The following is a 109,407-nucleotide window of genomic DNA, read 5'->3' on the forward strand; positions in this document are numbered from 1 at the left end:
AACTTTTGAACTTTTCGGTAATGGGATTATTTTGAGGTGCTTTCGCATCCCCTACGACATAAATTGTATTTGATGCGTACACAGCTATCTTCCTTTCTTATACGAGGATAACGGTTTTCTTAGCAGGCGTATGAGCTATTAACTCAACGTTGATTAAAAAATATATCCGCTTACCTTGTATTATATACAATTGACAGAATTTTAACAATATTTATTCCGACATATATTCCATAATTATGAAAATCTCTTAAAACAATTGGAAATGGCTCACACTCCTCATTTTTACAATATGTCATCATTCCTTGTACCATGACATTCATACTACAAACTCCTTCATTCATACATAAAAAACAGTTAGCTATCGCTAACTGTTCCACCACTTCACTTCGGCAATACGAATATTGTTTCGTTTGACTTAGAAAATTGATACTCTTTTCTCGCAAACTTTAATATCTCTTCTTCATTATCGGTTAAATTCTCAATGTTAGTCTTTAAAAAACCTTGATCTTTCTCTAAAGAAACTAATTGTTTCTTTTGATTCGTAATTGTATCTTTTTTTTCATTTATTATTTCTTGCTGTTTCGTTAAAATATATTGAACGTACAAAGTAGTTGCAGCGATAAAAATGAACATGAAAATAAAACGCCTTAACTTCTTCTTATTTATTGCTCGGTTGGCATTAGGCTGTGATAGTTGCTCTGGTATATTAGGAATATTTACTCTTTTGAGTTTCCTCATTTTCAAATCCCCCTAACCCATATTTTTCACTGCCATCGGCACGATCTTATTAACTTAAATTCTATTCTTATAAAATAAGCTCCTTCACAAAAAAATCTCATAAATTAACCAATTAGAGATAGCGTTCGACGACATTTCCCTATTCAAAATGAAAATTTTTATTTATGCTGCAATAAAATAGTAGTTTATGTTATTCTTTTTCCTCTATTGTAGAAAACATTTTCACACACATCCATCCTCCCCTTGCATACCGATGTTATAACATGCTTACAAGGAGGAAAAATGATGCACTACCGTACATTAGGTAAAACCGGAATTACTGTTTCAGAAATTGGATTTGGAGCGTGGGCGATTGGTGGTGATGAATGGGGACCCGTTAACGATTCACAATCTATAACCGCTATGAAAAAAGCAATCGAATGCGGTGTGAATTTTATTGATACTGCTGATGTATATGGACTAGGTCATAGTGAAAAATTAGTAGCACAGGCAATAAAAGACTACCGTAATAATATCGTTTTATCAACGAAAGGCGGACTCATTGGGCATCACTATGATCCAAATGGAGAGCCTGTTTATAATACAGCTGAAAAAATAATCGCGGTATTTGACACTAGTTTACTGCGCCTCCAAACAGACTATATAGATATTTATTTCTGTCACATTTGGTGGGATAAACAAGAAGAAACAGAGGCATTTTTACGCGCATTTGAAATATTAAAACGAGACGGAAAAGTAAGAGCTGTAGGTGTTTCAACTCATGACCTACAATATATAAAACACTTCAATAAACACGATGCAATTGATGTTGTGCAACTTGATTACAACATATTAAACCGAAAACCAGAAAACGACATACTGCCATACCTAAAAGAGAATAATTTAGGAGCTGTTATACGCGGTCCTTTAAAAATGGGGATATTAACTGGAAAATTCACAAACGCAACAACTTTTCCTGATGGAGATTTACGCAAAGAATGGCCAAAAGAAACTTGGTTTCAAGAAGATTTACAAAAAGTAGAGAAACTACGATTACTCTCAAATGAAAATCAAACCTTAGGGCAACTTGCACTTCGTTATGTCCTCACTCATCCAGCGGTATCGGTCGCAATTCCTGGTACGAAAACAGAAAAGCAAGCGAAAGAAAACGCAGGTGCGTCAACTCGTCCCCTTTTTACAGATGAAGAGTTAACATATATTCGTTCACTATAGAACAAGACCAGCTGCTGGAAATACCCAGCAGCTGGTCTTGTTTTACTTTTAATATTTTAAATCAATATCGTATTCCATTCTTTTCGCAGTTTCTTCAGCAATCCGAGCACCCAACAAATTTTTCACAATGTGAAATGACATGTTAATTCCGGCCGAAATTCCACCAGACGTAATAATGTGCCCCTCATCGACAAACTTTACATTCTCTAATACTTCCACATTCGGAAAATCATTTCTAAAATTTTCAATACTTGCCCAATGTGTTGTCGCTTTGAAGCCGTCGAGTAATCCAGCTTTCGCAAGTAAAAGCGCACCGGTACAAACAGAAGTCATTAACTTTACTTCTTTCATTTGCTGACGGATCCAATTTATTATTATTTCATTTTTCATTTCGTTTTCTCTAGCACCTAACCCACCAGGAATAATTAAAATATCAACTGGAGGTAAGTCTTCGATACTATAATCTGGTTGTACCTTTAATCCATTTCTCGCTGTAATCATTTCTCCATCTTGACTAACAGTATGAACTGTAAATGGTTGACCTTCACTTGTTGCTGTAACGGAAAAAACTTCAAATGGGCCCGCAAAATCTAACACTTCCACTTCATTAAAAAGAAAAACCCCTACATTCCAGTGGCTAATCATAAGCTCACTTCCTCTTGCAAATGATGTAATAGAGATTCATGCCCTTTTTCTAAAGCAATATCATATGCGGTTTTCCCATCATTTTTCTTAATCATTTTATTAGCACCCTTTTCAAGAAGTAATATAATGATTTCTTCATTTCCTAATAACGCTGCTTCATGAAGTCCTGTCCAACCACCACTTTGTGCAGCATTCACATCTGATCCCTTTTCAATTAAGAAAGCTACAAGCTCGCTCTGCTTATTCGCAATTGCTGCTTGAAGAGGTGTATTTTCATTTTCGTTTTTTGCTCTAATATGTATATCCGCTCCCTGTTCTAAAAGGAAACTTGCAATTTCTTTCTGTCCAAAATAAGCAGCTAAATGAAGCGGTGTCCATCCATCTTCACTATATGAATTTACAATACTTTGATCCGAGTTTATTATCTCCACTACTTTTTCTTTTTCCCCGCTTATAACAGCTTGTGATATTAATATGATTTGTTCCATAATGAGCCTCCACTTATAAAGATATTAAGTATTCTTTATATAATTTCTATTAATAATCACATGTTCCTTTTAAAATATATAAGTTTACATAATAATATTATTTTTGTAATTTGTTATACCAATAAAAAAACAATCCCTCAAACGACTGGATTGTTTTTGAATTTCATTTTTATAATCACTTGAAAATTTCATCATTTTTGCTTATAACAAATTAGCATTAATAAAAATGAAATAAAATTATACATTTAGCAGTCATGAACTCTTTGCATATCGAAACCAATTTTTACTTAAATCAAAAGTTTTTTATCATTTGAAAACAAAAATACAATTTATCCTTACGTTTGAAAAACACATATGTAGCCAACTTCTATAACAGTACTCTTATTATACTAATCTATAACCATTTTGCCTTCTTCCCTTACCGGTATCTTTTAATACATAAGACTTCATAACGAGCGCTGTTAGCGAATCCGTTAATGTTTTATATGATAAATTCGAAAGAGCTAATAGATCGTTCGTATATAACATTCTATGCTTCTCTAATAATAATAGTACTAATCGTTCTGACGGTTTTAATGTTTCATCACTTTCTAGTATAAAATCTATATTTTTCATATTCCCTACATCTTACTCCTTATATAAAAAAATGATTTTAGTAATTATTTAATATAAAAATACTGCACAACAAATTCGAAGATATATTAAAATAACACATCATTCAAACACTATTATACTATAACATAAAAAAGACATTTCCCCAAATTGGAAATGCCTTTTTATATCTATTTCTCTTTTTTATATAATTGATAAGATTGTTCTAGCCCTTTATTATATTTCGTATTATTATCTGTCCATTCTCCTCCTAAATTTCCTGGCCATCCTGATGTATTAGCAACATATTTAAGTAAATCCCAATCCTTCAATCCTTTTTTCACACCGCGTTCATATGAATTAACCATGTTAGAGATTGCTATTGTTGCATTTATTTGCGACTCCATTAAGCTCTCTTCTGATAATTGTGCTGGTGCTAAACCACCACGATGTAATTGGAATAATCCGAAAGATGTTCCATTGTCCCCTATTGCTTTTCGATTAAACTTTGTTTCATGATCAGCAATAGATAATGGTATCCAATCTGGAATACCATGCCTCTTTGCAACTTCACTAATTACTTGTTTATTGTTTTTAATTTCTTTTTGCTTTTCATAGTTCGTATATACTACATAACATAAAGTAACGAACGTAAATAATATGAAAGTATATTGTAACGCTTTTTTCATCATTCCATCTCCTGATTTGTGTATGTTTCACTTTCTACATCCACTATAAAACTTTTATGTGACATTCATTTGACGAAATGGTATTAATTATACATAAGCAGTTACATTTTTAACTATCAATCTAAAAACTACAATTCTTCTAAAAGACTCCTTCAACACATAAAAATAATCAGCCTTTCATGTATAGTACATGAAAGGCTGATTATTTTTCACTACACTTTTTTATGTATACAGTATATCCCCGCTATAATAAAACAAATTGAAATTATCGATAAAGTTGTACCATGAATTTCATAAAATGCAGTAAAGAATTTCCCGCTTGTTCTATTCCAAATTTCTAATGAACCCGCGTAAATTGCGGAAGTTATATATGTAAGGCCGAATAGGAGAAATCCCGAAAGAACATATGTTGCTCCAATATTTTTCATTAATAGCTCACCTCTATTAATTTTATTTGCGAATAAAACGAAAAAGACCTTTATACGTTAAAGATCTTTTTCATCTTATCTTTGTTACAAAAAACGCCAGAATCTAAAACAAAAACTTACTTCAGGATACGTATTTCTATATATAAATTAAAGGTTATAAGGCTGCCAGCGTCTTCTCCATTAACATTTTTTTATATTAAATGTTTCTTGCAATATGCGGTTTGCTGTAATGACTCGTCCCACCGCCACCTACTACTACTTTACCGCCTTTTTCAAAGATTAATAATTTACTTGAACCATCTGAAAGAAGCACTATTACTTCAGCATGATCACTTGTAGCCTTGTAGATTACATAACCACTTTTTGAAATACAAGTTTCCCAATTCTCATCAAATTCTGATCTTACAACCCGATTAGAATACACTTGATTTTCAATTCTTCCTTGTTTTTTGTTTTTCAAATTTATTCTCCCTACTCTCCTAAAGTGTCATTTACATTAAAATAGCAGTCCCATTTATAATAGTGACCGGCTTTAATATAAATAGTATATGTGGTTATTAGGAGAATGCTTGGACAATGAAAACGTAACAGCATTTAAGTATTTTACAATCGAAATTTCTCCTTAATCATTAAAGCTACTTCTTTCGCACTAAAATGAGTATTATTAATTTTTATATACTCTTCTTTTTTAATTTCACCATGAAGTGAGTTTAATCTATGTTTTTTCATCGTTTCTTTTAAAGCTTTTTCAGACCATTCAGTGTCTCTTTTTTTCGGTTTATGCTCTAGTCTATGTGGACTTTTATTACGCTCTAATCTTTCACCCAGTTCTGCTTCAGGTTCTACAAAATATACCGTTCCACCGTTTCATATGTTTATGTATCCTCCAAAATATTTTGTTTACTCTATGTTGTTTCTCGATTAACTTTATAATTCCTCCCCTAATATAGTTTTTCAAACGTTTAGGTTATTTTCGATGATAAAGGTGATAAGACTCCACATTATCGAATAATGATACACCACAATTAACATGTTTTTGTATATCTATCGAGAGATCACAATGAATTCTTTAATTCTGTTTATTTTAATTCTTGTTTCTCTTAATGTATTAATTTTCTTTTTGGCAAAGAAACGTTGGAGAGTATGGAGAATAGCCGGAATACTATTTATTTTTTGCTCTCCCTTCGTTTTCTTCATTACAATAAATATTATTGTCCAAAAAATTGGAGATGGATTTGCCGGTGGTGCCGCTGGCTTTACCTTTGCAGGACTATTAGTAGCCAATGCAATTGTTTATTTTATCGTAAGTATTTTTGTCTCTAAAAGTACTGAAAACTAACAGGAACATTTATTTATAAAGCACTAGTGAACAAAGTCACTCAATATAAAAGAGCTTACCTTAGTAAGCTCTCCTTTCTCATTCATCTCATAAACCTTTACTTTACAATAGGCAATGTCACTTCACTCAATTTCACAGTTAGTTTTGTTCCTGCTTTCGGCCTAATTGTATAATCGTAGTCACTTGCGATTAAAACGACTCCTATTTGATGTCCTTCTTTAAATACGTAATCATCTGGCTGCATGTCCCATGTAAATGTGTAATCTTTACCAGGTTGAATCACCGTTGAATTATTTATACTATTCAAATTTCGTGGATCCATCCAACCTCTAGTTACGATTTCAGGCTTTACTCCGCCATAATCAACAAGTAATGCTGTTAAATTTGATACAGACCGATCAATATTCCCTTTAAATGAAATCTTCGGCGTACCGCTTATTCGCATATCTTTTTGTAGTACAGGCATTGTATATACTAATCGATTTGCTACTTCTAGCTCTGGGTTTTCTACTAATTGATTCGACTTTATTTTAGCATCATCTACAAATGAGAAAACATTGTTTACTGATCCCATACTTAATGGCAGATTGACTGCTTTATTACTTAAATACATACGGATTTTTGATGGTACAGCCGCCGGATCTGGCCAATTTTTTATTTTTTGCCACGTTTTATTTTCACGTTGTACATCTACCATCGGTTCATCCATAATTCCATTTTCAATTCCATATAACCAATAATCGAACCATTTATTTTGCGTTTGCTGCCAGTTATTACTTGTTGTCCCGCCGTGTCCCCCTTGATGTAACCACATTTTACGAGGAACATTATTTTCACCAAGAGCTTCCCACCACTGTGCGAATTGCTTCGTTTTTACATTCCAATCATTTAAACCGTGAACAACAAACACACTGGCTTTCACATTTTTAGCGTCTTTTACATAGTTACGTTTATCCCAAAAATCGTTATAATCACCTGTTTTTCGATCTTGTCCAGCAGTAAGTTCGTTAATCATTTGCCCGCAAACTTCAGGGTTCTTTCTTGTCAGTACTGCTTCCGCCATATTATCTGTATCTTCTCCTTGATAACCACCTGGCGCAATTACCGCCCCATTTGCACGATAATAATCGTACCAACTACTAATCGCCGCGATTGGGATAATTGTTTTTAAACCTTCAACTCCAGTCGTTGCGACAGCATTTGGCAATGTCCCATTATAAGAAGCTCCTGTCATACCTACATTACCCGTAGACCAATTTGCATTTACTTCCTTACCATCCTCTGTATATGCCTTTGCACGTCCATTTACCCAATCAATAACAGACTTTGTTCCAAGTATTTCTTGTTCATCTCCAGTTGTCGGACATCCATCTGATTTTCCAGTACCGATACTTTCCCCTAAAATGACTGCATATCCTCTCGGAACGTAATAATTGCCGTACGAACCAAGATTAACCGCTGCATACGGTTTTCCTTCATACGCATACAATTCTTCATCGACATTATAAACAGGAACATCTTTTAATCCAGCACGATATGGACTCATTTCATATATAACAGGAACTTTCACATTCGGATCAGTCTTTGGACGCATAACCTTAATAGATACACGATCCTTTTTACCATCTCGATCACTATCAACTTCTGTCTCTACAAATAAATTCTCAATAATTGATTCATCAAGAGAATAGATTGGTTTCGTCATCCCATTTTCTAATTCAATTTTCGTGTTTGGAATTAAAGCTTCTGAAACTTGACCATTTAACTTAACATCACTCCCTTTTACAGAGGCCCCTTCCTTACTTTCTGCATGTGCAGTCATATTAGAAACTCCTGAAGTAATTGTTAAAGATAATATAGTCGACAGCGTAATTGCTAATTTCTTTTTCTCCATGCACTTCCCTCCCATATATTCCTTCTCTTACTATATATTAAAATTACAGAAAATTCAGTTTATATTTTATATAAACAGTTGAGAAATTTGTAGAACATTCGAATCTTTTTAGATAATAGAAAAGGAACTAACAACAATTAGTTCCTATCTATATACATATAAAATTGTATTTCCCCATCTTCTACCGAAACTCCATATTCAAAACCATGTCTTTCTAATATACTTTTTACAATCGCTAGCCCTAATCCTGTCCCTGACTTTTCTTTACTACGAGAAGATTCTAATACGTAAAAAGGCTCCCAAATTTTATCTATATCTTTAATTCCCTCAGTATCAATTCCATTTTGAACTTGAAAACACACAACGTCATTTTTCTCTTCTAATATGATTTTAATATTTTGATTCGTTGAATATTTTATAGCATTAGAAATTAAATTTTGAAAGACCATTCTCATTTTATTTATATCAGCATAAACAATCGAATTATCAGTGTTAAAGTCCACCTGCATATGGATTCCTTTCGATTCGAGTTCAATCTTATGCTTATCTACTATGCTTTGAACTAATGATTCGATAGGGAATTCTTCTTTTTGCAAAACATCTCTTTCTAGTTTAGAAAATCGTAATAGTTCTTCAATTAAGTTTGATATTTGATCTGTTTGTTTAATGATTGTATCCACATACGTACCATCATCTAAACCGTCTTTTATTCCCATAGAATATGCTTTTACTAATGCGATTGGTGTTTTTAATTCATGAGTTACGTCACCCATAAATCGTTTTAAGTGTTCATTTCGATCTGTTAAATCTTGATGTGCTTCATGCAATTTATCACTCATGACGTTAATACTATTTGCTAAATCACCTATTTCATCATTCGTTTTCACTTTCGTTCTTTTGAAATCTAGATTTGAAATATCTTCAGCGACATCACTTAATTCTTTCAATGGAGTTGTAATTGTTTTTGAAAGTATCCAAACAAGTACAACGACAAGAAATATTGAAAAACCTATAATGTATAAATAAAATGAGTTAAGTGTTTTTATCACTTCATTGGAATGTGCGATAGAAACTCCTACTAAAATCAACATATCATCTTTCGCAATGTATTTCGCAAAAAAACTAGATTTTATCTTCTCTTGATCATAAATCTTATTTGATTGCCCAACGTTCTTCACTTTCGTAATTTCTTCTTTTGTAATCCAAAGTTTATTTAGTACAACTCTCTTTCTTGTAAGTTGCAGACGTAATTCATCATTAATATCATCTTCCGAATTATTTATTGATGTGTACGCAATCGTAACATTATCTTCGCTTTCAATACTATGAATAGCGTCATCAAGTTGTTCCCTCGGTATCGACTGTATTTGTGCTGCAATTCCATCTAAACTTTCACGTGTTTTGTATATATTATATTTTGGCAAAAAATAGTTAATCAATAATAAAGAGATTGAAAAAATAAGGATGACTGTTAAAGAAATACTGAAAAATAACTTTTTTCCAAGCTTATTCACACTCTTCCTCCAAACTATATCCTAAACCGCGATGCGTCTTTATTATATTTTCTCCAATTTTTTTACGCAATCTTCTTACATGCGTATCAACTGTTCGCTCTTCTCCAAAATAATCAAATCCCCAGACGATATCTAACAACTTTTTCCGCGTTAAAATCGTGCCTTTATGATTTAAAAAGCATTTTATTAATTGTAATTCTGTCTTTGTAATGTCTAATTCTTTCTCATTTTTATATACTTTATTTTTGGTGAAATCAATTTTTAAATCTTGAACTTGAATCACATCATCATGTTGTACAAGCTTTTTCGCTCGCGTTATTAGCACTCCTGGATGAAATGGTTTTTTTACATATTCATCCGCTCCACTTTGAAGAGCTGCTAATTCATCTTCACTTTCACTTTTCGCAGTAAGCATTAATACTTTTACACTTGAATTCTTTTTTATTTCCTGACAGACAGTAATACCGCTACTTTTCGGCATCATCCAGTCTAAAATAGCTAAGTCAATTTTATCATCATAAAATATTTGAAGTGCTTCCTCTCCATCCTTCGCTAATAAAACTTCGAAGCCTTCTTTTTCAAAATACGCTTTTAAAATCTTCAGCATATCTTGTTCATCATCTGCGATCAATACTTTCATTCTCTTTCCTCCGTTACCTTGAAATCAATAGTTACTATATGATCTCCTATCATACAATTTCTTTGTTACATCAATGTGACAGAAAAATATTTACAACAATTGAGGGTATAGTAAGTGTGAGGTGTTGTTTTATGTTCAAAAAAATAGGAGTCATTACTCTTCTCTTCTTTTTATTATCAACAAATGCGTTCGCAAATACAAATAAACAAATTGAAGTATTTGATTGCAAAAAAGAAATGGTAGTTCAAAAACAATCTTTAGATGCGGCTATCCAAAAAGAAGCAATTCAATTTGCAAAATCAATTACTGGTCCATTTAAAAACTTAAATGTCGTTCCGAAAGATGGTCATATGATAAAAATCCCGTTATCGAAACCTGTTCCTATTACAAATCAATGGTTACATACAACAATCGATGAAGTACTCATCCTTCTTCCACTTAACGAAAAACCTTACATTATGCTTTACGATGATGAGAATAATCCACATTTTTATTATGTAAAAGGTGATCCGAAGATTTTATTGAAACAAATGAATGTTAGAATGTAATTGCATAAGAAAGGTTCCGTACATGAGTATGGAACCTTTCTACAATCTTATATAGTGACTTGAACCTTTATAATCTTCTCCTTTTACAAATCCATTTACGCAATAAAACTCATCACCTTGCTTTGTATCCGTATGTAGAACAACAACGCGAAAATACTTTTCCGCATGTCTTAATAGTTGCTTTAATAACAACTTCCCTAATCCGATGCGCCGATAAGCCTTTGAAATATAAAACCTTCTTAACCGGCCAATCTTAATATCTTTCGTATTCGGATCTTGATTTAATCCCCCGATTCCAATTAACGTATTTCCTTGTAAAATTCCATATAAACATTCGCCTGATTTACTAAATGTATTTCTTTCACTTTCATATTCATTTATTAATTTTATTAGGAAATTAAAGCCCTCTTCTTTACTTTCTTGGACTAGATGATTAATCTCATACTTTAGTAAATCTTCAATTCGTTTAATTTGTATATTTTCCAGTTTAATCAACTACTTTCTCTATCAAAATATATCTTTAAAAAAAATAAAAATGCCCAAGAACATATCCTCCTGAGCATCTATTTGACTGTGAACTTATTCAATTTGTTATGTAAGTATTCTTCAATTCTGGTAATATCCCCTTCAACTCCATTAAATCATCTATTACTAAATCCGCATGAGCAAGCTCATCTTCTTGTGCAAAATCAAAATTACATCCAATCGCAATTAAACCATTATCTTTTGCAGCGTTAATATCAGATAAACGATCTCCAACTACCGCTGCCTCTTTTATATCATATTTCATCAAAATGCTTTTTACTAAGTCACCTTTATTTAGCGATTGTATTTGTTCAATACTGAACGTTTCCGTAACCCATTGGTCTAAATGATAATAAGATACGATTGCTTGTAAATATTCCGTTAAACCGTTACTAGCAATGTAAATGGAACAGTTATTTTCTTTTATAAAACTAAAAACTTCCTTTACATACGGATATAAAGCCCCTTTTCCGCTCTTTATGTTTTCAATTAATCTCTCTAAAAAATATGCATCTGTTTGTTTTCTTACTTCATTTGAATGATCAGGTAACAGCGCTTCCCAAACTTTAGGTAAAGGAACACCCATAATTTCACGGTATTTATCAATAGGTGTTTCCGCATCCCATAATTGTAGCAAACGTAAATGATTAAATGTATCATCTAGTGATAATTCTAAAATTTTATCTGTTTGAAATAAAGTTCCATCCATATCAAAAATTAGTGCTTGTAACATTTCAATCTCTCCCATTCTTTACTTTTGAACTACAAAATAGTTTTACTCGATTTATTTTTAAGCATCCCTACAATAATTTCTGAACAATAATTCGCGGCCGTTTTCGCGAAATCATCATATGAAACTTGTGCCTCATCATCTGCACTATCAGAAATACTTCTCATAACGAGAAACGGTATGTTATTTATATGAGCGACATGCCCAATTGCTGCCCCTTCCATTTCAGTACAATGTGGTGCATACTCATTGATAAGTTTAATCTTTAATATTGAATCCTCAACGAAGCATTCTCCGCTGACAATTCTTCCTTCATGTGCAGAAATGTTTAAACTACTACTATTACAAGCTTCTCGTGCTAACTCTCTTAATTCTTTACTTGCAGTAAACGATTCTTGAAACGGAAATAAATTCTTCATTTGATTTTTACTAATATCATGATGCGTAACATTTGTAGAAATAACTAAATCGCCAACTTTCACATCAGGATGCAATCCACCCGCAACACCTGTATTAATGATAGAATCCACATCAAATTTATTAATTAATATTTGTGTACATGCCGCTGCATTTACCTTTCCTACACCACATCTAGTAATAATAACTTCTGTATCCATGAACTTTCCTTTATAAAAAGGCATTCCGGCAATAGTATGTTCCTCTTTTATATGTAGTTTCTCTAAAAGTAAGTCTATTTCAATTTGCATTGCTCCGATAATACCGATTCTGTTCATGTATGTAGTCCCCTTTATTAATTTGTAACCCCTTTAATCCTCTCCGCCATAACCGATAGTAAAAACTTCGGAAGTACAAGTTGCCTCTTTATTCTTGTTGGTTGTGAAATTAATCTATACAACCATTCTGTTCCAGTATCTCTCATTATTTTAGGTGCTCTTTTTACAGTGCCAGATAAAATATCAATCATGCCCCCGATACCAATAGATAGTGGAACGTTTAATGTTTGTAAGTTGTCATAGATAAATTTTTCTTGTTTAGGTGAACCTAAACCAACTAATAGTAAATGTGGCTTGAATTGTTGAATTTGAGTCTTTACTTCTTCTATTTCTTCACCGTTTACAAATCCATCTCGTCCTTTAAAAGAAGCATGAGGAAACTGCTCTTTTAATTTTTCTAATGCTTTTTCATTACTTTCCGGCGCAGCTCCAAAAAGAAAGACACGATATCCTTTTTCATTACAATGTTCTATTAAGCCATGTGTTAAATCCGCTCCAGTAACACGCTCTTTTAGTGTTCCTTTTAATATTTTCGAGCCAATTATTACGCCAATCCCATCAGCAGTAATTAAATCTGCGGATAATAACATCTTTTTAAACAGCTTTGATTTAGCTGCGTTTTCCTTTGCTGACATAACAATTTCAGGATTTGCAGTTACTACAAATCTTGGTTTCTCTTGTTTTTCATATAACCAGTCTTTTAATAAACTTATAACCCTTGAATACCCCAAAGTAGAAAACGGTATTCCTTTTATATATTGTTGATCCACTTCTCTCTCCCCTTATATGAGCTGCAAATATTCATCAATATCTTTATCAATTTGTATAAAAGCTTTATTCCAAAATTCATAATTTGTTAGATCAATATCAAAATGTTTTTTCATCAGTTCTTCAACCGGGGACTTTCCTGTTTCTCGTAAAAATTCTTTATAACTCAAATGAAATTCATCTTTATTTTCTTTCATTATTTCTAATAAGCTAAAACTTACTAAATAACCAAATGTGTATGGATAATTGTAAAAAGGAACATCTGCTATATAAAACTGAACGTATTTCATCCAAACGAATGGCTGATACTCTGATAATGCATTTCCATACGCCTTTTCTTGCGCCGCTATAGACAATTTTTCTATTTCATGAGCACTTACAGGACCTTTCTTACATTCTTCATAAAAACTCTTCTCAAACTGAAACGATGCACGAATTGCCATTACATAATTAAAGCTATTTCTAATTTTCCAGCTAAGCAATGCTTTTTTCATTTCAGTATTTTCCGCTGTTTTTATTAAGTGATTTACAAGTACCACCTCAAAGAAAATAGACGCTGATTCAGCTGTACTCATTGGTAAGTAATCATCTAAAAATGAAGTGGATTGTTCAAAACTCATAACATAAAAGTGCCAAGCATGTCCTAATTCATGAGCAAGTACTCTTACACTATCAATACTTCCATCATAACGCATTGAAATACGTGATTCTTTTTCGCTGAAAAAAGGAGCGCAAAATCCACCTGGTGGTTTATTATCTCTCGGTTCAGCATCAACCCAGCCATTCGCTATCGCATTCCGTGCGAACTTTTCCAATTCTTCATCTACATTTTTTAGTGCATCATATATGTTTTGTACAGCCTCCGAAAAAGGAATAACAGTCTCATTACTTTCCTTTAATGTCATGAGTTCATGCCATGTAATTGAATCCTTACCTTTTTTATATACATTTAAAGCACTTACTAGCTTCGTAAGGTTTTGTTCCGTTGTGTTCCACATTTGAGTTAATACAGTTTCAGAAATGCCATTCATTTGAAGGGATTGAGTTAAAACTTCTCTCCTTTCTAATTCATTACTCTTCGTGTTACGTAATCTTCCTATTTGATTCAATACAGTAGCAAAAATCTCTTTTTCCTTATTCAAAGCATTTGTAAGAGAATCAAATACTTTTAATCTTTCATAATGGTCATCACTATTCATCGCAACGTAATTCGCTTGTCCAAAAGATAAAGTCTCTTTATCGTGTATTACTTCTATCTTATTTCGTAATTGTATGTACATATCTTCCCAAGCTTTTAATTCATTTTCTATTAGTTTAATACTTGAGTTATCATCATTAATACCTTGCTTCTTACTAGATTCTATTAATAGTTGCACTTCTTTCTTTAATTGGTTTATTGTTACACTTAGTAAATTATTTTCGGGTGGCGTATCATCTTCAGTAGCACGGCAATATAAATAATACTCCGCTTTTTCAATAGCCTGTATAAGTTGTGAAAGGGTTGCTGGATCTTTTGTTGCTTTATATTCTATTTTTAACTGTTCTATAGAAAACATAAGATCTTGTTCATTAGAATATAGCCTGAATAAATCCCATTTAGTTGGAGCTTGTATAAGCATATTCATTTTAATAGCCTCCTATTTTTACAAATAGTTACAACAAGTTAATTCCTCCATAATTATATATGAATCTTCAATATTTAGATATCTCTAAATATTGAAACTTAACAGTTTAAGGAGAAAATATACAAGGAAAATAGGATACGCGAATGTCACCGAGTAACAGGTGAAAGTAGCTATTACTTAAAGGTAGCGGTTCATTCTATGAAAGAATTAGAGGAATTAATTGATATCGTCATTCCATTTGGTACAGTAAAAACTTCGATGATTTTATCGTCACCAATACCCTATCGACTGGTAATTGTAGAATAAAAATAAAAGAGGGTATCCCTAAGAGCATAAAACACCCTACTCTTTTGGATACCCTCTTTAAATTTACAATTTATAAAAGGATTCAACTGGATTTCTCTTTTAATCCATTTTATTTTCAGCTGAAATTTTAAAGTACTTCGCAGATAATTTATAAGAGCGATTCTCATTATAAAAGTTACCTAATTCAAAGGATAATTCAGCAACTAAGCGATGTTGCTTTTTTTCCACTCCCACTTCAATTGCTTTTTGCATATTTTTCTCATATTCATAATAATCTCCACGTATTTTGAATATTTTAGCTTTCAAACCATATAGTTGGACATGTGCAATTGGTACATCATAAACAGATAAAAAATGAAATGCTTCATTCATAACTTTATTAACATTTTTCCAATCTTTAAGTTCTATGTACACCTCTATCATGTTTCGTAATGCATATACCTTTTGATGTTCCTCCGATAAAAGGTAACTCAATTCCAAAGTTTCTTCATAGTATTTAATGGCATTCGTATAGTCTTTCAAACCTTGATAAATTTTTCCATAATCATAAGAAATTATAGGTAAATACATTGAATCACCATTAGTAGCCACACTATTTTCTACTTGCTGTAAGGTTTCAAGTGCTTTTTCATATAACTCATCTATAATATACAGTACTGCAAGCATTAAAAGTGTATTTATTACGTTTTTCTCCATACCATTTTTTCTGTATATGTTGTAAGCTTTCAGGGCATACAAACGACTAATACTTTTATCTTTATACAGCACCTTATATACAAGACATAAATTATAGTATATATGAGCATGTTGTTCAGTTTCTTCTACACCAAGTAAACTCTCAGCCTGTACATAAATATCATGTGCAGCAATGTAGTCTTGTTTATAATAAAAATAATAACCTCGAGCTTTTAAATAATATATATAATCTTCAGTATCTTGCATTTCCACCTGACTTGGAATCATTTGCGAAGCTTGATCTACAAACGGCTTCACATATAACAAGTTTTTTTGTCGGGCATGATAGTATATAAGTACACCATATACCTTTAGTAATAAAGGGATTGAATCCACTTCACGAACGTATAATTCTAACAAAGATAAATCAGCCTCATTTATACTTTTATCTTTTTTATATTTATTACATATTTCAAGAATAGTAAGCTTTATCTCCTCGTAATTGCCATCTATAAGATAATCGCCATCAATACCTAGCTTTTTAGAAACTTTTTTTATAAAAGAAGGTGACGGTTTGATTTTCCCACTTTCTATTCTACTTAAATATGTTATTGAACATATTCCTGATACGAGTTCCCCCTGTGTTAATCCTTTATGCATACGAACTTGGCGAATACGTTCTCCTATTTCCATCTCTCTACTCTCCCTGTTTAACCATTCCATGCTTTTCACTATTTAACTCATTATGTATTATCTTTCATACTAAATAAAATGGACATTTTCACATATGTAAAAAAATGTATCAACTATTTAAATTGTACATTCATACTTTAATTATTTCCATACTTCTTGTTAAATTAAATGGTAAAAAATCGGTTTTTCCGGCTATTTTTTTCATACAATTTTACTACTTGTTATTAACAAAAATGGGGCTATATACTTAAATTACGATAAACTTAATAAAAAGGATTTAATCAAATGTAGACTATCATTCTTAATTTGAATAGCTTGGTTGCTTAAACTTGCCGATTACATAGAGGGCATCTATTGTTAATTCAAAAGACATTAATTAATCTTAATAGATTGATTATAACCGTCATATCCTATAAGTTAGTTTATCGAATTATTTATTAAATATGAAAGGGCGATAAATATGATTGTAAAACCTAAAAATGATTCAACACAAAAAATAGTAAGATTTGCTGGAGGATCCGCTACTCTTTTAATACTAGCATCCTTCCTTTATCAGTGGAACAATGGTCTAGTAATTGATGAAACTGAAACATTTGGTTTCATACTAGCCTTCACCGTTTTCCTATCTACCTTCTTACCTACTAAAAAGAAAGCTACTAACTAATAAAAAATTACATATTTTTTATTCACAAAAAACAATTATATTAGAATTAAAAAAGGATTGATCAAAAGATCAATCCTTTACTCTACTTCATTTAAGAAAAATAACGTTATAACACCAGGTCCTGTATGCGCACCGATTGCTGCTCCAATTGTATTTACGATAAATACTTCACAGCCAAATCTTTCAGTAATTAATGCTTTTAATGCTTCAGCTGTTTCTAAGTCATCACCATGTGTCATACCGATTGTTTGACCTTTAAGGTCTTTTCCACGCTCTTCCATAATATCAACAATTCTGCTTAATACTTTCTTTTTCCCTCTTACCTTTTCAAGTGGTACAAGTTTTCCTTCTTCCACATTTAAAATCGGCTTAATGTTTAATAAACCGCCGATGAAACCGGCCACTTTACTTAAACGTCCACCTCTAACAAGGTACTGTAAGTCAGCTACAGTGAAGATGTGCTCCATATGCTCCATTAGAAACGCGACACGGTTTAAGATTTCTTCTTTTGACGCGCCTTCTTTTGCCATTTTTGCGGCTTCTAATACAACAAGCCCTTGGCCAAGCGAAGCACATTTCGTATCGATAATTTCTAAATCCAAATCAGCATATGTTTCTTTCACTTCTTCTTTAATGACAACTGATGATTGATATGTACCAGACAGTTCAGATGAAAAAGCTAAATATATACAAGGATTTCCTTCTTTTGCATAGGAAACAAACTTTTCTTGGAATGTTTCAAGTGAAGGCAATGAAGTTCTGTAAGCAGCGCCTTCTCTCATTTTTTGCAATAATGTAACTGACTTTAATGTAACCCCATCTAAATACTCTGTTTCTGCTTCATCATATACACGGAGTGGAATTAAATCTATATCATATGCTTGCAGCAATTCTTCCGGTAAATCTGCCGCACTATCCGTAATGATTTTAACGCCCATTTTTAAACCTCTATTCTGTTATAAATATATAAAAAAATAAAATAAAAATATTACTTTTAAATTATATACGTAAAACAAGAATGAAGAAAGGAAAAGTACTCTATATTGTATGCACTCTTCTTCAAAACTTTAACTATTTATAAAAATGATTTCGCTTTCACTTATTCCCACTAATTATTATGCCATATATGAATTACAATTTGCCTCGTAATATATATAATGAGAATATTAGTTTTTGTCTAAAGGAGGAACAATTATGGGGATTCAATTAGCTACATCTAATGATTTAGAATGGATTAATATCCAATACGAATCAATAGGATTTGTACCGAGTGATTTAAAGCGGGATAAAGTTGCGATCATTACATACAACGATGAGTATGCAGGTGTTGGTCGATTAGTCCGAATAGATGAAGATACTATTGAAATGGGAGGGATTTTTATTCTCCCTGAATTTAGAGGTCTACAATTAGCTGGGGAACTTGTTTCATTTTTAGTACAAACTGCAAAAAAATTACAAATACAAAATGTGTATTGTCTTCCTTTTAAGGAACTAGAAAGCTTTTATAAAAAATACGGCTTTACTGAAGTTGATAATACTCAAGAAGTTGTCCATCCAATTATTCTAAAAAAATATAATTGGTGTTTAGAAACTTATGATAAACATGTATTACTATTTAAGTTGTGAGTTTTGTAAAAAAGGAGTTAATGTACTTTGTATTACACCTCACATTATAACAAGTAATTATCTACGCTATTTAATTAGCTTCTTTATTCAAACAACATATACGCCAAATCTGTTAAAAATAAAAACCGACTTAAAAAGCCGGTTTTTTAGTCAATAGATTGTGAAATCTCCTCATCATTTAACTAGTTATATTATTCTCCAATTTTTCAATAGGAGTTATCAACCATTCTATGGCAAACATTTTCATCTTCATTCGTTCCCTTTAAATTTTTTAAGTTGTACAATTCGTACAACTTCGCCTTCATTCACCTAGTATTCACAAAATAAGTATCATACGCCTTATCAAAAACATATCCTAGCTTTTCTGCTAGTTTGGCAGACGTATTATTCGCTGCGTCCCAGTTTGGATATTTTCCATTTTCTAAACAATCCAGTATTAATGCCGCACTAACTACAGTCGCCAATCCCTTTCTTCTATGATTCGGGTCAGTAGCAACTTCGATTTCGATACCATCATCATAAATACTATATGATGATGCACCGCATACGACTTCTCCATTATACAAAATACTATAACCTACACCTCGATTTACATAATCATCTATTGAACTAAATTGACTTGTAAAATCTTCAGAAACTTTGTGTAATGTTGGGTTATTTGCAATATACTTATCTATTTTTCTTAATTCATATCCATTTGGAAGTACCGTTATAAATGATTTTAATTTCGTACGATTTAACAATTCTGGATTTCGTTTGAATTTATACCGTAAAATCTTATCTATTTTTCTTTCATGAAATGCTTCTAAACGCTTTTTCCACTCATCACTATTTACAATTACTAAAATTCTTTCAGGAATGTTACGTAATAACTCTTCCGTTTCTACCGCGGTTGGATCTCCGCCATAAAATGTGAAAATCCCCACTGTAATTTGCGCTACTGTCGGATTTTCGAGATCGTTCACCCAAGCGGTGCCCATATGTCCTTGTAAATAAGAAAGTAGAACAACATTATTAAAACCCTCGAACATAGAAACTAATTTTTTTCTTGTATGTATATTTGATTCATATATCATTTACTTTCCTTCTTTCTTTGAAAATCAATTTTCCGCTTGAATACACGTTAATCATCCAAATTTGAAAAGAATGATTCCTTTTTAACAGAAGCTGTCTACTTCATTAAAAAATCAAGTAATTCTAAATCATACGCAAATACAAACTCATTATAACATCTACTTACATTGAAATGATGCTATACCTAGTTAATAACTGCTTTTAATTCATCCTACATTCAATACTTCCGCTTCATTTTTAAAGTGAATACATGATTATTCGCAAATAATGAACAAAATATGTGAAGAATATATAATTTTCTATATAAGTACACATAACAATTTCATCTTTTTATAAAAAAGCGTTATAATAAAGTGAAACTTCTATTAGAGAGGGACTTTATCTCGCTCTAATGATTAGTTGAATCAATTGTAGCCTCTACGATTACGTTATAAAGGAGATTAAAACAATGGCTAAAATTAAAGTATACCAAGCAAAAGAAGAAAATATGGAAGCAGTAAAAAACATTATTGATGTTGAGGAACAAAACCCAACGGCTGAAAACTTACAAAATCTATATGAATGTGTATTAGCTACTGAAGATATGGCATTGCCTGAATCATACATTGAAGAAGATATCTTAATTGATTCTATGGAAGTTATGGTTAACGCTTCTCAAAGCAAGCTAAGAGACTTAGGTACATATGATGTAATCGAAGTTCAAAATAAAGGTAAGAAAACACAAATTTTATTATTAGCAGACGAAGAATACGAAATTATTGAAGGCTAATTGAGATTCGTACATACAAAAAGGCTCCTTTCCAAATTGAAAGGAGCTTTTTTCTTTATGCTTTTGATGTCTCACTGTTTATCTTGTTTTGCTCTTTCTTATATACCATGCGCTCATTTCCCATAAAGAAAATGAATACGAACGCTAAACCTGCTGGGACTAACGCCCACATAAATGTATGAACGATTGAACTAGAAAGAGCTTCAATAATTTTATCTAATATTTGCGGTGGAATTTGAGATCTTGCAGATTCTGATAGAATAGCTCTTGAATCTCCCAAAGCATTTGTATTCATTCCCCCGCTCATACCTTTAAATGCCTCTTCTAATTGATCCTGGAAACCAGTTCTTTGAATCATTCCAAAGATTGTAATACCAAGTGTCATACCTAATGAACGAATGAAGTTACTCGTTGAAGTCGCAGACCCGCGCTGCTCCATACCGAAGTTGTGGATAGCAGCCATACTTAGTACAGAGAATGAGAAACCGACTCCGAAACCGATAATAATCATATACACAGTTAATAGTACACGACTTGTTTCTGGTGTTAACGTGCTTAATAAGAATAATCCGATTAGCATAATTACAGCAGAAATAATCATGATATTACGGTAGCTAAGTTTCGATGTTAAAAATCCACCTAGCTGCGCTGTTACGACTGAACCTAACATCATTGGTAATAACAATAATCCTGAGTTTGTTGCGGTGCCACCGTATACACCTTGAATAAATAACGGAATGTACACAGTTGCTGACATAAATGCCGCTCCATAAAATAATGCAATAATTGTACTCATTCCAAACAGACGTTGTTTAAACATTTCAAATGAAATGATTGGTTCTTCTACTGTTCGTTCAATAAAAATAAATCCAATTATTAAAATAGCAAACCCAGCAAATAAACTTAAAATAAAGCTAGAATCCCAATCATACTTTTGCCCGCCTAATTCTAGCGCAAACATTAAACAAACTACTGCACCAACTAAAGTAATTGCGCCGAACCAATCAATCTTTTGATTTCTATGAACTCGTGACTCTTTATAAAATAATGTAATAAAAATAAGTGCTAAAATTCCAAGTGGTAAGTTAATATAGAACACCCAGTGCCAACTAATGTAATCCGTAATATATGCACCAAGTAGTGGCCCAAAGATACTTGATAAACCAAATACTGCTCCGAATAATCCACCCATTTTCCCGCGCTTTTCAGGTGGAAAAATATCAAAAACGATAGTAAATGCGATCGGCACTAGTGCCCCGCCGCCAATACCTTGAATGGCACGATAAATACCTAACTGTGTAATATTTTCAGCAGTTCCACAAAGTGCCGAGCCAATCATAAAGACGATTAAACCGAAAATAAAGAATCTCTTTCTGCCATACATATCTGAAAGCTTACCGAAAATCGGCATACCTGCCATTTCTGCAACCATATAGGCAGAAACAACCCATACAAAGTTTTTAAGACCTCCTAAGTCACCAACAATCGTTCCCATTGCTGTTACGACAATGGTATTATCCATTGATGCCATTAAGATGCCCAGCAATAAACCGGCAACAACGAAGCCGAGTTTATTATTCTTCTCAACCATATCTCTTGCTCTCCCTCATACTACTTATATTTGTTTATGTTCTTTTACGACTGATTTCCCTTTCTGGTTAAAACTAGTATGATATTCTACAACACTAATTTCACAGCCAGGACCAATTATAACATGATTTCCTCTAACTACGTCTGCTATTGTATGTTCTAAATAAATATCATCTCCTTCAATAATTGATGTTTGAAGGTTTCCGGCATGACTTGTAAAAGGAATAAATCTCGCTTTTTTACGTACTGTAATCTTTTTCCCACCGATTTCTCTCACTTTACTTCCTTCATAACGTAGGGAGATTTCAATATTTTCAGCATTAAGCAAACCATCACTTTCAAGACCACCAGTTAGTAATAATTTTTCTACCTCTATATCTCCCTTCACATTTAAAGCGCCTTTCACATCTACGAAATCACCTGAAAACTTCCCTTTAACTTCAATCATACCTCTAACTTTTGTTTTTTGAATATGACCATCACCATGTATTTGTGTATTACCATATATTTTTATATATTCCGCTTCTACATTGCCTTGCACTTCACTATCTCCATACACGACATAATGTTTAGCTTTCATATTTCCACGTACATCACTCGTCCCGTATGTCTTAAACTCATTACAACTCATATTGTTAGAGATTGTTCCTTCGCCACGTATCTTTACTTTGTTATATTCTCCCCCCGCTGAATTGCCAGAACCATTTACTGTAAGGCTATGTTGATGTTCCATACTGATTTCTCCCTTCCTTTAAACCTGCTTAATTTCTTTTACATTTGCGCTTTGATCAACATTAAGAACCCCGGTATATTCAATCAGTTCAATCTCACAGTTCGGTCCTACTGTAATATTGTTTCCTCTTACCGTTTTTATGTGAGCATAATCAATATCGATATTGTCACCTTCTAGCAGTTCAGCTTCTAACTGTAAGCCAAATACTGTTTTAAATAGTCGACTAAAAGCACTCAATCTATGTTTTACTTTAATGGTTTGACCACCAATTTCTTTCGCTCTACATGTGCCGTGAATATTTATATTAATTTCATCTGCGCTTAATAATCCACCAACTGTAAATTGTCCCTCTGAAGAAAAAGTATCTACTTCACAATTACCATCAATCGTCGCTTGGCCATTTATTTTAAATTCTTCACCGGTTACATTTCCACCTATTGTTCCTTTTCCTGCAATTTTCAAAGTGTTCGCCTTTACATCTTGTGTAATTGTCGCTTTCCCATCGATTCGCATCATATCTGCACTAACTGTACCCTCAACTTTACCTGATCCACTAATTCTTGCATTACTACTTTTCAAATCACCAGTAACAGTACCGTAACCATTACATTCGAATTGGTCACATTCAACGTTTCCATTAACAGTTCCTTTTCCATTTAGTTGTACTTTATGAAACTCGCCGCCATTCGATGAACCGTAACCGTTTATAATTAAATTTTCTGTACGCATTATTTCTCCTCCACTACAACAGTTTTGTTTTTAATGCTTCTGTATAATTCATAATTGCAACACGTAAAACAATCTTTGTTCCTTTTTCAAAAATTAAGTCTTCCACGTTTGATACTAAGAAGCATGTAGAAATCCCTAACTTCCGAATGATAACTAAATCACAATTTTTATGCTTAATCGTTTCATAATTTTCACGTAAAACTTGTAAGACCATTTTCCCTTCTTCTAAGCTAATCTCTCCTGATTGAAGAAGTTCTTCTAACATATATACATAAAGAATATCTACAAATTGAAAATCTGCTGCTTTGTTCGTTTGCTCAATGAAAAATTGTAAAACTGGCTCTGAAGCAATCCCCTTACGTACGACATCATCCTTCGTTAAAAGAACCTCTGTTACGCTCGGTGAGAACATATTTGCCAATTCATCAAGTGATAAATCCTCTTTCATCGTTTGGATTTTATCAATACGTTCTAATATCTTTTCTTTTGGAAAAAATGTTTCCTGACCTGTGAACGTTGATTTCCTTACAAACCAATCTTCCGGTATTAAATTTTTTCTCTTCCACCTATATAACTGTCCGTATGAAATACCAGTTAGTTCTAATAAATCTTTTTTTGAAATTAAATCTGTACTCAACTGTATGTCACTCCTTCCTGATAACAATGTAACATAACACTGTTACGTTGTAAATAGACTTTTATCACAAGTAGCGTAACAATGTGTAAAACAAACCTGTCTTACATACAAAAAAGGCTCTTACACATCTCATAAAAAATGCGTAAGAACCTTTATACATCAAGGTTTAAACCATATTTCATAAAAATCAATCCAACCTTGTGAATTAATTATTATATTTTGTATTTTTTCATGTGAACTTACTTGCTGTTTGTTACGATATAAAGGAATGATATGAATTTGACGTAACAATGTGTCCTCAATATCACGTAACAGTGTCACCCGTTTATCTAATTGATTCTCTATAAAATAAGGCTGCAATACTTCGTTAAAGTTTATATTGCTATGCTGATGAATAAAGCTATTTTTTGTAAGAAACATATATAGTAAACTCTCTTCAATACGCTCGCTAATTGTCGCGCTATCATGCATAATATCAGCCTTTTGTATCGTACTTATTTGCAACAACTCTTCTGTTTCAATAAACTCAATATCAATTTTAATTCCGTATTTCGTACATTCTTTTTGTATCCAATTTGAGTCTTCAACATGATCTTGTCCTGTAAATGTATATAGACGTAGCGTTTCATTACGGTATGAACTATCTTTAATAAGTGTATGTATATCCTCATTTGTATGTATTGTACCGCTCTTTGTTAGTACTAATTCTTCTGCTATTTCGCCGCGCGCTCCTTGTAATTCTTCAATAATCTCCTTGCCATGGATAATATTATATAAAGCTTTCCGGAACTGCGTATCTTGTATAGGTCCCTCTTTTGCAGTATTTAACGTAACATATGTTACATTCGACTCAAGTCTAGATAGTTCTTTATAATGCTTTTCTATATTTTTATAACGTGCTTTCGCTAATATATCGTACGTATTCACTCTGCTCTCTACATTCCATAATTCAATTCGATCTAGAAATGGTCGCTCGCGAAAATAAAAATCATTTGCTTCTAATACGAATACATCCTCATTATTTTCACATAACCGAAACGGTCCAGTACCGAGTAACTTCCCATCTTCATCTTCACTTACAATAGAACATTGTTCTGCACTTAAAGCATGTAAAAACAACTTGTTATCAGTAGATAAACGAACCTGCACAATGGAGTCATCTAGAATATGTAAACTTTCAACGTGCTGTAACATCCAAGCATGCGGGTTATTTTTCGCTTTCATAAATCGCTTAAATGTATGTTCAACATCATGAGCGGTTAGTTCTTTTCTATTATGAAATTGAACGCCTTTTCGTAAGTAAAAGGTCCAAATATGTTTCTGATCATCATATTCCCAATAAAACGCAAGTCTTGGTTCTACACTGTTTGTATTTCCGTCTACATACACTAACGTGTCGTATATATGTTTTACCATATGACATTCCGAACGCATCGTGGCGTATACAGGATCTAATGCTATGTCTAGATTCATTTGAACTTGCAAACGTAGTACATCTCTTCTCCCCTGTGATGTCCTTTCAACTTGATAACCAAATATCGAATCAATCCAAGTTTGAAATTGCGTTAGAAGTGATGGGAAATACGAGCTATATCGCTCAATAAATGCGATCCCACTTTTTACGTCTCCTTGTTTCGTTATTTCTTTTCCTCTTTCCAAAATTAAAGAAAGTGGATGCTTTTGAAAGGATAACTTCGAACGATTCCCTCTTCCGCGGCCCGGAAACCATAATATCCAATTTAATTCTTCTAATTTTTTTATAATTAGTTTACTATTTCTCTCTGTACAAAATAATGTTTCAGATATATTTTGTATTGTCATTTCTAATTTCTCGCCCTCTGATCTCCCTTTTCCATACTGGAGCCATAGGTTCATATATTGCTCCAAAATAGTCATAAAACGCCCCCTAAAAGATGAAAAATCTTCCTCTTTCATTCTACCCTTTTTCATTTCTATCTTCCATCTTATCATTTCAATATAGAAAGGAGGAAATAGAAATGCATCAACTTATAAAACGTTATAATAAGCCCATTCTCATTCGATTGCTAGGTGAATTATTAATTCGGACGACTGAATCAATGTTAGCTATCATTTTTATTGTCCATGTTAATAAAGCTTTAAATGGTAATGTCATAGTTACGATGCTTCTTTTCGGATTACAGCCACTCGCTGACATTGTGTTTACATTAATCGCTGGAGGTGTAACAGATAAATTCGGACGAAAGAAAATCATGTTACTCGGATTACTTTTACAAGCTTTCGCCATAAGCGGATTCGTTTTTGCTGAATCAGTCGCCTTTTTCGCCTTATTGTACGTCTTAAATGGTATTGGCCGCTCTTTGTATATTCCAGCACAGCGTGCTCAAATCGCTGACTTAACAAAGGAAAAACAACAGGCAGAAATATTTGCTGTTTTGCAAACGATGGGAGCAATCGGCTCTGTAATTGGCCCATTAATCGGCGCTTTTTTCTATAATAGTCATCCTGAGTACTTATTTATTGCACAAGGAGTGACTCTTACTCTGTATGCCGTGCTCGTATGGACACAGCTTCCTGAAACAGCTCCCCTCATAAAAAGCGTTAATAAAACTAAAGACGTATATTCACCAAAACATTTTATTTCGAAACATTACGCTGTGTTTGGACTTATGGTTTCTACGCTACCTATTAGTTTTTTCTACGCTCAAACAGAATCAAATTATCGTATATTCGCCGAAAGTGTATTTCCAAATTTTCTATTCGTACTCGTATTTATCTCAACCTGTAAAGCTGTCATGGAAGTGCTTCTCCAAATTTTCCTTGTGAAATGGTCTGAAAGATTTTCTATGCCTAAAATCATTGTTATTTCTTATACTTGCTTTACTATCGCTGCGATTGGCTACGGTTATTCCACAACAATATGGTCATTATTCTTTACATTACTCTTTTTAGTAATTGGGGAAAGTATTGCTTTGAATCATTTACTACGATTCGTTGCACAAATGGCTCCAAGTCATAAACGTGGATTGTACTTTTCTATATACGGTATACATTGGGACATTTCAAGAACTTGTGGGCCTTTTATAGGGGCACTGTTATTAAGCAACTTAAGTGGTAGTACGCTATTTTATATTTGCGCCTTCTTATTAATAATCGGCGGTATTATTCAAGCATTTTTTGTTCAATCGTTAGAAAGGAACAAAGTAAAAGAGCTGTCCCTATAGGAACGGCTCTTTCATTTAACCTGCCATTTTATTAATACTATCTTCCGGTGAAAATACAGAAATATGATCTACTTTACCAGTCGATTTCGGAATAACAAATTTCAACTCGAACTGATTATTTACTTTATAGACGTATATTTTGTCATTACCGTTTACTTTAACAGATGCTGGTTTTCCTAAAGCCTTTTCAATTTCTTGTAACGTAATCGATTTTAGTTCTGAATGATAAGAGCGAACGTCAAAGACTTGTGATCCTTTATTAAATCCAAACACAACATTTTTATTTGTAAAAGTCGCATACATCCCGTTCCCTGCCGATTCAGTCTTATCTGCTTTCCCCCATGCCTTCTCTATTTCTTCTATATCACCTGTATGCGCTGCATATGGAACATTAGGCACTTTACCTTCTTTCGCTTGTTCAAATAAATCATTAATATGATTTATTAATTTTTGATTAAGTGCTGTATTTTTCGAATTAGAATCTGTTGACGGTTTTGCTGAATCTTGGCCTTTTGGTTTTTCCACAGGTTCTTTCTCTTTTTTCGAAGCGGTGTCCTCATTCTTTTTACTCGTTTCCGGCGTATCGTTCTTTTCTTCCGTACTATTTTCCGATGTTGGATTTGTTTGTTTCTTTTCCTCTGTACTCTTACAAGCCGTTAATGCCATTACACACGTTAAAATCAGGAAAAATATAAGTACTTTCATATATACTTTCATCATTTTCAGCCTCCCACTTCAACATATTCACTTTTGTAACCATTCCATTACACTCTCATTCAAATTATTTTTGCTCCAAAAAGTAAGTGCTTCGCTTTCCCCGAGAGTATGCACAATATACTCCATATACGATGTTCCTAAAAAATAACCGAGGCGATTGTATCCGAAATGGTTCCCTCCTGATAGACGGAACCATTCTTTATCTTTTTCATCTGTCCATCCTTTAACATAATCTTGTAAAAAACGTTTCTTAATGTGCTCTTCATTTTCTTTATAACATTGTAACGATGGATCACCATCACTACTATATGAATAGTAAACGGACTCACGTAAACCTTTAACTATTTGTTGTGATAAATAGGTCGCGACCCCTTCACGATATAAACTTACCGCCGGATCAGTCCATTCAGCCTTTGTCCAATCCATCCCATTCTCTTGTAACACCACATTATGATATATATGTCCGATCTCATGAGCAACGATAACACGGAGATGCTCCCTTTCAGAAGATAATTTCTCTGCCGCAAAAAATATATCTCCAATAATTTCCCTTTCCACAAATGCATTGGAACCAAATCCACCAACAAATAAATGAAATGTTACATTTACTTCAAAGCCAAATTGAGCACGATAGCGCTCAATTACTTCTTGAATAATAGATGGTAAAGTTTCCGAAATGATAAGAATGTCTTCTAATTTTACTGGATACTTGTCAATCGCATTAGAAAGACGTTCTTCCGTTTTCGGACAGTGAAACTTAAAATACTCTTCGAATGCTTCTGGGTGTTTATCATAATAATTGTTTAAGTCGTCCAATCCTATATGATTGTTGTCAAAAAGCTGAAAAAAACTTGGAATTGTATTATTAATCATCTTATTCATCTCCTTGTATGCATACACCTTCTCTCCTTACTTGTTACAATCCTCCTTCTATAGCTTTAATGAGTAGCCAAAAGGGCTTCTTTAAATGCAAAAAAACACCAGGAAATGAATAATCATTCCCTGGTGTTTTTTTATTATAGATGCCTGAAGTTTAATCAGACCATTTATCTCCATCAGAAATCCATTTATTATTATGTAAATCAAAGCATTCATCATAATCATGAAAAGTAAAATAAGACGGTAATTTAACAGTAGAACCACCTGCTTTATTCCAACACATAGCAAACCATTCCACTATAGCTTTCGTTTCAATTTCAGATAACTTCTCATCGTTTTGCTCATAAAACTCCCAAAATTCGTCTGATTCGTCATCATGAAATTTATAATATTCCACATCATCTATCAAATCGTGACTACCAGAAAAGATATCGCTATCTTCACCTTCATAAAAAACTTCATTTGCTCCTCTATCCATCGAAAACATTACAATGGACATTTCAAATGACTGAACAAAAGCTGTGAAATCTAATATATCTATCCCTTCATAATAGTTAAACTGAAGTGTCTCTTTTATATTTCGAATTAAATCATCCGATTTTTCTTCAAGGCCTCTTTTTAATGAAATTGAGTAATTTTCTATTGTAAACAAATTATCCCCCCTAAGTAGTATGTCTATTTAAATTATAAAAATGAAAAGATGCATCTTAATTTCTTTGCATATACAGCGACAATGATTTTTACAATTTCAAAATTGTGAGCAAATGTATTAGATGTAATAATGGTTTTCTGCTTTATTAAAAGGGTTTACACATACAAGCATAGCAATAGCCTCTATGAATTAAATTATAACAGAAGTGTTGTGGCTGAAACATAGAAGGAATACACAATTATATATAGATAAGTAATTAAAAAAACTGCCCTATTAAAGGGCAGCTCCAATTATGTATTTTTACACTTCGATAGATTTACCGTCTTCAACAATATGGTAAAGTAAGTGCGCTAAATGATGAATTGGACCATACTCTTCCTCTTCTTCATTTGTTTCACCTTGGAATTCAAGATCATTTAAGTATAATGCTAAAAATTGATAGAACAATTTCAAATCAAATCCGTAGCAAGCACTTGGTTCTTCATGATCTCCTTCATATTGTAACATTAAGTATTGGTCGTTTCCTTCTGCATCTTCTGCATCAAAGAAGACGAAGAAACCAACGTTTGTATCTAAATCAAATAGATGACGAGTACCTTTTTCTGTTGCTTTATCGAAGTCCTCTTCACTTAATTTATGTACTGTTGTTGCCTTTGCATTATCCTCTTGATGAAAATTTACTGTAAATGTTTTCAATGCTGACACCTCCTGATTGTATAACAGTAGCATAACATATAAAAAGGACTGCTTACAAATGTAAACAGCCCCCTGAATTCATTTCCGCATTGCACGGAATATAAAGCTTACGATAAAAATTAAAATAATCGCACCTATTAAGGCCGGAACAATCGCATACCCGCCTATAACAGGTCCAAATTTACCAAGTAATAACGTACCTAACCAAGAACCGACAATACCCGCAATAATATTACCAATTACACCACCAGGTACATCCTTTCCTGTAATTAAACTTGCAAACCATCCTAAAATACCACCGACAATTAAAGACCAAATCATATAATAACCTCCTTTATTTTTGACCAATAAAATTATAATCAGAAACAATTGCTTACCATTAGTTATGTTACATTTTTCGTAAGTTATTCGTGAGTTAAAAATCATACATGTATGCTCAACTTACTAAGGACAATCTGACTTCAATATTGTTCTAATAAATTCGTCTTGAAATGCTTGATAATTAAAATCAACCGCAACACTTTGACCTCTTGTTACATCATTTATCGTACTAATCCAAACTGATGATTTTTATACTCAAAAATATCATCATTTATAAATGAAATGAACGGAAGTAAATCGTGAATCGGACTCCCTCTAATGCCTGGATATTCTTTTTTGTAAAAATTCTCGTAATAAAAATCAATCACTGGTTTAATAAGTTTCGCCTGCCCTGTACCTTCTTTATTAATAATATCAATCATTTCAGGGGTAATAAGAGCTCGTTGCGTTACATTTAAAGGGTATATAGTAGCATTCTTTGTATTTTTCATAACGATATTCGCCGCAATAGGATCTCCATAAAATTTAGCTTCCGATACTGCTGTAACATTACCCGGAAATAGAAAAGCACCGCCCATTATAGAATAAGAACATACTCGATTCATTAAATTGGGGTACAATAAAAATAATGTTGCAAGTGTTGTTAATCGTCCCGTCGCCACAATAATAATATCTTCTGGACAAGGCTCAATTAATTTAATCAATTCACAAAAAATTTCTCTGCCACAAATTCTCATTTTCAGTGGAATAATTGGACTTAAACCGTGATCACCATGAATTTCAGGGAAAAATAAAGGTTCTTCTGCTGTCACATCGGTCTACTAGCACCTTCAATTATCTTCACTTCTGTAGCATAAACATTTTCCATAACAATTTCCCGTGACACATTACCATACTCTGCAACGATACCTATAATGTCTAATTTGCATGTTTTATTCGCATAAATTAACGCTACCGCATCATCAATACCAAAATCTCCGAAAAAAATTATTTTTTTTATTAAATTTCCTCCCCCCTCTCCAGCATAATCTACTATCATTATTATGCGAAAAAGACAAGGGGGTGAAACGGAGATAATTAAAAAAGCCGCCTATTTATTGGCGACTTCAATCTTCTTATAAGATAAATATGCTAGTACACTTTTGCTTGAATCATATTTTGGATTATTTCCTTTTCTCGGTTCTCTCATATGTGTTTTTTCAAATCCAGGAATGTCAGGCATTTTCTCCAAAAATTCAAGCATCTCTTCCTCAGTTCCCTCAATACGTACACGAATCATTGTTACTATTCCTCAATTCTCATTTTCTCTGTACTAAGTATATCGTACTTCGGAAGGACTGCAAGAAATTTATCTTTTTAATGTTGAACTTTTTTTACATACGAACAGTGCCATTTCAGTATAAAACGATTCTATTTTATTATTTTCAAACTGGATTTTAAAGAATTCCTGCATTTCATTTGATGTTTTCATCATACACTCTGTTAGCTTTACGCGCTTTTGCACTGGCACATCCATCATATCGCACCACCAGTCAAAATCGAACTTTTTGTCAAAAGTAAGACATGACTGCATTTGCAAACCATGTTTTTCTAATAAAGTAATCCATTCCGTCTTTTTCAAAGCTCGTTCATGGCTCGGATCTCGCTTCTTTTCGATAAAGTTATAAAATGTATCAAATTCATTATTTTCTGGTGAAACATTATCAATTAATATAAATAATCCATTATCTTCCAATGTTCGGTTTACTTCAAAAATAAATTGCAAAGGGTCAACAAAGTGATGTGCTGCAATTCGACATGTAATTGTATCAAAGGATTCATCTGCAAATGGTAAACTCTCCGCATTTCCTGCTACAAAAGACACATTTTCATGCCCGTTCCCCTCTATAAAACCTTTTGCTTTTTCTAACATTTTTTCTGTTAAATCAAGAGCGACTACCTCTTTAAACATAGGGGCTAGCAAATTTGCAACATGTCCCCCACCAGTAGCAATATCAAGAAGACGCGTATTATGACGAGTTTTAACTTGCTGAACTACATATTGTAAATCCGGTCCATTTGCATGAATTTTACTTTTCACATACTTTTCTGCATTACTACCAAATTGTTGTTTCACAAGCTCTTCTTTACTCATTTTTATCATCTTCTTTCTATTGTTATTTACATATACGATTCATTTAATTAATAAGTTCTCTTTACATATTTTCAAATCCTCTTTTAAACATATTTGTTACATACTCATAACGTAATTCTTGTATACAAATCGTAGTATTAGAGTGATTGATGACTTAGATTTTTAAGAGAAAATATAAAAGGCTGTGAGAAATTATCCCACAACCTCATAAAACGCCTTTACAAAAGGACCCATTCACATTCTTCTAAATGATGAATATTCTCTTGCAAATCCACAAAAATTTCAACTTCATTATTAGTTGCCAATCTTGCATACATTCCAAATTGATTCATACCAACCCATATCCATTCTGCTGAACCTTCAAACACTGCTTTCTTTATATGTCCTAACTTAACAAGTTCCAATCTAAGAAATTTATCCTTATTAACTGTTTGTTTATCTAATAAACCATACTCTTTTCCATTTTCTAATAACGAGATAAACTTCCCAGCGATTGGATGTTCTCGAACAATAAAATGATACTCCTTTTCATCTTTAGTCGCTACAATCAAACAGGAAACAGATACATAAAATCCAGAATTCGGCATACACATATTGATCAGCTCCTTTATTGGTTTCATAAACATCATAACAGTTTAATATTTAAATTAAGTTAATGTAATGTAAAAATATAAAAGCTGATTTCCCATTAGAAATCAGCTTTTACACACTAGTAGTATTTAAATTTTTGACAAATCTTTTTATAGTGTTTCTTTTTCTTCTTCATTTCCCGACATTAAGTTCCCTATAGCATCTGTGGTAACTTCAACTACAAATTCACAAATCCCTGCTACAACTTCTCCAATTACTTCATCCATCTTACTACCCCCCCTTGTTTTTTGTAACCTATTTGTAGTATAGAAGATATTGGTTTATTTTAACTATCGGAAAAGGTGAAATGAATATTACAAGTTTGTAAGCTATTTCAATGTATTTTTAAATTTATACTTCTACCCTTTGAAACTTTAAGTATTATTAACAACCAGATAGGTCATCATAATATAAAGCAATTAAAAATCCTAACTTAGAGGAGGCGTGTAAAATATACTACGTAAAATTAATTAAAGGTCAATCTTTCTATGCTTTTGATCATCGTTTCTTAGTCTCTCAAGAAGAAAAGGTCTCGGAGAAAATTTTTAATTACTTACGCCGTAATGAATTCTTCGAAGTACGTAAAGAAGAATATTCTGCCTAAAGTATGAAAAGCATCAAGACATAACTCACATAATTGTGATTCATTTTTGATGCTTTTATATTATCTACCTACATTCAACATTATTTCTCAATTCTCTTAAAATCTTATTGTATATATCCAAGCTAATTCATTGTTACCTTCATATTTTAGTATATGAGGAGGTGACGAAAATGACTCATATTATTGATTACCAAGCAATTCAGCCTATAAATAAAACTGGTGAAACAACTTTTACAATTCCCCATTCTCCAAAAAAAGCAATTCTAGCAAAAATCAAATTAAAAATTTCAAAAAGAGATTCTCGTAATAATCGAGTAGAATTAATTGCTACAGTTGGAGTTGAAGGTATAACGGGTATATCACAAATATTATTTAGAATTTTCCGTGACGACACTGAAATTTTCAACACACAAGTTGGGATTGAATCTACAGATTCTGAGCAATTCTACGCTCAAACATTTCAAGCTATAGATCAAGATGTTAGCCGCGGGACTCACAAATATTCATTAACTGTAGAAAATCTAACAAGTGCTGCAAGAGCAGACGTTGTTGGCCCTTTATCTTTTAGCGGTTTAGCTATTGGACAAGATCATAAGTGTCGCTAAGTGAATGTATTGTTTAATTTTGCATTAAAAAAAAGCGAGACGTAGTATATACGTTCTTGCTTTTTTTATTTTTTCTATGTTTATCTTTACTATCAATTGGTATTTAATCATAAGTTTTTTTACATTGTGAATTGCTTATTTCAGTACTTAATAAAGCAAATTTTTTACAAATCAAAAAGATTGAAATCCACTAATGAAACACGTAATATAGACTCTGACTCTAAAAAACACGTTAAAAAATAACGAATACATAAGGAGGTTTTATATACGATTTTTTAATTATAAAAGACTGCGAGGTTTTTAATTATGTGGCGTAATAAAAATGTTTGGATCGTATTAATTGGGGAGTTCATTGCTGGTCTCGGTTTATGGCTTGGTATTCTTGGTAACCTTGAATTTATGCAAAAATATGTCCCTTCTGATTTCATGAAATCAATTATATTATTTATCGGACTGTTAGCTGGCGTTCTAGTTGGTCCAATGGCTGGCCGAGTAATTGATCAGTATGAAAAAAAGAAAGTTCTTCTTTACGCTGGATTTGGTCGTGTTATTAGTGTTATTTTCATGTTTTTCGCTATTCAATATGAAAGTATCGCCTTTATGATTGCTTTTATGATTGCACTTCAAATTTCAGCAGCATTTTATTTCCCTGCATTACAATCTGTAATCCCACTCATCGTTAGTGAGCATGAGCTATTACAAATGAACGGTGTACATATGAATATCGGTACAATCGCTCGTATTGCAGGTACTTCACTAGGTGGAATTCTTTTAGTTGTAATGAGTTTACAGTATATGTATGCCTTCTCAATGGCAGCATACGCTTTATTATTCCTCTCAACTTTCTTCCTACAATTTGAAGATAAAAAAACAGCTACATTAAGCAAACAATCTGCTAAAGATAATAGTTTTATGGAAGTATTTCGTATTTTAAAAGGAATCCCTATTGCTTTTAAAGCACTTATATTAAGTATTATCCCTCTTTTATTTATAGCTGGATTCAATTTAATGGTTATTAACATTAGCGAAATGCAACATGATCCAACAATTAAAGGATTCATATATACAATTGAAGGTGTAGCGTTTATGTTAGGTGCATTCATAATTAAACGTTTATCTGATCATTTCAAGCCTGAAAAATTACTATATTTCTTCGCATTTTGTACCGCTTTTGCACATCTGTCCTTGTTCTTTAGCGATATAAAATGGATGGCTCTTGCCTCATTTGGTTTGTTTGGATTTAGTGTTGGCTGCTTCTTCCCTATTATGTCGACAATTTTCCAAACGAAAGTGGAAAAAAGCTATCATGGGCGTCTCTTCTCATTCCGTAATATGTTTGAAAGAGTTATGTTCCAAATTGTCTTACTCGGCACAGGCTTCTTCTTAGATACGATTGGATTACAGTATATGGTTCTAATTTTTGGAGCCATTTCATTGTTAATTATTTTTATTTCCCTATCTAAGCAGAAACAATTTGAAAAACAATCATCACAATCTGCGAAATTATAACATAAACATCTTGGGCATGGATCTAGTATTATACTGATCCATGCCTCTTTGTTTTATATGAACAAAACCTAATTACTATGTTCACTGTAAATATTTAAAGGATTATTCCTTCCTACTTTCGAAAACAGTATTGAAAAGATTATCTAAAAAAGGAGTTTTGGAAATGACTGCCTTCGTACAGTTATTAATGATCTTTCTTTTTGTTATAATTATGTTTAGCGTAATTAACTTTTTAGCCATTTCCCTATCTCAACATAGCGTTAAAAGAAGAATTGTTGCCGGTTTCGTATTTTTACTGTTAACTCCCATTGTCTTTCTTACTACTACAGCATTGGCTTCTATATTCGATAAAGTTGGATTTGGCGCAGCTAACCTATCCTTTAGTATTGCAGGTATTTACATTCTAAATGGAATAGCAATTCTTCTTTCCTCTACATTCATTATTAAAAAAGCATAGTGTTGATTTAAAATAAGTTAGACATATAATTTACTTAAATAGTTATTTGGCATGGATCTGGCATTTTACTGGGTCCATGTCTTTTTTTATGCCTTCCCTTTCATACTCTTCTCTCTAATTTACTAACATGGCCTTTTCAAACACAACCAATATTTTCATGTAAAATTTATTAATTCTTTATAAAAATTTAAACTTTATTCATTACAATGTTCCTATCGGATTCGCACGTTTATAAATACTAATAAGAAAGGAGCACAAAATGAAAAAGTATCTACTTATTTTCCCTATACTAGTCGTTTTACTAAGTGGATGTAGTAATAATGATATATTTGGTTCTTGGGAAGTCGTTGATAATAAGAATGGTGAATGCCCTACGTATTATAAATTTGAAACAGTTGTAAAAGAAGAAAAGAAAGAAAAAATTGTTCAAAACTTAGTAGAAATGCATACAACGAATAAAAAAGAGGATTTATATAAAGGATCGTTTGTAAAAAACTCTAACGTGTATCACATTGATTATGGTAACTCGTTTACATCGGATCAATCTATAAAAGTTGTCGATAGTAAATTAAATGTATACTTTATGAATGCTGAGAAAATGTGTACATATAAAAAATTAAATGATTAACTATTAAAATTCAGCAACTTCCAAATACTACAAAAGCGCAGAATGTATTTTCTGCGTTATTTCACTTTAGACGACTTCCTCTAGAAATATATTTCTCTTTTAAATTCTTTAATTTGAATGTAAAATTATACAATAAATTAAATCACTGTGAGGTGCTTGTTTTGAGAAGCTTAAGTTCTTTAATTATATCAACAATTTGTTCAGTAACCCTTATCATATGGAACGCTCTTTCATTTTATGAAAAATACACGACAGGTAACTCATACTATTGGATTAGCGGTATATTAGGCATCGTATTCGTGTTCTTTTTTATTCAAAACTTGCGAGATTTTATTAACAAGAATTACAAAACTTCCTAAATAATACGGAATAAAAAATGTGATAGATTATCGAGTTAGCCTGTCTATCATTTAGCCATCCCTTTCAAAAAAATTGAAAGAATAAATGACTTGTGAAGTATGACATGTATTCCAAACATCCCTCCTCTTAATTTGTCAATCGTTTTAATTTTCTTAAAAAAATGATAAAATATAAACATGTGTTTTCAGAATAGTTAAAAACGTAGAAAGAAAGCACAGTTTTTAGGAGGGGTTTTGATGACTTACACATTAGCAACTAGAATGAAAGCATTCCAATCTTCTATATTTAGTGAATTAGGAGCTTATAAAAAAGAGAAAATTGCAGCAGGTCATAAAATGATCGATTTAAGTATCGGGAATCCTGACATGCCTCCTGCTGATTTCGTAAGAGAAGCAATGGTACATACAGCAAGTGCAAAAGAAAGTTACGGATATACGTTATCAGGTATTCAAGAATTCCACGAAGCTGTAACTGAATATTATAATAATACTCATAATGTTATATTAAATTCTGATCGAGAAGTTTTATTACTAATGGGCTCGCAAGATGGACTTGTACATTTACCTATGGTTTACGCAAACCCTGGAGATATAATTTTAGTTCCAGACCCTGGTTATACTGCCTATGAAACTGGAATTCAAATGGCCGGTGCAACATCTTACTACATGCCGTTAAAAAAAGAAAATGACTTCTTACCTAACTTACAAGATATTCCTGAAGAGATTGCTGAAAAAGCGAAGATGATGATATTAAACTTCCCAGGGAACCCTGTTCCAGCAATGGCTCATGAAGATTTCTTTAAAGAAGTTATCGCGTTTGCAAAAAAACATCAAATTATAGTCGTACATGATTTTGCTTATGCTGAATTTTATTTCGATGGTAAAAAGCCAATAAGCTTCTTATCTGTCTCTGGTGCAAAAGAAGTTGGCGTTGAAATTAATTCTTTATCTAAAAGTTATAGTTTAGCTGGTAGCCGTATTGGCTATATGATTGGCAATGAAGAAATTGTCGGTGCACTTACACAATTTAAATCTAATACAGATTACGGTGTGTTTTTACCAATTCAAAAAGCTGCCTCCGCTGCATTACGACACGGCACTGAGTTTTGTGAGAAAAACCGTGACATTTACCAAGAACGTAGAGATACTTTAGTTGATGGATTCCGAACGTTTGGTTGGGATGTCGACAAACCAGCTGGCAGTATGTTCGTCTGGGCTGAAATTCCGAAAGGATGGACTTCTCTAGAGTTCGCTTACGCATTAATGGATCGTGCAAATGTCGTTGTCACACCAGGTCATGCATTTGGTCCTCACGGTGAAGGATTTGTGCGTATTGCACTTGTTCAAGATAAAGCCGTCTTACAGCAAGTCGTTGAAAATATTAAAAATAGCGGTATTTTCTCTCTTGAAAAAGTAGATGAATTAGTTAAAAATTAATTACAACTCCCCCTGCTTAACTTTTGCAGGGGTATTATTATTAACTGGAGGTACGGTATGAAAATTAAAGATACTCTTCCCCATCGCTATCCATTTTTAATGATCGATAAAATTACAAGCGTTAAGGAATCTCAATCAGCTACAGGATACAAGCTAATTACACATAACGAGTGGTTTATTAATGAAAATCAAAACTACATGCCTCATATGTTAATTGTAGAAGCACTTGCCCAACTTAGTGCATTTGTAAGCACAAGTGAATCTGATGAATTAGGTTTTCTCTCCTCATTAGATGGAGTTGAGTTCCATGAAAAAGCATATCCTGGTGATAAACTTGACTTACATTATGAGCTAACACGTAACCGACGAGGTTTTATTCTCGGTAAAGGAATTGCATCTGTAAATGGTCAATCAATCGTTACAATTGAAAAGCTATTAATATACCAAGCTGATTAAACAGACTACATAGTTAGGAGTAGGAAAATGGAGAGTACTGTCGGTATCGATGCTGGAGGAACATTAACAAAGATTGCTTACTTTAACGAAATGAACAAATTAGCTTTTGAAAAATTTTATTCTCATGAACAAGATAAAATTATAGATTGGCTCAATAATAATAAATTAATTACGAAATTATGTATTACAGGTGGGAAAGGTGAACAACTACAAAAACTGCTTTCAAATTCATACGAGATAGTAACATTAAATGAATTCGTTGCAACGCTTACAGGTGTGCGCTATATCCTAAACGAAGAAAATCATTCTATTAACAATTTTGTTTTAACAAATATCGGGACAGGTACTTCCATTCACTACGTTGATGACAAAGAATATGTTCGCGCCGGTGGAACTGGAGTTGGCGGCGGTACAATTATGGGCCTGTCAAAGCTATTAACAAATTCAGATCATTTTGAAGACGTAATTCCTCTTACGAAAATAGGTTCAAGAAAAAGTCTAGATATTACAGTTGGAGATATTTATGGTGGTATTCTCTCTCCTATCGATAATAGCTTAACTGCTAGCAATTTCGGAAAAGCAGCCATTACAGACTCAAATTATAGTAGCTCAGATATACTAGCTACCGTTCAAGGACTTGTCGGTGAAGTTGTCACAGCATTAAGCCTTCAATTCGCCGAAGCGAAAAACATTGACCATATCGTTTACATTGGATCTACCTTATGTAATAACGTACACCTTCAAAACATTATAAGTAGCTATACAGAATATCAAAACAAAATACCAGTCTTTTTACAAGATGATGGTTATAGTGGTGCAATTGGTGCTTTACGCTATGTTACAAATTAAAAAAGCTGGCTTTTGCCAGCTTTCAATTTTTATAGAGACACTTCAAACTCAATAAACGATTCCCCATTCTCTCCAATTCGTTCCACACTAATTCTATCGATTATACAGTTCAACTTCTCATGAAAACTAGGAATCTCCTTCGCTATTTCAGCAGCTAACTCCGCGCTACTTTTTCTTCCGACTGTTACATGTGGTATATATGGAATATCCGTTCTTAAAAATTGTAGTAAAGGGCCTGTATACAAACTAATATGCAGTTCTTCTATTTGCTCTTTCCCTCTTTCCACTTCCAAAAACAAATACTCTCTCTCGCTGCTTATTCGGCTAGCAAACTCAATTTCAATTGGCCGAATTTCTTTGGATAAATTTAAAATATGCGATTTCAGTTCATCATTTGAAATCGCACTTTCAAAGGGAAATATAATTGTTATATGTGGCGGGATTAATCCGAATAAAGGATCATGCTTTTTTCTAATGTTCTCCATTTTATCTGTGAGCGTGTTATTTAGAAAAAGTAAAATTGTACGCATTTTTATCTCCTTCATTTTCCATCAATTTTTTTTATATTTATCATATTGCATGGCACCTTGCACTTCAACAAATTATTTCACTTGCATATAAGAATAAAAAACTTCTCAAATGAGAAGCTTTTATTTTTATATAGCATGATTACTATTCCCACGCCAAACTTTTCTAAATTTTATATAACAGGCAATTCTCCACGGAATGATATACGATACTGCAACGACGTAAAATAATAAACCAATCGTTTGTTGATCTAGATCAACAATATATTGTCTTGAACCATATCTCAAAACAACCAGCGCAATAAAAGTAATTAAAAAAGCTGCACTTTTTTTCGTATAAATATTCCCATCATCTCTTCGCTCATAATTTGTTAGAACTATAAGTGGTATAGCGAAAAGAGCACCAATGAATATTGCTATACCCATTTGTAATATAGCTGGATGTACTGGACCAAAAAACAATAAAATACCCGGTGTTAAAAATAGTAATGGCCACAAAATACGTTTTCCTGTTCCCTTTATCGGTTTATACATAGAGCGGTAACGACGCCAAAAAATTAGCAATGCCACGCATAAAAAGACTGTTATTAGTGAAGAAGTATCTCCCATTTTCTTTACCTTCTCTCCTAAAATATTTATCTAATAATGCTTTAAACCATTTGTTCAAATGACACTTTACGAATAAATATACCACTAGTCATAATATAAACGACAATTAATCCAATTGAAATGACAGTAAAATATGGGATGTTTATTAAAGATAGATTAGTTATAGAAATTAAACTTTGTATTCCTACTTCTCCATAAAGCGCACTATTTGCTGATAAAAAAAATGTTCCACCAATCATAAGGCCAATCCACTTAAATCGTTGTTTAATAACTACTGCTACTTGAAAGAAACATGATATTGTAACATACAATAATAATTGGACAATGAACTGTTGTACTGAGTTTTCTCCTAAACTGGAATTTACAGTACTATACAATGTATTCTGTAAAAGAAACACTTGAAGGAATGAGAATAATGCTGCTTGTAATATAATATAGCAAACTGATCCAATGAAAAACTGTAATCTCGTTACTCCGAACGAAACAGCTAAACGAAATACATCATCCTGTATAATAAAGGTGCTTACTACTATAAAAAATATACTTGCAATCGAAGGGTTATTTAAAATATGTTGTAAAAACCCTTCTTTTATTCCCCTTAAATCTACTGCATTTGTTGTTCCTTTTATTAGAAACGCCACAATCCAAAATATTAAAATCGCTTTATAATGAAAATTGATATGTAACTTTAATTGCTTCATTAACATCGTCATTTCACTTCACCACCCGTTATATGAATAAATAGTTTTTGTAATGTGATTTCATCAACTATTAAGCCTGTATTTTCAATAGACTGATAATCTTCAGTAGAAAGTTCTTCCCATATAACTGCAATCCCTTTATTTCCATAAACTTCTCGATTAACAACTTTTTTATCAATTAAAAACTCATCCACTCTATCTTTTTGACCTGAAATCGTATGGCCTTGTTGTAACAAATTCTCTACTGATGATTGAACTATTAATGCTCCGTCTTTTAATATGATCACATCTTCAATAACATGGACAACTTCTTCTACTAAGTGTGTTGATAAAATAATTGTTCGAGGATGCTCTCCGTAGTCTTCCAAAAGTAAACTATAAAATAATTCCCGATGTGCCGCGTCCAAACCGGTAGTTGGTTCATCAAAAATAGTAATAGGCGCCCTGCTTGCTAGTCCTTGAATAATTCCTACAACTGTTTGCATACCGTGCGATAATTTATGGTATTTCTCTTTCGTATTAAGCTGAAATTTCCCCGCAAGTTCTTCAGCATACTTCTGATCCCAATTTTTATAAAACATGTTACATAGTTCAAAAATCTCTTTTACTTTATAACTTAAATGAGCTTCTTCTTTCACCTTTACAAAACAAATATTTTGCATCGCATTACTATTTTCAAAAATATTTTCACCAAATACAGATACACTGCCACCACTTGAAATAATCTGCCCTGCGAGTATGTTTAATAATGTAGTTTTCCCTGCTCCGTTTCTTCCAAGCAAACCATATATTTTATGCTCTTCCAATGAAATTGTTACTTCATTTACAGCTAGTTTCTTTTTATATTTTTTGGACAATTTTTTCGTTTCAAGTGCAATCATTCCTCTTTCGCCTCCTTTGTAATTTTTTGAATCATATTCATTAATTCTTCTTTAGAGATTTCTAATACTTTCGCTTCTTCCCATACTTTAGGTAAATACTCTGTCATAAAAGTATTTTGCCGCTTCTTTAATACGACTTCCTTCGCACCACTTGCAACAAACATTCCAATCCCTCTCTTTTTAAATAAAATGCCCTCATCCACTAATAGATTTACCCCTTTCGCCGCAGTTGCCGGGTTAATTTGTAGCATCTTTGCAAATTGATTTGTAGATGGAACTTGTTCTTCCTCAAGCAATATGTCCTTTAAAATATCAGCTTCGATTGTTTCTGCAATTTGTATATATATTAATTTATTTTGCTCCAGAGTTGGTTTCACAATTTCACCACCTTAGGTTCATAGGTTCATTACTTATGTAATTAACCATATCACATCATTTTATTTTTTACCATAATTTTCATAAAATAAAGAGAATCATTCGATAATGAATGACTCTCTTTCGAAAATTTTCGTATTTTCAACCTTCGTTCTCAAATCCTTTTCATTGATGCCATTTTGACAAAAGTTAAGCCTCTCTCGCTTTAAAGATTTCGTTCGGTCTACTACTTGCCCTAAATGATAACTTGTGTGCTCGACTAAATGTAATAAGCTATGCAGATCAATTTCGGTTCTTCCTTTACACGCTTTTATATACTTGTTTCCCCATTCACGAAATACTTCTTCTACAATTTCCAGCAGCATTTCAGCACTTAATGACTTCGTTGGAAAGTACTCTTCAATCCCCTTTTCAAAATTTACATTTGGATTCGAGTAACGAATCGTATTTCTTTTTACATGTTCGCAAATGTGTAATACTATACCTCCAATTGAATTAGCCTCTCCTTCTCTTTTCCACAAGTCTTCCGCGTTTAAACACTTTAGTACTTGTGTTAGCTTTGGTAAATAATGATCATACATTCTGAAATAAGAAATTTTATTAACAAGCTCCATCTTTCCCCCACCATCTCACTTAGTTTCCCGTATAGGATGTTCATCAAAAAATTGTTTCCGAAAATCTTTATTATTAACAAGCGCTACTATTTTTTCTAGATTACCGTAAAAGAAGTTCATTATGATTCCCTTATTCCATATTTGATCACCTTTCGGAAAATCATTAAATTCTTTATAAAGTATGGGTAAGAGTTCTTCTCTTTTCAGAGTAAAATTCTTAGTTTCCAGCTGAAACTCATACCCTTTCGCATTTGGTACTAAAATTGCAAGATAGATAGCATTAAAGAGAAAGTTCTTTTTCATCGTATCCTTTTCGTCAAACCAATACGTCTCAATCATATCTTCTGTTAAGTTATCGTTCTTTTTCTCACCGTATTTCACCGTGATTTTCTCATTTTTTAAGCTTAAACTTTGAGCTGTTTCACCACCAGGTAAGTTGTTAACAATTGCAGACACATCGGAATTATTTCCAACGTATGTCCACGTATATTTCTTAAAATCCGCTGGTCCAATATCTGATATTTCTTTTATTCTCCCTCCGTTAGAACAAGCAGTAACAAATAAAAAAATTGTTAGCATAACACCTGCTATTTTATTCATATAGTTCATTAGACACCCCCCACTTTCTATATATAATTCCAGTAATACAATATATCCATTCAAAACCCTTCAAAATATAAGCATTTTAATCAAAATTAAAAATTTTCACTTTTTATGTTTACAATTATCCATTAATTGTATATAATTACTAACGTAAGAAAAATATTCTAAAAGGAGGTCGAATGAAATGATGAAATTACAATTACATGCATTAACTTTAGCGTTAGTTGCGCCTTTGTTTTTCGGACAATTAAATAGAAGTTCGACCACCCTAATGGAGAATTGAAAATCGTACATTATTTCTTTTAATTCATAAATTCGCCACAGGAGGTCGTATGCTTTCCTGTGGCTTTTTCACGCCCAGCCATAGGAGAACGATATCTTCCTGTGGCTTTTTTGTGCGATTTTTTGGTCTCTTATATCATTTTTTAAAGAAAGGAGCAACATTTGATGACTATTAGCGTATTGTTTTTAAGTATTACGATTCAAAGAAATACTCTTTCAAATGCTGAAATTCTTCATAATGAGCAAATTGAAAAAGCTATGAACGATGTAAAGGAGCGCCAAGTGCTTTATTTTGATCACCTGTAATTCCTTTTCGAAAGGAGGAATTCGTTTATGACTTTTCATATTTTCTTTTTTACGACGGCACTTCAGAAAAAAACTATATCTGAAGCCGAAATCTTTCGTAAGCAACAATTAAAACAAACTATGGATAAAATAACGGACATTAAAAGTTCGTATTATACACAAATGTATTAAAAATATATTTTAAAGGGGCATTATCTTAATGAAATTTAAAGCATTCTTTTTAACTATCACTATTCAAAAACGTAAACCTTCAAAAGATGAATTTTTACGTGAACAACATATCAAAAACATTATGGACGAAGTGAAAGAACGTCAGTCTTCTTATTACAATCGTCTTTACTAAATAAATTATAAAGGGGTAATATCTTAATGAAATTTAAAGCATTCTTTTTAACTATCACCATTCAAAAACGTAAACCTTCAAAAGATGAACTTTTACGCGAACAACATATTAAAAACATTATGGACGAAGTGAAAGAGCGTCAGTCTTCTTATTACAATCGTCTTTACTAAATAAATTATAAAGGGGCAAAAATCCAATGAAATTTCGAGTATTTTATTTAACGATTACCATTCAAAAAAATAAGCTATCTGAGTCTGATATGCTTCATGACCGACAAATTAAACAGGCTATGGACAACGTAAAAGAACGACAAAGTCATTACTGTAGTCACCTGTAATTCCTATTCGAAAGGAGGAATTCATGTATGAAGTTTCACCTTTTCTTTTTAACCATTACGATTCAAAAAGAGACGATATCTGAAAATGAAATAAAACAAGAGCAACAGTATAAACAGATTATAGATGAAATTCGTGATCGTAGAAGCAAGTACTACACTCACCTATAATTGTATGAAATTATTTTAGAACGAAAGGAGTCGATTATGATGTTAATTACGCACTGTAAAGAAATGATTTGGATAGTTCAGAGGGATTCCACATAGTTTATTGAGCTCATTTTATGCAAGTTTTCTGCTCGATTTGATATATAAAAAATATATAATAATATTGATTTAATACACTCTTTAAAAACAAATTACAAATAAAGATACACCACTTCAAAAGTGGTGTATCTTTATCAATATATTCTATTTCCGATTACTCCGTTTCGTCTTAAACAATCTCACTAAGTTCGAAACAACTGTTTTAGTTACCGCATAAACAGGCACTGCTAAAATCATCCCGATAATTCCCGCAAAGTTACCTACCCCTAAAATAAGGATAATAATCGTTAATGGATGGATGTTTAATTTTGAGCTCATAATACGCGGTGATATGATGTTACTTTCAAACTGCTGTACAATTGTTACAATGATAATTACGTACAGAGCTTGCATCGGAGAAACAAACAAACCTACAATGACAGCTGGTGCTGCTCCGATAAATGGACCTAAGTTTGGAATAATGTTTGTAAATGCTGCGATAATCCCTAAAACGAAAGCATACGGTAAACCGATAATTAAATAACCGATAAATGTAAAAGCACCGATAAATAAACAAACGAGCGCTTGACCTTGAATATATGCAGATAATGTTTCGTTCGTTTCCTTTATGATACGAAGTCCTTCTTCTCGGTAAGACTCTGGTAATACACTAACAGCTTTCCCTGGAAATGCATGTCCATCTTTAAACATATAAAATAAAATGAATGGTACTGTAAATATGACTAATGCAACGTTCGTGATAATACCAAATAAAGCCGTTGCACTCGACGTAATAGTATTTGGTATTTCCTTTAAGTATTCAATCGCATTTTTTTCAATCGCTTCAATGGAAACGTAGTTTTGAGTAGATAACCATTCAAATAGCCTGTGATGGGATAAATCTTGTATGTATACCTTTCCCTCTTTTATGTATGTCGGCATATTTTTTACTAAATCCATTAACTGTTGTGAGATGGTTGGAACGACTACTCCAATAGCAACTCCAGTTAATGTAATGATAAAAAGGTACAGCAGTAAAATCGCTAAACTTCTAGGTACTTTTTTATTCTCCAAGAAAACTAACACAGGGTTAAATATGAAGTATAAAAATAGCGCGATTAAAATTGGGAAAAATAATGTTGATATGAAGATACCAATCGGTTGAAATAGAAACGATATTTTCGTGCAAATAAATATGATTCCTACAACCATCAGCACTTCTAATGTCCAAAAGTGCACTTTCGATTTCAAAAAAACGTCCTCCTTTAAACTAGCACTTCTCTCCATTGTACCAAAATAAACATGAATTTTACATAATATTTTCCTTTACAATATTCCAAAATATCATTAAATACACTACAATGATATTATAGACAAATTTGCAGGTAAAGGTGATAAAAATGACACAATGCATCATTTGCAGAAAAGATACAAAAGAACTTAGTGAACAATATGTCATCCCAGAGATATTATGTGGATATTATTTCACAAACTCAATTTGTGATTCCTGTCATGAACATATGACAACAAATGTTGATCGTCCTTTAATTAGGCATAAATTAAGTCAATATAAGATTGAACAAATGAAAAAGCAAATCGACTCCCCTCTCTATACGAATGAACATGGTGAGGAGCTGGCAGCTGCTGAGACGGATGTTGTCGAAGTAAGTGATGAAATACTTTATTCCAATGCATTAATTATGAAACTATGTAAAAAGCACGATATTTCTCTGCATAATGAAATTTGGAAAGAAGAGCGTGTAACAAAAGTAGCAAGTTCTATTCAACGTGAATTACTTTTAGATAATCGTAAGTATAAAATGAGTGTATTAAAAATGGCGTATACTTTCGCTGTACAAACAATCGACGGCTACTTTGAAGATCCAGATGCGATTAATATTTCTACCATTCTATCGAATGCCGATTTCATGGAGTTAAAGGAAAAGAGTATCGTCCGTGACTTAAGCAAAAGCTCTTTATGGAATACATTAAATACAAAGAGTGATAACCATTACTTTATTTTACTTAGCGATAAAGATGGGTTGTTCTGCTTCATTCGTCTATTTGATATTTTTGATATTGTCGTTCATTTATCAGAAAAGAGATATGATCTTCCATCACCAATTGTCGGAGTGAATAATGTTGACAAACAAGAGTTTTATGTAGAAAATTTAAAACAGTATATGGATGGGCTATTTAAAGAAACTGCACCTTCTATTTAATCTACATAAGAACATACGGTCTCCTTTCTTGTTGAAAAGACACTGTGTTATAATAAGTATGAAAAGAACAATACAATCACATAAAACAATTAAAAACTGTATATAAATAAAAAAGACTAGTGTGCGGCTACACACTAGTCCACGTAACTAAGCAGATTGGATTGTTCATTTATCCTATTTGTTTCGTACAAACACAACAACCCACATTCTATAGGCATAGGTGGGTTGTTATTTTTTGAGCTTGTCAATTAAAACGACAATAAACGTTAACAATGCAACGAGAAACAGTCCACCTTGCAGTAGCAACGCAATTTCACTCACGTATTATCACCCCCCTCCTACTCGGAGAAGTGATAATTGAACAACCAACCGTACCATAAGTTACCTCTTAATTTTACCATATTTTTTAATTATTTACGATAAAAACCCGCAAGCTAGTAAGCTGCGAGTTTTTTATTTCTCATTATTTTTTATGTGGAAAAAATCTCTTTCTGTTTAAATATAGTCTCCGTTTCTAAAATCATTCGAGGTAAGAAGACATGAATTGTATCTGTTAATACGTCTGTTTTTAATTATATCCTTTACTCCCCTTATTAAGAAAGTATACAGTTATTCACTCTACTGTTTGTTGTCGATATAATTTCCTTTACTATTCCGCATCATAAAAACTCCTTCTATAATGGAAGGAGTTAATGAGCCACTACTATTTTATTAACCACGATTCATATATGGTCCTTTATTTTTATCGATTACTATTATGTTATTATTTTTAATACAATTGCCGAATACACCAAATGCACGATGATATTTTGGAGATTTACTCATGTTTTAACTTTTCCATAACCGCATCATAAAATTTCCGCTCATCATCAACATTTAAATGGACACGACTTACCGTTTTAGAAAATCCGTATAACAACTGCGCTTTCATCGGCTCTTTTAACATTATTTCAAAAGTTGCAGGTTCTTTTATAAATTCCATAACAGTTGCGTCAAGAACCTCTTTCTCTACTTCTTTCGTTAATGGTTCTCCTTTATAAAACGCAATGTTATCAATTTGTGTAAATGGTATAACGATTTTCTTTCCTAATCCAATTTGAATGATCACTTTTTCTTCCGCAACGATAATTGGATTTTTACGCATCGCTTGTATTTCAGCTAAAAAATAAAATATCGCATATATGTTTAAGATGAATAATATCCAAGCTATAACTGGATTCCATTGATGAAGTAAATAATGAAAACCGATACTTTCAATTACTGTTGCATGAATAATCATGATATACACACCGATTGCACCAGTCTTTTTATGATAAGAGTATGCGAATTCACCTTCTGGTACTTTTTCACGCCATGACAAAAAGGCATAATAAAGTAATTTACACTCTGAAAGAATGACATTCACCGCTGTACTTCTTTTCATAGTAGTATCAAATGCTTTATCAATCGCATATGAAAATGATGCATACTCTTTTTTATAGTCTTTATATAGTCTTATTATTTTAGGAAGAACTTTTATAATTTTATATAGAAGGAATAATTCAAAGGCTACAAAAGCTACTTCTCCTGCGATTATTATATAAGATACATAGGAAAAAGCTTGTAAATAATCGCTTGGAATAATAAATCTCGCAAATATATATCCAGCAATAACTACAGGAAACACATACTTTAACGAATATCTTTTTCGTATAATAAAGAAATATGTGATGACTGGAATTACGAACATAAAATCTAATAATGAACCGAGCACTACTTCTTTTGGAGCAGCTGGTACAATGGGAAGGGCATACAATAAATAGTTTGACAACACAATTAAGGATGTGAGCCCGATCCAAATACCTTTTCTCCTTCGCGAAATGGATAAATTCATACGTTCACTCCTCTATTTAAAAACCTCATTTAAATGGTCTTTATAAAATGAAATGGCACGTTCAAATTCTTTTACCTCATCTACTTTCACAACAGTTTCTAACAGTATTTTCATCGCTTCTTCATGATCTTTGACATTGTATTTTGCAATTGATAAAAATACTTTCATCACGTCATTGTCTGGAAATTTATTCAGCCCTGCTTCTAATACGGCAATTGCTTTATCGTATTCTCCTATACAACGATACGTACTGCCAAGACCTATATAAGCACCACAAAGTGATTCACCTTCAAGGCCATTCGCAATCGCTTGTTCATAATACGGAACAGCTTCCGTTTCAAGCCCCATTACATCATGTATCCAAGCACATTGGTAAAGTACTTCTGCATCTCTCGTAAAGTTTGTTAACCCTATTAGTATCTCTCTAGACTGCACATATTTCTTTTCATTTTTTAATTTAATAGCTTGCTTTAATAATTGTTCCATAGGATCCACTCCTCACAATTGTTCATTATGTATATCCAATGGCATTATCAATCACATTTATTACATAGTATGTGGCTTCATCTCTTTGTAAAATCGTAAATTTACAAAGCTGTAATGCGATTGCATAAGTGTTCTAATCTACTTACAATTTCTTTGGCTGTTTCGTCTTTTCCATTACATAGCTTTACATCACCATTTTCTCCAATAACATGATGCACAGCTCCGCGAGAATATAAAGAATGCGGTGAGTTTGCTACCATTACACTTGCTTTTGCATCGTTCATTCTTTTATTCGCCCTTTCGATTAGTTCCTCTTCATTTACATCACTTTCAAGTTTAAAGCCAACAAGTATCGTTTCTGGATCCCAGTTCTTTATTTGTTTTAATACTTTTGGTGCTTTTTGAAAATGAATAATTGGTGCGATATCACTTGAAATCTTTCCGTTCATATTAAGAACAGTTCCATCTTGATCACAGATTTTTTCAACAATCCAATCTGAGCCCGCAGCAGCCATAATAACTGCATCAATTTTTTCATGTGTAATAATACTTTTCATCTTATCTTGTAAATCAATAATCCCCTCAAATGGATGCAATTCTAATTGGTTATTTACATCGCCTGGCTTCTCAGCAAAATAGCCATGTAAATATATAACATGTGCTCCTTTTGCCATTAGCTCTTCCGCAAGAATTCTTCCAATCGTACCTTTTGCTAAATTAGTATGTCCTCGTACTTGATCCCATTTTTCTAGACAACCACCGCTCGTAATTAATACCTTTTTCCCCTTCATCATAACCATCCCTTACTGATTTTTCGCACGAAACCACTCTGTTCCATAGTCAACTACATCACGTTGCTTCATAAAGCGGCACGTTGCATTCCCTATCGTCCCAAGCGTTACAGTTCCTTTACGTTCGAACTCCATTCCAATCTCTACAAACGTATCAGAATCATAATCCATTTCATCAAACTCTTTCCATACTCTTACACCGTTCTCTATAATAGGAGCTCCTACTTTTATTAATTCACGCGCTCCTGTACGTACTTCAGATAAATGAACGGATGTATTGGAGTCATACCCGACACCAAGTAATAATATGTATCCATCTAAATCGTATATTTTTCTTAATGGCGATTCTTCTCCAAAACTTATGGAAAGTGAATGATTCGCTGTAATTTCCTCCGCATGTTTCCCCCATGCTGCAAAACTACTGAGCGGATGGTTGCTCCGCAATACATTCGGATATGTACGAAAACATTCAGCCACTTTTCCCATTGCCCTTGTTGGTGTTATACGTGGGTCAAATGCTGGGACGTTATCACGGATAATTTGCCACCAGTCTTCTGGTACAGGTGGTCTTGCCCAATTTTTCGGATCAGATAAATCCGAAGATTGCGTCGGCATAATAATTGTTCCCTCTTCCGTAACAACTTTCATTAATGCCTCTACTACCGCAACTGCTCCGCCAGATACCCAGCCAATGGAACTTAACGAAGAATGTACAATAACTGTCATTCCTTTTTCTATCCCTAGTTCTTTCAAATCATTTGTAATTGTTGCGATTGTATTTGGAAATTGTGTATTCGTCACTATTTCATTCATTTTCACGATTGTTCCCCCATTTTGATTTAAACTAATACATAAATATATTATCATATTTTTCTTAATTTTTAACTTAATTATCCGCTCTATTGTAGAATGAACGAAGTACAATAACAAAACCACTTGTTTCATTCCTAAATCAAAACACAATAAACGAAGCCCTAGAATAGCTGACTTTACAGTTCTATCATAGGGCTCTTTCTATTTCGATGTGCGAAATACTACATATTGCTTACATGTGACCTCATATATTTTCCTTGGAAGAGTTTAATTTGAAATGTTTTACATTGCTATTTCAAATATCTTTAAACGAGTGAAAATTTCGATTTATGAAGAACCTGCTATTTTCTCATCATCTACTTCATATTTTACTAGGCAATCATTTTCTATGATTAGTTCTTTACCAACTATGTTACCTGTGACACGATCAACAATTTTTTTATAAATTTTATTTTTCCTGTATACTTGACCATCTGCCTTTTTTACAAAACGATGATCCTCTTCAATAATAGAATACGAATATGGGGGATACTGTGATGCCCTAATTTCTCCGTAAATGTATTCCTCGTCAATATGTAGATTAATTTGATAGGAAATATTCGAATTGTTCTTTAATTTTAAATCAATAATCCCATTCATCAAAGTAGCGCCTGTTCCAAATGGAATCACCCGTCCATAGTCAGGGAATGGATCAAAACTATGACGATACCTTTCTACTGTTTCCAACTCTGAATGAAGAAACATCCAGTAGAGAAGATTCCCTAACTGACAAAGACCACCGCCTATTCCCTTTATCGCTTCACCATTCATTAAAATAATTCCTTCTTTATATCCAGCCTTTTCATCAGAATTACCAACAAGATGCCAAAATGAAAATGTTTCTCCCGGTTTAATTACAACCTTGTTTATTTTGCTTATAGCTAATCTTAGATTAGTAATTTTGTTGTATTGCAGCTGTATGTCCGTATCACCTAATTTTCTAATAAGTAAAGATTTATGTTTATAAATTCTGTAAGGTAATGGGTTTTGTTCAAATGTTTTTGGAAATTTATACCCTTCAAGACGGTCATATATTTTTTTAAACAACCTGCGTTGTCTAATTCTGAAAGGAATTAAAATCGGGAACCTTTGTGTTAATAGTTTTCTTGCCATTGAAAGTCGAGCCCCTTAATATATTATTCATCGATATATTGCATTTAAGTTTACATTTCTTTCAACATCATGAAACGTTAGCTACTACAAAATATATTCTAAGATTATTATTCTGGCGGGAGTGTATACATAACCTTTCCTTCAGCATCTAAAAACTTCATACATGGAATATCATTCTCATCAACTATCATACGAATACGGTCTCTACCTTTGCTATACATATTATCCTTCAATCGTAACCCCAGTGAACATTGATAAATTCCCTGTTATTCTTTCACCTACTCGTAAAAACAGTCCCGCTGCTCTTCCGCTAATACAATGAGAACCGATAAGTAGTTTACCAGTATACGGTCCATCCCACGTATCAATTGTATAGTCAGGCATGTCTACGTATTGCTGATATATTTTTCGTTGTTCAAAATAATACTCTGTTTGATCTTCAGCTAATAGTTCATCATTTTCATAAATAGAAACTCCGCCGCCTTCGCGTCCAAATAATGGTTTTGAAACATATGATTCTTTTCTTTCTAAGAATCGTTTATTTGTAAAATACGTTGGAAGGAAGTATTTCTTAATGATCTCTCGCTCTTCTTTTTCAAAGAAAACTTCATCTTCGTAAAGTTGCCAAATTAATGCGAGTACACCTTTATTTTGCACTACAAAGGCGGCAGGCGGATTTATAATTTGCACTCTTTCTTGTGCGATATGATCTAAAAATTGTAGACCAATTCTTTTTCCATTCTTATCAACGTCCGACACTAAATATTCAATTGGATATAGTCGGTATAAATATTTAATTCGGTCTCCGCTCGGTGTATATAATCCATCATCTGCAACAACAATATCTTGTATTCCTACATAATCCGTTTGTTGTTGTAAGCAATAACTTCTTAAAAACTGAACTGTTTGATGATCTTCATCATGCCAATCGTAGCTTGTAAAATAAATCGTTTCGTCAGGACTTATTTTGTAATCATGTTTAATTTGTTCCCAAGCTTGCACAATATGCTCTTCAATATGATTCGGATGATTTACATCATGATATCGACACAATACTTCATTCGCGACAGATGGTTCTAAATAACCGGTCGGAGTATCGCAATTTACTTCAATTAATTTAATATCATCATGATTTACGATAAAATCAAGCCTTGTAAAATATGAGAATAAACCAGTATGTTTCATTCTTGCAATTTCCCACGTCTCTGGTGGAAAACTAAGTTTTTGAAATTGCGCTGGTGTATTTGTAATGTATTGATATGTTTTATATAACACATACATAATTTCTTCTGTCGCTTTAGAAATTGCAGTATATGTACGTACTGGCATACGATACATACCAGTTGCCATATATTGATTCCATACTTCACTCTCTAACAAACTCGGCCATGTAAATCCATTTCTACCAGCCTCTTCTGCAAGAGAAAACCAGATTTTCATATACTCTTCCTGTTCTTTTTCTGTATACATTTCTCCATTATCCTTTCAAATTAGGATCCAGCTGGTGTTTTTGCGTTTCCAATTCCACTTGAACCAGAATTCACTTTCGGCGTTTGTGTAGTAGAAGATTTTGACGTATTTGAATCTGGCGTCACTTTAGTCGAATTGTTCGGCTGTTGCTTATTTAAATCCACTTTCTTTGAAGAATCATTATTACTACTAGTGCCTCCATAATATCCACCACCACTGCCACCAGTTCTGCGCTCATCCTTTTCACTGTATGGGATAATATTATTAGTATATGGTTTCTTCATAAGATTTGGTTTCGCCGTATTATACATATTCGACGTCTTACTTGCTAATAAATAACCAGCTACAAACGGAAGTATTGGCAAGTGTGAACCCTCATTATTAAATGTAGCAGGTGAATGATTCTCTCTACATAATTCTTCTTTTTCTATATTTTCTGTTGTTGGTGCTTTATCATCACAATTTAATGTTTCTTGTTCGCTTTCTTGCTTCGTACCATCTAATTTTACAGCACTACTTTCTTTTTGTGTGCTCTCTTCATCATTATCAGCACATCCTGTTAATAGAAAAGATGACACTCCTATTGAAGCTGCAATTTTCACAAATTTGCTTTTATCCATTCTCATGTGTTTTACACCTAATTTCTATTTATCTATATTTTTCCAGTTATCTTTATTATATACTGTATATATCGTTTTTTTCAAACTAAACTAAATATGTAAAATTACATATTTCATAAACTTTTAAACTGTTCATTCTTGAAATGGCAATGAAATCTTTCCACCCCTGGATGTTTTTCTCCCAAACTTTTAATCTTAAACCTACACTTTTTATAAAATTCAACTGCCTCTGCGTCTGTCTCTGCCTCTGCCTCTGCCTCTGCCTCTGCCTCTATATATGTTAACTCATACTTCCTAATTATTTCTCTTATCATTTGAAGTACAATTCCTTAATGACGATATTTTTCATCAACAGCTATGTGGCATATTCTCGCTCTATTTGTATCAATTAACGCTATTCCAATGCAAGCCTTATTCCCATATTTATATAGCACTACATGATTATTTTCATACAATGACACCGCTTTAATTATATTTATTTCACTTGGACCAGTCGCATGCTTTAATACTGATCTTTTTCTATATGCTCAACACGTTGTATCATCATATCGTCATCCCTTTCCATGAAAAAAGACTAGCTCTTTATAGGAAAGAGCTAATCTATTTACGCAGTTATTTTTTCTTCTTTTTTCACAACTACAGCTACATAACTATGCAATATCATTCCAACAATAACGAGACTCATTCCAATCCAAGATAAAGAAGATGGAATTGGAGCAGATAACCAGAGAAGCTCTCCTACTAACGCAAATAAAACTTCACCGGACTGTGTCGCTTCAACTGTTGCTAATTTTTGCGGATCATCTTTTACAAGATCAGTCGCAAAGAAGAACAATACTGTCGCAATTAAACCTGAACTAATTGCTACGATAAAACATTGGATAACTTGGCTACTTGACGGTAATCCATTTACAGATATCTCGTAACCAGATAGTATAAACCAAAATGGTAAACTTGCTAAAGTCATACCGAGAACCCGCTGAAATACATCTAATTCCCCTTTACATACTTGCATCATTTTTCGATTTCCAAGCGGATACGCAAATGCTGCAATGAGTACAGGAACTACACATAAAACGGTTTTACGGATTCCTAAAGAAGAAGCGTGTTCTACTTGCATGAGAACAACACCGAATAAAATAATACCGGACATTACTAATTCCTTTATCGGAAGTTTTTTATGTAATGGATCTACCGCGAAAAATGGTGTTAACAATATACCTGCAACTATCGTAATTTGCCAAGTTGAAGCAACGAGCCAACCGGGTCCAAACGCTCCAGCGAAACTAAGCGGTGCATAAAAGAGACCAAATCCAACAATACTCCATAATAGCCATTCTTTCGGATTATTTTTCATATATTGAAAAAGTTGTTTTAAGTTCCCTCTATACATGACAATAAGTAATAACATTGGGACCATAAAGTAATACCGTAACGATGCACTCCAAATCCAGCTTCCACCTTCTAAGTCCATCGCCCGATTTAAAACGAAGGTAAAGGCAAAGAAAAACGATGCCAATATCCCTATTGCAATAGCTTTCATCGTAAAACCCCTTATATAGTTTCTTCTTATACTAAATAACAAAATGAATATAATTAATATTCAAAAATTTAATTATACATGCAGTCTTTAAAGAAACAACACCATATTTTCATCATCACTATACACACCATTCATCTTTATAGCTCTTTTTTCAATTGCATACGTTTTAAAGCCCATTGATCCATACAATTTTTTTGCTGGTTCGTTTGTGGATACAACTCCTAAGGTTAATTGCTCTAGTTTTATATCTCGCGCTCTTTGAATTGCTTTTGCAATTAACTCACGTGCCAATCCGTTCCGTCTGTTTTGTGCATCTACATACATCGCAACGATATGACCTTTATGCTTATATGCCTCTTTCTCTTCTGTTAGTAAAGTGACAACTCCAATTAATTGATTTTCTTTCTTAAAAGCACCGAATGTACAACTAGTAGCAGATGTTAAATTACTTGCAACTCGGTCAATAGGATTTTCCTGACGGATTGCCTCTTCATAAGTTGTTATAAACGCCTCTGGATTTACTTGTAATGCTTGTAAACGTAAATCCCAATATTGTTCTGCATCTTCTTTAGTAAGTAATCGAATCATTTCCCTACCCCTTTTAGTTAACATAATATTTTTATAATCTATTAAATAAAGACTGATATTCTTCTTTTAACATACTATAACGATAGCGATGAATTCACCATGACGTAATCTATCATTTCTCATTATTCCTTCACAAACAAATCCAGCTTTTTCATAACTCTTTCTAGCTTGTAAATTATCTTCGTCTACTCGTAGCCATATTTTTTCTAATTCGAATTCAGAAAAGCCAATTTGTAACATACTGTATAAAGCTGCCATTCCATATCCTTTACCCCAATGTTCTTTATTTCCAATTGCAATCCCTAGTTCAGCATTTTTATTCGTTTTATCAAAATTTTTAATATCTACCCATCCAATGTGTATACCCTTATCAGTTAGAATAGCTCGTTGTTCATATCCATTTTTTCGACTTATACACGTCTCGATCCACCTTCTCGTATCTTCACGAGTGAACGGTGGATATTGATCTGGTACAACTAGGTGCTTTGTTACTTCTGTATCTAATGACCACCTGTACCTATCTTCTACATCATCTAGTGATAGTTCTCTTAATTGAACAATTGGTAAATTCATTTTGCTACCCCTTCTCATTTCCCTTTCTCATTTCCCTATAGAAAATCCTTCGAAGATTCTTCCACCATACTCTTCTAACGTTTTTTCTATAAAAGCAATTAATTCCTTTTTCTCCCCTGTTTTATAAAATTGATCAAAAACCGCAACAAATTTCTCTGCATATACTTCGTCGTACCTTTTCAATACTCTAATGAACCATTTTGAATTTCCAAGCCATTGGCCATTTACCCTCAAAACATATTCATGTACTAAATCAGCTAATAAATTTGCGATGAACAACTCTTCTTCTCTCTTTGTCGCACCAATAAAGTCATCCAAAGCATCCGTAATAAAATAGCGCTTCTGCTTCATCGTTTCCTCGGTCCATTTTTCAGGACCGTTATTTAATAGTTCATTTGCTTCTCTTTTTAGCTCTGCTACAATTTTTTCTTTTCCTTTTAAGACAAACGCTTCTGAAACTAATTGAGGTAATGAAGGTCTCCCGCGTTCACAATCACTTTTGAAAAAGGTTTTGTACGTTTCAAAATTATGTACAAAAACTTCAACAGGCCAGCCATTACTATAGAAAGATTCTCTATAACAAGATGACAAATTTTGATCAAATATTACAACATCAAGGTCAGATGTTTTCGTAGCCTCTCCTCTAGCAACACTTCCCCCTAGTAAAGCTACATCACAATTCGGAAATTGTGATGTAATTATGCTTCTTGCCGCTTCAATTGGTTGCATAGCCTTTCCCCTTCTCTTATTTTACTTTCTTTTTTTCAGCTCTTTCTCGTGTTTTTTTAATATAGGCTTCTGCATCTGGTGTTTTGCATGACGTTGCACCGTGATCAACTTCTACTTTTCCAATCTCACGTGCAATTTCAATTGCTTGTTGTTCCAAACTTTCATTCCGGACCCCTATCGCAATTAAAGCTCTATTCATCGCTTCTCTTTTTCGATTTTTCTCATTATGTATATGAATTTTAATCTCTTCTAAATACGGTAAGAAGAAATCATCATCTAACGCTTTATTTTTCATAGCGATATTCGCTAATAAAGACCAACCAGCTCTTCCAATCCATTCATCGTCAGATTTCGTCCATTCTTCCATTCTTTCTATAGCGATTGGTGACGTACATATAGCCGTCATAAGAACGTCCATTAAACAATAATAATCAACTTGTTGTACCCATCTATTTAACTGTTCTGACGTTAGTTTCTTTGGATCTAAAATCATCGTTGCTAAAGTCATTGCATCCATATTTTTTGTTTCCCATAATGAGATTGCTAAATCATGATCTTTTTTTATCTTCTTTTTTAACAATTTTAAATTCGCAAAACTAACTCCGAATAAAGGCTCTTTCGCCCCATGATTTTTAAAGGTTTTACGATTTTGTTCTGTTCCATATTCCTCTAGTTGCTGCATTACTTCTTCAAGTAACATATGTCCACCTCTTTTATATATTTTGTTGACTTCACATATGTATGTACGATATATTCTACATTATTTTTTGGTTTTCCTATATTTATTTTTTATATACGGTATGTGAAATTTTAATTATGCATTCTAAAACAAACTACATTTTCTTATTTATTTTTCACACTCTCTATATAATACTCTACTAACGCATTCAACGGATTTATTATGTTCCTTCCTATTATATTTTCTATCCTTGTAGAAGCATTTTCTATCCTTGTAGAAGCATCTACCATCGATAATTGTGCAACTGAAAGCATTTCGTTTCTACTTTTCATAATTTCATATAAATACTTTTCTAATTTAGTATCATACTCTTCTTTACGACCTTGCATAATTAACTCAAATATACCTTCTATCACTTCTACTTTTATATGTATGGATTTATTATTCTGCCGAGCGTATTGTTTTAAACGTTCCATCGTTCCTAAAACAGTGCTGGCATTCGTAAAAACTATTGTTTGTGGTTCTTCAACATGACAAAGCATTTCAAAGAATGGCTCATCAATTTTCAATATAGGTATATCTATTTTGAAATTCTCATCTAATAGCGTAATATAATCTGTACAAGTTATTAAAAGTGTATCCACATCACTTTCGGCAATATATTTTAAAAGATCATTCAATTTATTTCGTGCTTGTTCTCTTTCAAAATCGCAATCTTTTTTTAATATGTGTGATAAAATGGGATCTACAAAATGGAGTATTTCTATTTCAAAAGATTGAAACGCTCGGTCAATGTATTCAATATTTGAATGATGAGCATGTAAACAAGCTAATTTTTTCATACTTATCCTCCCTCTCCGAAACTAAAAACATGTATGAACCGTAATAAATGCAGTTCCATACATTCAATTCTTGTTTCATTTTATTAAACCTGCAAAAACGCTGAAATCTTGCATATTTTTTTACAAACTTTTTCACGCTTGTAAAAAGTTTTTTTGCATTTCCCCCTCTAAAATTGCTAATATAATAGAGTAGAACTTTTATAGAGAGAAGGAAAATTATGCGCAATGGAATTCGGATGACAACTTTAGTAAAAAGGGCTCTGTTTATATGCGTCGGGGTATTATTTACATACGAGGCCGCTTACGGATCAACACATACCGCTCTAGCCAGTACAGAGGATGAAGCTAAATCTGTTCAACTTGTAAGTGAAATCCAAACATCCCTAGCACCAAAAGAAGCTCCAAAGCACTATAACGGGCAAGTTAGAAAAGTTGCTTACTTAACATTTGATGATGGTCCTGGAAAATACACAGCTGAGCTTTTAGATATGTTAAAGAGTGAAAATGCAAAAGCAACATTCTTCCTAATTGGTTCAAACGTTAAAGCCTTCCCTGACCTTGTAAAACGCGAAGATGCTGAAGGCCACTATGTTGGGATGCACAGTATGACTCATAACTACAAGAAGCTTTACACAGAAGGTCATTACGTTGATGAAATGAAAGAAGACCAAGGCTTAATCGCTGGTGTTCTAGGAAAATCACCAGTATTAACACGTCCTGCTTATGGTTCAATGCCAGGATTAAATGAAGCCCTTCGCAACAAAGTTGTCGAAAATGGTTTAAAAGTTTGGGACTGGACAATTGATTCATTAGACTGGAATTACAACAAAATGCCAGCAGACGCTGCATCTGCTAAAATCGTAGAACACGTTCTAAAAGGCGCTAACCAGCCAACAGAAGTTATTCTAATGCACGATATTCATCCACAATCAGTTAAAGCAGTACCTGGAATTATTAAAGGACTGAAAGAAAAAGGATATGAATTAGAAGCCTACAATGAGAACGAACACTTCCCATTAAACTTCTGGCATGATAATCGTATGTAATAAAAAGACTTGATTCCCTCTTGTAGGTTATCAAGTCTTTTTTTATCGTTTTGGGAATTTTCGTTGTTGCTCTTCAATAGAACGAGTAATAGTATCTATATCCTCTTGAGTTATACCGATAGAAAATTCGTACTCCTCTTCCTTACACCATGAAGGATTAAGTTCCTGCGATAAGCGAATAACAATGTGAAACTCCCCTTCTTTTTCTCCAATAAATTCAAACGCTACATTTGGTTCTATGAAATCTAGTTCGTTATATGTTGGGTTTGGTAATGATTGAAACCATTTTATCATGTACTGTAAGTCGGTAGTTTGTAAAAAAGGATCCATAGTTTCAAAACCTTTATTTTCTTCTGATAGTCTCGCTTTTACTATTAACCAATTTCTATCACACTCGTCTTTTGCATCTTTATATTGGTATTTCATAACCTCTAAATGTAATGTTACTTTTTCATTTTTAAAATTCATGAATATCCCCTTCTTTCTCGGAATCTTTTGTTTGTTAAAGTTTTATTAATTCCGATCCTTAAAATCATTACCCTTTATACATAAAATAAATTTGATTTGCAATATAATCTGAACTAAAGTGAAGTCCATTCCTTATCCACCACATGATGATACCTACCAAAGAGGCTGTTTTAATATCAACTGCAACATAATCATCAGGTAAATCCTTTTTCGTATTCTCTCTTCTCGTTTCTATTAATTGCTTTAAAAATAAAAATAATTGCTCCTCAAATTGATTCATTTTAAATAATATAAATAAATAATTTCGGTGGATATATAAATAATCAAGCAATTGTGTTAGCTTTTGTTTTTCTGATAAATCTTTTGCATGTATTAAATCAACAATTTTATTAGAAAGCTCATTTAAAATCTCGTTAGTGATTTGGTCTAGTAAATCTTGAATATCTTGATAATGTAAGTAAAAGGTTGTTCAATTTAATCCTGCCGTTGTTGCTACTTTCTGAACCGTTAAGCTTGAAATACTAGGATTCTCACATAAAAGAGAAAAAACAGCATTTTTAAACATTTCTCTTGAACGAACTGTACGAGGATCTTCTTTTTTAGATGTAGACATTTTGAAACTCTTTTATAGATTTTCTCTTTACTTACTCGACAGTGCATACCTTCTATGTCGAGTAGTGAACATTTTCAAAAAAACTGTTCATGGTCAAAGAAAATATATTTTGTTACCATTAATTTTATCGACATGATGTCGATAAATCAAGAAAACAATGAAGGAGTTTACCAATGCAAAGGGAAATATCAGAAAGAAATAAAAAAATTATATTAGTTGTCCTCATTACCGGTTGTTTTTTATCAACATTAAATCAGACGCTATTAAATGTGGCGATGAGTAATTTAATGGAAGTATTTGATGTTACGGCTGCAACAGTTCAATGGCTATCGACAGGCTTTATGCTCATAAATGGTGTTCTGGTACCAATTACTGCATTTTTAATGAAACGATTTACAACAAGGCAGCTATTTATTAGCTCGATGCTCTCTTTGTTTATTGGGACTGTCCTTTGTGCATGCGCCATGAATTTTGGCATTCTGTTAATAGGAAGAATGATTCAAGCAGTTGGGGCAGGAATTATTATGCCACTAATGATGACTGTTATTTTATATTTATACCCTAGTGAAAAGCGTGGAAGTATTATGGGGACCATCGGCTTTGCCATAATTTTTGCGCCAGCCATCGCTCCAACATTATCTGGCTTTATCATTGAATATGTATCATGGAGATGGCTATTTATTGGATTAGCTCCATTTGTATTCATTGTTATTATTCTCGCACTTAAATACTTGATGAATGTTGCAGATACAACAAAAGCAAAATTAGATATCGTAAGTGTCATTTTATCAACGATTGGCTTTGGTTGTGTTATATTCGGATTTAGTAGTGCAGGAAGCAAAGGATGGGATCACCCAGTTGTTATTACAACAATTATCATCGGTATAATCGTTACAGCTTTATTCTGTATACGTCAAATAAAGTCTAACGATCCATTATTGAATTTATCAGTATTTAAGTATAAAGTTTTCACTCTTACATCCGTCATTAACGTACTCATTACGATGATTATGTATGCTGATTTAATTCTTTTACCGATTTACTTGCAAAATGGACGAGGTTTTACTGCATTTGAATCAGGTTTACTTCTATTACCTGGAGCTGTAATTAATGCCTTCTTATCACCTATCACAGGGAAAATGTTTGATAAATACGGGGCAAAACCACTCTTTATTACAGGTTTAATATGTATCATTATTTCGATGTGGGGTGTAATTGATTTGACTGAATCCACAACTTATATGTATCTAATGGTTCGTACCATTATTCTACGAATTGGATTAAGTTTCATTTCGATGCCTTTAAACACAGCAGGCTTAAACGCTTTACCAAGAGAACTTGGTTCACATAGTTCAGCAGTAAATAATACGATTCGCCAGTTAGCAGGTGCTATTGGAACAGCAGTCATCATCACTGTATATACAATTCAATCGACTTCACATATTTCACAGTTATCTAGTGAGAATGGAAGCATATCAGCTATGCAAGTAACAAAGTTATCTTCTATCTTCAGCTCAAGTGATGCCTACGTATTTATGTTAGTCTTTTCTTTTTTAGCTTTGATTATTGCATGTTTTATGCCTAAAAAAGCAACAATTCAAAAATACGAAAGTAACTCTTAATACAAAAAATCCTACTCGTATAGATAGTATTCCATACGAGTAGGATTTTATATTATTTATTTTGTTTCCCCGTCTTCAGTCGTCTTCACCTTCGTTTTATTTTTATCACGATGGTTATAGTTGTACTTAGAACGATCTACTGGAGTGAAGCCTTCTGGTGTGTAGAATCGTAATAAGTCGCCGTTAACAACTTGGTCAGAGTATTTTAGTGATTTTTGAACCATTTGTTCATTTTGTTTTATTTCGTCTGTAAATTCTACAGGATTTCCAGTCGCTGTATCATAGTATTTGCCATTCAGCGCAGTAACTGTTGGGCTTACATAGTTACCGTTACGGAATGCAACAACTTGTTTATGATCCGGCGATAATAAATCTGATCCGAATTGGACATAATTCTTTGTATCTGTACCTAGTAAGTGTAATAACGTTGGAAGAACGTCAATTTCTCCGCCGTATTGATGTTGTACGCCACCTTTCATTCCTGGTACGCGAATGATTAAAGGTACACGTTGTAACTGCGCATTTTCAAATGAGTTCATTTCTTTACCCATTATTTGAGACATTGCTGCGCCATGATTATCTGAAATACCGTAATGGTCACCGTACATAACGATAATTGAATTATCGTATAAACCAGATTGTTTCAAGTAATCCATGAAGCCTTTTACAGACTCATCTAAATAGCGTGCTGTTTGGAAATACGTATCTACAGAAGAGTCACCTGTTTTCGCTGGTTCAATCGTTGCTTCCGCTTTATCAATAGGATAAGGGAAATGGTTCGATAACGTAATGAACTTCGTATAGAACGGTTGTTTTAACGTTTGTAATAACGGAATTGATTCATTAAAGAACGGTTTATCTTTTAAGCCATAGTTTACTACATCTTTTTCATTCATATCATAGTATGACGCATCAAAGAATTTATTAAAACCAAATGATTTATAAATATCATCACGGTTCCAGAACGTTTTGTAGTTACCGTGGAACACTGCTGATGTGTATCCTTGTTGACCTAAAATAGCTGGTGCTGATTGATACGTGTTATGAGCTTTGTTTGTAAAAACAGATCCTTGTGGTAATCCAAACATTGAATTCTCTAACATAAACTCCGCATCAGATGTTTTACCTTGTCCTGTTTGATGGAAGAAGTTATCAAAGTATAACGTATTCGCATCTTTTGTAAATGAGTTTAAGAACGGTGTAACTTCTTGGCCATTTAGTTTGTAGTTTAGTAAAAAGTTTTGGAATGACTCTAGATGAATATAAATTACGTTCATTCCTTTTCCTTTACCAAAATACTCAGGATTTGGACTTGCATAACTTGATGCAAGATAGTTTCTTACTTCTGTCATACTATCTCCATCTGCTAATGCACGTTCTGTTGATGCTTTCGCACTTTGAATGCCATCATAAATCGTATAGTTGTACGCCCCTAAATATTTCACGATATAATTGCGGTCAAATGTTCTAGTTAATAATTCAGGACGGTCAGATTCTGCAAGTCCTAAGTTAATACTAAAGAATAAAATACCTACTAAAAATACTAGAGATAATTTATGCTTCGCAACACGGATTGGTTTAGGATTTACAAATTTCATTGCGACTAAAACAATTAAAATGATTGTATCTAAGAAATATAGCGGATCATATAAGTGTAGCAATGCAAAAATACTACCACCTAAATCTCCAAAGTTATTCGTTTGTGTTAATGTCGGGAACGTAATAAAATCGCTGAAAAAGCGGTAATATACTACGTTTGCGTATAAAAGTATAGACATTAGCAAATTAATAACAATTAACCAAATGTAAGCTCGTTTCCCCTTTGCGAATAATGCAAGACCTAAAAATAGAACTGCTGAGCTTAACGGGTTGAAAAACAGTAAGAACTTTTGGATTGTGTTTGATATCCCTAAATTAAATTCTGTCACATAAGCTGCGTATGTTTTTAACCAGAATAAAATAACGGCAAACACGAAAAATCCAAAATGATTGCTTAACACTCGTTTACTCTTTAATAGTAATTGTTTCATTTCTCCACCTCTTTTGATCATCCAAGGCTTATTTTGATATAAGTCTGTCTCTCTATTCAATTTTTCTTCTTCAAATAGGTTTTATTTGTTTAACTATATGAAGAATATTAGTAATTATAATTTGAAGCTATTATTTATTCAACTATTTCTTTTTAAACATTTTGACCTTGGTTTCTATTTAATAAAATAATTTTGTAACATTTCCTGTTTTCTTACATTAAGTTCTTACATTAAGTTCTTCCCTAAATTCATCCGCTAATTAGAACATTACCCACTATAAACCTTTATTCATAAATCCGCAAACATATCTATCTCCAATTTTGGAACATTAATGCAATATACTAAAATTCACTATAAAAAACAGTTTATTATCATTTCAAGGTTTATCCCTACTTCAAAAATTTCTTGCTATCATTAATATTATTGTTGAATAATTATTCGCTTTATTTGAAAATAAAATTTATATTTCCCTTTCAGTAAATGACAAAAAAGAGCTGGCACACAGTCGAAAACTCGACTTGTGAGACAGCTCCTTTTCATCGTTTATTATTGACCTTTGTACATTGCATCTACTTGTTTTTGAAGTTCATCATTTTCTAAGAACTCATCGTAAGTTGCCTCTTTATCGATTACACCGTTTGGCGTTACTTCGATAATGCGGTTTGCAATTGTTTGTACGAACTGATGGTCATGAGATGTGAATAACATTGTACCTTTGAATGCAATTAAACCGTTGTTTAATGCAGTGATAGACTCAAGGTCTAAGTGGTTCGTTGGATCGTCAAGTGTGATTACGTTCGCACCACTTAACATCATTTTAGATAGCATACAACGAACTTTTTCGCCTCCAGATAATACAGAAACGTTCTTCTTAACTTCTTCACCTGAGAATAACATACGGCCTAAGAAACCACGTAAGAAGCTTTCTGACTCATCTTGTGGAGAGAATTGGCGTAACCAATCAACTAAGTTGAAGTCACTGTTCTCAAAGTATTTAGAGTTATCTCTTGGGAAATACGATTGAGATGTTGTAACACCCCATTTGAATGAACCGCTATCTGGCTCCATTTCACCCATAAGGATTTTAAATAATGTTGTCATCGCAATATCGTTACGACCGATAAATGCAACTTTATCACCTTTATTTAAAGTGAAGTACACATTATCTAACACTTTTTCACCATCAATTGTTTTAGAAAGACCTTCAACAGTTAATAAGTCATTTCCTATTTCACGCTCAGGTGTGAAACCAACGAATGGATAACGACGTGATGATGGTCTAATATCATCTAATGTAATTTTATCTAATAATTTTTTACGAGAAGTTGCTTGTTTCGCTTTAGATGCGTTTGAGCTAAAGCGTGCAATGAAGTTTTGTAACTCTTTTACTTTCTCTTCTTTTTTCTTATTAGCATCTTGTGTTAATTTTAAAGCTAATTGGCTTGACTCGTACCAGAAGTCATAGTTACCAACATAAAGTTGAATTTTACCGAAATCAAGATCAGCCATGTGCGTACAAACTTTATTTAAGAAGTGACGGTCATGGGATACAACGATTACTGTATTTTCAAAGTTCATTAAGAAGTTCTCTAACCATTGAATCGCTTTTAAGTCCAAATGGTTGGTAGGCTCATCTAGTAATAGAATGTCAGGTTTACCGAATAAAGCTTGAGCAAGTAATACTTTTACTTTCTCTGCCCCAGTTAATTCTGATAATTTCTTATCATGAAGATCTTCACCAATACCAAGTCCTTTTAGTAAGATTGCAGCTTCTGACTCAGCTTCCCAACCGTTAAGCTCAGCGAACTCACCTTCAAGTTCAGCAGCACGCATACCATCTTCATCACTAAAGTCTTCTTTCATGTAAATAGCATTTTTCTCTTGCATTACTTTATAAAGTTGTGTGTGACCCATAATTACTGTTTCTAATACTGGGAACTCTTCATATTCGAAGTGGTTCTGTTTTAATACTGCTAGACGCTCACCTGGCGTAATATGTATGTCACCTGTTGATTGTTCGATTTCTCCAGATAAAATCTTTAGAAATGTTGATTTACCAGCACCGTTTGCTCCAATTAAACCGTAGCAATTACCTGGCGTAAATTTTATGTTAACATCTTCAAACAATTTGCGATCCGCGAAACGCAAACTAACGTTACTTACTGTAATCATTTGTGTCCTCCTACTAATACCGCTTATTTCAGCGTTTTCTCACCGATTGTCTTAAAAAATCGCATATTACGACTCAATTATTGTAGACTATAGCTATTATATAGTAGAAGCTGGATGAATAGCAACGGTTGATTACTTTTATGGTGTGAAATCAAGCCCATAATTGCATAAAAAAACTGTAGAGAAAAACCTCTCTACAGTTTTTTATTACTTCGTATCAATTATTTTCTTTTTATAACTTTGTATTTTACTCGTTAACCCTATTAAAGCAGGTAACAATATCGGCATCACTATTAAAGCTAATAGTATAAGGGCAATGCCAACAACTAATGCCACTTGTATAAGCGTTAATACACCTGAAGGAATTAATGCTGCAAATGTCCCTCCTAAAATAAGTGCCGCTGATAATACAACTCCTCCTATGTGACGAGATGCATTTACAATCTTCGTTACTGAATCCCCTTCTAGCTCGTTATAACGCATCATTAAGAAAATACTATAATCCACTCCTAAAGCAACAATCATAATGAAGCTAAAGAATGGAACATTCCAGCTTAATGACTCTACATTTAATAAATGTGCACTAATTTGTTCACTAATACCAAGCGATGCAAAGTACGCTAAAATTAATGATCCAATGATAAAGATTGAGTTTAAAAATGAACGTGTGATCACGATTAAAACCAGCGTAATACCAATTAACATAATCGTAGCTGTACGTAAGAAATCTTGCCCGGTTACTTCTTTTAAATCAACGTTTCTAGCTGTTGTCCCGCCGATTGCTTTTTTCGCACTTTTTAGTTCTGTTCCATTTAAAGCACCATCTATTGTTTTATTTATTTCTTGAATAATTGGCATTGCCTCTTTTGAATACGGATTTACATCTAAAATGATAGTCATTTTAGCAATTTTTCTATCATGTGACATAAACGTATTTAATACTTTCTGGAAATCTTCTCCTTCTAAAACTTCTTTCGGAATATAAAATTTCTCAGAGCTTTTCGACTCATTTAGCTCGCCTAAATATTTTTGAGCGTCCCCTAGACCGTTACTTACTTTTCCTAAACCCTCTGTACTTTTAGATAAACCTGATTGCAATTGTCCCATCTTTTCTTGCAAATCTTTAAGTCCAGTTAATAGTTGCCCTTGCCCATCGTTAATTTTCGTTAATCCAGATTGTAACTCAGCTGATTTGTTCGCAATTTGCTTTGAACCTGTAGCTCCTTCGTTCAAGCCATTTTTCAGTTCAGCAGCTCCTTTTTGTAGTTGCGTTACTCCATTGTTCATTTCCTTTAAACCATTATCTACTTTCAATAATGATTGATTTGCTTCTTTAAATGAACTCATCGCTGCTTTGTGCTGCGTCGCTAATTGATTTAATTCATTTGAAAGGACATTCAATTGCTTCTGAGCTTCTTTTGCAATTCCTAATGTTTGCTGTATATTAGGATCCTTTGCTAATTCTGGTTTTGTTTGAATGAAATTGTTCATTAACGTTTCAATTTGTTCATATCCTTTTTTCGCACCATCAATCGCTTGAGAAATACTTCCGAAATATTGATCGTAAGAACTTAAACCTTTTTCTAACTGAGCATAACCAGCATGAAGCTGCGAAGTTGCATTTGAAAGGACATTGATATTTCCGTTTAATGATGCTAGCCCATCCTCTATTTGCTTCGCCCCTTGTGCCCCATTGTTTATTCCATTCGATAATTGATTTAAAGCTGTTCCTAATGCTGATACACCATTTTTCGCCTCATTTGTTCCATCAATTAACTTTTGAACATTTGCGAGACTATTTGAGTCATTACTACCCATTTTGTCTTTAGCATCTGATAATCCGTCATTAATTTCTTTTATGCCACCATTTGCATCTCCTAAGCCTGTATTCAGTTCTCCGGCTTGTTTATTTATATATAATTCTTTAATCTTATCTCCAGTTGGACGCGTCGGTGAATATACTTCTGAAACCCCTTTAACTTTCGAAATTTTTTCAGTTAGTTCATCTAAAGTTTGTAGAGAAGTCGCTTCATCTAGCTTTTTGTCAGATTGAATAACTAACGTACCCGGTGAAGAGAAACCAGGCGGGAAATGCTCTTCTATTACATTAATCCCCATTTTTGATTCATACTTATTATCTACTTCAAATAAATCATTGTAATTAAGCGTGTTAGAATATTTTAATACGAAAGGAATCGATATCACAAATACAATGATTAAAGCAACAAATGGTCTTGCTACTGAGTTTTTCGCGAAGAATCCCCATAAACGACTATCCTCATGACCTTTAAATGTTTTAACTGGATAAAACATTCCTTTCCCTAATAACACCATGAAAAAAGGATTTAAAGTGGTTAATACTAATAGTAATATTGCGATGCCTATTGCTACTGCTGAAGTAGATTGATATAATTTAAAACTTGCTAAAACAAGTGATGCAAACCCAATTAGCACTGCTATCCCACTATATAAAACGGTTTTACCTGCCGATTTAAATGTCTCTTTCGTAGCTAAATATGCATTTTCTTGTTTACTTAATTCTTCTTTAAATCTCGTATATAATAAAATGTTATAATCTGTTCCAACTCCAAACAGGACGACAACTAAAAAGACTTGCGTAAAGTTTGAAAACGGAAAATTAAATTGATCTACAAGATGGGCAATTACCCCCATTGAAACTAAATAAGATACCCCAACTGTAAGAAGAGAAATAATTGGAACTATTGGCGAACGAAAAACAATAATTAAAACAACAAGAATGAAAATGATTGAGATAATTTCTGTTTTTTTCACTCCCTCTTGTGTGGATTTAAGAAAGTCATCCGCTATTAAATCACTTCCTGTTAAATACGTTTTTACACCTTCTGGTTTAATTTTATTTTGAAGCCCGCTTGCAACTTTTGATATTTCACCATGTTTTTTATCTACCGATATTTGCGTTAAAATAGTCGTATTATCTTTAGAAACTAATTGTTTCTCCAATTCTTTATTATCTAAGTGTGTGACAATATCCTTAATTCCTAATTGCTCTTTTTCATTTTGTAAAGCAGTGATAGTTTTCGTTATTTCCTCTTTTTGCTCATTTGTTAAAGCCTTCTTAATTCCACTATTAAAGACAGCTATAATTTCATACTTTTCAACTCCGTCTTTATCCATTTTTTTAATCATCTTGTCAGCTATACTGCTTTGTTCTGTTTTTGGAATAGTAATTTGCCCTTTTTCTTTCACTAATTTATCCATATTAGGCATTGTTACTATCATTGTGATAGTAATAACTATCCATAATAGAAAAGATAAACTTCTCCAACTTTTTAACTTACTCATATGAATCATCTCCCGTTATTAGAGTTGCATGCGGAATGAATATTCATTCCTATTTTTGAATATACCTTTCCGGAATGAACGTTCATTCCTATTATTCTATCAATCATTTTTTCGAATTCTATTAAAACTCATTCTATCGGAATGAATATTCATTCCCTTAGTTGTACAGATATACCAGCTCCTGTTCTCATTTTACATATCTATTTAGGAATGAATATTCATTCCTATCCTTATAAGCTATAGAATCAAATGATTCTAATAGCATTCCAAGAGCTTTCTTCCAATTCTTTTACTAATTCTTTTGTATATTCTAATTCCCCTGTCGCCATTACTTTTATTAATTTTTCAAGTGGTTGATATATGATAATAATTAGTGCAACTGGAGGTAATGGACGAAGAAAACCTTTTTCGATTCCATCTTCAATAATATTCATAAAGAAGCCAATAAAATCGTCAAATATTTTCTTACTCTGTTCATCAAGAAAATAACTATCACAGTGAGAATTTGTAAAAAGAAAAGCATCCACATTGTTTCGCGCAAATTCAAATAAACGGTTGTATGTATGACTAAACTGTTCACGGATATTTGCTTCAACAGGAAAATCGGTTTTTAATATTTCAGATAGTTGTAACATACATTTTGAAAATAATGAGTTAACGAGTGACTCTTTATTTTCAAAGTAACGATAAATAGTACCTGCACCGACATTTGCTTTTTCGGCAATCATCGGAATTGTTGTACCATCGTACCCTCGCTCTGCAAAAAGTTGCATAGCGGCATTAAAAATATCGTCTTGTTTGTTTTTAGCCATTTTTCCCACCTCAATTTTCAGGAATGAAAATTCATTCCGTTTTTAATTATAAATTACATGGATTAAAAGTCAAGTTTGTGACTAAGCCAATGTCGCATTTATCAAATAACACACTCAACTAGGTTATCAATACATTTTTTGAATTATCCCTTCAAAAAAATTCTTTGTATCATCATGACTTAAAACTCTCAATACATCTTGTATCTTAAAGAATTGAACCTGGCTTATTTCATTATCTTTTGGATTTAAATCTGTTCTATCACCTATATATTCTACATAAAACATAGTAGTTTCTTGCTTTTCATATCCAATTTTCACTTTGAGTTCTTCAGGACACTCAAAGCAAATCTTATCTTCAAATTGGCTAATAACTTTAAATTTTTTAGAGCCTGTTTCTTCTTCCAACTCTCTCAACATAGCACTTTCTAAGTCATTATCTGTATGTTTTACACCGCCTTTAGGAAAATCCCATTCCCCTTTTGACAAAGTATATTCTCCTTTTATATCACTAATTTTCACCTTATGTATTAATAACAATTCATTATGTTGGAATACGATTGCACCTACTGCTTGCCTAACCATTCTACTTTCCCTCCTAAAACTTCACTAAACATTTTTGAGGTTTTGAACTCTTTCTAGCATTTATACTCCATCCTAATTTGTAAAATAGAATATAAATTCCATTATATATATTTTTGCATGTTTGTATTACTCTCTTACCTCTCTTAAAACAATGGTTTCACACTATTAATAGAAAAGTACCATAATAAAAATATTTTCATTATAGTACTTTTTCTTGATCATATATAGCATATAGTATGAATTAAAAGAAATCATAAATAAATGCTTCACGCACCGGTACTACATTCTCAAATGCTCGTATTTCCTCTTCATTTCCGCTAATTAATTCTAATTCATATAGTTCTAACGGACGTTTGTAGCCAAACATTATTGTCGATAACGCATTGATATCTAGTCTAATTCCTTTATTTAATGTCTCTTCTTTTATAATTGTTATTTCATGATTTGCAAGCCTCACTGTTACGTTATTCCACGGAGCAAATGAATCAGTAATATGTAAAATCACTTCTTGCTGTACATTGTTCCAGTTCAACTCATATTGATTTAAGAACGGCTGCACATCTACAATTCTACCCATAAAATATGGTTTCATTTCTGCTTTCACTCGTGGCTCTTGCAATGTATATAACAACGGTTCTTTTTCACTTAGTATCATTTCAAGTTCTTTAATCATAGAATCATGTTGGCAGATGAAGTTCCAAAGGCCATTTCTAGCTTCATTATGCAGTGGAACAAATTCTTCTACTGTCATTTTATAATTATCTATTTTATATAACATGTAACCAGCTGCAGTTTTATTTTCATCATAGTAAATCGCTAATGTTAAGTCATGGTAAACCGCTTGTAACCACCATTTTTCACTGCGAACTAGCATACCTGAAAAGCGTTCAGCAAATGTTTCATAGATCTTCTCTACTTCTTCTGAGTGATTTTCTTTATTGAAACGTTTCACAGTACCTTTCACTTGTTTTTTCATTACTAAATCGCTCTTCTCCATATGACATGCAAGGCGATTCGCACAAAGTTCCCAGCCATATTTACGGTAAAAAGACACTGCAAATGGATGTAACATCGATACTGTATAACCATCTTTTTTCATCGTTTGAAGTGAGTGTTGAAGCAATTCTTTCACATACCCACTTCTTCTATACTCAGGATACGTTGCTACCCCTGCAACGCCAGCCATTTTAAATTTTTCTTGTCCTATGTAAATATGAAACGGAATAAGGTGGAGTTTTGCTGCTAATTCTTCCCCCTCCATAATGCCGTATATTTGATGACTTTCCTTCATTCGTGTAATTTTCTGCTCTACCCATTCTTCATTTGCTTTATATTGAAAAGCATATTCTGATAAACGTATTGCTTCTCTAAACTTATCTTCTTTTAATTGTATAACGTTCATATATTTCTCCTCCATTCCTTGTTTGAATTGTACCATAATTCTCAATATTACAGTTCGGTGAACGAAATTATATGAACGGAAAATGAAATATATCGAAACACAACTCCAATTATATCGACGGAAACTGGAATATATCGAACACAACTTGAATTATATCGACACTTCGACATAGAATATCGATTTACCGACAAATATCAACATCTATCTTATATAAAAAAGCAGATACATTATGTATCTGCTTCTCATCATATTATTTAGCTAACGTTTGCAGCTCTTCAAAAAATGTAGGGTATGATACACCTACTGCTTCTGCATCTTCAATCGTTGTTTTCCCTTTAGCTATACAGCCGGCAATCGCAAGCATCATTCCAATGCGGTGATCTCCGTGACTATGTACTGTATCGCCCTTTAAAGTTGCTTTACCGTAAATAATCATTCCATCATCAGTTGCTTCAATGCGGGCTCCGAGTTTCGTTAATTCAGCAACGACTGTATCGATACGATTCGTTTCTTTCACTTTTAACTCGTGTGCATCTTTAATGACTGTAATTCCTTCTGCTTGTGTTGCTGCTAAAGCGATAATTGGTATTTCGTCGATCAATCTTGGAATAATGTCTCCGCCAATTTCAATTCCTTTTAGCGAAGATGTTTCAATTGTAATGTTTGCAGCAGGTTCTGATGCATCTTCATTAATTGGTTCTATAGTAAATGTAGCGCCCATTTGCTCTAAAACATCTATAATACCTGTTCGAGTCGGATTCATTCCTACATTTTGTAATAGTAGTTTACTATTTGGAATAATTGCACCTGCTACTAAGAAAAATGCGGCTGATGATACGTCACCTGGAACTTGAACATCTGTTCCTTTTAGCTTTTGTCCACCAGCTAGTTTTACAGTTTTTCCTTCACGAGTTACTGTAACACCAAACGCCTCAAGCATTCTTTCTGTATGATCACGAGAAATATGCGGTTCTGTAACAGCTGTTACACCTTCTGCACGAAGACCTGCAAGTAAAATAGCTGACTTTACTTGTGCACTTGCGACAGGTGAAGTATATTCGATCGCTTTTAAATCTCCACCACGTATTGTAAGCGGCGTAAACGTTCCTTCTTCTCGGCCATCAATGTTTACGCCCATTTGTTTTAATGGATTTGTTACACGTTGCATCGGTCTCTTCGCAATTGAAGCGTCACCTTGTACACAAGAAAAGAATGGTGTGTTTGCCAATATACCTGACATTAATCGTATCGTTGTACCAGAATTACCTACATCTAAAACTTGTTTCGGTTCTTGTAAACCTTCTAATCCTTTTCCAACTACCTTAACTTCGTCTCCATTTTGCGTAATCTCTACTCCCATTTCTTTAAAACAAGAAATGGTACTTAAACAATCCGCACCAGGTAGAAACCCTTGAATAGTTGTTTTTCCTTCTGCGATTGCGCCAAACATGACAGCGCGATGCGAAATGGATTTATCACCAGGGATTTTAATTGTGCCATTCAATCCATTAGTTACAGGTTGTATTATTGTTTCTTTCACGTTCTCACCTTCTTTTTTAAATTGTTTCATACGTTTGGTATTCTTCTATTCCTAGTGCTAGCTTTGCCTGCATGCGATCTTCTTCTCTTTGGAAACTAATTCGTAACACTCCAAGTAGTCCTTCGCGCGCTTCTAATATTTGCAAGTTTGTAATACTAATTTCTTCTTCTGCTAGAATACTCGTAATATGAGCTAAAGCCCCTACTTTATCTAAAACATCGACATATAAGTCGTGATAGGCAGGAATTGCGCCCCTCTTTCGTACCGGTAAAGAATCACGGTATTCTTTTGCGTCAGCAAAATAGTTTTGTATTTCGCCTGCGTCTCCTTTAGAAACCGTCTTATATAACTCTTCCATTTCAGAAATCCATTCTTCTAATAGTTCCAATAAATGCTCGCGGTTTTGTTTTACAATATCACTCCACATTTTCGGACTACTTGATGCAATACGTGTAATATCTTTAAATCCGCCTGCAGCTAGTTGATGAATAAGCGGATTATCACCAGCGTGCTTCTCAACTTGTTTCACTAATCCTGCTGCTATCAGATGCGGAAAATGACTAACAATTCCTGTTACATAATCGTGTTCTTTTGTATTTAAAACGAGAAAATGCGAGCCTGTTCCTTTTAACCATTCTTTTAGCTCATCCACTTGATTAGTTGGCACGTGATTCATTGGGGTTAAAATGTAAAATGCGTTTTCGAATAAGTGTGCCTTTGCACTTTCAACGCCAGTTTTATGAGAACCTGCCATCGGATGTCCGCCGATAAAAGAAACTTTCTTTGATAATAAAGCTTCCGCTTCATTCATAATTGTCCCTTTTGTACTTCCTACATCGGTAACGATAACATCTTCTCGTAAATGAAATGATGCAAGTTTGTGTAATAACTTTTTTGTTTCTTCAACTGGAGAGGCAAAAACAATTAAATTTGCCTCCTCACATGCACGCTGTAAATCTACTGCTACTTCGTCAACTACATGTAATTCTTTTGCGCGCTCTACTTGTTCTTTAAATATATCATAGCCGATAATCGTTACATCGTGCTCTTTTTTTATCGCTAACGCAAGAGAGCCTCCTATTAATCCTGTTCCAATTAATACTACCTTTTTACACATGTGCCTCATCTCGAGACTTACTTTTTTTATTTTCAAAGTGTTGTTTTAACACTGAAATCACTCCCTCATTTTGTTCCCTTGTACCAATTGTAATGCGTACGCCATTTGGGAACGGACGAATAATAAACCCAGCGTGCGCACAAGCTTCATAAATTTCTCCAGCATTCTCTACTGGCAAGAAGATAAAGTTCGTTTGTGATGGATAAAACGGGATTTCATTTTCTTTACAAAAACTTTCGTACTGTTGTAATCCCTCTTCGTTAACACGTACTATTTCTTCAATGAACGCTTCATCACTAAAGGCAATCGTTGCAGCTTTTTGTGCTAATGAAGACACGTTAAACGGCAAACGAACGACATTTAATTTCTCGATTAATTCTTCTTGTCCAATCGCATACCCAACGCGAAATGATGCTAAACCGTACGCTTTAGAAAACGTTCTTAATATAAGAAGGTTTTTATGTTTTTCTAATAGTGGTAACGTCTCTGGGAAATCTTTCGCGGTTACATATTCATAGTATGCTTCGTCAATGACAATTAACGTCTTTTCACTAACTCCCTCAATAAATTGATTTAATTTTCGCTCATTAACATGTGTGCCTGTCGGATTATTCGGGTTACAAATCCAAACGATTTTTGTATGTTTATCAATCACTGAAGAAATTCCATCTAAGTCATATACACCGTTATTTAAAGGAACTTCTTTCACTTCACATCCTTCAATAACCGCATGATGACGGTACTGAGGAAATGTTTCGCCAGCTGTTACGATATTATCTCCTTTACATAGCACTGCACGGCTTATAATTTGAATAACTTCATCAAGTCCACTACCACAAAGCACTTGTTCCATTTGCACTTGTAATTTCTCTGCAATCGTTTGACGGAGCTTTGCAGCACCTCCGTCAGGATATAAAGCATGTTCTTGCCACGATTTTTGTAATTCTCCTAAAATACGAGGTGAACAGCCAAATGGATTTTCATTTGATGCTAACTTAACAAATGAATGATTCCCGTATACTTCTTTCATTTGCTCTGGTGATGTACCTGGTTTATACGGTTGTAATGATGATAGTTGATCTTTTACTCGCATGTTAAACCCGCCTTTGTATTAAAATTCTTTTGCGTATTTGTTATGTTGCATAATGTTTTGCTTTAATAATTCCATACGATCTTTTCCGAATTGTTCGACAAGTGCATCTGCAAGTTCCCATGCCACAACAGCTTCAGCTACAACACCTGCTGCGGGTACTGCACAGCTATCAGATCTCTCAATACTCGCTTGGAACGCTTCTTTCGTATCAATATCAACACTTGCTAACGGTTTATATAATGTAGGAATTGGCTTCATCACACCTCTTACTACAATTGGCATACCTGTTGTCATACCGCCTTCTAAGCCACCTGCATTATTTGTTTTTCTTGTGTAGCCTCTTTCTTCATCCCACATAATTTCATCGTGCACTTTACTTCCCGGCTGTCTTGCCGCCTCAAAACCAATTCCGATTTCAGCACCTTTAAACGCATTCACGCTCATAATAGCACCGGCAAGTTTTGCATCTAATTTAAGATCGTAATGAACGTAGCTACCAACTCCAATTGGCATACCTTCTGCAATTACCTCAACAATACCACCGATTGAATCTCCGCTACTTTTCGCATCATCAATCGCATCCATCATTTCTTGTTCTACTTCCTTATCTAAACATCGAACTGGTGAGTTTTCAGTAATCGTTTGAATTTCTTCTATCGGTAAGTGAGTAATATGCTTCGCTTTTACTCCACCAATTTCAAGGACATGCCCTGCAATTTCCACACCTAATTCTTTCAAAATTTGTTTCGCAACTGCACCAGCTGCAACTCTAACTGTCGTTTCTCTTGCAGAAGAGCGCTCTAACACATTTCTTATATCACGATGGCCATATTTAATTGCCCCGTTTAAATCCGCATGTCCTGGACGTGGTTTCGTTATAGTACGTTTCATTTCTTTACTTTCTTGTTCTGAAATTGGCTCTGCACCCATTACTTTCGTCCAATGTTTGAAATCATCATTTTTTACGATTAACGTAATTGGTGAGCCAAGAGTCATTCCGTGACGTACACCACTTACAATTTCAACTGTATCCGTTTCAATTTGCATGCGTCTTCCGCGTCCATGCCCTTTTTGTCTTCTTAATAATTCTTTATTAATCTGTTCCGCCGTGAGTGTTAAACCTGCTGGTACACCTTCTAAAATAACTGTTAACTGCGGACCATGTGATTCTCCAGCTGTAATGTATCTCATTTCTCTTGCCCCTTTATTATTTTTTTGTACAAAAAAGTCCCTACTGAGCGCTCAGTAGGGACGATGTTTATCGCGGTACCACCCTAGTTGTAGACTTATTTCGTCTACCTCTCTTCTTCTTTAACGATCATTTGACCGTCTTTCCCTCCATAAGTGGCGGGAAAGATGCTCCAAGGCTGTAATTCATGCTTACCTTTGTACTGATTCACACCGACCATCAGCTCTCTTTAACAGTGAGATAAGCACTACTGTTTCCTCTTCAGCGCATATATGATATGGAATTAAGATAATTTATTTTTGAAACCTTTTAACTCATCCATGAATCTATGGAATTCTGGAATATCCATTTGCTGTGCAGAATCTGATAACGCAACTGCTGGGTCTGGATGTACTTCCGCCATTACTGCATCTGCTCCAATTGCAAGTGCCGCTTTCGCTGTTGGTAATAATAGATCTCTACGTCCAGTTGAATGCGTTACGTCAACGATAACTGGTAAATGTGTTTCTTTCTTTAAAATCGGTACTGCTGAAATATCTAATGTGTTACGTGTCGCTCTTTCGTATGTGCGAATACCGCGCTCACAAAGAATAATTTGGTCGTTACCTTGCGCAATAATGTATTCCGCTGCGTTAATGAACTCATCAATTGTTGCTGCTAAACCACGTTTTAATAATACTGGCTTGTTAACTTTACCTACAGCTCGTAGTAAATCGAAGTTTTGCATGTTACGTGCCCCAACTTGAATTACATCAACATATTCTAGCGCCATTTCTACGTCATTCGGATTTAAAATTTCACTAATAATCGCTAAATCGAACTCATCTGCTACTTGGCGTAAAATTTGTAAACCTTCTACTCCTAAACCTTGGAAATCGTATGGAGATGTTCTCGGTTTGAAAGCACCACCACGCATTAATTTAAGTCCTTGATCTTTCATCGCTTGCCCTACTTGGCGAACTTGCTCTAAGCTTTCTACTGCACAAGGTCCCATAATGAACGTTTGTGTTCCGTTTCCAATTAATTCACCTTTAACATTAACAATTGTATTTTCTTTTTTCTTTTTACGTGATACTAGTAATGCTTTACGGTTATCATCTTCTTGTAGTTCTAAGCTTGCTTTGAAAATCGTTTTGAAAATATGTTGAACCGTTGACGTTTCGAATGGTCCTTCGTTATGCTCTGCAATCATATCAAGTACTTCACGCTCACGTACTGGATCAAAGCGTTTCGTACCTTGCACTTGTTTTTGCTCCCCAATTTTTTGAACGATTTCACCTCGTTTGTTTAAAAGGTGTAGTAATTGTAAATTGATTTCATCTACCTGTTTACGTAATTGATCTAATTCATGATTTGCCATTTGGAAATCCTCCTCTAATGTTTTAAAAATATAGTAAGAGAATGGAAAATTCTCTATTTTCTGAACTGATAAATTATACAAATTCATTGTGGAATCGATACCTCTTCTTATTTTAAACTAATAATTAGTACAAAGACACTATCTACTAGTTAAAATCCCACTTTTTTTGTACAAAAAATCCCTACTGATCCAATCAGTAGGGACGATATTTATCGCGGTACCACCCTAGTTGTAGACTTATTTCGTCTACCTCTCTTCATTGTTAACGATCATTTGACCGTCTTCCCCTTCATAAAGACAATAAGTATCTTTACTTTGAAAAAGATGCTCCAGGACTGTAATTCGCTCTTGTTTTTGTACTGGTTCGCACCAACCACCAGCTCTCTGTTACAGGGAAACAACAACTACTCCTTTTCCTTTCAACGCATGTTTATTTTATTTTCAAGTTGGGCCACCAAAATACAAAAAGTCCCTACTGAATAAATCAGTAGGGACGATATTTATCGCGGTACCACCCTAGTTGTAGACTATATTTCTGTCTACCTCTCTTCACTGTTAACGATCAATTGACCGCTCTTTCTTCATAAAGACAATCGTATCTTTACTACGAAAAAGATGCTCCAAGACTGTAATTCATGATTATCCCTGTACTGGTTCACACCAACCACCAGCTCTCTGTTACAGTAAGACTAACCACTACTGTGATCTCTTCATTGCACTTTGTTTATTCAAATGTTTTTGAAATTGAATAAGTATGATTCGTATTATAGAACGCTTTTTAAAATACTGTCAACAACTTTTTATTTATTTTTTAAAAATTCCGCTACCGCCCTATAGTCCCTCTTGTAAATTCCCCATTACAATTCCGATACGAATCATCTCATTTTCAATTAAATTTAATACATGTTTTTCTACTTCATACTGGATTAATAGTTCTTTTATTTGTATGATTTCATTTTCAAGTAAATCAGCTTCTTGACGTGTTTGAAGTAAAATAAAAAACACATTTGCATACAGCTCTTTATATTCTTTCATACTATCCTTCTTTTCAAGCATCTCAATAAATAACTGTTTCATTTCTTCTTGATTACATTGCCCTTCTACACCTAGAAATTTACTGGAAATAATACAAAGTCCTTTTTCTAAAATTTCATCCATGCATAAAACAATACGTAAAAGCATCATATACTCTCTCGTTGTTATTACGCCCATTTTCGGACGTTCTCTTAAAAATACACTTAGCCACGCTGTCCAAAATTTTTGTTGTTCCTTTCCGCTTAACGTTTTTACGTAGTAGCATACATACTGCATAAATTTAATTTTATTATTTTCGTTTACTTGCATTAAAAGTGGATACAACCAATCTGTTTTTTGCTCCCAATACAGCACACATTTAATAAATACAAAACTAAGCCATTTTAAAAATGCTTCTCTCGTATACGGATGTAGCGCCTCTAAATGCTCTACCGCATATTTAATATATCTCTTCATTTCTGTAAATAGAGGTAAATTAATTTGCGTATAACATAATCCCGCCCACGCATATTTGGTCAGCTCATTTTCTTTCTTTAAATCTAAGTAAGGTAATACATATTTTCGACACCATTGCTTCTCAATATGGTATAAAAACGTAATATCTGCTGTTAAACGAGCTAACATAAAGTTCGTTCTTTCCGAAGTAACCCTTACCTGTTCCTCAAATAAAAATAAATATTCATACACATTGCGATCATATAAGTGATCGTATGCTAACAGTTTTAGTAATACAGCAGTCATCTTCCCCACAGGATGCTGTATAGACTCATTGTAAAACTCTTGTTTTCCAATTTTAAAATCCGTTTCCCCTCTCATAACTTGTGGAAATACTGAAAAAGCAAAGCGCTTTACAACCCGTATACTATTCTCTTCTAGCTCTTCTAATCGATTGCTAATTTCATATAAAAAACTACTAATTAGCCAATGAAAAGTAGTATTTCTAACAAACTTCTGCAATAACGGAATGATCCTTTGAATTTGCTCATTCGTCAAATTCCTATTATTTCGCCACTCTCTAATACAAACAAACCAAACTTCATTACTAATTTCGTGCACGCCTACTAGTTGATAAGCAAACGAAATACTCCACTCTACATTTAATTTACATGCTTTTGATAACATCTCTAAAAAATGGCGTTGCTCAAAAACACCATCTTGAGAAAACTGCCGAACTTGCTTCATTATTTCATCGTCTTTCAGCTGTAGTAATCCGTCTGCTGTTACATTACACGTAATGCTTTGTTCAATAGACTCTTTCTTTGGAACACTGTATCGATCAGAAGAAAAATGAGGGTGCTTCTGTTTCATTAATTCATATCCTTCTATCGTGCATCGACTATTCGAATCGCATGCAAATAATGAATCTAAAACGAGACAAGCATCAAACGCCCTCTCTTCTGCAAGATGTTCTAATACATTTTGAATAATTTCTTCTTTTGTTTCTTCTAAAGCGTCAGCATAATAAATCTTTAAAAGTTGAAACACTTCATGTTTATATGTGAAATCTAAAAGAAGGCCTTCATATAGTAACCACTTTAATTTGACATCCGCAGTAACGAATACATTTTTACTCATTGCTTCAATCGCAATTCGCTTTTGAAGTACACTATCTGTTTCTATCATTTCTGTAATATAATAATTCGCTTTTTTCTCATTGTTTTCACATAAATATGTAAGACATTCTTTTACAATTTGAATTAAAAATGTAAAATCATTTTGCTGTAACTCTTGCTCTGAAATTTCTCTATCTCTTTTTTTCAGTGCATTTTGTCTTAATGACAATAATTGTATCTTTTCTAATCCCATAACCATAATCGGAGCGGCATAGTAAGAGATATGTGGTCTCATTTTCTCCTTCCAAATTCGCTCTACATGAGAAAAAATAGGCACCGACAAACGACTCGATTCCTCAAGTTCTATCGATTCTTGCGTATCATTTCCCCATTTTCTTACACGCTTCAATTTCAGTTTTCCGTCCAAAATAAACGTTAACAACAACAAGCCAATTTCTTTATGTTCAGGGAAAGAACATTTTTGCAATAAGTATGAAATCATTTCAATAGAGCTACTATCTTTTTCTGCCGTTTCTAATACAAGCAATGTCCATTTTGCAAACAACAAAGGGTCCATCGTTTCTTTCGTTTCGTTCAAGTAAGTACAAATTGTTCGCCATAATAACGGGGATATTTTAGAATGATTTTTAAAAATCAATTGAAATAGTTCTTTTTGATGGCTAAAAAGAAATTGCTCCACTAACCATTCCGCAAGTAACTCATCTACTTCATCATAATTTGTCGTAAGCAAAAATAAATTTCTTAGTTTCCCCTCTGCTTCAAGCCATTCCACCCATTCATACTCACGTGCAAATTCAACAAAGTACCGAACTGTTTCTATTTTTTTTATTGACTGTTTTACATACGATAATTGCTCCTGCTCTACTGATGGAGGAACTGTTACAATATCACGAATACGCATTCTTTTTGTAATATAATTATCACCCATTAATTCCGCCCATCGCTTCACCGCTTTCACAAGTGATTGGTGATTATTTGCTTTATTTGGATACACAATTGGTCTTATCCCTAAATGCTCCCAATGGTATGTATTATCACCTTGTGCGACGAAAGCATAACGCCTTGTACTCGGTGGTAAACCTGTTGCTAAATATTTCATTACTGGGTCATTATGACTATACCCAACGAATAAAACGGTGTAATTTGAGAATAGATCCACTAAAAATCGTCTCGCCCAACCTTCCGTTAAGTAAGCCCTTCCAAAATCACCATCTGTTAAAATTAAAGCTTCTTTCTCCTGTTCTATATTTCCATGTATGTAAGCCAATCCTTTAAATGCTCTCCCTGTCGGTAAAGCAGGTGCATAATAAATATTCAGCTCTCTATTCATTTCAGCAATTACAGACGTAAAATGTTGATCAAAGTTTGTCGTTACAATTCGAACATCCGTATCTAATGGAAACAACCTTGGAATGGCATAATGTAATGGGTTCGGTTTTGATTTTTCTATATTAACGAGATCTCTTGCAACTTGATGCACATCTTTCGTTTTCGCAATTTTACCAAGATAATAATCGTGGGGTTCTGTCATCTCACGCTTTTCGACATATAAAGCTTTCGAAATTTCATCAACTAAATCATCGAAATTCGGTAAGTTTGATTTCCCCTTCATAGAAACTCCTGCTCCAACGAATAATACTAACTTCCCTTGTTCAAGGTGATCGATTAACTCATCTGGAATTTCTACTTCTGAAGTAATCCACATTTGGATTCCCCCTTACCTAAAAATGTCATACGCTCTCATTTTACTATAACATTTTTTCGTTGTTTTTTTAATATTTAGACAAAAAATCAAACATGAAAAAGTTTTATATAAATTAAACCGTTACAATGTATGAACTCCTGAATTTATTGTAAAACTATGTATAAATCGGAGGTGTAAATATTGAATGATTTTACTGTAATAGTAATCAAATTTATATCGTGTATCATCGCTTTTAGTATCGGATTAGCTTTATTTTTCCCAGCAACGCTCGTCCAAATTATTTCTTTTAGTCTATTTGTCACAATCGTTTCTTATATGTTTGTTAATAAAATCATTTTAAATCGAATTGGCGATTCTGCTGCCATTATGACAAACTTTTTACTAACGTATTTAAGCGTTTGGATTTTCGGTAATATATTATTAGACAACTACATGCAAATTGCATGGGGTAGTATCCTTTCTGCTATCGTCTTTACATTATCAGAAGTAATCGTCCATCGTTTTTCACATTCACGCACGCGTCATAACAACGATAATATTCGTATTAATCGCAGATTTTCATTTGGTACAGAGTTCGCTGAAGAGCAAAATATATTAGATAAAGATAAGAAGAAATAACATTTTGGTGAAGGAGCTCCCTTTTTGATAAAGTGGTGCTCCTTTTTTTGTACAATCATTTCGGTACATGAAATTACATCGACGATTTTCTAATTATATCGACCACAAATCCAAATATATCAGCAATTTTTAAAATATATCGACCGTAAATCTATATTTATCAGCGATTTTTTAGATAGATCGGTTCTCCGACATTATTCGACAACTTGTCTTTCAATAAAAAAAGCTGCCTCCCATTCAGAGACAGCAACTTCTGTTATTACGCTTCTACTTTTAAATCTTTTAACGTAATAACATCCGCAAATGATCCAAGCACTACGTTATGATGTTTCACAATATCTTCAGCACGTAGTACATCTGTATCAAACGTGCTATGGGCATCACTTACTAATGTTACTTTATATCCTTCACTAAACGCTCTACGCGTTGTTGTATCAACACAATACTGTGTTTGCATTCCTGAAATAATAACATGTTCAATTCCTTTTTCTTGTAAAACTTCGTTCAAGTTCGTCTTATAAAATGAATCGGGTGTTGTCTTTTCAACAATACTATCACCCTCTTGCGGAGCTATCGCCGCATGTACATTCCAACCATCTGTCCCCTTTTCTAACGGATGATCTTTTGGCCCGTTATGTTGCACATAAATAACCGGAATACTATTCGAACGACATTCTTGAATAAGTTCTTGCAACGTTTCTAATAACTTTTCCCCATTATGTACTGGCATTCCCGCTGTATACATACCCGCTTGTACATCAATAACTATTAATGCTTTTTTCATTTCACACAGCTCCCTTTATTTTTATAAGCCCCCTGCATTTTTATTATATTCCACCATCCAACAATCTTCTAATTTCCCCTCATGTAATTCATGTTCTTTTAGTACTTTCACCTTTCTAAACCCGCATTTTTCATAACAGCTTATCGCACGTACATTATTTACTCTAGGATCCATCGCTATCGCTTCCGCACCCAAATTTTCCATAATATATGTAATTGCTGCTTGAACGAGATCAGTTCCAATTCCTTTTCCCCAATACGCTGGTTCACCGATGAATTGGTCCATGCCCCATACATTTTGTGATTCTTCATATCCATATAAATCTTTCCATTCGGAATCAACAGGGTACATTTGTATGTAACCAATCGGCATTTCATCAAATTCTACTAAACATCTTTTTTCATTACTGTTTGGGTTATGTATAAAATGATCGAGTACCTTTTCTACAGATTGCGGATTATCTCTTCCTTCGTAATACTGTAAAACTTCTGGATTTGTTAACCATTTAGAGATGATAGATGCATCTTTGTCGTTAACATATCTAACAAATAAATTTCCTTCTTGAAATAGCATGTGACACCTCTATTGTTCATTTATATTTTTCTTGATGTTAAATCTTTAATTGCACCTATTAATGCGTATGGTAGTAATGTAATGGTAAAAAATGCTGTATACAAGTTGAATTGTGAGGTTTTATACGGAGCAAATGTTTCTGTAAAGAACTTTGAGTTTGCAATTCTTTCAAATAATCCCCTTTGTTATTCATCATATTGATTATACAATTAATTGTATTTACCTTCCATAAACTCTTAAATTATGTAACTTTCAAATAGAGTTTGAGCAAAATTCAGCTACTAAATTGATTTTTCAGCCAAAGAAACCCAAACATTTCGAAAAAATATTTTTCAAAGTGTTTGGGTTGTTTATTGTTAGTGAATAATTTGTTATTAATTTAATAAAAATTAATAACTATTTTATATACACAACGATTTGACTCTTCTGTAAATAATTAGATTTACACTTCAAATTAGCATCTTACTTATTTAATAACTTCTAATCCACCCATGTATGGACGTAATACTTCTGGGATAATAACTGTGCCATCTTTTTGTTGGTAGTTCTCTAAAATAGCTGCTACTGTACGACCTATAGCTAATCCAGAACCATTTAATGTATGTACAAATTCTGGTTTAGCACCTTGTGTACGACGGAAACGTATACTTGCACGACGCGCTTGGAAATCTTCACAGTTTGAGCAAGAAGAAATTTCACGATATATCCCATAGCTAGGTAACCAAACTTCAATATCATATGTTTTCGCAGCTGGAAATGCCATATCAGCTGTGCATAATACGATTACTCGATAAGGTAATTGTAATAATTGTAGTACTCTTTCAGCATTTGCTGTTAATTTTTCTAACTCGTCGTATGATTCTTCTGGCTTTGTATATTTAACCATTTCAACTTTACTAAATTGGTGCTGACGAATAAGTCCTCTCGTATCACGTCCTGCACTACCAGCTTCAGAACGGAAACATGGCGTATGAGCGGTAAAATTAATAGGTAAATCTTCACCATTTAAAATTTCATCACGATAATAGTTTGCTAATGGCACTTCCGCCGTTGGAATTAAAGAGTAATCTGTGTCTTTTAATGTAAATACATCCTCCTTAAATTTCGGGAATTGTCCTGTTCCTAATAAACTATCGCTATTTACGATAAATGGTGGAATCACTTCCGTATACCCATGTTCTTCAACATGTAAATCTAACATAAAGTTAGCTATTGCTCGCTCTAAACGTGCTCCCAAGCCATTGTAATATACGAAGCGACTTCCTGTTACTTTTGCTGCCCGTTCAAAATCTAGTAATCCTAATTTCTCAGCAACTTCCCAATGTGGTTTTGCTTCAAATGAAAATTCGTTTATTTCTCCCCACTTACGTATTTCAACATTATCATCTTCTGATACTCCAATAGGCACTGCTTCATTAGGGATATTTGGTAATGCCAATAATATAGAATTCAATCCCTCTTCTACATTGCGTAACTCATCATCTAACGTTTTAATCTTGTCGCCTACTTCACGCATTTCACTAATAAGTTCATTAGCACCTTGTTTTTCACGCTTTAACTTCGCAATTAGCTCAGATACCTCGTTACGTTTACTTTTTAATTCTTCAACTCCTACTAACAATTCACGACGCCTTTGATCCAATTCTTCAAATTTATCTAATTCAAGAAACTCTCCGCCGCGATTAATCAATTTTTTCTTTACTTCTTCAAAATTAGCACGTAATACTTTTACATCTAACATGTCTTATCTCTCCTTTAATAAATGAATAATGCCATCTTCTTCGTTCACGTTAAACTTTTAAGGTAGGGAATTTTACTAAAAAAACACAAAAAACTCCCGTCCCTATAAAAGGGACGAGAGTTAACCCGCGTTGCCACCCTAGTTAAAAGCGCAGAAAATATACGCCTTCCACTTAAAATATTAACGGCTTTTAGCCGGAAACGATTACTAACTTCATATTTTGAAGTGTTCCACATTTCGCTCAAGGACGGATTCACAAGCTCTTTCTATCGGTTCACACCACCCACCGACTCTCTAAAAGAAAAGATACCTGTTACTATTTCCTTTCATCGCTTTCAAACAATATAAATTTTAATTATCATTACTTTACAATAATTCTGTTTACTTATCAAGGAATTATTGCATCTTTAAAATAAAGAGTTCATATAATCAAACCACAAATACACTGGAGGTTATTTACGATGAGTTTACATATTCGTTTTATCTTAAAAATCCCCAAATCAAATCACAATAAGAGCTTATACTGTTCAACTCAAATTTAATATCATAAACTATTACTTAACCAAATGAGAAATTTTCCATATAAAGATATTTTTACAAAAACTAAAACAATCTGGAGATGAGACTTTGAAATCAACATTAATCATTCTTCGAGGAAACTCCGCAAGCGGCAAGACAACAATCGCAAAAGAACTGCAAGAACATTTCGGTCAAGGTACACTATTACTGTCTCAAGATGTTGTGCGTAGAGATATGTTAAAAGTCCACGACACAATGGGCAATCTATCTCATGATTTAATTTTTGAGATTACGAAGTACGGAAAAGGAAAATGCGAATTTGTTATTTTAGAAGGTATACTAAACAGTCGTAGGTACGGTGATATGTTAAAAGAATTAATACATTATTTTGAAGGAAACGCTTATACATATTATTTTGACTTATCACTTGAAGAAACGATTAGACGGCATAATACGAGAGAAAAGCGACTTGAATTTGGAGAAGATTTATTAAGTAAATGGTATAACCCGCACGATACAATTGAAGTTGATAGAGAAACTGTCTTTACAGATAATTTTACGCAAAAAGACATATTTCATGCGATTGTTAATGATGTTACACTACAAAAATAAGACTGACTCATCATGTCAGTCTTACTTTATTATGTTCCTTGTATTTTAGTTTTCATAACTGAACACTCTTTACATAAGTAAAAATATATATTCATTTCACCAAACCGAAAATCAACTACTGAAATAAGTTCTCCTTCCTCAATAACTTGTGTAATTGTAGTAACATATTTCATCTCTTTCGAACAAGTGGGACATCCTAAATCTTCTGGAACATCATCGTATAAAGGCGCTCCTAACAATCTACATACATATTCCGAACCGAATAAGTCAAAGGCTTCCCAGTAACTGTCTTCATCAGTAGGTATATCTTCATTTTTTATATTCGTTAGCTTTACATTAACTCAGTAAGTCCGTGTTTTGCTAGTTGTTCATCCTTAACAGTTTTATAAAGTTTTGAGCGTTTTTTGATAGGTAATGATTCTTCAGCCATATTAAGCTCGCGGATGCAGATAGCTCTGCATCTGTAATTTTGAAAGCCTGGATATTGTAGTTTTTGTATTGTTTAATTACAGTTTCTGGTACAATAGCTTCTCCAAAATTACCTGCGACTAACTCTAATAAAAGTGAGATGTCAGAGCATTCGGCAATAATATTCGGATGTAGTTGCGCTTTTGAAAATGCTTCTAAAATCATATAATAAACTCCCAATCCTTCTGTACTCGGTATTATTAGAGGGAAGTTTTGAATTTCAGCAAGCGTAACTTGATGATTAAAAGGGTGCTTTTTATTTGAAGTAATAAAGTAAAAAGGTTCTGTATAAAGATGGATAGTTGAAAAATCATCTAACTCGAGCGGTAATCGTATAATCGCCAGCTCTACAATCCTGTCTCTCACTAATTGACAAAGATGAGATGACTCATTTTGATGAACTTTATATGTAACCTTAGGATATTTTTTGTGAAATTGGTTAAGTAATTCAGGTAATCCGTCTACTGAAAAAGTATTGATACCTATCGTTAGTCTTCCGCTTACCCCGTTTCCGACCTCCTTTACTTCCATTTTGGCTTCTTCCATTAAATGAGTCATTTGTAGTGCATATTTATATAAGGCTTTTCCTGCTTCCGTCACTTCTAAAAATTTCCCAGTTCTCTCTATTAATTTCGTTCCTAATTCCTCTTCCATTGCTTTTAGATGCTGGCTTAGCGGCGGCTGGGAGATATGAAGTCTTTCAGCAGCAGCAGAAATTTTTCTTTCTTCTACAATTGCTATGAAATATCGCAGTTGTCTAATATCCATAAATGGAAAAAACCCCCTCATTATATGAAAACCTTTAGTAAAATTAATTTTTTTTATATTTTTCATATACCAAATTCTAAGATATCATAATTTTAGATGAAAAGAAATTTCCCGTAGTAGCCTTAAAAAACGATGCACTTTTAAGCAAAAAAATTTACAGAGGTTAGTTAGGGCATCTAGATAGGTTAATAAAAGCTTTTCTCGCGGGAAATCTTAATTTTCAAGTCAATTAGAACTAATTTCTATTGGTACTTGGAAAAAATAAATATTTTATATGAAGGTGAAACAATATGGAGAAACAACGTTTTTACAGCGCATTAAGCATCTTTCAATGGTTCTTTTTCCTGCTGGCCACTTCTGTTGCATTGCCAATCGTAATCGGGGGAGTATTTCATTTATCAATCGAGGAAATATCCGATTTGATGCAACGAACTTTTTTTGTGGTGGGCATTAGCTCTTTTATACAAGGATGTTTCGGACATCGCTATCCGATCGCTGACGGACCTGCAGGTTCATGGGTCAGTGTATTTGTCATCTTAGCGGGTATGGCGACCCAGCAGGGAGAAAACATGAAAGAAACATTACAACTTTTAGAAGGTGGTTTGCTAGTTACAGGGTTTTTACTAGTTATTCTTGGCATAACCGGCCTGGTTAATCGGCTGTTGTTTTTGTTTACTCCTTTAGTTACTGGTTCTTTTCTTTTGATTCTGAGTCTTCAACTTAGTGGTGTTTTTTTAGAGGGAATGCTCGGTATACAAGGACAATCCAACCTAGATTATCAAACAGCAGCGATTTCATTTGGCGTATTTGTTCTAGTAATAGTGCTATCAATTAAAGGAAAAGGATGGATGAAAAGTTACTCCGTACTGTTAGGGATTTTATTTGGTTGGTTACTATATTTCTTATTAGGAAAAAGCTCCAACACGATTTCCACACCAGATTCCTTTATTAAATTACCAGACATTTTTGCTTGGGGGACTCCGCAGTTAAATGCTGGAATGGTTATAACCTCAATTATATTTACGTTTATTTTAGTCTCTAATACGATAGCGGCCGTTACGGCTGTTAAACAAGTGGTTCCAGAATCAGGAGAATCCGAAAAACAAATCATTAACCGCGCCAGTTGGGCAGGCGGTATTACACATGTTATATCAGCTCTTTTTTCGACAATTGGAATTGTACCATTGCCAGTATCGGCGGGTTTTATCCGATTAACCGAGCAAAAACGAATAATGCCTTTCCTAGTAGCAAGTTTAGCCTTAGCAGGTATAGCCGTTGTTCCGTCAGTCGTCGACTTCTTAGCTACGCTTCCTGGCCCTGTCGCTTGTGCCGCAAGTTTAGCATCCTTTGTCCAAATGATTGGGATCTCGTTTCAATCCCTTTTGAAAGACGAATTAGATCAACGCCGGCTAACTATATTAGGAATCACATTGCTAATCGGTATTGGATTAATGTTTCTTCCTAAAGCAATATTTAATGGTCTGCCTACTATTTTTCAATATATTTTAAGCAATGGTCTCATTGTTGGGACAATCATCGTAATTGTGCTAGAACAACTATGGAAAACAAAAAACATGAGTGAAAAAAATCATATTTAAAATTTAATTTTTAAAGGGGTGTTTTTTAATGAATCACGAAAAATTCATGAAATTGGCAATTGATTTAGCTTACGAAAATACCAAAAACAAAAAAGGAAAACCATTTGGTGCAGTGCTTGTTAAAGATGGTGAGATTGTTGCGAAGGGAGTAAATGATGTTCTTAAAACACATGATCCCACTGCGCATGCTGAACTTCTAGCTATCCGTCAGGCTTGTCGCATTCTTGGTACATCTGATCTTTCCGACTGCATACTATATGCAAGTGGAGAGCCCTGCCCGATGTGTTTAAGTGCCATTTACTGGGCGAATCTTCAACATGTTTATTATTCTTATACCGCACAAGAGGAAGAAGAAATTGGATTAGGAACAAAATACGTTTATCAACAAATAGCTCTTCCAAAAGAACAACGCGACATAAAATTATTAAAACTCGATAAAAATCATCACGAAAAGAATCCTTTTGCTCTTTGGAAAGAAAAGAATAAATAAATTATATGTGCAACAGAACGTGTTTTCTAAGAGAGAACAACGCAGAATATAAAAACATCCACTCCTCAAATAAAAAGAGTGGATGCCACTTTTAAATAAAGTCACGGTGTTTATAAAAAAGACGCTATGTCTTGCCCTTTAGATCTGTTTATCTAAAGGGCTTTTTTTATAGTGAAAAGAGATCCCAATTCTTTTTCACTATCATAACTTCTACGATCTAGTTATGTGAGAGCACTATGTAAATTATTTAATTAGGATTATTTATATATTCATTTTACGCTAGTTCTTCATCTTCTTCATATTGATCTTCTAAATAACTTTTTTCATAGCTAGTCACTTCTTCGACTGTATATTCTATTTTGTTATTTATTTTTCAAACAGAAAGAACTAACCGAGCATTTACTGTAAAACGATCATCTTTTTCTAATTCTCTAATCAAAAAGCTAATTATTTTCTCTTTTAAGTATAGTATTTACGTTTCCTCCCCCTCTTCCTTATACTAAATAGTTGTCGCAATTCCTGCCAAAAATAAACTTACAATTGCTAAAAATGGCGTTCCGGCTATTGCACCTCTTAAGTGAAACATATAGTCTTTATACCCTTTCATTCCTTCTGTACTAGGAATAACAACAAACCTCGGAGTAATCCAGCAAAATATAAGCCAATCGATTATCAATAAATCTACTAAATTGAAAATCATTACAATCCCCAAAGTATGTAAATAGGCCTCAATATACAATAATTTTTCATGGTGATGTAGTATATATGTAGAAATTAAAGGTGTTCCGAAGAGAATAATATTGTAAATAATTCCGAAATAAAACGTTTGTTGTTTTTCATTTATCGATTTTGGCAAAACTACTTTTTGAATATCTTTCGGATAATCATTTAACCAAAGGCGAGGATTATAATATGTAGACCCTAATATCATAATAGACAGTATAAAAGACAGAGAAATGCCGACAATTATCATTTGTTCAATTTGCCCCACAAATGTCCCTCCTTATTTGCAATTTTGACGTACGTAATTCACTTAATTAGACATTGTATGCATGTTATGACTTAAAAATTATCTAATACCATTATTAAAACTTTTTCGTTACAATTTGATTTTTCCTAACGTCCATTCTTATTTCTTGCAATATGATTGTAAATTTAATAAAGTGAACATCTAATTAGTGTTGTTCACCTTCGCTAATTATTTCAGAGTACATATTTTTTAATTTACATAAAGAAAGGATTGGTGAAACGAATGAAAATCGAACATATTGCAATTTGGGTAAATGATTTAGAAATGATGCGTAATTTTTATACGAAGTATTTCAACGGCAAACCAAACTCTTTATATCATAATGAAGCAAAACAATTTGAATCATATTTTATTACGTTCGCATCCGGAGCGCGCCTTGAAATTATGCGTAAGAAAGGTATAGAAAACGAGCCTAATCTTAATATAACTGGCTATGCACATATGGCTTTCTCTGTTGGAAGTGAAGAACGTGTAAATGAACTAACAAAAAAGTTAAAAGAAGCTGGTTATCCTTTATTAAATGGACCACGTTTCACTGGAGATGGCTATTACGAAAGTGTAATAAGCGACCCAGAAGGCAATCAAATAGAGCTCACCATTTAACTATCGTTTATCTTTTCTGAAGAACAAATAAAAATTCGTTTGGAGGAATCATTTGCATAAACTACATTTCAAAAAATTTGAAGCAACAGATTTTAATCAATACTTCCAGCTCGTATCAAATGAAAGCGTGATGGCACAAATTACAGAGCGTGCTATTCCGTTAGAAGAAGCGCAAAACGACTATGAAAAATTGTTAAGGTGCAATCAAAAACATAAACTGTTTGGGTCTTATAAAGTTTATGACAGTGCAACAAATGAATTTATCGGCCTTGGACATGTAACAGTGAATGAGGATGATTTAAAAGAAGCTGAACTTGGTTATATGATATTGCCAGAACACTGGGGAAAAAGATATGGTAGTTGTATTGCAAGTGAATTAATTGAAATAGCGAAGCAGACAGAAGTGAATGTACTAAAGGCAATTATCGATCCAAACAATATCCCCTCTCGAAAAATATTAATAAACGTTGGTTTTACATCAGATATAGTTTGTGAGATTGATGGATTACCTGGGGAGATTTTAAATAAATATATTTAACTTTATTTAGTCAATGCTGCATTTGAGATTCATGTAGTATTGACTTTTATTTATTATTTCGATTCATTGATAGGTCTGAAAACCTCATTCTAGGAATAATCACCCTAAAGCACATTCGAACATGTCAATATTCGCCACTTAGGATCAAGAAGAAGGTGCTGCCGCAAAGTATTCCACCCTTTTAATAGTCCAAAATGAAAGTTATAGTTTATATTTCTGGCAAAAAAATGAACGATTCTTTCTGTAATTTTCACAGGAAGAATCGTTCATTTTTTATGTTGGAAATAATTCATTTCTTTTGCGTAATAGTGATTTGGTTTCGCACCTTCCCATCACCTTACATAAAGCAAGTGAACACGAAAGCCGGTGGAATATTCCAGTTTATTTTCTTCACCTCAATATTTGCAAAAAAAGAACGGAAAAATTGTTGTTTAAAGCGTGTATATTGGAAAGTAATAAATTTCCCTTCTTCCCTTAATACTTCTTTTGTTACCTGTAATATCTTTGTAGAAGTATCAAGGGATAAACTGGTAAATGGCAATCCTGAAATAATATAATCCACTTGGTTAATTTTATATTTCTGAACGTACTTTTCCGTATATTCGGCAGAGTCATGAATAATGTACACATTTTCCATGTGTGAATATCGCTCATGAAGTATACGGTAAAACCGTGCATTATTCTCAATGATTAACAATACTGTTTCATTATGTTTATGTTGAATGAGCTGTTCCGTAAACACTCCAGTTCCTGGTCCATACTCAATAATGCATTTTGCTTGTTCAAAATTTATAGGGGCTACCATTTGTTTTGCAAGTTGCTTAGAACTTGACAATACTGCTCCTACAGTTCTTGGGTGTTTTATATATTCACTTAAAAAACGTAGTACATGCATAGTCTTCTTCCTCTTTCCTTGTAGGATACAAGGTATACTCTACTAAAAAAATATTAAAATATGATGAGAAATACATAAGATATTCTTAATGTCCCCCTAAATACAAAAGACACTTAAACGATTAGTCACCAACTTGTTGTTTGTAAAACAAAAATACATAGTATTACAAACAACAAGTCACACATGCTTTAACATGGAGAAACAAGTATAATAGCACCAAATGCTTGTTATTATGACGTTCTTGGCATGTGAGTCATGCTTGTAGAGACTCCATGTCAAACTAATATTGCTCTGCACTTTTATTTTGCAGAAAACGACCAACTTAGGATATCAAATGAAGAGTGTCAATTTTGCTGTATTTTCTATTCTATTCCGCAAACAAAGAAAGGATATAGTTTTTTAACTGTATTTGTTAAATAAAAAAGACACTTTAGAAATTTCTTTTTTTCATCTTTTTTTAATGTTTTTTTCATCCTATTTTCATCTGAATCTCATTCTTATTAGTTACACTCTGTTTATACATAAATAACTAGTAAGGAGGAATCATACATGAAATATTATGAGAAGGATCAGGATAAGAATAGAGAAAATCCATCTATTTCTAATGAAGTCGCTCCCGTTTCATCACGAGGCTGGCAGATGCTGAACAAGGTTCCAGAAGTTACGATTTTCTTCTGGATTATCAAAATCATGGCAACTACAGTGGGTGAAACAGGCGCAGACTTCTTAAATACAAACTTGAACTTTGGCTTGACTAAAACGACCTTTGTTATGAGTGCTCTCTTGTTCATCACACTAGTATTCCAGTTCAGATTGAAGAAGTATGTTCCAGGGATTTACTGGCTCACTGTCTTGCTGATTAGTGTTGTTGGTACGCTGGTCACCGACAATCTTACGGACAACTTCGGGGTCGCTCTTGAGACGACCACCATCGTTTTCACCATTGTCTTACTGGCAACTTTTGCTGCTTGGTATGTGAGTGAGAAGACACTGTCCATTCACTCTATTTACACAACAAAGCGAGAAGCATTCTACTGGTTGGCTATCCTGTTCACCTTCGCCTTAGGTACTGCAGCTGGTGATCTCGTAGCAGAGAGTCTCAACTTAGGTTACTGGATTTCAGCGCTCATATTTGCCGCATTAATTGGGGCTGTAACCGTCGCTTACTACCGCTTCAAATTAAATGCAGTGTTGGCCTTTTGGATCGCTTATATATTAACTCGTCCTTTCGGCGCCTCTTTTGGCGACTATCTATCACAGCCTCACGATGCTGGTGGTCTTGGTCTCGGTACCGTGGGAACAAGCGTAATTTTCCTCGCAACAATCTTGAGCTTAGTTATTTATTTGACCAAGACGAAAAAAGACGTGAACCCGAGCATAAATTAATATATTTTATCTAAACCTTAAAATAGGTGACATGATTTCCTAATCATTAGTACAAAATTTCAGCCAAAAAAAAATGAAAAGGCAATACTACGTTTAAACTAACGGTAGTATTGCCTTTATATAAAACAAATCATTATTCCCTTATTTCGTCTACTATACTTTGAATTAAAGAAATAAGAGCTTGCTTTGTATCCTCATCTGTAACTTTTGCATCATCACTAAATTTAGTACGCACAGATGGGATTAATACCGAACCATTTTGAACGACAACTGTATCAATCATACCCAGTGTAAGTAACAAAGATTCATGGGCTTTATCCCCTCCCGTAATTGACGGTGAAGCTGTTATGATAGCCACTGGTTTTTTATATAGTTCCGCTGATGAAACAAGCCATTCTAATGCATTTTTTAAAACTCCTGGTATGCCTTTTGCGTACTCTGGTGTACAAATAATCAATGCATGTGATTCACTTAATGTCTTTCGAAACTCTTCAACAACAACCGGTGCCCCCACTCGATCTACATCCGGATTGAAATGAGGAAGTTCCTCTATTCCTTTATAAATGGTGTAATCTACTCCATCTGGAATAAATGCTGCTAAAGCTTTTAATACGTTTGTGTTGGATGATCTTTCCCTAATACTGCCTGAAATCGCTATGATTTTTTTGTGTTTACTCATATGATCCCCTCCTACGAATACTATATTTTTGTAACCAAAGAAAAATCAAAAATATTGAACTATTTAGTTAGGTGTACATACTCTAATTTTGTTTACATAATAATATTATGCAATAAAACTAACCTATTAACGAAATTGTACCTTTTTTCCTACTTACATACATACCAACTACATTACAAATGAGCGCTAAAGTAAAAATAACTGAACCCATTAAAAATGTTTTATCAAAACTATATACAATTCCTTGTTTATGTTGTTGCTTCATTTTCTCGTAAAGCTTATTCGCCTCTTCAGACTTTAACATGCTGTTTTGATTTTTATCAATTCCTTTCATCACTTGCAACACTTGTTCTCTTTCTATATTTGTTAAATTACTTTTTTCAATCACAGTTATTACTTCCCTATCTACTTTTTCTTTTTCAACTAACAATTGATGATTCAAAAACATGACCAGTATTGCTACCCCTACAATACTTCCGACCGTTCTAGAGATATTACATACACTTGAAGCAACACCTGATTTTTCACCTGGCACATTTAAAACCGCAGTTGTTGTATACGGTGCTAAAGTACAACCTGTTCCAATTCCAACGATCACTAATCGCCATATATAATCCCATGTAGTAAAGTTTGAATCTATCTGACTAAATAAATACGAAGCTATGATAAAAGCAATCATCCCTGTACTACCTATTAATACACTACCTCGTTTTGCTGCGATTGGTGTTACTACTCCAGTAACAATCATTGAAACAATGGCTAAAGTGCTAATAATTAAACCTGACTGTAGTTCAGACATTCCTTCTACTTGAACAAAATAAAAAGCAAGTATAAATAAAAAATTCATTAACCCCATCCCAACGAAAAATAAGGAAAGGTTTGAAATTGAAAACTCTTTATATGAAAACAACTTTAAAGGTAACATTGGATTATTACTTTTCTTTTCAATAATGAAAAATAATATAAAACTTATTAATGAAAGCATAAAAAGAAGAATTAAGCTTATCGCGCTTAAATGATTTGTATTTACTTGTATGAGTGCATATACAAGTAAGCATAGTGCAGATGCAGAAGTAATCATACCCGCCCAATCTATTTTAGAGCTTGCAGTATGATCATACGATTCTTTAATACAAAGAATCACGAAGATTAAAGATAATATACCAACTGGGACATTAATAAAAAACACCCAGCTCCAATTCAATTTATCAGTTAAAACACCACCAAGTGAAGGCCCAATTGCCGCTGCTAATCCTCCGAAAGCTCCCATAATACCACCTATCATACCTTGTTTCTTTTTCGGTACTAACTTAAGACCAAGAGGCATAGCAACTGGTACGATAATTGCTGCTGAGATTCCCTGTATTATCCTAAAAGCTACTAATGTATGAAAAGAAGTGGCAATACCACACATAAGCGAACTAATAGAAAACCCTAATAAACCGATAATATACAGCTTCTTGCGACCAAACTGGTCCGCAAGACGTGCTGCAATTAATAAACACGATACAAAGGCAACATTATAACTATTAGCAATCCAAGAAATGGTATCAATTGACGTATGAAATGTCTTTGTCATTTCTGGTAATGCGATATTCACAATGTTTGAATCTAAAATTGCCATAAAAAAACCTGCAATTAATGCAATTAATGCAAATGTATTTCGCAATTCCCCCACCCCTATTCGTTTTCTTTATTTAAAATCCCATTCATAAATAAATTTACACAAGTCTCTATATACTCTTCTAACTGAATTTCTTCTTCCGCTATACTAACATTCATAATGTATAAAAACAGTTGTCCGTAAAACATATTCGCTATTAAACGGTAGTTACAAGAAGAAATATGCCCCTTCTCTCCAAGCTGCTTTAAATATGTTTCTAAATGATTCACTAAATGTGAATTTAACTCATGTAGTAATGTTTTCATTTCACTATTTTGTCTTGATTCTATTAACGCAGCCCAAATATAATTTAGCTTTGGCAAATTGATTTGAATATATGTTTCTGCCACTTTCATAAGGTCCTTATGTAAATCACCAGTAAATTGCTCTTCTATTTCCTCTAATAAAGCAACTGGTGTTGTTCGTAAAATAATACTTTCTCTAAATAAATTTTCCTTATTTTTAAAATTACGAAATATAGTTAACTCGCTTACCCCCGCTTTTTCTGCCACTTCACGAATTGTTGTCGCTGTATACCCCTTTTCACCAAATAATAAAGTAGCAGCTTCCATAACTTTTTCTCGCGCTGTTAATTTCCCCATCTTTATTCCTCCATTCAATATGTAAGTAAGTGGTTACTAACATATTATCATAAAAGAAAAATGAAAGTAACTACTCACTTTCATTTTTCTGAAATTTCATTATCTATTCAACAACCGAAAGTAAAACTTTCTCAAGCTCTTTTTTAGATAGCATACTATCGTTTATATACACTTGATATGCATTTCTTCCTTCTTTTGCAGGTACCACTATTTTCATAGCCCTTACATGTGACACTTTATGCTCTCCAAATGTAACATCATACCCATTTAGTTTATATTTCTTTATATCTCCAGAAAAATTAGGTCCTCTTTCAGAGGGTTTATCAAATGGTCTGTCAATAAAATAATCTTTATATTCTCCCTCAATGATTTCTAAAAGATGAATTGTAAAACCTAATTCTGCATCTGAAGTATGTGGCTGTTTTTTTACATTACGATTTTCATATCTCATCGTAATAAGCGGCATAGGTTTTCCTAATGTCGCTTCGGCTTTTACCTCTTCAAATACTAGTTGATGTCCAACTGGAATATATGTAGGATGCTTAATCGGAAAACCAGTTATTTTTTCAGCTTGTTCAAATGTATAGGTAAAATGTTGATTTATTCTTTCTTCATATGTATTTAATTGTTCCATTACCTCTTTATCTCTTTTTTCTTCATCAGCATTTAGACGATCGGTAGCTGTATATTGTCTTTTTCCATTCTCTACGACACTTACTTTCTTATAAAAATGGTACGATTCCTGTAATAAAGCAACATACTTTTCAAAGTCCTCTTCTGTAAATATACTTTTAGCAATTTCTATACGTTCCATTACCCCATTATAACCATCCTCAGTCATTCCCATATCTTGCCTTGCTTCTTCTGGTGTCCCAACAATTTTATCCATTAATGTTGTACCTGCAAAAGTACCGGTTGGTATTAGAATCGCCGCAGCTACAAAGCCCAGTAATAACTTTTTCTTCATAGATGTTTTCCCTCTCTTTTTCAATTGCTGGTATTTATGAAAAGAGGCTTGTACTTTATCTTCTAGATTAGGAGACGGCTCTAAATTCTCTGCTTTTCTTTTCAATTCATTCGTTACATATTGTTCAAAATCCATTTATTTCTCCCTCCCTAAAGGTTGGCATATGCTCCATTTCAGTTCTTAATCGTTTTAGCGCTGTATGTAATCGAGATTTCACTGTACCAACAGGGGTTTGAAGAAGCATAGAAATTTCATCCAAGCTATATTCATGGAAGTAACGCATAATAACTACTTCACGATGCTTATAAGATAAATTTTGTACAACTTCTACTAATTCACTTCTTGTTTCCTTATGTAAAATAGCTTCATCCATTATGTAAGACCGATCTTGTTCATACATTTTCTTCTTTTCAAAGATTCGAAATCGTCGCCACGATTTACGACGCCAATCCTGTACTTGTTTGACAACTAGTCCATGTAACCAAAAACGAAATGAACGATTCATATCATAATTTGTTACGGACTTCCACATTTTGATGTACACCTCATTAACTATATCGTCTACATCTTGGTTTTGACTCCCTACTAAAAATACTACTGTTCTATAAATATCTTTACATGTGTACTCATAAACAATCTGAAAGGCTTCTTGGTCCCCGGACTCCATTTTATATAGCCATTCTTTTAATACTACTTCATCCAAAATTGCGTTCCCCTCTCATGATCTTTCACACTATATTCGTCCGTTTCTCACAAAAGGTTCATTTTACACAAAAATTTATTTATTACAATAAAAATATAATATATATTACAGAAAGGAGGATTCGTATAATGAGCAAAGAAGACAAACTTTATGCAGAAAAGGTATTAAAACATCTCTTCATAGGAGCACAAGTTGATGGGGTTCAATTTGGTATTTCTTCAGCAACTATAAAGATTCATTTTACAGATTTTGAGGCTGCAGTTGATTATGATGGGCAATTACATGTCAACATTGAATCGAAATGGTGTTTATTTAATACTCCACCTGAAAAATATCCATCTAATGAGGATGAATTTGACGATTATTCCGAGGAAGAAGAATATAAGAGAATATTTGAAATGAGAAGACAAAAAGTTACAGACATACAACTAGGTAAGGAAACTCCGCATTTAATTATTACATTTGAAAACGAGCAAATCATGTTTCTAAATGGTTTTCACAACTATTATGAATGTTGGCAAGCTGGGGTCCAATGTGAGGATTGGCTTGTAGTTGCTGCACCTGGGAATGAAATCGCTACTTGGACTCCTGATGAGTTTAATGAAAAATAAAAATAGCTGATGGAGTATCTTCCATCAGCTATTTTTATTACGAATGTTGGTGATGAAGACCGCAACCATCAAGGTTACTTTAGCATAAAGTTCTATCCCCAAGCTTCCAACTAAACCATCTTCCATGCCCTTCTGTTTCCCCAACCGTTTCACAATATTCGTTTCCGTTAATATAATAATCAATATGAAGGTCCCGGTCCCACATGTTGTTATATAGGTGGAATACATCACGATTTGCACCGATTTCTTGAATTCGTTTCTCAAGCGTACGTTTCATATCTTCTGGTATTTGATTCGCTACATGTGTATGGAAAATACAAATCACCGCATCTTCCCTTATTTGATCTGCAATGGATGGGAGAAGCCCTACACCGTCTCCTTCAATTAATTGTACTGATTTTTCTTTTACAAGCGTTGCTGCTTGATCGAATAGTTCAAGTCTTTCTTTATGTTCTGGCCAAATAAGCGCTCGTAACCATAAATAATCTTCATCATCATTTAAATCGTTCACATGTAAATCTAGTCCGATTCTTTCTACGACAGGTGGACTTTGTTTTAAAAAGGATGGCTTCTTATCCCCTTTTATTTCTGATTGTAAATGAACATTAGACTGTGTGTTTCCAAATACTTCTTCCGTTCCATATGAATAACGATATTGATCCCAAAACAGTTGTAATCCAGAACTTGTACCAATTTCAATTAACGCTAACGGTTTGTTCACTTTATTAAATATGTAACAGAAAATTGGATACAAATAGGCACATCGTCTTACTTCATTCGTTTGAACGAGTTTCGTTTGTAATAAAGTAATTATTTCTTCTCGATATACATGGCAAAAATCTTTAAAATGGTGAAAGGCATTTTCAAAATTGGTATCAGCATCTTCAACTAAACTATAATAATACCTTTTTAAACTGTGTTCTATTCCTTTTAACAATAAATAATGGACTGCACCTAATAATAAGTTTGGGGTTGGTTGACCGGGTTGTGCGTAGGAAGCTAACGTAAGAACTTCCTCATCTTCAGAAATTTTCATTGATAAATACTCGTATAAATCACTTGATCCTTTACATTCATTCACAGAAAAATTTCGAAATAAGTTTGCGATTTGTTCTTTTGTAAGCATTGGTATCCCTCCTGCTTTATTTTCAGAATAATCTTACCACTTATTTGTTATTTATTCTATTTCTTCAAATTAGATATCACAAACACAGATTCTTACAAATTTCCAAAGATAAAACATAAAAATAAAAGTATTAGTAAATTTTTTTAAGATAACATCAAACTGGAATTCTTCTCCAAATTCCGCTTTACTACAATGCTTTTTACCCTTATGACAGAAGAATTCTATGAAATAAAACGTTAAATAGTTTAAAATTATCAGATAACACTAGATATTTTAGTCTATTAATTATTATAATAGACTATGAGATGGTTATATAATTGAGACAAAAAAGATAGATTCCTAGGTGGGGCCTAGGCGGTGTTTACTTTTTACGGCTTAGAAATAAAAACACCTTTTCTTTTTTGCCAATATAGGGGATGGAGAGATTATCATGAGCAACATGCAGCAAAAAACAGACGTTATCTTAATTGGCGCTGGAATTATGAGCGCAACGTTAGGATCATTACTGAAAGAATTGGCACCTGAATGGGAAATTAAAGTATTTGAAAAACTCGCAAATGCCGGAGAAGAAAGTTCTAACGAATGGAATAATGCCGGTACAGGACATTCTGCGCTATGTGAGCTTAACTATACATCCGAAAAATCTGACGGATCTATAGATATTGGTAAAGCTGTCAAAGTAAATGAGCAATTTCAACTTTCAAGACAATTTTGGGCGTATCTTGTAAAGAGAAACCTAATTCGTAATCCACAAGATTTTATTATGCCACTGCCTCATATGAGTTTAGTGCAAGGGGAAAAAAATGTAGAGTTTCTAAAAAACCGTTTTGAAGCGCTTTCGAAAAATCCTTTATTCGAAGGAATGGAATTTTCTGATGCACCTGATACATTAAAAAAATGGCTTCCACTCATTATGGAAGGCCGTAACTCTAATGAACCAATGGCTGCAACGAAGATTGATTCTGGAACAGATGTTAATTTCGGTGCGTTAACGCGCATGTTGTTTGATTACTTAAAAACTAAAAATGTCGAGCTAAACTACAAACATAGTGTTGAAAATATTAAACGCACGAAGAACGGTTTGTGGGAAGTAAAAGTTCACGATATGAATAGTGGCAAAATCGAACATCATACTGCGAAATTTGTCTTTATCGGCGGCGGTGGCGGTAGTCTACCTCTACTTCAAAAGACTGGTATTCCTGAGTCAAAACATATTGGAGGATTCCCAGTAAGTGGACTATTTATGGTATGTAAAAACCAAAAAGTTGTAGAGCAGCATCATGCAAAAGTATACGGAAAAGCTAAAGTTGGTGCTCCACCAATGTCTGTACCTCACCTTGATACAAGATATATAGACAACAAAAAAGCTTTACTGTTTGGACCATTTGCAGGCTTCTCACCTAAATTCTTAAAAACAGGTTCAAATCTTGATTTAATCGGCTCTGTAAAACCGAATAACGTCTTAACGATGTTAGCAGCAGGTGTAAAAGAGATGGGATTAACAAAATACTTAATTCAACAAGTTATGTTATCACACGAAAAACGTATGGAAGAATTACGTGAGTTTATTCCGAACGCGAAAAGTGAAGATTGGGATATTGTAGTTGCTGGACAACGTGTGCAAGTAATTAAAGATACTGATGCTGGTGGTAAAGGAACACTTCAATTTGGTACAGAAGTTGTTAGTGCATCTGACGGATCAATCGCTGCGTTACTTGGTGCTTCTCCAGGTGCTTCTACTGCTGTTCACGTTATGCTTGAAGTATTAGAAAAATGCTTCCCAGAACGTATAGTAGCATGGGAGCCAAAGATAAAAGAAATGATCCCTTCTTATGGCATGTCACTAACGGAAAATCCAAGACTGTTCCAGGAACTTCACGCTTCAACAGGACGCACACTTGGGTTAAATGAAAAAGAAGCTGTGCATAATTAATGAATAGATTTTAAAAACGACATAATAAAAACGTCCGATATATTCGGACGTTTTTTTACTTTGTATAACGAAGAAATATAGTGAATGAAATTATATCGGCGAAAATTTAAATATATCGACTATTTCTTTTGTTATATCGGCGATTTTCAAATTATATCGATCGATTCTAAAAATATATCAGCGATTCGACAAGAAGCAACTAAAATATTTTAGCTCTCAAACGGAACCTGATTTCAAAGGCATTAATCCAAATATCGATTCCGCTAGTTCAGTCCTACCGGATCCGACGATACCTGCAATCCCAACAACTTCTCCAGTGTGTACAGTAAATGATATATTTTGAAATACATAACCGGACACATTCGTGACATCTAAATTTTTTTCCGAATGCTCTGTTTCCTCTTGGATGATCTCTTTCTTCTCCTCAAGTTTATAGCCTTTCGGTAATAACCCCTCCTTTAGCATGTCATATGTATAACTTGATACATCTCCTTGACTTACAATCATCCCGTCACGCAAAATCGCTACTTTATTCGCAATTTCAAAGATTTCTGGAAAACGATGCGTAATGTAAATTATGCCAATTCCTTTTTCTCTTAAACTTTTCATCAACACAAAAAGACTCTTAATTTCCTGAGCTGTTAATGTCGATGTTGGCTCATCTAAAATAAGAATCTCAGCTTCCCTTATTAATCCCCTCAATATTTCCACTAATTGTTGCTGGGCAATCGATAACGATAATCCTAGCTCATGAAGTTGAATATTCCACCCTAAGTCTTCTAGTAACTTATTAATCTTATTTCGAAGCTCTTTCTTTTTCGCTTTCATTCCGATACAAATATTCTCGTGAACCTCTCCACCTAAATCATAGATTTTGATGGAGCATCCTTCATCATAAATACGGTTAACTCGAGCATTTTCACACCGTTGGTGCGACCGCCTGAAGAAAACTAATGAATGTAGATAAGGATTGCTGTGTTCTGGCTGAAACTTGAGGTACTTTTGCCTCGAGTTTCAACTTTTTCTTTTCAGAAAAAGCTTTAAGGTGCTCACGTAAGAAATAACGTGCGCCTATATTGTAAGCTGCATTTAAATCAGCATGATAGACCTTGCCATTTTGGAATGTTGCGAGGTCTTTTTTATGATTACGTACAACTTCACCTGAGCCATCGTAGGCTAGTTTGCTAGTATTTGCAGCATTTACCCGACGAATACGAATTCCTCGGTAGTGCGCCATTTGTTTTACTTTATTTTGAATGCCATTTTTGCACCAATGGTGCAATTTTTGTTTGAGTCGTTCGGCTCCGTAAGTGTTAGGTGAAAATTTCATTTTCCCTAAAAATTCGAATACAATCACATCAGCATGGTGCTGTTCCGCAAAGTTTACGATGCGACGAGCTGTATCTATCATGATATGTTTTTGTAGACCGTTTATCTTTCTCCAAAGGTTAGGAGCGGAAATGTACCCATATTCCTTTTGTGCGATTTTTACGTTCTTACTCATTCGATCCATCCGGTCTTTTTCTACTGGCTGGTTAATAAATGTACGTCCAATGACAGTTCCATCGGAACGAATGGCAGAACATACCGCAGAATTGGTCATTCCGAGGTCCACGGAAATAATCGTTTGGTCTTTTATGTTTGTTTTATTTAACGGAATTTTCTTCTCATAGGAGATAGCTAGGTAGTATTTCTTACCACTTTTTATCAGCTTTGGATTGCATTCTTTCCAGCCTGAAACGCCTCTCTTTTCTAAATCCATTGGTTTATATGTAACATCTACCCAAACCCAATCTTTTTTTATAAATAACTTTAATTTCGCTTCATGGTTACTTCCTTTTTCAAACATGTTACCGCGGTAGAATACAGGAAATTCATTGTGTTCAAGTTGAAAAGAAGGTGGACGTTTTGAAAAACGTTTCTCCTCTTGTTTCGCTTGTTCTTTTTCTTCTACCCAGTTTTGGAGTAAGGAACGATAACTTTTCACTTTTCCGAAGGCGGAAGCGATAGCCGCGCGCCTGAAATAACTAGGGAACTTGTAAAACCGTTGGTTAAACTCTCTATATTTAGGAAGTGGGTTTGTTTTCGTCGTATGCGTCAATATTTCCACGGCCGGTACGATTCCTTTTGTGTTCCAATCGTCCAAACTTAAAAATTCTTTATCGATAACATTCATAAAATACGAAAGTGCTTCATTAAAAATTTGAATCGTTGGTTCAAAGATGTTTGTTTGATTTGTTATTTTATGTTTTAACGTTTTGGATTTTGTCGCGGACATCCAACAAACCCTCCTTCCTTTTCGTATTTGAGTATGTTAAAATCTTAACCTATATTAATTTAGTTGTAAAATAATAAGGAGTGGTTTCATGCATGAATTTAACAAGAATAGACATGCAATATATAAACTAACATATCATTTAGTTGTAGTTACAAAATATAGACATCCTTGTATCAATGAAAACATAAAAAATAGGCTCGAGGAAATTGCCCACAACCTATTTACAAAGTGGAATTGTACAATTATTGAAATGAACGGTGAAGAGGATCACATACATATCCTGTTTGATGCTCCGCCACAAATTCACTTAGCTAATGTTGTGAATAGTTTTAAAACAGTTACTTCCCGCTATATACGAAAAGAGTTCCCGGATGAATTGAAACCTTTTTACTGGAAACCGTATTTTTGGAGTAGAAGTTACATGTTACTAACAACGGGAAGCGAACCAATTGAAGTTATACGTGCGTACATAGAGAATCAAGGGAAGTAAATTACAGAAGGCTAACCTCCACTAAATCGAAGATTTTGAAGAGGAATGCGCCTTCTTATTTTTGGTTCAATTGTCATATACGGAAAGATGAGTGGCTCTTGTGGTA

The 109,407-nt window shown here is 33.5% G+C and carries 116 protein-coding genes, 11 pseudogenes and 4 other annotated features (1 of these 131 running past the window's edge); of the genes and pseudogenes, 36 read left to right on the forward strand and 91 right to left on the reverse strand.

Translation table 11 applies throughout. The features are described from left to right. The 3 genes from VK90_RS05515 to VK90_RS05525 form a co-directional block, all read right to left on the reverse strand. Window positions 1-82: the start of a DUF3870 domain-containing protein gene (locus tag VK90_RS05515; protein WP_048371059.1), read on the reverse strand. Its footprint begins 245 nt before the window's first position; the window shows 82 of its 327 coding nt (coding positions 1-82); it begins with the start codon at window positions 80-82; the stop codon falls past the left edge of the window. Window positions 83-170: 88 nt separating this feature from the next. Then, window positions 171-443: a hypothetical protein gene (locus tag VK90_RS31195; RefSeq protein WP_048371061.1), complete on the reverse strand. Its 273-nt coding sequence runs from the start codon at window positions 441-443 to the stop codon at window positions 171-173. Then, the gene (locus VK90_RS05525; protein WP_002172330.1) at window positions 382-738 is read right to left on the reverse strand and encodes an FtsB family cell division protein; all 357 of its coding nucleotides are present in this window, start codon (window positions 736-738) and stop codon (window positions 382-384) included. Before VK90_RS05525 ends, VK90_RS31195 begins: the two co-directional genes overlap by 62 nt. Window positions 739-1,023: 285 nt before the next feature. On the opposite strand from VK90_RS05525, the gene VK90_RS05530 reads away from it, so the two are divergent. Next, window positions 1,024-1,950, forward strand: coding sequence for an aldo/keto reductase (locus VK90_RS05530; protein WP_048371062.1), 927 nt, complete (start codon window positions 1,024-1,026; stop codon window positions 1,948-1,950). A gap of 48 nt (window positions 1,951-1,998) precedes the next feature. Here the strand turns inward: VK90_RS05530 and VK90_RS05535 are convergent, their stop codons facing one another. The 7 genes and pseudogenes from VK90_RS05535 to VK90_RS05565 form a co-directional block, all read right to left on the reverse strand. After that, complete coding sequence (locus tag VK90_RS05535; protein WP_048371063.1) at window positions 1,999-2,595, reverse strand: DJ-1/PfpI family protein; 597 nt, start codon at window positions 2,593-2,595, stop codon at window positions 1,999-2,001. Then, on the reverse strand, window positions 2,592-3,083 hold the full coding sequence (locus VK90_RS05540; RefSeq protein WP_048371064.1) for an ankyrin repeat domain-containing protein: 492 nt from the start codon (window positions 3,081-3,083) through the stop codon (window positions 2,592-2,594). Before VK90_RS05540 ends, VK90_RS05535 begins: the two co-directional genes overlap by 4 nt. Before the next feature lie 384 nt (window positions 3,084-3,467). Continuing rightward, a complete protein-coding gene (locus tag VK90_RS05545; protein WP_048371065.1) occupies window positions 3,468-3,698 on the reverse strand; it encodes a hypothetical protein in 231 nt (76 codons plus the stop codon). Window positions 3,699-3,865: 167 nt separating this feature from the next. After that, entirely contained in the window at window positions 3,866-4,366 is a 501-nt protein-coding gene (locus tag VK90_RS05550) for an invasion protein (RefSeq protein WP_048371067.1), read from the reverse strand. A 209-nt stretch (window positions 4,367-4,575) separates the two neighbouring features. Continuing rightward, window positions 4,576-4,791, reverse strand: coding sequence for a hypothetical protein (locus tag VK90_RS05555; protein WP_048371070.1), 216 nt, complete (start codon window positions 4,789-4,791; stop codon window positions 4,576-4,578). Between the two features lie 196 nt (window positions 4,792-4,987). Beyond that, complete coding sequence (locus VK90_RS05560; RefSeq protein WP_048371072.1) at window positions 4,988-5,251, reverse strand: hypothetical protein; 264 nt, start codon at window positions 5,249-5,251, stop codon at window positions 4,988-4,990. A 143-nt stretch (window positions 5,252-5,394) separates the two neighbouring features. Next, a pseudogene (locus tag VK90_RS05565) lies at window positions 5,395-5,655 on the reverse strand (shikimate kinase); the annotation flags it as partial. Between the two features lie 196 nt (window positions 5,656-5,851). Between VK90_RS05565 and VK90_RS05570 the strand changes: the two are divergent. Beyond that, complete coding sequence (locus tag VK90_RS05570) at window positions 5,852-6,130, forward strand: hypothetical protein (RefSeq protein ID WP_048371075.1); 279 nt, start codon at window positions 5,852-5,854, stop codon at window positions 6,128-6,130. A gap of 97 nt (window positions 6,131-6,227) precedes the next feature. On the opposite strand, the gene VK90_RS05575 is transcribed toward VK90_RS05570, so the two are convergent. The 3 genes from VK90_RS05575 to VK90_RS05585 form a co-directional block, all read right to left on the reverse strand. Then, complete coding sequence (locus VK90_RS05575; RefSeq protein WP_048371077.1) at window positions 6,228-8,024, reverse strand: Xaa-Pro dipeptidyl-peptidase; 1,797 nt, start codon at window positions 8,022-8,024, stop codon at window positions 6,228-6,230. A 137-nt stretch (window positions 8,025-8,161) separates the two neighbouring features. Continuing rightward, complete coding sequence (locus tag VK90_RS05580; protein ID WP_048371079.1) at window positions 8,162-9,538, reverse strand: sensor histidine kinase; 1,377 nt, start codon at window positions 9,536-9,538, stop codon at window positions 8,162-8,164. Next, window positions 9,531-10,178 carry a response regulator transcription factor gene (locus tag VK90_RS05585; protein ID WP_002172341.1) on the reverse strand — a complete coding sequence of 216 codons (648 nt, stop codon included), beginning with the start codon at window positions 10,176-10,178 and terminating at the stop codon, window positions 9,531-9,533. Before VK90_RS05585 ends, VK90_RS05580 begins: the two co-directional genes overlap by 8 nt. Before the next feature lie 131 nt (window positions 10,179-10,309). Between VK90_RS05585 and VK90_RS05590 the strand changes: the two genes are divergently transcribed. Further along, window positions 10,310-10,726 carry a hypothetical protein gene (locus VK90_RS05590; RefSeq protein ID WP_048371081.1) on the forward strand — a complete coding sequence of 139 codons (417 nt, stop codon included), beginning with the start codon at window positions 10,310-10,312 and terminating at the stop codon, window positions 10,724-10,726. A gap of 39 nt (window positions 10,727-10,765) precedes the next feature. Here VK90_RS05590 and VK90_RS05595 read toward each other — a convergent pair whose 3' ends face one another. The 5 genes from VK90_RS05595 to VK90_RS05615 form a co-directional block, all read right to left on the reverse strand. Then, window positions 10,766-11,221, reverse strand: a complete 456-nt coding sequence (locus VK90_RS05595) for a GNAT family N-acetyltransferase (protein WP_048371083.1) — start codon at window positions 11,219-11,221, stop codon at window positions 10,766-10,768. 88 nt (window positions 11,222-11,309) lie between these two features. Beyond that, a complete protein-coding gene (locus tag VK90_RS05600) occupies window positions 11,310-11,984 on the reverse strand; it encodes an HAD family hydrolase (RefSeq protein WP_048371086.1) in 675 nt (224 codons plus the stop codon). 29 nt (window positions 11,985-12,013) lie between these two features. Then, window positions 12,014-12,715 carry a 5'-methylthioadenosine/adenosylhomocysteine nucleosidase gene (locus VK90_RS05605; protein WP_048371088.1) on the reverse strand — a complete coding sequence of 234 codons (702 nt, stop codon included), beginning with the start codon at window positions 12,713-12,715 and terminating at the stop codon, window positions 12,014-12,016. Between the two features lie 17 nt (window positions 12,716-12,732). Beyond that, window positions 12,733-13,485, reverse strand: coding sequence for a WecB/TagA/CpsF family glycosyltransferase (locus VK90_RS05610; RefSeq protein ID WP_048371093.1), 753 nt, complete (start codon window positions 13,483-13,485; stop codon window positions 12,733-12,735). Window positions 13,486-13,497: 12 nt separating this feature from the next. Further along, on the reverse strand, window positions 13,498-15,108 hold the full coding sequence (locus VK90_RS05615) for a M3 family metallopeptidase (protein ID WP_048371095.1): 1,611 nt from the start codon (window positions 15,106-15,108) through the stop codon (window positions 13,498-13,500). A 102-nt stretch (window positions 15,109-15,210) separates the two neighbouring features. Between VK90_RS05615 and VK90_RS29770 the strand changes: the two are divergent. Next, a pseudogene (locus VK90_RS29770) lies at window positions 15,211-15,414 on the forward strand (Lrp/AsnC ligand binding domain-containing protein); the annotation flags it as partial. 99 nt (window positions 15,415-15,513) lie between these two features. On the opposite strand, the gene VK90_RS05620 reads toward VK90_RS29770, so the two are convergent. Further along, entirely contained in the window at window positions 15,514-16,782 is a 1,269-nt protein-coding gene (locus tag VK90_RS05620) for a helix-turn-helix domain-containing protein (protein WP_048371097.1), read from the reverse strand. A 460-nt stretch (window positions 16,783-17,242) separates the two neighbouring features. Here VK90_RS05620 and VK90_RS05625 point away from each other — a divergent pair, with 460 nt between their 5' ends. Then, window positions 17,243-17,446: a hypothetical protein gene (locus VK90_RS05625; protein ID WP_048371099.1), complete on the forward strand. Its 204-nt coding sequence runs from the start codon at window positions 17,243-17,245 to the stop codon at window positions 17,444-17,446. A gap of 77 nt (window positions 17,447-17,523) precedes the next feature. Here VK90_RS05625 and VK90_RS05630 read toward each other — a convergent pair whose 3' ends face one another. Beyond that, entirely contained in the window at window positions 17,524-18,384 is an 861-nt protein-coding gene (locus VK90_RS05630; RefSeq protein WP_048371101.1) for a DegV family protein, read from the reverse strand. Window positions 18,385-18,640: 256 nt separating this feature from the next. Between VK90_RS05630 and VK90_RS05635 the strand changes: the two genes are divergently transcribed. Next, on the forward strand, window positions 18,641-19,072 hold the full coding sequence (locus VK90_RS05635) for a GNAT family N-acetyltransferase (RefSeq protein WP_002172351.1): 432 nt from the start codon (window positions 18,641-18,643) through the stop codon (window positions 19,070-19,072). Window positions 19,073-19,377: 305 nt separating this feature from the next. Here the strand turns inward: VK90_RS05635 and VK90_RS05640 are convergent, their stop codons facing one another. Beyond that, window positions 19,378-20,148, reverse strand: a complete 771-nt coding sequence (locus VK90_RS05640; RefSeq protein WP_048371103.1) for a GNAT family N-acetyltransferase — start codon at window positions 20,146-20,148, stop codon at window positions 19,378-19,380. Window positions 20,149-20,594: 446 nt separating this feature from the next. Here VK90_RS05640 and VK90_RS05645 point away from each other — a divergent pair, with 446 nt between their 5' ends. Next, window positions 20,595-20,915 carry a hypothetical protein gene (locus tag VK90_RS05645; protein ID WP_001062736.1) on the forward strand — a complete coding sequence of 107 codons (321 nt, stop codon included), beginning with the start codon at window positions 20,595-20,597 and terminating at the stop codon, window positions 20,913-20,915. 55 nt (window positions 20,916-20,970) lie between these two features. Here the strand turns inward: VK90_RS05645 and VK90_RS05650 are convergent, their stop codons facing one another. From VK90_RS05650 to VK90_RS05670, 5 genes are all read right to left on the reverse strand, one after another. Then, window positions 20,971-22,506: an MDR family MFS transporter gene (locus VK90_RS05650; RefSeq protein ID WP_048371108.1), complete on the reverse strand. Its 1,536-nt coding sequence runs from the start codon at window positions 22,504-22,506 to the stop codon at window positions 20,971-20,973. A gap of 24 nt (window positions 22,507-22,530) precedes the next feature. Beyond that, entirely contained in the window at window positions 22,531-23,238 is a 708-nt protein-coding gene (locus tag VK90_RS05655; RefSeq protein ID WP_048371109.1) for a polymer-forming cytoskeletal protein, read from the reverse strand. An 18-nt stretch (window positions 23,239-23,256) separates the two neighbouring features. After that, window positions 23,257-23,967 carry a bactofilin family protein gene (locus VK90_RS05660; RefSeq protein ID WP_048371110.1) on the reverse strand — a complete coding sequence of 237 codons (711 nt, stop codon included), beginning with the start codon at window positions 23,965-23,967 and terminating at the stop codon, window positions 23,257-23,259. A 13-nt stretch (window positions 23,968-23,980) separates the two neighbouring features. Next, entirely contained in the window at window positions 23,981-24,604 is a 624-nt protein-coding gene (locus VK90_RS05665; RefSeq protein ID WP_048371111.1) for a YhbD family protein, read from the reverse strand. 159 nt (window positions 24,605-24,763) lie between these two features. Then, entirely contained in the window at window positions 24,764-26,539 is a 1,776-nt protein-coding gene (locus tag VK90_RS05670; protein ID WP_048371261.1) for an SgrR family transcriptional regulator, read from the reverse strand. Between the two features lie 62 nt (window positions 26,540-26,601). Here VK90_RS05670 and VK90_RS05675 point away from each other — a divergent pair, with 62 nt between their 5' ends. Beyond that, window positions 26,602-27,807: an MDR family MFS transporter gene (locus VK90_RS05675; RefSeq protein ID WP_048371113.1), complete on the forward strand. Its 1,206-nt coding sequence runs from the start codon at window positions 26,602-26,604 to the stop codon at window positions 27,805-27,807. A gap of 15 nt (window positions 27,808-27,822) precedes the next feature. Here VK90_RS05675 and VK90_RS05680 read toward each other — a convergent pair whose 3' ends face one another. The 9 genes and pseudogenes from VK90_RS05680 to VK90_RS05720 form a co-directional block, all read right to left on the reverse strand. Then, on the reverse strand, window positions 27,823-28,527 hold the full coding sequence (locus VK90_RS05680; protein ID WP_048371114.1) for a YjgB family protein: 705 nt from the start codon (window positions 28,525-28,527) through the stop codon (window positions 27,823-27,825). Between the two features lie 24 nt (window positions 28,528-28,551). Continuing rightward, complete coding sequence (locus tag VK90_RS05685; RefSeq protein WP_082147802.1) at window positions 28,552-29,397, reverse strand: DUF5700 domain-containing putative Zn-dependent protease; 846 nt, start codon at window positions 29,395-29,397, stop codon at window positions 28,552-28,554. Window positions 29,398-29,557: 160 nt separating this feature from the next. Next, window positions 29,558-30,055 carry a hypothetical protein gene (locus VK90_RS05690; protein WP_048371117.1) on the reverse strand — a complete coding sequence of 166 codons (498 nt, stop codon included), beginning with the start codon at window positions 30,053-30,055 and terminating at the stop codon, window positions 29,558-29,560. A 300-nt stretch (window positions 30,056-30,355) separates the two neighbouring features. Further along, entirely contained in the window at window positions 30,356-30,751 is a 396-nt protein-coding gene (locus VK90_RS05695; protein WP_002172361.1) for a hypothetical protein, read from the reverse strand. A 78-nt stretch (window positions 30,752-30,829) separates the two neighbouring features. Continuing rightward, on the reverse strand, window positions 30,830-31,072 hold the full coding sequence (locus tag VK90_RS05700) for a GlsB/YeaQ/YmgE family stress response membrane protein (RefSeq protein WP_002172362.1): 243 nt from the start codon (window positions 31,070-31,072) through the stop codon (window positions 30,830-30,832). Between the two features lie 123 nt (window positions 31,073-31,195). Further along, window positions 31,196-32,111, reverse strand: a pseudogene (locus VK90_RS05705) (nucleoside hydrolase). Between the two features lie 51 nt (window positions 32,112-32,162). Then, window positions 32,163-32,351, reverse strand: coding sequence for a DUF3970 family protein (locus tag VK90_RS05710; protein ID WP_002013371.1), 189 nt, complete (start codon window positions 32,349-32,351; stop codon window positions 32,163-32,165). Window positions 32,352-32,420: 69 nt separating this feature from the next. Next, window positions 32,421-33,206, reverse strand: coding sequence for a class I SAM-dependent methyltransferase (locus tag VK90_RS05715; RefSeq protein ID WP_048371119.1), 786 nt, complete (start codon window positions 33,204-33,206; stop codon window positions 32,421-32,423). A 218-nt stretch (window positions 33,207-33,424) separates the two neighbouring features. Then, the gene (locus VK90_RS05720; protein WP_048371264.1) at window positions 33,425-33,793 is read right to left on the reverse strand and encodes a hypothetical protein; all 369 of its coding nucleotides are present in this window, start codon (window positions 33,791-33,793) and stop codon (window positions 33,425-33,427) included. A gap of 494 nt (window positions 33,794-34,287) precedes the next feature. Between VK90_RS05720 and VK90_RS28095 the strand changes: the two genes are divergently transcribed. The 9 genes from VK90_RS28095 (at window position 34,288) to coaW (ending at window position 40,740) form a co-directional block, all read left to right on the forward strand. Then, window positions 34,288-34,440 carry a YqbF domain-containing protein gene (locus VK90_RS28095; protein ID WP_071719564.1) on the forward strand — a complete coding sequence of 51 codons (153 nt, stop codon included), beginning with the start codon at window positions 34,288-34,290 and terminating at the stop codon, window positions 34,438-34,440. A 170-nt stretch (window positions 34,441-34,610) separates the two neighbouring features. Next, a complete protein-coding gene (gene exsC, locus VK90_RS05730; protein ID WP_048371127.1) occupies window positions 34,611-35,045 on the forward strand; it encodes an exosporium protein ExsC in 435 nt (144 codons plus the stop codon). Between the two features lie 306 nt (window positions 35,046-35,351). Further along, on the forward strand, window positions 35,352-36,554 hold the full coding sequence (locus VK90_RS05735; protein ID WP_048371128.1) for an MFS transporter: 1,203 nt from the start codon (window positions 35,352-35,354) through the stop codon (window positions 36,552-36,554). 163 nt (window positions 36,555-36,717) lie between these two features. Further along, on the forward strand, window positions 36,718-37,011 hold the full coding sequence (locus tag VK90_RS05740) for a hypothetical protein (RefSeq protein ID WP_048371129.1): 294 nt from the start codon (window positions 36,718-36,720) through the stop codon (window positions 37,009-37,011). A 259-nt stretch (window positions 37,012-37,270) separates the two neighbouring features. Continuing rightward, the gene (locus tag VK90_RS05745) at window positions 37,271-37,639 is read left to right on the forward strand and encodes a hypothetical protein (RefSeq protein ID WP_002172371.1); all 369 of its coding nucleotides are present in this window, start codon (window positions 37,271-37,273) and stop codon (window positions 37,637-37,639) included. A 161-nt stretch (window positions 37,640-37,800) separates the two neighbouring features. Continuing rightward, window positions 37,801-37,998 (forward strand): hypothetical protein, encoded by a 198-nt coding sequence (locus tag VK90_RS30525; RefSeq protein WP_071719277.1) that lies wholly within the window; start codon window positions 37,801-37,803, stop codon window positions 37,996-37,998. Window positions 37,999-38,235: 237 nt separating this feature from the next. After that, entirely contained in the window at window positions 38,236-39,435 is a 1,200-nt protein-coding gene (locus VK90_RS05750; protein WP_048371130.1) for an LL-diaminopimelate aminotransferase, read from the forward strand. Window positions 39,436-39,492: 57 nt separating this feature from the next. After that, complete coding sequence (locus tag VK90_RS05755) at window positions 39,493-39,891, forward strand: 3-hydroxyacyl-ACP dehydratase FabZ family protein (protein WP_048371132.1); 399 nt, start codon at window positions 39,493-39,495, stop codon at window positions 39,889-39,891. Window positions 39,892-39,918: 27 nt separating this feature from the next. Continuing rightward, a complete protein-coding gene (coaW, locus tag VK90_RS05760) occupies window positions 39,919-40,740 on the forward strand; it encodes a type II pantothenate kinase (protein WP_048371133.1) in 822 nt (273 codons plus the stop codon). Window positions 40,741-40,769: 29 nt separating this feature from the next. Here coaW and VK90_RS05765 read toward each other — a convergent pair whose 3' ends face one another. The 7 genes from VK90_RS05765 to VK90_RS05795 form a co-directional block, all read right to left on the reverse strand. After that, on the reverse strand, window positions 40,770-41,270 hold the full coding sequence (locus tag VK90_RS05765) for a 2'-5' RNA ligase family protein (protein ID WP_048371135.1): 501 nt from the start codon (window positions 41,268-41,270) through the stop codon (window positions 40,770-40,772). 126 nt (window positions 41,271-41,396) lie between these two features. Further along, the gene (locus VK90_RS05770) at window positions 41,397-41,876 is read right to left on the reverse strand and encodes a CcdC family protein (RefSeq protein ID WP_048371138.1); all 480 of its coding nucleotides are present in this window, start codon (window positions 41,874-41,876) and stop codon (window positions 41,397-41,399) included. 41 nt (window positions 41,877-41,917) lie between these two features. Next, the gene (locus tag VK90_RS05775; RefSeq protein ID WP_048371140.1) at window positions 41,918-42,589 is read right to left on the reverse strand and encodes a DUF4052 family protein; all 672 of its coding nucleotides are present in this window, start codon (window positions 42,587-42,589) and stop codon (window positions 41,918-41,920) included. After that, a complete protein-coding gene (locus VK90_RS05780; protein ID WP_048371142.1) occupies window positions 42,586-43,458 on the reverse strand; it encodes an ATP-binding cassette domain-containing protein in 873 nt (290 codons plus the stop codon). Before VK90_RS05780 ends, VK90_RS05775 begins: the two co-directional genes overlap by 4 nt. Next, complete coding sequence (locus VK90_RS05785) at window positions 43,455-43,835, reverse strand: GntR family transcriptional regulator (RefSeq protein WP_048371144.1); 381 nt, start codon at window positions 43,833-43,835, stop codon at window positions 43,455-43,457. Before VK90_RS05785 ends, VK90_RS05780 begins: the two co-directional genes overlap by 4 nt. Window positions 43,836-43,931: 96 nt before the next feature. Then, window positions 43,932-44,447, reverse strand: a complete 516-nt coding sequence (locus VK90_RS05790) for a DinB family protein (protein ID WP_048371146.1) — start codon at window positions 44,445-44,447, stop codon at window positions 43,932-43,934. A 15-nt stretch (window positions 44,448-44,462) separates the two neighbouring features. Further along, window positions 44,463-45,056 carry a DUF4825 domain-containing protein gene (locus VK90_RS05795; protein WP_002172377.1) on the reverse strand — a complete coding sequence of 198 codons (594 nt, stop codon included), beginning with the start codon at window positions 45,054-45,056 and terminating at the stop codon, window positions 44,463-44,465. Window positions 45,057-45,497: 441 nt separating this feature from the next. Between VK90_RS05795 and VK90_RS05800 the strand changes: the two genes are divergently transcribed. From VK90_RS05800 to VK90_RS05825, 6 genes are read left to right on the forward strand one after another with little or no spacing between them, the layout of a single operon-like run. Continuing rightward, on the forward strand, window positions 45,498-45,638 hold the full coding sequence (locus tag VK90_RS05800) for a YrzI family small protein (RefSeq protein ID WP_002172379.1): 141 nt from the start codon (window positions 45,498-45,500) through the stop codon (window positions 45,636-45,638). 27 nt (window positions 45,639-45,665) lie between these two features. Beyond that, window positions 45,666-45,809 carry a YrzI family small protein gene (locus VK90_RS05805; protein ID WP_002172380.1) on the forward strand — a complete coding sequence of 48 codons (144 nt, stop codon included), beginning with the start codon at window positions 45,666-45,668 and terminating at the stop codon, window positions 45,807-45,809. A 28-nt stretch (window positions 45,810-45,837) separates the two neighbouring features. Then, window positions 45,838-45,981: a YrzI family small protein gene (locus VK90_RS05810; RefSeq protein ID WP_002172381.1), complete on the forward strand. Its 144-nt coding sequence runs from the start codon at window positions 45,838-45,840 to the stop codon at window positions 45,979-45,981. Window positions 45,982-46,007: 26 nt separating this feature from the next. Further along, window positions 46,008-46,151, forward strand: a complete 144-nt coding sequence (locus VK90_RS05815) for a YrzI family small protein (protein WP_002172382.1) — start codon at window positions 46,008-46,010, stop codon at window positions 46,149-46,151. Between the two features lie 26 nt (window positions 46,152-46,177). After that, on the forward strand, window positions 46,178-46,318 hold the full coding sequence (locus VK90_RS05820; RefSeq protein ID WP_002172383.1) for a YrzI family small protein: 141 nt from the start codon (window positions 46,178-46,180) through the stop codon (window positions 46,316-46,318). A gap of 27 nt (window positions 46,319-46,345) precedes the next feature. Further along, entirely contained in the window at window positions 46,346-46,486 is a 141-nt protein-coding gene (locus VK90_RS05825; protein WP_002172384.1) for a YrzI family small protein, read from the forward strand. A 240-nt stretch (window positions 46,487-46,726) separates the two neighbouring features. Here the strand turns inward: VK90_RS05825 and VK90_RS05830 are convergent, their stop codons facing one another. Next, the gene (locus tag VK90_RS05830; protein WP_002172385.1) at window positions 46,727-47,812 is read right to left on the reverse strand and encodes an AI-2E family transporter; all 1,086 of its coding nucleotides are present in this window, start codon (window positions 47,810-47,812) and stop codon (window positions 46,727-46,729) included. Window positions 47,813-47,961: 149 nt separating this feature from the next. On the opposite strand from VK90_RS05830, the gene VK90_RS05835 reads away from it, so the two are divergent. Beyond that, the gene (locus VK90_RS05835) at window positions 47,962-48,783 is read left to right on the forward strand and encodes an HNH endonuclease (RefSeq protein WP_048371149.1); all 822 of its coding nucleotides are present in this window, start codon (window positions 47,962-47,964) and stop codon (window positions 48,781-48,783) included. 228 nt (window positions 48,784-49,011) lie between these two features. Here the strand turns inward: VK90_RS05835 and VK90_RS30530 are convergent, their stop codons facing one another. From VK90_RS30530 to VK90_RS05910, 17 genes and pseudogenes are all read right to left on the reverse strand, one after another. Beyond that, entirely contained in the window at window positions 49,012-49,104 is a 93-nt protein-coding gene (locus VK90_RS30530; RefSeq protein WP_001289319.1) for a putative holin-like toxin, read from the reverse strand. A gap of 396 nt (window positions 49,105-49,500) precedes the next feature. Next, a pseudogene (locus VK90_RS30535) lies at window positions 49,501-49,608 on the reverse strand (DNA mismatch repair protein MutT); the annotation flags it as partial. After that, a complete protein-coding gene (locus tag VK90_RS05845; protein WP_048371151.1) occupies window positions 49,601-50,656 on the reverse strand; it encodes a hypothetical protein in 1,056 nt (351 codons plus the stop codon). The gene VK90_RS05845 and the pseudogene VK90_RS30535, both read right to left, overlap by 8 nt. 12 nt (window positions 50,657-50,668) lie before the next feature. Beyond that, a complete protein-coding gene (locus tag VK90_RS05850) occupies window positions 50,669-51,142 on the reverse strand; it encodes a tetratricopeptide repeat protein (RefSeq protein ID WP_048371154.1) in 474 nt (157 codons plus the stop codon). Between the two features lie 101 nt (window positions 51,143-51,243). Continuing rightward, window positions 51,244-51,933 (reverse strand): phosphopantothenoylcysteine decarboxylase domain-containing protein, encoded by a 690-nt coding sequence (locus VK90_RS05855; protein ID WP_048371156.1) that lies wholly within the window; start codon window positions 51,931-51,933, stop codon window positions 51,244-51,246. Window positions 51,934-51,945: 12 nt separating this feature from the next. Beyond that, entirely contained in the window at window positions 51,946-52,827 is an 882-nt protein-coding gene (locus tag VK90_RS05860) for an aminoglycoside N(3)-acetyltransferase (protein WP_048371268.1), read from the reverse strand. Window positions 52,828-53,073: 246 nt separating this feature from the next. Further along, a complete protein-coding gene (locus VK90_RS05865; protein WP_048371158.1) occupies window positions 53,074-53,898 on the reverse strand; it encodes a VanW family protein in 825 nt (274 codons plus the stop codon). 107 nt (window positions 53,899-54,005) lie between these two features. Beyond that, window positions 54,006-54,131 (reverse strand): hypothetical protein, encoded by a 126-nt coding sequence (locus VK90_RS31055; protein ID WP_269431812.1) that lies wholly within the window; start codon window positions 54,129-54,131, stop codon window positions 54,006-54,008. Continuing rightward, window positions 54,121-55,368, reverse strand: a complete 1,248-nt coding sequence (locus VK90_RS05870) for a glutathionylspermidine synthase family protein (protein WP_048371161.1) — start codon at window positions 55,366-55,368, stop codon at window positions 54,121-54,123. The genes VK90_RS31055 and VK90_RS05870 overlap by 11 nt, the downstream gene beginning before the upstream one ends. A 20-nt stretch (window positions 55,369-55,388) precedes the next feature. Beyond that, window positions 55,389-55,994, reverse strand: coding sequence for a hypothetical protein (locus VK90_RS05875; RefSeq protein ID WP_048371162.1), 606 nt, complete (start codon window positions 55,992-55,994; stop codon window positions 55,389-55,391). A 107-nt stretch (window positions 55,995-56,101) separates the two neighbouring features. After that, window positions 56,102-56,532 (reverse strand): annotated as a pseudogene (locus VK90_RS05880) (GNAT family N-acetyltransferase). A gap of 60 nt (window positions 56,533-56,592) precedes the next feature. Next, window positions 56,593-57,531 (reverse strand): DMT family transporter, encoded by a 939-nt coding sequence (locus VK90_RS05885; RefSeq protein WP_048371164.1) that lies wholly within the window; start codon window positions 57,529-57,531, stop codon window positions 56,593-56,595. 87 nt (window positions 57,532-57,618) lie between these two features. After that, window positions 57,619-58,119, reverse strand: coding sequence for a GNAT family N-acetyltransferase (locus VK90_RS05890; protein ID WP_048371166.1), 501 nt, complete (start codon window positions 58,117-58,119; stop codon window positions 57,619-57,621). A gap of 31 nt (window positions 58,120-58,150) precedes the next feature. After that, window positions 58,151-58,692: pseudogene (locus tag VK90_RS05895) on the reverse strand (GNAT family N-acetyltransferase). Window positions 58,693-58,719: 27 nt separating this feature from the next. Then, window positions 58,720-59,421: a nucleotidyltransferase domain-containing protein gene (locus VK90_RS05900; protein WP_048371170.1), complete on the reverse strand. Its 702-nt coding sequence runs from the start codon at window positions 59,419-59,421 to the stop codon at window positions 58,720-58,722. A 16-nt stretch (window positions 59,422-59,437) separates the two neighbouring features. Continuing rightward, window positions 59,438-60,121 carry a DNA alkylation repair protein gene (locus tag VK90_RS05905; protein WP_048371172.1) on the reverse strand — a complete coding sequence of 228 codons (684 nt, stop codon included), beginning with the start codon at window positions 60,119-60,121 and terminating at the stop codon, window positions 59,438-59,440. A gap of 143 nt (window positions 60,122-60,264) precedes the next feature. After that, complete coding sequence (locus VK90_RS05910; protein ID WP_048371174.1) at window positions 60,265-60,942, reverse strand: hypothetical protein; 678 nt, start codon at window positions 60,940-60,942, stop codon at window positions 60,265-60,267. A gap of 218 nt (window positions 60,943-61,160) precedes the next feature. On the opposite strand from VK90_RS05910, the gene VK90_RS05915 reads away from it, so the two are divergent. Then, complete coding sequence (locus tag VK90_RS05915; protein ID WP_048371176.1) at window positions 61,161-61,988, forward strand: peptidoglycan-N-acetylglucosamine deacetylase; 828 nt, start codon at window positions 61,161-61,163, stop codon at window positions 61,986-61,988. Between the two features lie 42 nt (window positions 61,989-62,030). Here the strand turns inward: VK90_RS05915 and VK90_RS05920 are convergent, their stop codons facing one another. Both VK90_RS05920 and VK90_RS05925 read right to left on the reverse strand, forming a co-directional pair. Continuing rightward, window positions 62,031-62,456 (reverse strand): WapI family immunity protein, encoded by a 426-nt coding sequence (locus VK90_RS05920; protein ID WP_048371178.1) that lies wholly within the window; start codon window positions 62,454-62,456, stop codon window positions 62,031-62,033. Window positions 62,457-62,523: 67 nt separating this feature from the next. Continuing rightward, a pseudogene (locus VK90_RS05925) lies at window positions 62,524-63,069 on the reverse strand (TetR/AcrR family transcriptional regulator). 173 nt (window positions 63,070-63,242) lie between these two features. Between VK90_RS05925 and VK90_RS05930 the strand changes: the two are divergent. Next, window positions 63,243-64,691 carry a DHA2 family efflux MFS transporter permease subunit gene (locus tag VK90_RS05930; protein WP_048371180.1) on the forward strand — a complete coding sequence of 483 codons (1,449 nt, stop codon included), beginning with the start codon at window positions 63,243-63,245 and terminating at the stop codon, window positions 64,689-64,691. Between the two features lie 56 nt (window positions 64,692-64,747). On the opposite strand, the gene VK90_RS05935 is transcribed toward VK90_RS05930, so the two are convergent. The 12 genes from VK90_RS05935 to VK90_RS05990 form a co-directional block, all read right to left on the reverse strand. After that, complete coding sequence (locus VK90_RS05935; protein WP_048371182.1) at window positions 64,748-66,721, reverse strand: LTA synthase family protein; 1,974 nt, start codon at window positions 66,719-66,721, stop codon at window positions 64,748-64,750. A 546-nt stretch (window positions 66,722-67,267) separates the two neighbouring features. Further along, window positions 67,268-68,893: an ABC-F family ATP-binding cassette domain-containing protein gene (locus VK90_RS05940; protein WP_025150843.1), complete on the reverse strand. Its 1,626-nt coding sequence runs from the start codon at window positions 68,891-68,893 to the stop codon at window positions 67,268-67,270. Between the two features lie 207 nt (window positions 68,894-69,100). Further along, window positions 69,101-72,217 carry an MMPL family transporter gene (locus VK90_RS05945; protein ID WP_048371184.1) on the reverse strand — a complete coding sequence of 1,039 codons (3,117 nt, stop codon included), beginning with the start codon at window positions 72,215-72,217 and terminating at the stop codon, window positions 69,101-69,103. 245 nt (window positions 72,218-72,462) lie between these two features. Beyond that, window positions 72,463-73,029, reverse strand: coding sequence for a TetR/AcrR family transcriptional regulator (locus tag VK90_RS05950; protein ID WP_048371186.1), 567 nt, complete (start codon window positions 73,027-73,029; stop codon window positions 72,463-72,465). A 126-nt stretch (window positions 73,030-73,155) separates the two neighbouring features. Continuing rightward, window positions 73,156-73,611, reverse strand: coding sequence for an NUDIX hydrolase (locus VK90_RS05955; RefSeq protein WP_048371188.1), 456 nt, complete (start codon window positions 73,609-73,611; stop codon window positions 73,156-73,158). A 241-nt stretch (window positions 73,612-73,852) separates the two neighbouring features. Then, window positions 73,853-75,013 carry a GNAT family N-acetyltransferase gene (locus VK90_RS05960; RefSeq protein WP_048371190.1) on the reverse strand — a complete coding sequence of 387 codons (1,161 nt, stop codon included), beginning with the start codon at window positions 75,011-75,013 and terminating at the stop codon, window positions 73,853-73,855. Between the two features lie 250 nt (window positions 75,014-75,263). Then, a complete protein-coding gene (gene aroA, locus VK90_RS05965) occupies window positions 75,264-76,553 on the reverse strand; it encodes a 3-phosphoshikimate 1-carboxyvinyltransferase (protein ID WP_048371270.1) in 1,290 nt (429 codons plus the stop codon). A 16-nt stretch (window positions 76,554-76,569) separates the two neighbouring features. Beyond that, window positions 76,570-77,670: a prephenate dehydrogenase gene (gene tyrA / locus VK90_RS05970; RefSeq protein ID WP_048371192.1), complete on the reverse strand. Its 1,101-nt coding sequence runs from the start codon at window positions 77,668-77,670 to the stop codon at window positions 76,570-76,572. After that, on the reverse strand, window positions 77,663-78,763 hold the full coding sequence (gene hisC / locus VK90_RS05975) for a histidinol-phosphate transaminase (RefSeq protein ID WP_048371194.1): 1,101 nt from the start codon (window positions 78,761-78,763) through the stop codon (window positions 77,663-77,665). Before hisC ends, tyrA begins: the two co-directional genes overlap by 8 nt. Window positions 78,764-78,781: 18 nt before the next feature. Continuing rightward, entirely contained in the window at window positions 78,782-79,954 is a 1,173-nt protein-coding gene (gene aroC, locus VK90_RS05980; RefSeq protein ID WP_048371196.1) for a chorismate synthase, read from the reverse strand. Between the two features lie 53 nt (window positions 79,955-80,007). Next, window positions 80,008-80,226: a binding site (T-box leader), on the reverse strand. A 9-nt stretch (window positions 80,227-80,235) separates the two neighbouring features. After that, a complete protein-coding gene (locus VK90_RS05985) occupies window positions 80,236-81,312 on the reverse strand; it encodes a bifunctional 3-deoxy-7-phosphoheptulonate synthase/chorismate mutase (protein ID WP_001273572.1) in 1,077 nt (358 codons plus the stop codon). A gap of 195 nt (window positions 81,313-81,507) precedes the next feature. Next, window positions 81,508-81,744 (reverse strand) — a binding site (T-box leader). 54 nt (window positions 81,745-81,798) lie between these two features. Then, window positions 81,799-82,035: a binding site (T-box leader), on the reverse strand. A 108-nt stretch (window positions 82,036-82,143) separates the two neighbouring features. Beyond that, on the reverse strand, window positions 82,144-85,626 hold the full coding sequence (locus tag VK90_RS05990) for a DUF4020 domain-containing protein (protein WP_048371199.1): 3,483 nt from the start codon (window positions 85,624-85,626) through the stop codon (window positions 82,144-82,146). Between the two features lie 180 nt (window positions 85,627-85,806). On the opposite strand from VK90_RS05990, the gene VK90_RS05995 reads away from it, so the two are divergent. Next, the gene (locus VK90_RS05995; RefSeq protein WP_048371201.1) at window positions 85,807-86,244 is read left to right on the forward strand and encodes a YndM family protein; all 438 of its coding nucleotides are present in this window, start codon (window positions 85,807-85,809) and stop codon (window positions 86,242-86,244) included. Between the two features lie 259 nt (window positions 86,245-86,503). On the opposite strand, the gene VK90_RS06000 is transcribed toward VK90_RS05995, so the two are convergent. The 4 genes and pseudogenes from VK90_RS06000 to serS form a co-directional block, all read right to left on the reverse strand. Continuing rightward, entirely contained in the window at window positions 86,504-87,028 is a 525-nt protein-coding gene (locus VK90_RS06000) for a cysteine hydrolase family protein (RefSeq protein ID WP_048371203.1), read from the reverse strand. A gap of 21 nt (window positions 87,029-87,049) precedes the next feature. Continuing rightward, window positions 87,050-87,601, reverse strand: coding sequence for a GNAT family N-acetyltransferase (locus VK90_RS06005; protein WP_048371204.1), 552 nt, complete (start codon window positions 87,599-87,601; stop codon window positions 87,050-87,052). Window positions 87,602-87,621: 20 nt separating this feature from the next. Beyond that, window positions 87,622-87,774, reverse strand: a pseudogene (locus tag VK90_RS28120) (YfzA family protein); the annotation flags it as partial. A gap of 293 nt (window positions 87,775-88,067) precedes the next feature. Then, on the reverse strand, window positions 88,068-89,342 hold the full coding sequence (serS, locus tag VK90_RS06010) for a serine--tRNA ligase (RefSeq protein WP_048371206.1): 1,275 nt from the start codon (window positions 89,340-89,342) through the stop codon (window positions 88,068-88,070). A gap of 106 nt (window positions 89,343-89,448) precedes the next feature. Then, window positions 89,449-89,681, reverse strand: a binding site (T-box leader). Window positions 89,682-89,969: 288 nt separating this feature from the next. Between serS and VK90_RS06015 the strand changes: the two genes are divergently transcribed. Continuing rightward, a complete protein-coding gene (locus tag VK90_RS06015; protein WP_048371208.1) occupies window positions 89,970-90,473 on the forward strand; it encodes a kinase in 504 nt (167 codons plus the stop codon). Between the two features lie 29 nt (window positions 90,474-90,502). Here the strand turns inward: VK90_RS06015 and VK90_RS06020 are convergent. Together VK90_RS06020 and VK90_RS06025 are read right to left on the reverse strand one after the other, a co-directional pair. Further along, window positions 90,503-90,811, reverse strand: a pseudogene (locus VK90_RS06020) (hypothetical protein); the annotation flags it as partial. Between the two features lie 22 nt (window positions 90,812-90,833). Continuing rightward, window positions 90,834-91,709, reverse strand: a complete 876-nt coding sequence (locus tag VK90_RS06025) for a LysR family transcriptional regulator (protein WP_048371209.1) — start codon at window positions 91,707-91,709, stop codon at window positions 90,834-90,836. A gap of 290 nt (window positions 91,710-91,999) precedes the next feature. Here VK90_RS06025 and VK90_RS06030 point away from each other — a divergent pair, with 290 nt between their 5' ends. Both VK90_RS06030 and VK90_RS06035 read left to right on the forward strand, forming a co-directional pair. Further along, complete coding sequence (locus tag VK90_RS06030; RefSeq protein ID WP_048371211.1) at window positions 92,000-93,307, forward strand: purine/pyrimidine permease; 1,308 nt, start codon at window positions 92,000-92,002, stop codon at window positions 93,305-93,307. Window positions 93,308-93,335: 28 nt separating this feature from the next. Beyond that, window positions 93,336-93,797 (forward strand): nucleoside deaminase, encoded by a 462-nt coding sequence (locus VK90_RS06035; protein WP_048371213.1) that lies wholly within the window; start codon window positions 93,336-93,338, stop codon window positions 93,795-93,797. Between the two features lie 220 nt (window positions 93,798-94,017). Here the strand turns inward: VK90_RS06035 and VK90_RS30540 are convergent. After that, window positions 94,018-94,245 (reverse strand): annotated as a pseudogene (locus tag VK90_RS30540) (GNAT family N-acetyltransferase); the annotation flags it as partial. Window positions 94,246-94,296: 51 nt separating this feature from the next. Continuing rightward, window positions 94,297-94,788, reverse strand: a complete 492-nt coding sequence (locus VK90_RS06040) for a hypothetical protein (RefSeq protein WP_048371215.1) — start codon at window positions 94,786-94,788, stop codon at window positions 94,297-94,299. Between the two features lie 261 nt (window positions 94,789-95,049). On the opposite strand from VK90_RS06040, the gene VK90_RS06045 reads away from it, so the two are divergent. Both VK90_RS06045 and VK90_RS06050 read left to right on the forward strand, forming a co-directional pair. Beyond that, complete coding sequence (locus tag VK90_RS06045; RefSeq protein WP_048371217.1) at window positions 95,050-95,430, forward strand: VOC family protein; 381 nt, start codon at window positions 95,050-95,052, stop codon at window positions 95,428-95,430. Window positions 95,431-95,482: 52 nt separating this feature from the next. Then, complete coding sequence (locus VK90_RS06050) at window positions 95,483-95,968, forward strand: GNAT family N-acetyltransferase (RefSeq protein ID WP_048371218.1); 486 nt, start codon at window positions 95,483-95,485, stop codon at window positions 95,966-95,968. 337 nt (window positions 95,969-96,305) lie between these two features. Here the strand turns inward: VK90_RS06050 and VK90_RS06055 are convergent, their stop codons facing one another. Next, a complete protein-coding gene (locus VK90_RS06055; RefSeq protein WP_002172441.1) occupies window positions 96,306-96,863 on the reverse strand; it encodes a class I SAM-dependent methyltransferase in 558 nt (185 codons plus the stop codon). A gap of 549 nt (window positions 96,864-97,412) precedes the next feature. Here VK90_RS06055 and VK90_RS06060 point away from each other — a divergent pair. After that, window positions 97,413-98,249, forward strand: a complete 837-nt coding sequence (locus VK90_RS06060) for a COG4705 family protein (RefSeq protein ID WP_002172442.1) — start codon at window positions 97,413-97,415, stop codon at window positions 98,247-98,249. 133 nt (window positions 98,250-98,382) lie between these two features. On the opposite strand, the gene VK90_RS06065 is transcribed toward VK90_RS06060, so the two are convergent. From VK90_RS06065 to VK90_RS06085, 5 genes are all read right to left on the reverse strand, one after another. After that, window positions 98,383-98,928, reverse strand: coding sequence for an NADPH-dependent FMN reductase (locus VK90_RS06065; RefSeq protein WP_048371221.1), 546 nt, complete (start codon window positions 98,926-98,928; stop codon window positions 98,383-98,385). Window positions 98,929-99,046: 118 nt separating this feature from the next. Then, window positions 99,047-100,597 carry an MFS transporter gene (locus VK90_RS06070; RefSeq protein WP_048371222.1) on the reverse strand — a complete coding sequence of 517 codons (1,551 nt, stop codon included), beginning with the start codon at window positions 100,595-100,597 and terminating at the stop codon, window positions 99,047-99,049. Between the two features lie 11 nt (window positions 100,598-100,608). Continuing rightward, entirely contained in the window at window positions 100,609-101,193 is a 585-nt protein-coding gene (locus tag VK90_RS06075) for a TetR/AcrR family transcriptional regulator (protein ID WP_048371226.1), read from the reverse strand. A gap of 103 nt (window positions 101,194-101,296) precedes the next feature. Further along, on the reverse strand, window positions 101,297-102,295 hold the full coding sequence (locus tag VK90_RS06080) for a hypothetical protein (protein WP_048371228.1): 999 nt from the start codon (window positions 102,293-102,295) through the stop codon (window positions 101,297-101,299). Beyond that, on the reverse strand, window positions 102,285-102,863 hold the full coding sequence (locus tag VK90_RS06085) for a sigma-70 family RNA polymerase sigma factor (protein ID WP_048371230.1): 579 nt from the start codon (window positions 102,861-102,863) through the stop codon (window positions 102,285-102,287). The genes VK90_RS06080 and VK90_RS06085 overlap by 11 nt, the downstream gene beginning before the upstream one ends. A gap of 128 nt (window positions 102,864-102,991) precedes the next feature. Here VK90_RS06085 and VK90_RS06090 point away from each other — a divergent pair, with 128 nt between their 5' ends. Further along, on the forward strand, window positions 102,992-103,474 hold the full coding sequence (locus tag VK90_RS06090) for a hypothetical protein (RefSeq protein WP_048371232.1): 483 nt from the start codon (window positions 102,992-102,994) through the stop codon (window positions 103,472-103,474). 79 nt (window positions 103,475-103,553) lie between these two features. Here the strand turns inward: VK90_RS06090 and VK90_RS06095 are convergent, their stop codons facing one another. After that, the gene (locus tag VK90_RS06095) at window positions 103,554-104,600 is read right to left on the reverse strand and encodes a DUF2332 domain-containing protein (protein WP_048371235.1); all 1,047 of its coding nucleotides are present in this window, start codon (window positions 104,598-104,600) and stop codon (window positions 103,554-103,556) included. Window positions 104,601-105,030: 430 nt separating this feature from the next. On the opposite strand from VK90_RS06095, the gene VK90_RS06100 reads away from it, so the two are divergent. Further along, window positions 105,031-106,533: a malate:quinone oxidoreductase gene (locus VK90_RS06100; protein WP_048371237.1), complete on the forward strand. Its 1,503-nt coding sequence runs from the start codon at window positions 105,031-105,033 to the stop codon at window positions 106,531-106,533. Between the two features lie 219 nt (window positions 106,534-106,752). Here the strand turns inward: VK90_RS06100 and VK90_RS06105 are convergent. Together VK90_RS06105 and VK90_RS06110 are read right to left on the reverse strand one after the other, a co-directional pair. Next, window positions 106,753-107,385 (reverse strand): annotated as a pseudogene (locus tag VK90_RS06105) (ATP-binding cassette domain-containing protein); the annotation flags it as partial. A gap of 67 nt (window positions 107,386-107,452) precedes the next feature. Further along, window positions 107,453-108,811, reverse strand: a complete 1,359-nt coding sequence (locus VK90_RS06110; protein WP_048371240.1) for an RNA-guided endonuclease TnpB family protein — start codon at window positions 108,809-108,811, stop codon at window positions 107,453-107,455. 88 nt (window positions 108,812-108,899) lie between these two features. Here VK90_RS06110 and tnpA point away from each other — a divergent pair, with 88 nt between their 5' ends. Continuing rightward, complete coding sequence (gene tnpA, locus VK90_RS06115) at window positions 108,900-109,301, forward strand: IS200/IS605 family transposase (RefSeq protein ID WP_025150815.1); 402 nt, start codon at window positions 108,900-108,902, stop codon at window positions 109,299-109,301. Window positions 109,302-109,407: the final 106 nt, after the last annotated feature.

Origin of the sequence: Bacillus sp. LK2 (assembly GCF_001043575.1) — a bacterium.
In the GTDB taxonomy this organism is placed as follows: domain Bacteria; phylum Bacillota; class Bacilli; order Bacillales; family Bacillaceae_G; genus Bacillus_A; species Bacillus_A paramycoides.

Bases quoted from the DNA above. Each gene is read 5' to 3' on its own strand.
- VK90_RS05905 (WP_048371172.1), bottom strand. From the start codon at position 60,121: ATGTTACTTGAAGAAGTAATGCAGCAACTAGAGGAATATGGAACAGAA.
- VK90_RS06075 (WP_048371226.1), bottom strand. From the start codon at position 101,193: ATGGGGAAATTAACAGCGCGAGAAAAAGTTATGGAAGCTGCTACTTTA.
- VK90_RS05675 (WP_048371113.1), top strand. From the start codon at position 26,602: ATGCATCAACTTATAAAACGTTATAATAAGCCCATTCTCATTCGATTG.
- VK90_RS06110 (WP_048371240.1), bottom strand. From the start codon at position 108,811: ATGTCCGCGACAAAATCCAAAACGTTAAAACATAAAATAACAAATCAA.
- VK90_RS06005 (WP_048371204.1), bottom strand. From the start codon at position 87,601: ATGCTATTTCAAGAAGGAAATTTATTTGTTAGATATGTTAACGACAAA.
- VK90_RS05575 (WP_048371077.1), bottom strand. From the start codon at position 8,024: ATGGAGAAAAAGAAATTAGCAATTACGCTGTCGACTATATTATCTTTA.
- VK90_RS05985 (WP_001273572.1), bottom strand. From the start codon at position 81,312: ATGGCAAATCATGAATTAGATCAATTACGTAAACAGGTAGATGAAATC.
- serS (WP_048371206.1), bottom strand. From the start codon at position 89,342: ATGTTAGATGTAAAAGTATTACGTGCTAATTTTGAAGAAGTAAAGAAA.
- VK90_RS05655 (WP_048371109.1), bottom strand. From the start codon at position 23,238: ATGGAACATCAACATAGCCTTACAGTAAATGGTTCTGGCAATTCAGCG.
- VK90_RS05590 (WP_048371081.1), top strand. From the start codon at position 10,310: ATGTTCAAAAAAATAGGAGTCATTACTCTTCTCTTCTTTTTATTATCA.
- VK90_RS05875 (WP_048371162.1), bottom strand. From the start codon at position 55,994: ATGAGAATGGATAAAAGCAAATTTGTGAAAATTGCAGCTTCAATAGGA.
- VK90_RS05750 (WP_048371130.1), top strand. From the start codon at position 38,236: ATGACTTACACATTAGCAACTAGAATGAAAGCATTCCAATCTTCTATA.
- VK90_RS05715 (WP_048371119.1), bottom strand. From the start codon at position 33,206: ATGAGTAAAGAAGAGCTTGTGAAACAACAATTTGGTAGTAATGCAGAA.
- VK90_RS05930 (WP_048371180.1), top strand. From the start codon at position 63,243: ATGCAAAGGGAAATATCAGAAAGAAATAAAAAAATTATATTAGTTGTC.
- VK90_RS06030 (WP_048371211.1), top strand. From the start codon at position 92,000: ATGGAGAAACAACGTTTTTACAGCGCATTAAGCATCTTTCAATGGTTC.
- VK90_RS05940 (WP_025150843.1), bottom strand. From the start codon at position 68,893: ATGATTACAGTAAGTAACGTTAGTTTGCGTTTCGCGGATCGCAAATTG.
- VK90_RS05700 (WP_002172362.1), bottom strand. From the start codon at position 31,072: ATGATTTGGTCTTTAATTGTCGGTGGTATTTTAGGATGGTTTGCAAGT.
- VK90_RS05615 (WP_048371095.1), bottom strand. From the start codon at position 15,108: ATGAATATGCTTATACAAGCTCCAACTAAATGGGATTTATTCAGGCTA.
- VK90_RS05800 (WP_002172379.1), top strand. From the start codon at position 45,498: ATGACTATTAGCGTATTGTTTTTAAGTATTACGATTCAAAGAAATACT.
- VK90_RS05855 (WP_048371156.1), bottom strand. From the start codon at position 51,933: ATGAAGGGGAAAAAGGTATTAATTACGAGCGGTGGTTGTCTAGAAAAA.
- VK90_RS05990 (WP_048371199.1), bottom strand. From the start codon at position 85,626: ATGTGGATTACTTCAGAAGTAGAAATTCCAGATGAGTTAATCGATCAC.
- VK90_RS06065 (WP_048371221.1), bottom strand. From the start codon at position 98,928: ATGAGTAAACACAAAAAAATCATAGCGATTTCAGGCAGTATTAGGGAA.
- VK90_RS06035 (WP_048371213.1), top strand. From the start codon at position 93,336: ATGAATCACGAAAAATTCATGAAATTGGCAATTGATTTAGCTTACGAA.
- VK90_RS05865 (WP_048371158.1), bottom strand. From the start codon at position 53,898: ATGGCAAGAAAACTATTAACACAAAGGTTCCCGATTTTAATTCCTTTC.
- exsC (WP_048371127.1), top strand. From the start codon at position 34,611: ATGACTCATATTATTGATTACCAAGCAATTCAGCCTATAAATAAAACT.
- VK90_RS05850 (WP_048371154.1), bottom strand. From the start codon at position 51,142: ATGGAACAATTATTAAAGCAAGCTATTAAATTAAAAAATGAAAAGAAA.
- VK90_RS06090 (WP_048371232.1), top strand. From the start codon at position 102,992: ATGAGCAAAGAAGACAAACTTTATGCAGAAAAGGTATTAAAACATCTC.
- VK90_RS05910 (WP_048371174.1), bottom strand. From the start codon at position 60,942: ATGAAAAAATTAGCTTGTTTACATGCTCATCATTCAAATATTGAATAC.
- VK90_RS05545 (WP_048371065.1), bottom strand. From the start codon at position 3,698: ATGAAAAATATAGATTTTATACTAGAAAGTGATGAAACATTAAAACCG.
- VK90_RS05635 (WP_002172351.1), top strand. From the start codon at position 18,641: ATGGGGATTCAATTAGCTACATCTAATGATTTAGAATGGATTAATATC.
- VK90_RS06080 (WP_048371228.1), bottom strand. From the start codon at position 102,295: ATGGATTTTGAACAATATGTAACGAATGAATTGAAAAGAAAAGCAGAG.
- VK90_RS05585 (WP_002172341.1), bottom strand. From the start codon at position 10,178: ATGAAAGTATTGATCGCAGATGATGAACAAGATATGCTGAAGATTTTA.
- VK90_RS05845 (WP_048371151.1), bottom strand. From the start codon at position 50,656: ATGAATTTATCCATTTCGCGAAGGAGAAAAGGTATTTGGATCGGGCTC.
- VK90_RS05645 (WP_001062736.1), top strand. From the start codon at position 20,595: ATGGCTAAAATTAAAGTATACCAAGCAAAAGAAGAAAATATGGAAGCA.
- VK90_RS05770 (WP_048371138.1), bottom strand. From the start codon at position 41,876: ATGGGAGATACTTCTTCACTAATAACAGTCTTTTTATGCGTGGCATTG.
- VK90_RS05555 (WP_048371070.1), bottom strand. From the start codon at position 4,791: ATGAAAAATATTGGAGCAACATATGTTCTTTCGGGATTTCTCCTATTC.
- VK90_RS05935 (WP_048371182.1), bottom strand. From the start codon at position 66,721: ATGAAACAATTACTATTAAAGAGTAAACGAGTGTTAAGCAATCATTTT.
- VK90_RS05775 (WP_048371140.1), bottom strand. From the start codon at position 42,589: ATGACGATGTTAATGAAGCAATTAAAGTTACATATCAATTTTCATTAT.
- VK90_RS05900 (WP_048371170.1), bottom strand. From the start codon at position 59,421: ATGCAACCAATTGAAGCGGCAAGAAGCATAATTACATCACAATTTCCG.
- VK90_RS05945 (WP_048371184.1), bottom strand. From the start codon at position 72,217: ATGAGTAAGTTAAAAAGTTGGAGAAGTTTATCTTTTCTATTATGGATA.
- VK90_RS05630 (WP_048371101.1), bottom strand. From the start codon at position 18,384: ATGGGCGTTAAAATCATTACGGATAGTGCGGCAGATTTACCGGAAGAA.
- VK90_RS05825 (WP_002172384.1), top strand. From the start codon at position 46,346: ATGAAGTTTCACCTTTTCTTTTTAACCATTACGATTCAAAAAGAGACG.
- VK90_RS05765 (WP_048371135.1), bottom strand. From the start codon at position 41,270: ATGCGTACAATTTTACTTTTTCTAAATAACACGCTCACAGATAAAATG.
- VK90_RS05810 (WP_002172381.1), top strand. From the start codon at position 45,838: ATGAAATTTAAAGCATTCTTTTTAACTATCACTATTCAAAAACGTAAA.
- VK90_RS05710 (WP_002013371.1), bottom strand. From the start codon at position 32,351: ATGATTCGTGTACGTATTGAGGGAACTGAGGAAGAGATGCTTGAATTT.
- VK90_RS05685 (WP_082147802.1), bottom strand. From the start codon at position 29,397: ATGATTAATAATACAATTCCAAGTTTTTTTCAGCTTTTTGACAACAAT.
- VK90_RS05680 (WP_048371114.1), bottom strand. From the start codon at position 28,527: ATGATGAAAGTATATATGAAAGTACTTATATTTTTCCTGATTTTAACG.
- VK90_RS05600 (WP_048371086.1), bottom strand. From the start codon at position 11,984: ATGTTACAAGCACTAATTTTTGATATGGATGGAACTTTATTTCAAACA.
- VK90_RS05660 (WP_048371110.1), bottom strand. From the start codon at position 23,967: ATGCGTACAGAAAATTTAATTATAAACGGTTACGGTTCATCGAATGGC.
- tnpA (WP_025150815.1), top strand. From the start codon at position 108,900: ATGCATGAATTTAACAAGAATAGACATGCAATATATAAACTAACATAT.
- VK90_RS05915 (WP_048371176.1), top strand. From the start codon at position 61,161: ATGCGCAATGGAATTCGGATGACAACTTTAGTAAAAAGGGCTCTGTTT.
- VK90_RS05670 (WP_048371261.1), bottom strand. From the start codon at position 26,539: ATGAAAGAGGAAGATTTTTCATCTTTTAGGGGGCGTTTTATGACTATT.
- VK90_RS05640 (WP_048371103.1), bottom strand. From the start codon at position 20,148: ATGATATATGAATCAAATATACATACAAGAAAAAAATTAGTTTCTATG.
- VK90_RS05920 (WP_048371178.1), bottom strand. From the start codon at position 62,456: ATGAATTTTAAAAATGAAAAAGTAACATTACATTTAGAGGTTATGAAA.
- VK90_RS05625 (WP_048371099.1), top strand. From the start codon at position 17,243: ATGATTGTAAAACCTAAAAATGATTCAACACAAAAAATAGTAAGATTT.
- VK90_RS05815 (WP_002172382.1), top strand. From the start codon at position 46,008: ATGAAATTTAAAGCATTCTTTTTAACTATCACCATTCAAAAACGTAAA.
- VK90_RS05790 (WP_048371146.1), bottom strand. From the start codon at position 44,447: ATGGAGCTTGTTAATAAAATTTCTTATTTCAGAATGTATGATCATTAT.
- VK90_RS05950 (WP_048371186.1), bottom strand. From the start codon at position 73,029: ATGGCTAAAAACAAACAAGACGATATTTTTAATGCCGCTATGCAACTT.
- VK90_RS06100 (WP_048371237.1), top strand. From the start codon at position 105,031: ATGAGCAACATGCAGCAAAAAACAGACGTTATCTTAATTGGCGCTGGA.
- tyrA (WP_048371192.1), bottom strand. From the start codon at position 77,670: ATGTGTAAAAAGGTAGTATTAATTGGAACAGGATTAATAGGAGGCTCT.
- VK90_RS05650 (WP_048371108.1), bottom strand. From the start codon at position 22,506: ATGGTTGAGAAGAATAATAAACTCGGCTTCGTTGTTGCCGGTTTATTG.
- hisC (WP_048371194.1), bottom strand. From the start codon at position 78,763: ATGCGAGTAAAAGATCAACTATCATCATTACAACCGTATAAACCAGGT.
- aroC (WP_048371196.1), bottom strand. From the start codon at position 79,954: ATGAGATACATTACAGCTGGAGAATCACATGGTCCGCAGTTAACAGTT.
- coaW (WP_048371133.1), top strand. From the start codon at position 39,919: ATGGAGAGTACTGTCGGTATCGATGCTGGAGGAACATTAACAAAGATT.
- VK90_RS06025 (WP_048371209.1), bottom strand. From the start codon at position 91,709: ATGGATATTAGACAACTGCGATATTTCATAGCAATTGTAGAAGAAAGA.
- VK90_RS05740 (WP_048371129.1), top strand. From the start codon at position 36,718: ATGACTGCCTTCGTACAGTTATTAATGATCTTTCTTTTTGTTATAATT.
- VK90_RS05960 (WP_048371190.1), bottom strand. From the start codon at position 75,013: ATGAACGTTATACAATTAAAAGAAGATAAGTTTAGAGAAGCAATACGT.
- VK90_RS05820 (WP_002172383.1), top strand. From the start codon at position 46,178: ATGAAATTTCGAGTATTTTATTTAACGATTACCATTCAAAAAAATAAG.
- VK90_RS06045 (WP_048371217.1), top strand. From the start codon at position 95,050: ATGAAAATCGAACATATTGCAATTTGGGTAAATGATTTAGAAATGATG.
- VK90_RS05745 (WP_002172371.1), top strand. From the start codon at position 37,271: ATGAAAAAGTATCTACTTATTTTCCCTATACTAGTCGTTTTACTAAGT.
- VK90_RS05870 (WP_048371161.1), bottom strand. From the start codon at position 55,368: ATGTATACAGAAAAAGAACAGGAAGAGTATATGAAAATCTGGTTTTCT.
- VK90_RS06095 (WP_048371235.1), bottom strand. From the start codon at position 104,600: ATGCTTACAAAAGAACAAATCGCAAACTTATTTCGAAATTTTTCTGTG.
- VK90_RS06000 (WP_048371203.1), bottom strand. From the start codon at position 87,028: ATGAAAAAAGCATTAATAGTTATTGATGTACAAGCGGGTATGTATACA.
- VK90_RS05620 (WP_048371097.1), bottom strand. From the start codon at position 16,782: ATGGAAATAGGAGAACGTATTCGCCAAGTTCGTATGCATAAAGGATTA.
- VK90_RS05550 (WP_048371067.1), bottom strand. From the start codon at position 4,366: ATGATGAAAAAAGCGTTACAATATACTTTCATATTATTTACGTTCGTT.
- VK90_RS05540 (WP_048371064.1), bottom strand. From the start codon at position 3,083: ATGGAACAAATCATATTAATATCACAAGCTGTTATAAGCGGGGAAAAA.
- VK90_RS05885 (WP_048371164.1), bottom strand. From the start codon at position 57,531: ATGAAAGCTATTGCAATAGGGATATTGGCATCGTTTTTCTTTGCCTTT.
- VK90_RS05755 (WP_048371132.1), top strand. From the start codon at position 39,493: ATGAAAATTAAAGATACTCTTCCCCATCGCTATCCATTTTTAATGATC.
- VK90_RS06055 (WP_002172441.1), bottom strand. From the start codon at position 96,863: ATGCATGTACTACGTTTTTTAAGTGAATATATAAAACACCCAAGAACT.
- VK90_RS05535 (WP_048371063.1), bottom strand. From the start codon at position 2,595: ATGATTAGCCACTGGAATGTAGGGGTTTTTCTTTTTAATGAAGTGGAA.
- VK90_RS05955 (WP_048371188.1), bottom strand. From the start codon at position 73,611: ATGGTTAGGCAAGCAGTAGGTGCAATCGTATTCCAACATAATGAATTG.
- VK90_RS05735 (WP_048371128.1), top strand. From the start codon at position 35,352: ATGTGGCGTAATAAAAATGTTTGGATCGTATTAATTGGGGAGTTCATT.
- VK90_RS05605 (WP_048371088.1), bottom strand. From the start codon at position 12,715: ATGAACAGAATCGGTATTATCGGAGCAATGCAAATTGAAATAGACTTA.
- VK90_RS05720 (WP_048371264.1), bottom strand. From the start codon at position 33,793: ATGCCGAATTCTGGATTTTATGTATCTGTTTCCTGTTTGATTGTAGCG.
- VK90_RS05525 (WP_002172330.1), bottom strand. From the start codon at position 738: ATGAGGAAACTCAAAAGAGTAAATATTCCTAATATACCAGAGCAACTA.
- VK90_RS05805 (WP_002172380.1), top strand. From the start codon at position 45,666: ATGACTTTTCATATTTTCTTTTTTACGACGGCACTTCAGAAAAAAACT.
- VK90_RS05890 (WP_048371166.1), bottom strand. From the start codon at position 58,119: ATGATTCGATTACTTACTAAAGAAGATGCAGAACAATATTGGGATTTA.
- VK90_RS06060 (WP_002172442.1), top strand. From the start codon at position 97,413: ATGAAATATTATGAGAAGGATCAGGATAAGAATAGAGAAAATCCATCT.
- VK90_RS05570 (WP_048371075.1), top strand. From the start codon at position 5,852: ATGAATTCTTTAATTCTGTTTATTTTAATTCTTGTTTCTCTTAATGTA.
- VK90_RS05530 (WP_048371062.1), top strand. From the start codon at position 1,024: ATGCACTACCGTACATTAGGTAAAACCGGAATTACTGTTTCAGAAATT.
- VK90_RS05795 (WP_002172377.1), bottom strand. From the start codon at position 45,056: ATGAACTATATGAATAAAATAGCAGGTGTTATGCTAACAATTTTTTTA.
- VK90_RS05835 (WP_048371149.1), top strand. From the start codon at position 47,962: ATGACACAATGCATCATTTGCAGAAAAGATACAAAAGAACTTAGTGAA.
- VK90_RS05780 (WP_048371142.1), bottom strand. From the start codon at position 43,458: ATGATTGCACTTGAAACGAAAAAATTGTCCAAAAAATATAAAAAGAAA.